The 115343-nt window shown below is 34.8% G+C and carries 93 protein-coding genes, 1 tRNA gene and 2 pseudogenes (1 of these 96 running past the window's edge); 58 read left to right on the top strand and 38 right to left on the bottom strand.

From position 1 onward, the window contains the following. Positions 1-293, bottom strand: partial view of a bifunctional adenosylcobinamide kinase/adenosylcobinamide-phosphate guanylyltransferase gene (gene cobU / locus ACFX5D_RS02830; protein WP_379856737.1) — the 5' portion only. 223 nt of this gene lie to the left of the window's left edge; the window shows 293 of its 516 coding nt (coding positions 1-293); the start codon lies at positions 291-293; its stop codon lies off the left edge, out of view. Positions 294-295: 2 nt separating this feature from the next. After that, positions 296-463 (bottom strand): DUF5522 domain-containing protein, encoded by a 168-nt coding sequence (locus ACFX5D_RS02825; protein WP_379856762.1) that lies wholly within the window; start codon positions 461-463, stop codon positions 296-298. On the opposite strand from ACFX5D_RS02825, the gene ACFX5D_RS02820 reads away from it, so the two are divergent. The 5 genes from ACFX5D_RS02820 (at position 420) to ACFX5D_RS02800 (ending at position 4864) form a co-directional block, all read left to right on the top strand. Next, positions 420-680, top strand: a complete 261-nt coding sequence (locus tag ACFX5D_RS02820; protein WP_379856763.1) for a hypothetical protein — start codon at positions 420-422, stop codon at positions 678-680. The two genes, ACFX5D_RS02825 and ACFX5D_RS02820, sit on opposite strands and share 44 nt — an antisense overlap. A gap of 90 nt (positions 681-770) precedes the next feature. After that, positions 771-1913 carry an ABC transporter substrate-binding protein gene (locus ACFX5D_RS02815; RefSeq protein ID WP_379856736.1) on the top strand — a complete coding sequence of 381 codons (1143 nt, stop codon included), beginning with the start codon at positions 771-773 and terminating at the stop codon, positions 1911-1913. 1 nt (position 1914) lies between these two features. After that, a complete protein-coding gene (locus ACFX5D_RS02810; RefSeq protein WP_379856735.1) occupies positions 1915-2946 on the top strand; it encodes an iron chelate uptake ABC transporter family permease subunit in 1032 nt (343 codons plus the stop codon). Beyond that, a complete protein-coding gene (locus tag ACFX5D_RS02805; protein ID WP_379856734.1) occupies positions 2946-3728 on the top strand; it encodes an ABC transporter ATP-binding protein in 783 nt (260 codons plus the stop codon). The genes ACFX5D_RS02810 and ACFX5D_RS02805 overlap by 1 nt, the downstream gene beginning before the upstream one ends. 281 nt (positions 3729-4009) lie before the next feature. Further along, on the top strand, positions 4010-4864 hold the full coding sequence (locus ACFX5D_RS02800; protein ID WP_379856733.1) for a hypothetical protein: 855 nt from the start codon (positions 4010-4012) through the stop codon (positions 4862-4864). A 67-nt stretch (positions 4865-4931) separates the two neighbouring features. Here the strand turns inward: ACFX5D_RS02800 and ACFX5D_RS02795 are convergent, their stop codons facing one another. From ACFX5D_RS02795 to ACFX5D_RS02785, 3 genes are all read right to left on the bottom strand, one after another. Then, positions 4932-6542 carry a class I SAM-dependent methyltransferase gene (locus ACFX5D_RS02795; protein ID WP_379856732.1) on the bottom strand — a complete coding sequence of 537 codons (1611 nt, stop codon included), beginning with the start codon at positions 6540-6542 and terminating at the stop codon, positions 4932-4934. 109 nt (positions 6543-6651) lie between these two features. Continuing rightward, positions 6652-7107 (bottom strand): tRNA (cytidine(34)-2'-O)-methyltransferase, encoded by a 456-nt coding sequence (locus tag ACFX5D_RS02790; RefSeq protein ID WP_379856731.1) that lies wholly within the window; start codon positions 7105-7107, stop codon positions 6652-6654. A 42-nt stretch (positions 7108-7149) separates the two neighbouring features. Beyond that, complete coding sequence (locus ACFX5D_RS02785) at positions 7150-7725, bottom strand: pseudouridine synthase (RefSeq protein WP_379856730.1); 576 nt, start codon at positions 7723-7725, stop codon at positions 7150-7152. Between the two features lie 171 nt (positions 7726-7896). On the opposite strand from ACFX5D_RS02785, the gene ACFX5D_RS02780 reads away from it, so the two are divergent. The 5 genes from ACFX5D_RS02780 (at position 7897) to ACFX5D_RS02760 (ending at position 11574) form a co-directional block, all read left to right on the top strand. Continuing rightward, positions 7897-8274 carry a hypothetical protein gene (locus ACFX5D_RS02780; RefSeq protein ID WP_379856729.1) on the top strand — a complete coding sequence of 126 codons (378 nt, stop codon included), beginning with the start codon at positions 7897-7899 and terminating at the stop codon, positions 8272-8274. Between the two features lie 319 nt (positions 8275-8593). Beyond that, the gene (locus ACFX5D_RS02775) at positions 8594-9964 is read left to right on the top strand and encodes a DNA recombination protein RmuC (protein WP_379856728.1); all 1371 of its coding nucleotides are present in this window, start codon (positions 8594-8596) and stop codon (positions 9962-9964) included. A 5-nt stretch (positions 9965-9969) separates the two neighbouring features. Then, positions 9970-10335 carry a 6-phosphogluconate dehydrogenase gene (locus tag ACFX5D_RS02770; RefSeq protein WP_379856727.1) on the top strand — a complete coding sequence of 122 codons (366 nt, stop codon included), beginning with the start codon at positions 9970-9972 and terminating at the stop codon, positions 10333-10335. Between the two features lie 5 nt (positions 10336-10340). After that, the gene (locus tag ACFX5D_RS02765) at positions 10341-10898 is read left to right on the top strand and encodes an acyl-CoA thioesterase (protein ID WP_379856726.1); all 558 of its coding nucleotides are present in this window, start codon (positions 10341-10343) and stop codon (positions 10896-10898) included. 136 nt (positions 10899-11034) lie between these two features. Beyond that, positions 11035-11574: a YceI family protein gene (locus ACFX5D_RS02760; protein WP_379856725.1), complete on the top strand. Its 540-nt coding sequence runs from the start codon at positions 11035-11037 to the stop codon at positions 11572-11574. A 2-nt stretch (positions 11575-11576) separates the two neighbouring features. Here the strand turns inward: ACFX5D_RS02760 and ACFX5D_RS02755 are convergent, their stop codons facing one another. Then, positions 11577-12494 (bottom strand): TIGR01777 family oxidoreductase, encoded by a 918-nt coding sequence (locus ACFX5D_RS02755; RefSeq protein ID WP_379856724.1) that lies wholly within the window; start codon positions 12492-12494, stop codon positions 11577-11579. 116 nt (positions 12495-12610) lie between these two features. On the opposite strand from ACFX5D_RS02755, the gene ACFX5D_RS02750 reads away from it, so the two are divergent. The 9 genes from ACFX5D_RS02750 to ACFX5D_RS02710 all read left to right on the top strand — a co-directional run bounded on the left by ACFX5D_RS02750 (position 12611) and on the right by ACFX5D_RS02710 (position 20760). Then, the gene (locus tag ACFX5D_RS02750; RefSeq protein ID WP_379856723.1) at positions 12611-13270 is read left to right on the top strand and encodes a TetR family transcriptional regulator C-terminal domain-containing protein; all 660 of its coding nucleotides are present in this window, start codon (positions 12611-12613) and stop codon (positions 13268-13270) included. Continuing rightward, on the top strand, positions 13270-14577 hold the full coding sequence (locus ACFX5D_RS02745) for an ABC1 kinase family protein (RefSeq protein WP_379856722.1): 1308 nt from the start codon (positions 13270-13272) through the stop codon (positions 14575-14577). Before ACFX5D_RS02750 ends, ACFX5D_RS02745 begins: the two co-directional genes overlap by 1 nt. Then, on the top strand, positions 14577-14711 hold the full coding sequence (locus tag ACFX5D_RS02740; protein ID WP_379856721.1) for a DUF2256 domain-containing protein: 135 nt from the start codon (positions 14577-14579) through the stop codon (positions 14709-14711). Before ACFX5D_RS02745 ends, ACFX5D_RS02740 begins: the two co-directional genes overlap by 1 nt. Further along, positions 14687-15991 carry a DASH family cryptochrome gene (locus ACFX5D_RS02735; protein ID WP_379856720.1) on the top strand — a complete coding sequence of 435 codons (1305 nt, stop codon included), beginning with the start codon at positions 14687-14689 and terminating at the stop codon, positions 15989-15991. Before ACFX5D_RS02740 ends, ACFX5D_RS02735 begins: the two co-directional genes overlap by 25 nt. 5 nt (positions 15992-15996) lie before the next feature. Continuing rightward, on the top strand, positions 15997-17481 hold the full coding sequence (locus ACFX5D_RS02730) for a cryptochrome/deoxyribodipyrimidine photo-lyase family protein (protein ID WP_379852145.1): 1485 nt from the start codon (positions 15997-15999) through the stop codon (positions 17479-17481). A 28-nt stretch (positions 17482-17509) separates the two neighbouring features. Beyond that, positions 17510-17794: a TIGR03643 family protein gene (locus ACFX5D_RS02725; protein WP_379852144.1), complete on the top strand. Its 285-nt coding sequence runs from the start codon at positions 17510-17512 to the stop codon at positions 17792-17794. A gap of 45 nt (positions 17795-17839) precedes the next feature. Next, a complete protein-coding gene (locus ACFX5D_RS02720) occupies positions 17840-18523 on the top strand; it encodes an SDR family NAD(P)-dependent oxidoreductase (protein WP_379856719.1) in 684 nt (227 codons plus the stop codon). Between the two features lie 40 nt (positions 18524-18563). Further along, positions 18564-19178, top strand: coding sequence for a GTP cyclohydrolase I FolE (gene folE / locus ACFX5D_RS02715; RefSeq protein WP_379852142.1), 615 nt, complete (start codon positions 18564-18566; stop codon positions 19176-19178). 163 nt (positions 19179-19341) lie between these two features. Beyond that, on the top strand, positions 19342-20760 hold the full coding sequence (locus ACFX5D_RS02710) for an SDR family oxidoreductase (RefSeq protein WP_379856718.1): 1419 nt from the start codon (positions 19342-19344) through the stop codon (positions 20758-20760). Positions 20761-20901: 141 nt separating this feature from the next. Here ACFX5D_RS02710 and ACFX5D_RS02705 read toward each other — a convergent pair whose 3' ends face one another. From ACFX5D_RS02705 to ACFX5D_RS02675, 7 genes are all read right to left on the bottom strand, one after another. Beyond that, positions 20902-22197 (bottom strand): cryptochrome/photolyase family protein, encoded by a 1296-nt coding sequence (locus ACFX5D_RS02705; protein WP_379856717.1) that lies wholly within the window; start codon positions 22195-22197, stop codon positions 20902-20904. After that, positions 22197-22658, bottom strand: a complete 462-nt coding sequence (locus tag ACFX5D_RS02700) for an SRPBCC family protein (protein ID WP_379856716.1) — start codon at positions 22656-22658, stop codon at positions 22197-22199. Before ACFX5D_RS02700 ends, ACFX5D_RS02705 begins: the two co-directional genes overlap by 1 nt. Before the next feature lie 143 nt (positions 22659-22801). Next, positions 22802-23242 (bottom strand): sterol desaturase family protein, encoded by a 441-nt coding sequence (locus ACFX5D_RS02695; protein ID WP_379852138.1) that lies wholly within the window; start codon positions 23240-23242, stop codon positions 22802-22804. Positions 23243-23289: 47 nt separating this feature from the next. Then, entirely contained in the window at positions 23290-24129 is an 840-nt protein-coding gene (locus ACFX5D_RS02690) for a phytoene/squalene synthase family protein (RefSeq protein ID WP_379856715.1), read from the bottom strand. Positions 24130-24131: 2 nt separating this feature from the next. Further along, positions 24132-25601, bottom strand: a complete 1470-nt coding sequence (locus tag ACFX5D_RS02685) for a phytoene desaturase family protein (protein WP_379856714.1) — start codon at positions 25599-25601, stop codon at positions 24132-24134. Positions 25602-25639: 38 nt separating this feature from the next. Beyond that, positions 25640-26536, bottom strand: a complete 897-nt coding sequence (locus ACFX5D_RS02680; RefSeq protein ID WP_379856713.1) for a MerR family transcriptional regulator — start codon at positions 26534-26536, stop codon at positions 25640-25642. Between the two features lie 79 nt (positions 26537-26615). Then, the gene (locus ACFX5D_RS02675; RefSeq protein WP_379856712.1) at positions 26616-27566 is read right to left on the bottom strand and encodes an ion channel; all 951 of its coding nucleotides are present in this window, start codon (positions 27564-27566) and stop codon (positions 26616-26618) included. A gap of 331 nt (positions 27567-27897) precedes the next feature. Between ACFX5D_RS02675 and ACFX5D_RS02670 the strand changes: the two genes are divergently transcribed. The 5 genes from ACFX5D_RS02670 (at position 27898) to ACFX5D_RS02650 (ending at position 30107) form a co-directional block, all read left to right on the top strand. Beyond that, positions 27898-28314: a phosphoribosyltransferase family protein gene (locus ACFX5D_RS02670; protein WP_379856711.1), complete on the top strand. Its 417-nt coding sequence runs from the start codon at positions 27898-27900 to the stop codon at positions 28312-28314. A 206-nt stretch (positions 28315-28520) separates the two neighbouring features. Further along, positions 28521-28754, top strand: a complete 234-nt coding sequence (locus ACFX5D_RS02665) for a hypothetical protein (protein ID WP_379856710.1) — start codon at positions 28521-28523, stop codon at positions 28752-28754. A 41-nt stretch (positions 28755-28795) separates the two neighbouring features. Next, the gene (locus tag ACFX5D_RS02660) at positions 28796-29095 is read left to right on the top strand and encodes a dienelactone hydrolase family protein (protein WP_379856709.1); all 300 of its coding nucleotides are present in this window, start codon (positions 28796-28798) and stop codon (positions 29093-29095) included. A 100-nt stretch (positions 29096-29195) separates the two neighbouring features. Continuing rightward, positions 29196-29429, top strand: coding sequence for a VOC family protein (locus tag ACFX5D_RS02655; protein ID WP_379856708.1), 234 nt, complete (start codon positions 29196-29198; stop codon positions 29427-29429). A gap of 321 nt (positions 29430-29750) precedes the next feature. Beyond that, positions 29751-30107, top strand: a complete 357-nt coding sequence (locus tag ACFX5D_RS02650; RefSeq protein ID WP_379856707.1) for a hypothetical protein — start codon at positions 29751-29753, stop codon at positions 30105-30107. Between the two features lie 170 nt (positions 30108-30277). Here the strand turns inward: ACFX5D_RS02650 and ACFX5D_RS02645 are convergent. Further along, positions 30278-30853, bottom strand: a pseudogene (locus tag ACFX5D_RS02645) (ATP-binding protein); the annotation flags it as partial. Between the two features lie 108 nt (positions 30854-30961). On the opposite strand from ACFX5D_RS02645, the gene ACFX5D_RS02640 reads away from it, so the two are divergent. The 6 genes from ACFX5D_RS02640 (at position 30962) to ACFX5D_RS02615 (ending at position 37196) form a co-directional block, all read left to right on the top strand. Continuing rightward, positions 30962-31210, top strand: a complete 249-nt coding sequence (locus tag ACFX5D_RS02640; RefSeq protein WP_379856706.1) for a DUF6364 family protein — start codon at positions 30962-30964, stop codon at positions 31208-31210. Between the two features lie 78 nt (positions 31211-31288). After that, positions 31289-31621 carry a type II toxin-antitoxin system VapC family toxin gene (locus ACFX5D_RS02635; protein WP_379856705.1) on the top strand — a complete coding sequence of 111 codons (333 nt, stop codon included), beginning with the start codon at positions 31289-31291 and terminating at the stop codon, positions 31619-31621. A 743-nt stretch (positions 31622-32364) separates the two neighbouring features. After that, positions 32365-33549, top strand: a complete 1185-nt coding sequence (locus ACFX5D_RS02630; protein WP_379856704.1) for a M28 family peptidase — start codon at positions 32365-32367, stop codon at positions 33547-33549. 16 nt (positions 33550-33565) lie between these two features. Then, complete coding sequence (locus tag ACFX5D_RS02625; protein WP_379856703.1) at positions 33566-34732, top strand: ATP-grasp domain-containing protein; 1167 nt, start codon at positions 33566-33568, stop codon at positions 34730-34732. 529 nt (positions 34733-35261) lie between these two features. Next, positions 35262-35438: a dienelactone hydrolase family protein gene (locus ACFX5D_RS02620; protein WP_379856702.1), complete on the top strand. Its 177-nt coding sequence runs from the start codon at positions 35262-35264 to the stop codon at positions 35436-35438. Positions 35439-35744: 306 nt separating this feature from the next. Further along, on the top strand, positions 35745-37196 hold the full coding sequence (locus ACFX5D_RS02615) for an ATP-binding protein (protein ID WP_379856701.1): 1452 nt from the start codon (positions 35745-35747) through the stop codon (positions 37194-37196). Between the two features lie 222 nt (positions 37197-37418). On the opposite strand, the gene carB is transcribed toward ACFX5D_RS02615, so the two are convergent. Together carB and rpmH are read right to left on the bottom strand one after the other, a co-directional pair. Next, a complete protein-coding gene (gene carB / locus ACFX5D_RS02610; protein WP_379856700.1) occupies positions 37419-40271 on the bottom strand; it encodes a carbamoyl-phosphate synthase large subunit in 2853 nt (950 codons plus the stop codon). 157 nt (positions 40272-40428) lie between these two features. Beyond that, the gene (gene rpmH / locus ACFX5D_RS02605) at positions 40429-40590 is read right to left on the bottom strand and encodes a 50S ribosomal protein L34 (protein ID WP_007136275.1); all 162 of its coding nucleotides are present in this window, start codon (positions 40588-40590) and stop codon (positions 40429-40431) included. Positions 40591-40753: 163 nt separating this feature from the next. Here rpmH and ACFX5D_RS02600 point away from each other — a divergent pair, with 163 nt between their 5' ends. After that, positions 40754-41269, top strand: a complete 516-nt coding sequence (locus ACFX5D_RS02600) for a DUF2892 domain-containing protein (RefSeq protein ID WP_379856699.1) — start codon at positions 40754-40756, stop codon at positions 41267-41269. Positions 41270-41374: 105 nt separating this feature from the next. Here the strand turns inward: ACFX5D_RS02600 and ACFX5D_RS02595 are convergent, their stop codons facing one another. Further along, positions 41375-42268: a lytic transglycosylase domain-containing protein gene (locus tag ACFX5D_RS02595; RefSeq protein WP_379856698.1), complete on the bottom strand. Its 894-nt coding sequence runs from the start codon at positions 42266-42268 to the stop codon at positions 41375-41377. 46 nt (positions 42269-42314) lie between these two features. Then, entirely contained in the window at positions 42315-42977 is a 663-nt protein-coding gene (locus ACFX5D_RS02590) for an alpha/beta hydrolase family protein (protein ID WP_379856697.1), read from the bottom strand. Positions 42978-43517: 540 nt separating this feature from the next. Between ACFX5D_RS02590 and ACFX5D_RS02585 the strand changes: the two genes are divergently transcribed. Beyond that, a complete protein-coding gene (locus tag ACFX5D_RS02585) occupies positions 43518-43802 on the top strand; it encodes a GNAT family N-acetyltransferase (protein ID WP_379856761.1) in 285 nt (94 codons plus the stop codon). A gap of 75 nt (positions 43803-43877) precedes the next feature. On the opposite strand, the gene ACFX5D_RS02580 is transcribed toward ACFX5D_RS02585, so the two are convergent. From ACFX5D_RS02580 to ACFX5D_RS02570, 3 genes are all read right to left on the bottom strand, one after another. After that, on the bottom strand, positions 43878-45515 hold the full coding sequence (locus ACFX5D_RS02580) for an ABC-F family ATP-binding cassette domain-containing protein (protein ID WP_379856696.1): 1638 nt from the start codon (positions 45513-45515) through the stop codon (positions 43878-43880). 190 nt (positions 45516-45705) lie between these two features. Continuing rightward, entirely contained in the window at positions 45706-46881 is a 1176-nt protein-coding gene (locus ACFX5D_RS02575; protein ID WP_379856695.1) for a GlmU family protein, read from the bottom strand. Between the two features lie 163 nt (positions 46882-47044). After that, the gene (locus tag ACFX5D_RS02570) at positions 47045-47296 is read right to left on the bottom strand and encodes a type B 50S ribosomal protein L31 (RefSeq protein ID WP_039109118.1); all 252 of its coding nucleotides are present in this window, start codon (positions 47294-47296) and stop codon (positions 47045-47047) included. Positions 47297-47535: 239 nt separating this feature from the next. On the opposite strand from ACFX5D_RS02570, the gene ACFX5D_RS02565 reads away from it, so the two are divergent. From ACFX5D_RS02565 to ACFX5D_RS02545, 5 genes are all read left to right on the top strand, one after another. Beyond that, on the top strand, positions 47536-48078 hold the full coding sequence (locus tag ACFX5D_RS02565; protein WP_379856694.1) for a DUF4199 domain-containing protein: 543 nt from the start codon (positions 47536-47538) through the stop codon (positions 48076-48078). A gap of 4 nt (positions 48079-48082) precedes the next feature. Then, positions 48083-49042 (top strand): glycosyltransferase family 2 protein, encoded by a 960-nt coding sequence (locus ACFX5D_RS02560; RefSeq protein ID WP_379856693.1) that lies wholly within the window; start codon positions 48083-48085, stop codon positions 49040-49042. A 280-nt stretch (positions 49043-49322) separates the two neighbouring features. Further along, on the top strand, positions 49323-51050 hold the full coding sequence (locus ACFX5D_RS02555) for a phospho-sugar mutase (protein ID WP_379856692.1): 1728 nt from the start codon (positions 49323-49325) through the stop codon (positions 51048-51050). Further along, entirely contained in the window at positions 51050-52882 is a 1833-nt protein-coding gene (locus ACFX5D_RS02550) for an ABC transporter ATP-binding protein (protein ID WP_379856691.1), read from the top strand. The genes ACFX5D_RS02555 and ACFX5D_RS02550 overlap by 1 nt, the downstream gene beginning before the upstream one ends. A gap of 16 nt (positions 52883-52898) precedes the next feature. Next, positions 52899-53600, top strand: a complete 702-nt coding sequence (locus ACFX5D_RS02545) for a hypothetical protein (RefSeq protein ID WP_379856690.1) — start codon at positions 52899-52901, stop codon at positions 53598-53600. Between the two features lie 69 nt (positions 53601-53669). Here the strand turns inward: ACFX5D_RS02545 and ACFX5D_RS02540 are convergent, their stop codons facing one another. The 3 genes from ACFX5D_RS02540 to ACFX5D_RS02530 all read right to left on the bottom strand — a co-directional run bounded on the left by ACFX5D_RS02540 (position 53670) and on the right by ACFX5D_RS02530 (position 58692). Continuing rightward, positions 53670-54392: a hypothetical protein gene (locus ACFX5D_RS02540; RefSeq protein WP_379856689.1), complete on the bottom strand. Its 723-nt coding sequence runs from the start codon at positions 54390-54392 to the stop codon at positions 53670-53672. A 124-nt stretch (positions 54393-54516) separates the two neighbouring features. Further along, positions 54517-56982 carry a TonB-dependent receptor gene (locus tag ACFX5D_RS02535; RefSeq protein ID WP_379856688.1) on the bottom strand — a complete coding sequence of 822 codons (2466 nt, stop codon included), beginning with the start codon at positions 56980-56982 and terminating at the stop codon, positions 54517-54519. Between the two features lie 12 nt (positions 56983-56994). After that, positions 56995-58692, bottom strand: coding sequence for a M23 family metallopeptidase (locus tag ACFX5D_RS02530; protein ID WP_379856687.1), 1698 nt, complete (start codon positions 58690-58692; stop codon positions 56995-56997). Positions 58693-58871: 179 nt separating this feature from the next. Between ACFX5D_RS02530 and ACFX5D_RS02525 the strand changes: the two genes are divergently transcribed. The 3 genes from ACFX5D_RS02525 (at position 58872) to rny (ending at position 61234) form a co-directional block, all read left to right on the top strand. After that, positions 58872-59162: a hypothetical protein gene (locus ACFX5D_RS02525; RefSeq protein WP_379856686.1), complete on the top strand. Its 291-nt coding sequence runs from the start codon at positions 58872-58874 to the stop codon at positions 59160-59162. A gap of 8 nt (positions 59163-59170) precedes the next feature. After that, complete coding sequence (locus tag ACFX5D_RS02520; protein ID WP_379851077.1) at positions 59171-59464, top strand: cell division protein ZapA; 294 nt, start codon at positions 59171-59173, stop codon at positions 59462-59464. Positions 59465-59671: 207 nt separating this feature from the next. Further along, positions 59672-61234, top strand: a complete 1563-nt coding sequence (rny, locus tag ACFX5D_RS02515; RefSeq protein ID WP_379856685.1) for a ribonuclease Y — start codon at positions 59672-59674, stop codon at positions 61232-61234. A 96-nt stretch (positions 61235-61330) separates the two neighbouring features. Here the strand turns inward: rny and xerD are convergent, their stop codons facing one another. From xerD to ACFX5D_RS02500, 3 genes are all read right to left on the bottom strand, one after another. Continuing rightward, positions 61331-62230, bottom strand: a complete 900-nt coding sequence (gene xerD, locus ACFX5D_RS02510; protein WP_379856684.1) for a site-specific tyrosine recombinase XerD — start codon at positions 62228-62230, stop codon at positions 61331-61333. Positions 62231-62306: 76 nt separating this feature from the next. Beyond that, complete coding sequence (locus tag ACFX5D_RS02505; protein WP_379856683.1) at positions 62307-62897, bottom strand: hypothetical protein; 591 nt, start codon at positions 62895-62897, stop codon at positions 62307-62309. A gap of 168 nt (positions 62898-63065) precedes the next feature. Continuing rightward, positions 63066-63656 carry a porin family protein gene (locus ACFX5D_RS02500; RefSeq protein WP_379856682.1) on the bottom strand — a complete coding sequence of 197 codons (591 nt, stop codon included), beginning with the start codon at positions 63654-63656 and terminating at the stop codon, positions 63066-63068. Positions 63657-64018: 362 nt separating this feature from the next. Between ACFX5D_RS02500 and ACFX5D_RS02495 the strand changes: the two genes are divergently transcribed. From ACFX5D_RS02495 to ACFX5D_RS02485, 3 genes are all read left to right on the top strand, one after another. Continuing rightward, positions 64019-64582 carry a porin family protein gene (locus ACFX5D_RS02495; protein ID WP_379856681.1) on the top strand — a complete coding sequence of 188 codons (564 nt, stop codon included), beginning with the start codon at positions 64019-64021 and terminating at the stop codon, positions 64580-64582. A gap of 77 nt (positions 64583-64659) precedes the next feature. Next, entirely contained in the window at positions 64660-65073 is a 414-nt protein-coding gene (locus ACFX5D_RS02490; protein WP_379856680.1) for a type II 3-dehydroquinate dehydratase, read from the top strand. Positions 65074-65132: 59 nt separating this feature from the next. Next, positions 65133-67622 (top strand): DUF5686 and carboxypeptidase regulatory-like domain-containing protein, encoded by a 2490-nt coding sequence (locus ACFX5D_RS02485; protein ID WP_379856679.1) that lies wholly within the window; start codon positions 65133-65135, stop codon positions 67620-67622. A gap of 103 nt (positions 67623-67725) precedes the next feature. On the opposite strand, the gene ACFX5D_RS02480 is transcribed toward ACFX5D_RS02485, so the two are convergent. From ACFX5D_RS02480 to ACFX5D_RS02465, 4 genes are all read right to left on the bottom strand, one after another. Continuing rightward, the gene (locus ACFX5D_RS02480) at positions 67726-68595 is read right to left on the bottom strand and encodes a cation diffusion facilitator family transporter (RefSeq protein ID WP_379856678.1); all 870 of its coding nucleotides are present in this window, start codon (positions 68593-68595) and stop codon (positions 67726-67728) included. A 107-nt stretch (positions 68596-68702) separates the two neighbouring features. After that, positions 68703-70013, bottom strand: a complete 1311-nt coding sequence (gene murA, locus ACFX5D_RS02475) for a UDP-N-acetylglucosamine 1-carboxyvinyltransferase (RefSeq protein ID WP_379856677.1) — start codon at positions 70011-70013, stop codon at positions 68703-68705. A gap of 99 nt (positions 70014-70112) precedes the next feature. Continuing rightward, the gene (locus ACFX5D_RS02470; RefSeq protein WP_379856676.1) at positions 70113-70829 is read right to left on the bottom strand and encodes a DUF4290 domain-containing protein; all 717 of its coding nucleotides are present in this window, start codon (positions 70827-70829) and stop codon (positions 70113-70115) included. An 89-nt stretch (positions 70830-70918) separates the two neighbouring features. Next, positions 70919-71203 (bottom strand): DUF493 family protein, encoded by a 285-nt coding sequence (locus ACFX5D_RS02465; RefSeq protein ID WP_379856675.1) that lies wholly within the window; start codon positions 71201-71203, stop codon positions 70919-70921. Between the two features lie 147 nt (positions 71204-71350). On the opposite strand from ACFX5D_RS02465, the gene ACFX5D_RS02460 reads away from it, so the two are divergent. The 5 genes from ACFX5D_RS02460 (at position 71351) to ACFX5D_RS02440 (ending at position 75948) form a co-directional block, all read left to right on the top strand. After that, positions 71351-71890 (top strand): AAA family ATPase, encoded by a 540-nt coding sequence (locus ACFX5D_RS02460; RefSeq protein ID WP_379856674.1) that lies wholly within the window; start codon positions 71351-71353, stop codon positions 71888-71890. Between the two features lie 83 nt (positions 71891-71973). Beyond that, positions 71974-73869 carry a RecQ family ATP-dependent DNA helicase gene (locus ACFX5D_RS02455; RefSeq protein WP_379856673.1) on the top strand — a complete coding sequence of 632 codons (1896 nt, stop codon included), beginning with the start codon at positions 71974-71976 and terminating at the stop codon, positions 73867-73869. After that, positions 73869-74816 (top strand): methionyl-tRNA formyltransferase, encoded by a 948-nt coding sequence (fmt, locus tag ACFX5D_RS02450; protein WP_379856672.1) that lies wholly within the window; start codon positions 73869-73871, stop codon positions 74814-74816. The genes ACFX5D_RS02455 and fmt overlap by 1 nt, the downstream gene beginning before the upstream one ends. Positions 74817-74995: 179 nt before the next feature. Next, positions 74996-75268, top strand: a complete 273-nt coding sequence (locus tag ACFX5D_RS02445) for an HU family DNA-binding protein (RefSeq protein WP_073210174.1) — start codon at positions 74996-74998, stop codon at positions 75266-75268. A 119-nt stretch (positions 75269-75387) separates the two neighbouring features. Continuing rightward, positions 75388-75948, top strand: a complete 561-nt coding sequence (locus ACFX5D_RS02440) for a YqgE/AlgH family protein (protein WP_073210172.1) — start codon at positions 75388-75390, stop codon at positions 75946-75948. Here ACFX5D_RS02440 and ACFX5D_RS02435 read toward each other — a convergent pair. Together ACFX5D_RS02435 and ACFX5D_RS02430 are read right to left on the bottom strand one after the other, a co-directional pair. After that, a complete protein-coding gene (locus ACFX5D_RS02435; RefSeq protein WP_379856671.1) occupies positions 75945-76784 on the bottom strand; it encodes an aminotransferase class IV in 840 nt (279 codons plus the stop codon). The genes ACFX5D_RS02440 and ACFX5D_RS02435 overlap by 4 nt on opposite strands. A 53-nt stretch (positions 76785-76837) precedes the next feature. Beyond that, entirely contained in the window at positions 76838-77230 is a 393-nt protein-coding gene (locus tag ACFX5D_RS02430) for an START-like domain-containing protein (protein WP_379856670.1), read from the bottom strand. Positions 77231-77385: 155 nt separating this feature from the next. On the opposite strand from ACFX5D_RS02430, the gene ACFX5D_RS02425 reads away from it, so the two are divergent. Then, a tRNA-Met gene (locus ACFX5D_RS02425) sits at positions 77386-77462 on the top strand. A gap of 242 nt (positions 77463-77704) precedes the next feature. On the opposite strand, the gene ACFX5D_RS02420 is transcribed toward ACFX5D_RS02425, so the two are convergent. Next, complete coding sequence (locus ACFX5D_RS02420) at positions 77705-77989, bottom strand: hypothetical protein (protein WP_379856669.1); 285 nt, start codon at positions 77987-77989, stop codon at positions 77705-77707. A gap of 76 nt (positions 77990-78065) precedes the next feature. Here ACFX5D_RS02420 and ACFX5D_RS02415 point away from each other — a divergent pair, with 76 nt between their 5' ends. The 4 genes and pseudogenes from ACFX5D_RS02415 (at position 78066) to ACFX5D_RS02400 (ending at position 92013) form a co-directional block, all read left to right on the top strand. Then, entirely contained in the window at positions 78066-88907 is a 10842-nt protein-coding gene (locus tag ACFX5D_RS02415) for a PKD-like domain-containing protein (protein WP_379856668.1), read from the top strand. Between the two features lie 13 nt (positions 88908-88920). Continuing rightward, complete coding sequence (locus ACFX5D_RS02410) at positions 88921-89997, top strand: PorP/SprF family type IX secretion system membrane protein (protein ID WP_379856667.1); 1077 nt, start codon at positions 88921-88923, stop codon at positions 89995-89997. Positions 89998-91060: 1063 nt separating this feature from the next. Continuing rightward, positions 91061-91462: pseudogene (locus ACFX5D_RS02405) on the top strand (DUF6642 family protein); the annotation flags it as partial. A gap of 341 nt (positions 91463-91803) precedes the next feature. Then, positions 91804-92013: a hypothetical protein gene (locus ACFX5D_RS02400; protein WP_379856666.1), complete on the top strand. Its 210-nt coding sequence runs from the start codon at positions 91804-91806 to the stop codon at positions 92011-92013. Between the two features lie 497 nt (positions 92014-92510). Here ACFX5D_RS02400 and ACFX5D_RS02395 read toward each other — a convergent pair whose 3' ends face one another. Beyond that, the gene (locus tag ACFX5D_RS02395) at positions 92511-93074 is read right to left on the bottom strand and encodes an ATP-dependent Clp protease proteolytic subunit (RefSeq protein ID WP_379856665.1); all 564 of its coding nucleotides are present in this window, start codon (positions 93072-93074) and stop codon (positions 92511-92513) included. Positions 93075-93351: 277 nt separating this feature from the next. Here ACFX5D_RS02395 and ACFX5D_RS02390 point away from each other — a divergent pair, with 277 nt between their 5' ends. Next, a complete protein-coding gene (locus ACFX5D_RS02390) occupies positions 93352-93558 on the top strand; it encodes a hypothetical protein (RefSeq protein WP_379856664.1) in 207 nt (68 codons plus the stop codon). Positions 93559-93575: 17 nt separating this feature from the next. Next, positions 93576-94076, top strand: a complete 501-nt coding sequence (locus ACFX5D_RS02385) for a hypothetical protein (RefSeq protein ID WP_379856663.1) — start codon at positions 93576-93578, stop codon at positions 94074-94076. Between the two features lie 116 nt (positions 94077-94192). On the opposite strand, the gene ACFX5D_RS02380 is transcribed toward ACFX5D_RS02385, so the two are convergent. Both ACFX5D_RS02380 and ACFX5D_RS02375 read right to left on the bottom strand, forming a co-directional pair. Beyond that, on the bottom strand, positions 94193-95254 hold the full coding sequence (locus tag ACFX5D_RS02380) for a class I fructose-bisphosphate aldolase (protein ID WP_379856662.1): 1062 nt from the start codon (positions 95252-95254) through the stop codon (positions 94193-94195). Positions 95255-95312: 58 nt separating this feature from the next. Next, the gene (locus ACFX5D_RS02375; protein ID WP_379856661.1) at positions 95313-96404 is read right to left on the bottom strand and encodes an alkene reductase; all 1092 of its coding nucleotides are present in this window, start codon (positions 96402-96404) and stop codon (positions 95313-95315) included. 491 nt (positions 96405-96895) lie between these two features. On the opposite strand from ACFX5D_RS02375, the gene ACFX5D_RS02370 reads away from it, so the two are divergent. From ACFX5D_RS02370 to ACFX5D_RS02360, 3 genes are all read left to right on the top strand, one after another. Then, the gene (locus tag ACFX5D_RS02370; protein WP_379856660.1) at positions 96896-101800 is read left to right on the top strand and encodes a LamG-like jellyroll fold domain-containing protein; all 4905 of its coding nucleotides are present in this window, start codon (positions 96896-96898) and stop codon (positions 101798-101800) included. 387 nt (positions 101801-102187) lie between these two features. Beyond that, a complete protein-coding gene (locus tag ACFX5D_RS02365) occupies positions 102188-114238 on the top strand; it encodes an Ig-like domain-containing protein (RefSeq protein WP_379856659.1) in 12051 nt (4016 codons plus the stop codon). Between the two features lie 152 nt (positions 114239-114390). Further along, positions 114391-114675 (top strand): hypothetical protein, encoded by a 285-nt coding sequence (locus ACFX5D_RS02360; protein WP_379856658.1) that lies wholly within the window; start codon positions 114391-114393, stop codon positions 114673-114675. A gap of 84 nt (positions 114676-114759) precedes the next feature. On the opposite strand, the gene ACFX5D_RS02355 is transcribed toward ACFX5D_RS02360, so the two are convergent. Then, positions 114760-115212: a DUF4442 domain-containing protein gene (locus ACFX5D_RS02355; RefSeq protein ID WP_379856657.1), complete on the bottom strand. Its 453-nt coding sequence runs from the start codon at positions 115210-115212 to the stop codon at positions 114760-114762. Positions 115213-115343 lie beyond the last annotated feature (131 nt).

The following is a 115343-nucleotide window of genomic DNA, read 5'->3' as shown; positions in this document are numbered from 1 at the left end:
CACAAGGAAACATCATTTTTAGTATCTACAAAAAAGTTCGTTAACCAAAGCGTAACGCAATCGACGACCGCTACTTTTCCCGAAAAATCAATTTCGCTCAAGTGTTTTTCTTTTTCGATATTAATCCATCGTTCGTCCCGATCTTTTTGATGCCGATCGATTCTCTTTTGGAAATCATCATCCCATTTTCGGGCTGTAGACACATACATTGGTTTATCCGACAATCCTTTTGCTAAATTTTCGGCATAACTACTTTTACCGGAACGTTCACCTCCAGTTATTAAATATATCATTTTTATATTTTTTTTAATCCATACGGACAATGTCGACATCCATTAGTACAACAATGTCCTCTTTTAAGATGAAACCAAGCCTTGAAAACATAATTTCCATTTTCTAAATAATAGTCAATTCCTTCTATGAGATCAGTCGTTTTGGGTAAATCTTTGGCTTTATTATCCATTGCAGTTTCAGTAGATAGTGTTGCTACATATTCGTCAATTTTAGTGGAGCATGTCTTTATAAAGCAACTGGAACATAAGCAATCCACCACTTCGGAGGGATTAAAAATGGGTGGAAAATTGCTGCACCAGCATTTACTTCCTTCTAATGTGTCCCCACAATTAAAAGGAATTCCGCAAGTAGAACAGTTTTTTACTTTAATGCTATTCATTTCGTAAAGATAACATTTGTTCAATTTTTTACTACTAAAAATAAACAAGAAATTTTATAAATTTGGTATACCTTTGTCGCTATTGAAAAATTAAATCATGAAATTCACCTTTAAATTAATCCTTTTTGTTTTCTCTTTTTCAACGATCGTGGGATGTAAAAAAAGCGAAAACGAGAACGTAACAGAAAGTATAAATTCAAAAAACACAATCGAATATGCCTCAGGACTTTCTATTAATACCTATAAAGGATATTCAGTAGTGACGGTTTCAAATCCTTGGCCTGAAGCCAATAAAAGCTTAAAGTATATATTAAAAGAAAAAAACGGCAGCATTCCTGACAGCCTACAAAAATACACCACAATTTCAGTGCCTTTAGAATCGATCGTGGTTACCTCAACGACTAACATCCCTTTTTTGGAAATGCTGGGAGTTGAAAAATCACTGGTGGGTTTTCCTCACACCGATTATGTTTCTTCTGAAAAAACCAGAAAACTAATTGAGGCCGGGGTTGTTAAAAACATCGGACAAAACGAAAAATTAAACGTGGAGCAGCTCATTGAATTGGAGCCTAATTTAATCGTAACCTTTGGAATTGACAACAACAATCCAATGATTGACAATTTACAAAAAAGTGGCCTTAGTGTACTCATACAAGCAGATTGGATGGAACAAACGCCGCTAGGAAAAGCAGAATGGATCAAGCTTTACGGTGCTTTATTTGGCAAAGAAAAAGAAGCCAAAACGCTTTTTGATGCAATCGTTAAAAATTATAATGACGCGATACAATTGGTAGCAACCAAAAAACCAACAGCTACAGTTCTTTACGGATCTATGTACCAAGACACATGGTATGTAGCGCGGGGAAATAGCTGGGTAGCTCAATTTATGAAAGATGCCAAAGCCAATTATTTGTGGGCAAATGTTGAAGGAACAGGTAGTCTTAGTCTACCTTTTGAAAAAATATTAGAGAAAGCAAAAACAGCGAAATATTGGATCGCAACAGGATCTTTTAAAAGTAGTGCTGAATTCGAAAATAGCAATCCGCATTACAATCAGTTTGACGCAACAAAATCTAAAAATGTATATACTTTTGAAAGTAAATTCGGTACAACTGGAGGCACGATTTATTATGAATTAGCACCAAGCCGACCGGATTTAGTCTTAAAAGATTTCATTAAAATCTTCCATCCGGAATTGCTTCCAAATTATAATTTTACTTTTGCACAAAAACTAAATTAAATTGGCGAATCAAAAACGAAATACGATTCTATTTTTCTTGCTTACTTTAGGGCTTGTGCTATTGTTTTTTGTAAACATCAGTTTTGGTTCTATTACGATACCTTTTAAAGAAATTTACACAAGTTTAACTGGTGGTCAAGCGAGTAAATCCACTTGGGAATACATCATCATCAATTATCGGTTACCCAAAGCCATTACTGCAATTCTTGTTGGAATGGGGTTATCCATAAGCGGTTTGCTGATGCAAACTTTATTTCGAAATCCATTGGCAGGACCTTATGTTTTAGGACTGAGTTCCGGAGCCAGTTTAGGGGTCGCTTTTGTACTATTGGGAGCGGGCTTACTTCCTCCTGTTTTAAGTACCATTTTGTTATCCTCGTATGGAGTGGTTTTAGCCTCAACTATAGGAAGTTCTGTTGTATTACTCGCCGTTTTGATGGTTTCCCAAAGGCTACGTGATACAATGGCCATTTTGATTGTAGGGCTAATGTTTGGTAGTTTTACCAGTGCAATAGTAGGTGTTCTTACATATTTTAGTTCGGCTGAACAATTGCAGAAATTCACATTTTGGTCCATGGGAAACTTAGGCAACTTGCCATGGTCTTCTATAGTAATTCTATCCGTTTGTGTGGGTATTGGCTTAGTAATAAGTCTGTTTAGCATAAAACCGCTTAATGCATTACTATTAGGTGAAAATTACGCTCGCAGTTTAGGTTTGAATTTCAAAAAAACACGATTAATTATTATTTTTGCAACAAGCATTTTAGCAGGAAGTATCACAGCGTATGCAGGTCCAATTGCATTTATAGGACTGGCGGTTCCTCACATAGCCAAATTAGTATTTCAAACCAGCAACCATTCGGTTTTGTATTGGAGTACGTTACTTCTAGGGGCTTCGATTATGCTTGTTTGTGATGTAATTTCAGAATTGCCCGGATTAGAAATCACTTTACCAATCAATGCGGTGACTTCAATAATTGGTGCTCCTGTAGTAATTTGGTTGTTGGTTAGTAAACGAAAAATGATTACCTAATGGAAAATAAAATCATCTTGCAAGCGTCTCAAATCAGCATTGGTTATTCTCATAAAAAAGAGAAAATCGTAGTGGCTTCGAATATTTCTATTGCTTTAAAAAAAGGAAAACTGATTGCTTTAATTGGCGCTAATGGCATCGGGAAATCAACACTTTTAAAAACGATAACGGGAATCCAGAAACCGCTTTCCGGTGCTGTTTTCTTGAATGAAAGGAAAATTACTGATTACGAACCTTTGGACTTGGCACAAAATTTAAGTATCGTTTTAACCGAAAAATTGCCTCCCAGTAATTTAACTGTTTTCGAACTCATTGCTTTAGGAAGACAACCCTACACCAATTGGATGGGAACTTTATCTGATATTGATATTGTTAAAGTTAATGAAGCCATGGCATTGACACAAATCAGTCATTTAGCCCCAAAAAAACATTATGAGATTAGTGACGGGCAATTGCAAAAAGTATTAATTGCACGCGCTTTAGCGCAGGATACTCCGTTAATAATTTTGGATGAACCCACTACCCATTTGGATTTATTACATAAGGTGGCTTTATTCAAACTTTTGAAAAAGCTTACTCATGAAACTGGAAAATGCATTTTATTTTCTACTCATGATATTGATATGGCGATACAACTGAGTGACGAAATGATTATTATGACTCCTGAAACTGTGCTTCAAGATGAACCTTGTAGTTTTATTGCAAAAGGAAGTTTCAATACTTTGTTCAAAGACGAGCATATTGTTTTTGACGTTGAAAAAGGAAAATTCATGATTGTTTAGTTTCTTGCAATCCCCGCTATTGAGACACATCGTATTTATAAAAATTATTTTTATAAAATCTGTTTTCGAAAAACTATCTTTTTTCCCTATCTATAAATTTCACAATAGATAAAAGGACACACTCTGTGAAATTTAAATTAGACTTTCAGTACATTTAAAATTAAAAAAAACCACTGATTATCAAGTTATTACAATATTTATTGTATTTTTGTTCTTCATTTCATTTTCCCCAAAACTCAACTTATCTACATCATTAAAAATAATTTTTTAAAATTTTAATTATGGAAAATTTGTTTACATTACCAAAAAAAATTATTGTTTTGGGGTCGTTATTTTTCCTGTTTTCTTGCAGTCAGGACAATATGATTAGCACAGATTTACAAAACAATGAGTACATGTCATTTACCGCTAAAATGAGTGCTCACAAACTTATTGCATTTAAAGGACCGCAAGTTGCGCTTGGATACGGAAAAGTCCGTTCGTGGATAAGTGTGGATTCAAATGGCCATCCTAACGAAATTGGACTTGAAATCACTCCCGAAGCTTTTAAAAACCTTGCGACAGACAATAACAAAACCGTTCCTCCGGATGGCAAAACTATTGTAGTGCCATTGCAATTAAAAGCAACACAATTAACGCCTTTTGATCACATTGGACTTAACTGGAATCCTCATGGTCACGAACCTAAAGGCGTTTTTGATGTACCCCATTTTGACATTCATTTTTACATGATTTCTGCTAAAGAGCAACTAGCAATACCAGCTTGGTCACCAGAAACGGATACTGCTTTTAACAACTATCCTCCCCTAGGTTACATGCCTGCAGATTATTTTACTCCACCTGGTTCAGCAACTGCCGAACCCCAAATGGGAAAACACTGGCTGCCTATAAACTTAGGAGCGTATCTTCCATTTTCTAAAATAATGATTTATGGTTCTTATAATGGAAAATTTATTTTTGTGGAACCAATGATCACTTTAGATTATCTACTTTCTAATGTTGATTTTAGTGCCAATTATTCTCAACCGGAACATTTTGAAAAAGCTGGAAATTATCCAACAAAATATAATATTTATCACGATTCGGTGAGCGGAAACACTTACATTACATTAAGTGATTTTGTTGCCAGAAATTAATTCTAAATGAGGAAGCTAAATAACTTCCTCATTTTATTTCTTTTTAATTATTCATTACAAAATCGTACTATCCAATTCCTTTCAATAAATTTATACTCACCGTTGCAATAGGAGAATCAGGAAATCTTCTAAAGAAATTAGTATCTGGGTACAATCCTGCTTCAGCAGCGATTTTGTGCAAAACGGGAATTTCGACGATGTATTGATCTGAAAAACCGTGCGTGGCATCATAAGCAGTTGCCGCCGTTTTCCCCAAATTAGCAGCAGTCAAATTTGGAGGAATCGTATGCAATTCAATCATTAACAACCCAAATTTCCGGACATAAGGCGACCATTTATTCAGATGTTCCAATAGATTATCCTCGACTAAACGATTCTTGATTCGCTCTCCTCTATGCGCAAAGGCGCCAGTGGAATGACTCACTCTGTCTTGGGTAACGTGTTTTGGCATTTCCCAAATTCGGTTGTGATCCAAAAAGGTTCTCACATTCAGTAAATCTTTCAAATCAATGTTATAATTTTCTAATAAGTCATTGGCTAACAAATCGGGTTGACCAATATCTCCCCAAATTACTTTGGCCCATATATCGGCTTTAATTAAATTGGCTCGGGTGACCTTCAAAGCTGCTTGATTGTAATCGGCACCAACAAGGAATAGAGGATAGTCATCCAGCATTTTTCCCCGGAGGGTTTGTCTTTTGATTACAGTATAAATATGCTCAATAAACGCTCCATTGCCGCAACCCATATCGAGAATTCCTTTCGGCTGGTCTTCGATAGGCAAATTAAATAATTTAATAATAATCTCGTCAACAACCTTAAAATAAGTATCATGAGCGCCTCCGCTCCCCCAAACATTCATTTCCCGATCCACATGAATTTCCTCTCCTCCTTCTGCTACATCTCGCAATACATTTGGGTTACCAAAAAGCAGTTCATCCATTTTACTAAAAGTAGGTAAATAGGAAACTGTCACTCCGTAAGCAGTAGCTCTTTTGGCAAAAAATAAACCAGTTTCGGTAAACTGATAATTCCCTTTTTTTTGGGTAAACCATCCCAAATGAACAAAAAAATCGAGTATGATTTTGAAATTTTCGGGGGACTTGTGAAATTCTTCGGGACGGAACGAAATCTCCATAAAATATTTGTGAAACATGCCACTCATGCCTAGGCGAACTAATGTAGGTCCCACTAAACATCCTTCAATATGCATTAAAATCTGATGCTGAATGGTATTTGTCAGAGGATCATTCGAAAAAGAAATGGCGTAATTGTTTTTGTATTTTTCGAAAATAACGCGCATTCGTTCAAAAGGAGCATCTTCGAATAATCGAGGGTGAAACTGCATCGAAAAATGCAATAAATCAATCACATCTTCGTAAAAATAAAACATCGAAAAAGCGATTTCACTATTATCATTAATGCTAAATTTAATCACATCGGCAGCGTTATTGATATGATAATCCAGAAATCCTTGAGAACATAAATTACGTAAACCCACGTTGAGATATCCTTCGTTTGCTTTAAAATTTGATGCAAGGTCTTCTAGCGTGACTTCTTTTTTATCGAGAATATAAACAAGCACGCCACTTTTATGTAAAGAAAAAGCAACCGGTGCAATAACCAACCCATCCAAATGTTTGAAAATAGTATTTCTAAGAATAACTTTATCTATCATAAAAGTAAATTTAAAGTAAGAATAATAGAAATAAATCATGCAATGTCTTACTCAAATATATAAAATTTACTTCAAAATATCATGCTTTACGCCATCGTAACTTTTCAACTTAGCGTTTAGTGCTAATTTGCCTTTTCGCTTCACCAATAACAAAAGCGACTGAATTTGCAATGTTAAAACTTCTTATCAATGGCGACATTGGAATGGTCAGATGATTTTCAAACAAACCCAAAACCTCCTCGCTTAGCCCTTTACTTTCTTTACCAAAAACTAACCAATCCCCATCTTGAAAATCAGTTACCAAATACGATTTTTCGGCGTGCGAACTCATTAGAAAAACTCTTGATTTATCTTGAATTTGACTCGTCCATTCCGCAATATTTTGATATTCCGTTACATCTAGATGTACCCAATAATCCAATCCGGAACGTTTCAGATTTTTATCATTGATAACAAATCCAAAAGGATGAATCAAGTGTAAACGGCTTTCGGTACCAACACACAATCGGCCTATGTTTCCGGTGTTATTTGGTATTTCGGGTTCAACTAAAACGATGTTTAACATATTATACTTTATTAAAAGATTGAAAAATTCAGATCATATCCGTTAAATCTCTATTTGAAAATTTTCTACTTCTTTAACTTCACCCGCCTGTAAATCATTGAGATGTACGTTTCCTATTCGAACACGAACCAATCGCAACGTGGGGAAACCTACAGCGGCCGTCATCTTACGAACTTGGCGAAATTTCCCTTCGTTGACAACAATGGAAGCCCAGGAAGTTGGACCATGACGTTCATCCCGTATTTTTTTTCCTCTAGTTCCAAAAACAGGAATTATAGGCAATAAACTGGCCTTGCATGGTTTTGTGATATACTTGGTTCCATTAAAACCTATTTCTACCCCTTTTTGTAATTGTTCAATGGCTTCCTGATGTACAATTCCATCGACTTGAACGTAATATTCTTTATCAACTTTTTTACTTCGAATAATTTCGCTCATCATCCCATCCGTGGTCAAGAGCAATAGCCCTTCCGAGTCTTCATCAAGACGACCTATCGCCATGGTTCCTTCTGGAAAATCATGCAATTCACCCAAAAGCTTCTTTTTGCGCTTCAGTTCATAAATAAACTGACTTAAATATCCGTAAGGCTTGTGAATGATGAAATGCGAATGAGTCATTATATTTTGTTTTTAAAGATAGCAAAGATAGTTTTGTTTTAGCAGTATTTAAAATTGAGCATTGACACATTTCACTTTACAAACCAAAAGCTATGTTAAATGATTCAAATTCTTAATATAAAAGGCGTAACATTATAGAAGTTAACAGTATTAACTTAAAATTTAAAGATTATGGAAAGCGACAATTTAAGTTCAAAAAAGACAAACAACAAGCAAAATACAAACGAAGGTTTCAGCGGTGAAAACTTGCCTGAAGATTATAATCCAGCAGCATCAATACTTAAAGAAGAAGTAGAAATAGATGCTAACGGAGATCAAAAAATTGTTCAAAGAGCCCGTAATGTAGATGGATCAATTGCTTCTATCCCAGAAACGGAAGAAAGAAGCTGGAACGAAAATGAAAGTTTAAGCCGGGGTGTTTCTACTGAAAAGGACGTAATGAAAACAATTGAAAATGAAGACCACAACTCAGATATCACCGCAAATCGTTATCCAAACGAACATCCCGATAATAAGGAAGACCGAGGAAATATAAAACTGGACGAATAACGATCCGTTTTGTTTGTGAAAAGCCAATAAGTGCCTCTTTTCTTATTGGCTTATTTATTTTAGAAAACTAAAGGAAGTGATTTTTATTAGATTTTATAGTTTTAATTTTCCACGAACCGGTCAACAACAATACAAACTAAAGCGCAATATAAAATTAATAAGAAATTAACTTCATACAAGAGCTTTACAGCAACAAACGGATAAGGATAAAAGATAGTTTTGACCAATCGATTTACCAAAATGGTTTAAGTTCAAATATCCATCATAGCAATTATGGCATCTTTTTATTACTTTTACTTTAAAAAAAAATAATACTTCTATGTCAAATATGCTTCCGTTCTTACTGCTTTTTATTATTGCTCTCGCTATTGGTGTTTACATTGGAAAACTCATTTTTTCCGCTCTATTTCAGTCGGAAAAAATTAGTTTAGAGGAAAAACTGATTGCTTCATCTTCACAATTCAATCAACTAAAAGAACAAATTGTTATTGACAAAATAGCCTTTGAAAAGCAATTAGAAAATGCCAATGTTGAGAAAGAAAGTATTCGTAACGAAAAAGACAGTTTGGCCATCCAGCTTTCTAAAAAAGAAGTTGATTTTGAGAATCTTTGGGAACGCAACAAAGAACAAAAAGAAGAGGTCGAGAAATTACAAGAAAAGTTCACTAAAGAATTTGAGAATCTCGCTAACAAAATATTAGAAGAAAAGTCCACTAAATTTACGGAACAGAACAAGGAGAACATGAAAAATATCTTGACGCCTTTACAGGATAAAATTCATTTGTTCGAAAAAAAAGTCGAAGACACCCATAAAGAAAGTATTGATTATCACGCAGCTTTGCGCCAACAAATTCTAGGCTTACGGGAAATGAATATCCAAATGAGCAAGGAAACTATCAACCTGACTAAAGCTTTAAAAGGTGACAGTAAAATGCAGGGAAACTGGGGCGAATTAGTTTTGGAACGCGTTCTTGAAAAATCAGGATTAGAGAAAGGCCGTGAATATGAAGTTCAACAAGCCTTCACTACTGAAGATGGAAATCGCGTTTTTCCTGACGTTGTGATTAATCTACCTGACGGAAAAAAGATGATTGTCGATTCTAAAGTATCTTTAACTGCTTATGAAAAATACATCAATGAGGAAGATGACGATGTGAAAATTGGATTTTTAAAAGAACATGTCAATTCCATCAAACGCCACGTAGAGCAATTAGGAAATAAAAACTACCACGATTTATATCAAATAGAAAGCCCTGATTTTGTATTGTTGTTTATCCCTATTGAACCCGCTTTTGCTATGGCTTTGAATGAGGATACAAGTTTGTACAATAAAGCATTCGAGAAAAACATTGTTATAGTTACGCCTGCGACTTTATTAGCTACTTTACGAACTATTGACAGCATGTGGACCAACCAAAAGCAACAGGAAAACGCTTTGGAAATTGCACGTCAGGCTGGTGCATTGTATGACAAATTTGAAGGTTTTGTAGGTGATTTGATCAAAATTGGAAAGAAGATCGACGAAAGCAAAATTGAATACAGCGGCGCCATGAATAAACTGGTGGAGGGAAAAGGAAACCTAATTGTAAGTGTAGAGAAATTGAAAAAGATGGGAGCTAAAGCAAAAAAAGCACTTCCTGAAAGCATATTGAACAGAGCGGAAAAAGATGAAAATCAATTATTAAATTAAATAAAATGAAACGAATTTTAGGAATTATTTTGGGAATCGGCACACTGGTCTTGATCTGTTATTTTGCATTTCTCTATTACGTTCCGTACAGTGAAGGGATTCGTTCTGGTGAACTTATAAAATTGAGTCATAAAGGAATGGCCATAAAAACATGGGAAGGAGAATTGAGTCAGGGAATTTCCGGAGCTCAGATTTTTAGTTTTTCTGTTTTGGATAGTGACAAAAAAGTGATTGAAGATTTGAAAGGGCTTCAAGGAAATTATGTAAAATTAACTTATGTAGAAAGATACAGAACATTTTCTTGGTGGGGAGAAACTCGATATTTTGTTACATCCGTTCAAAAAGAAATTTCCCCTTTTAATCAAAAATAATTTTTATGAACACTACTTTTAAAACTGTCTCTTCGTCAAATATCAGTATTTCAGAATTGATGCTTCCGTCGCACACTAATTTTAGCGGAAAGATTCATGGTGGTTATATTTTATCACTTTTAGATCAAATTGCATTTGCTTGTGCATCAAAATTTTCAGGGAATTATTGTGTTACAGCATCTGTTGATACCGTAAATTTCCTTAAACCAATTGAAGTAGGCGAACTGGTTACCATGAAAGCCTGTGTGAATTATGTTGGCAACAGTTCTATGATTATTGGTATTCGAGTAGATGCCGAAAACATTCAAACCGGAAAAACAAAACATTGCAATTCCTCCTATTTCACAATGGTTGCCAAAGACAAAGAAGGCAAAAGTGTAGCGGTTCCCGGTTTGATTCTTTCCAATCTTAATGAAGTGCGGCGTTTTTACAATTGCATCAAACAAATAGCGTTAAAAAAGGAGCGAGATTATCACGAGGAAGTATTTGATTACAAATCCAAAGAAAGCCTGACTACTATAAGAAAATATAATGTTCAGCTAGAATTAAAAAAGAGTAAATAGTTAAGGAATCAAATAAAGAAATATAACGCGGTTTATTTTAATAAAAATGAGGATTTAAGCTAATATTCTCCGTTCATTTGATTAGTTTTCAATTCATTTTTTTTGTAACTTTAAGTAGTTGAATTAATAAACGATCATGAAAAAAATTACGCTACTTTTCCTGATTATTATCACCTACACCGCTTCTGCACAAGAAAAAATGGGCACTGACAAAGGGATTCTAATTTTTGAAGCATCAGTACCATTTTTTGAAGAAGTAAAGGCCATAAATCAAAAAACTTCCTGTATTGTGGTTACAAAAACAGGGGCAATAACTTGTATGGTTTATATCAAAAAATTTCTGTTTGAAAGAAGTTTGATGCAAGAACATTTCAATAAAAATTATTTAGAAAGTGATCGTTATCCAAAAGCAATATTCAAAGGTATAATTGAAAAATTTGACCTGAAAAACATTGATTCAGATTCAAAAGAATACATGATAAATGGAAAGATCACCATTCATGGTAAATCAAAAATAATAATAATTTACGGAACCATCAAAAAAGTAGGTGAAGGAATTCAACTTGTTTCTAATTTTCCTTTAAACACAGATGATTTTGGTATTGAAATTCCTTTTATAGTGCGCAGTAAAATAGCCAAAAACGTCAACACACAAATTACTTGTGTTTTACAATAATTTTATTTTATTAAACAATCCCTAAGCGCTTCTTCTAAATTTTTAAATTTAAATTCAAAGCCAGTACTTTCAATTTTATCGGATGAAACTCTTCTTCCTGTCAATACAATTTTAGCCATCTCTCCCATTGCGAACTTTATTAAAAAAACAGGAACATTGGGCAACCAAAGAGAATATCCAAGAACTTTTGCTAAGGTCTTAGAGAAAATTAAATTGTTGGTATTGTCATTGACCGCCGCATTATAAGGCCCTACCATATGTGGATTAATAATGGCTTGATAATACATATCACATAAGTCATCAATGTGAATCCACGGCATATATTGCTTGCCTGAGCCTAAAGCAGCTCCCAATCTCCACTTAAAAACAGGCAACAATTTTTTTAGAAAACCATCCTCTTTACCCAATACTAAGCCAGTGCGGATTTTAACAGTACGTATGCGCAAATATTCAATAAAATCGATAGATTCTTCCCATTTGTAACAGGTAAACCCAAGAAAATCATTAGCATGAGGTGTTTCCTCTGTACAAATCTTCTTTCCGTTTGTTGCTCCGTAAATCCCTATTGCTGATGCAGAAACAAAGGCTTCAAGTATCTTATTATTTTTCTTCAGAACGGAATAGAGAAGCTGTGTTGATTGTTCACGACTATTCCGAATTTCATCCTTCCTTTTTTTAGTCCATCTTTTCTCCGCAATATTCTCCCCAGCAAGATGTATTATATAATCTGCCTTGAGAACAGCTTCCTCTTGAATATATTGGGTGGCAACATCCCACTTGTAATAAGAAATTTCTGCAGTATTCTGTTTATTGCTTCTGCTTAAAATGGAAACACTATATCCCTTTGCGATAAGCAAACTTGTTAAATGTCTACCTATAAATCCAGATCCGCCGCTTATTAATACATTTTTTTTTATCATACTGTAAAGCTAATCATTTATAGGGAATCTAAAATATATATTAAATTTTGTTTAACATTATAATTATTTAGTTAAACATTTTGTACCTTTATACTTTAATTACAAATTCAAAAAAAATGGCTGCTAAAAAATCAATATTGACAAAAGAGAAAATAGTTTCTATGTACATGGATTATGTACTTGAGAATAGTGAAAAACCAAAATCTGTTTATCATTTCACAAAATTAAACAACTTCAGTGAAACGGAGTTTTATTCTTTTTTTGGAACTATCGAAAGTATAGAAAAAGAAATTTTTAAAATATTTTTAGACAAAACAGTTGAATTACTGAATAAGAACCCTGACTACGAAAACTACGATATGAAAAGTAAAATGCTTAGCTTTTACTTTACTTTTTTCGAGATTTTAACCGCTAACAAAAGTTACGTAGTTATGGTTTTGAATGAAAACAACAATCAATTAAAGAAACTAGCACAGTTATCTGGTCTGAGAAGCAATTTCAAAAAATACATTAATGACATCATTTCTGATGATTACCGAGTTCAACAAGAGAAGCTTCAAAATTTTCAGGAGAAAGCAATACAGGAAACTTCATGGGTACAACTTTTACTGACATTAAAATTTTGGTTAGACGATTCCTCTCCTTCTTTTGAAAAAACGGATATATATATCGAAAAATCAGTTAAAGCAACGTTTGAATTAATGAATATAGCACCCTTAGAAAGTTTAATCGATTTTGGAAAATTTATTTTCAAAGAAAAAATATACAACAAATAATGAAAACGATAGATTATATTCCAACATCAAAAATTGAAAGAGCAACAAAACTAGTACAAACCGGGGCGAAAGTTGGCGTTAACTACCTCAAATATTATGGCGAAAAAATAGTTAATTCTGATTTGACCCGCGATAAACTCAATGAAAATAATGCAGAAGACATCTATGATGGATTGAAAAGTCTCAAAGGAAGCGCTTTAAAAGTAGCCCAAATGCTCAGTATGGACAAAAGCTTTTTACCACAGGCTTATGTGGAGAAATTCTCATTGTCACAGTTTTCAGTACCCCCTCTATCTGCACCATTAGTTCTAAAAACATTTAAAACTAATTTTGGGAAAACGCCTTACGAAATTTTTGATGAATTCAATGCCAATTCTGTCAATGCGGCAAGTATTGGTCAGGTTCATATGGCTGTGAAAAACGGTAAAAAACTAGCTGTAAAAATTCAGTATCCCGGCGTTGCCAATAGTATTTCTTCTGATTTGTCGATGGTGAAACCTATTGCGATCAGAATGTTTAATCTGCAAGGAAAAGATTCTGATAAATATTTCAAAGAAGTCGAGGACAAACTGATTGAGGAAACCAATTATCTATTGGAACTAGAACAAAGCCAAGAAGTAGTTAAGGCCTGCAAAAAAATAGAAAATTTAGTTTTTCCAGAATATTATTCTGAGTATTCATCCGAGAAGATTATCACGATGGATTGGATGACAGGAATTCACCTTTCAGAATTTACTAAAACGAATACCAATCAAGAAACTGCGAATCAAATTGGTCAGGCGTTATGGGATTTTTATATGTATCAGATTCACATTCTGAAAAAAGTCCATGCGGATCCCCATCCTGGTAACTTTTTGGTAAACAAAGAAAATCAATTGGTAGCATTGGATTTTGGGTGCATGAAGCAGATTCCAAATGACTTTTACACTCCTTATTTTGAGCTGATTGACAAAGAAGTCATTAATAGCCCCAAAATATTCAATGGAAAATTATTTGAATTAGAGATTCTTAGAGAAGATGATTCCCCAGAAGAAGTCACTTATTTCACTGAAATGTTCCATGATTTACTTTCGTTATTTACAAAACCGTTTCAAGAGGAAACGTTCGATTTCTCTGATGAAAGTTTTTTTAAAAGCATTGCAAAATTAGGAGAACGATTTTCAAAAGACTCCAACCTGCGCAAAATGAACGGCAATCGAGGGTCTAAACATTTCATTTATATGAACAGAACCTTTTTTGGATTATACAATTTGATGTTTGATTTAAAAGCGACAATTGTGGTCAATGAATATGAAAAATACAAATAGTGAAAAAGGAAAATCTGCCTTCAAAAATATGTCTTGTTTGCAACCGGCCTTTTAGTTGGCGGAAAAAATGGGAAAAGGTTTGGGAGGAAGTCAAATATTGTAGCGAAAAATGCAAAAGAAACAAAAAGGGTTAGTTTGGTTCAGAAATGATTTGAGAGTTCATGATAATGAATCTTTAACAAATGCAATACGACAAAATGATAGCGTTTTAGCGGTTTATTGTTTTGATCCACGGCATTTTGAAAAAATGAATTTCGGCTTTAAAAAAACAGAAAAATTCCGGGCTAAGTTCCTCATTGAATCAGTAAGCAAATTGAAACAAAATCTAGAAAAGTTGAATATTTCGCTTTTGGTTTATCATCAAAAACCAGAAGATGTTATATCGGAAATTGTTGCAAAAAATGAAATCAATTCTATTTACTTTCAAAAAGAATGGACAAAAGAGGAAATGGAAGTTTTAGAAAACATAAAAGGTAAAGTTGCGCATTCGGTATCTTTCAAAGCTATTTACAATCAGTTCTTATTTCATCCCGAAGACATTCCATTTGAAATTCAATCGATTCCAAATGTTTTTACACAATTCAGGATTCAGTGTGAAAAATCAACGACAGTCAGACCAGAATTTTCGGTTCAGTCGCTATCTGAAGAAAATTGTATACAAAACGAAACAGTAATTCCTACGATGGAAACTTTGGGCTTTACTGATTTTGAAATCGATTCCAGAACGGCATTTCCTTTTCGTGGTGGTGAAAACGAAGCGATGAACAGATTGGAAAATTATTTTTGGAAATCAAAAAAACTGAGTGTTTATAAATTGACTCGCAACGGATTATTGGGCACCGATTTTAGTTCAAAATTTTCTCCATGGTTGGCTAATGGCTCTATTTCGGCAAAAACTATCTATTGGGAAATCAGTAAGTATGAAAAAGAAATCGAGACAAATGATTCGACTTATTGGTTGATTTTTGAATTGATATGGAGGGACTATTTCAAATATGTTTCGCTGAAAAATGGAAATTCAATTTTCAAAATTGGTGGAATTCTAGATAAAAAATACGAGTGGAAAACTAATCAATCAGCTATAAATCAATGGATAAACGGCACAACAGAAGAACCTTTTGTCAATGCCAATATGATTGAATTGCAACAAACAGGTTGGATGAGTAATCGCGGCAGACAAAATGTAGGCTCCTATTTTTCAAAGAATCTTCTATTAGATTGGCGCATAGGAGCCGCTTATTTTGAGGCCATGCTGCTTGATTATGACGTACACAGTAATTATGGAAATTGGATGTACGTTTCAGGTGTTGGAAACGACCCCCGAGATCGCAAATTCAACATTAAGTTACAGGCTAAAAACTACGATGGTGAGTCAAAATTTCAAAACTTGTGGTTGCAGCAAAAATTATTTTAAAAATTATGACAGCTAATAAAAAACATATCAATGTAGTTTGGTTCAAAAGAGACCTTCGTTTACAGGATAACGAAGCGATTTTTAATGCCACAAAAACTGGCATACCCACATTATTACTTTATGTATTCGAAAAATCTTTAGAAAATGATTTACATTACAGTCCGAGACACTGGAGCTTCATCAAGCAATCACTTGTAGATATCAACAAACAACTGGAACGATCGAACACACAGGTATTGGCAGTATCTTCAGAGGTGCTTCAAATTTTCAATATCCTTGAGGAAACATATAAAATTGACAATGTCTATTCACATCAGGAAACAGGTTTAAAAATCACTTATGAACGAGACAAAACCTTCAAGCGATTTTGCAAAAACAATCAAATCAATTGGATTGAGAACACCAATAACGGAATTTTCAGAGCATTGAGAGATAGAACAAATTGGGTTTCAAAATGGGAAGAGTACATGAATGAACCACAGTTTATTTTTGATTCGAAAACAGAAAATTTTCTTAATATGGAGGCAATCAGTGAACTCGAAAAAGCATTTGAAAAGACCAATTTAGAAACTGTTCCAGATGCGATTTTCCAAAAGGGAGGTTCAACTATGGCAGGGAAATATTTGCAAACATTCTTTGATGAGCGCTATCATAACTATAATTCTCATATTTCAAAACCTTTATTGTCGCGAAGAAGTTGCAGTAGATTGTCCCCTTATATTGCTTGGGGAAATTTATCTTCCAGACAAGTTTTGCAACAAGCAGCTACGTTCCGACTTACCTGTAACAACAAGAAACAAATTGATTCTTTTGTTTCCAGACTGACTTGGCAGGCCCATTTTATTCAAAAATTTGAAATGGAAGAAATTATGGAATTCGAAAGTGTCAATAAAGGTTTCCATACTTTAAAAAAGAAAATAAATGAAAACTACATTCAAGCTTGGAAAACGGGTCAAACAGGATTTCCTTTAATCGATGCCTCTATGCGATGCTTGAATGAAACCGGTTATTTGAACTTTAGAATGCGTGCAATGTTAGTGTCGTTTTTTACCCATAATTTATGGCAGCCTTGGCAGGAAGCCACGCAACATTTATCCCAAATGTTTTTAGATTTTGAGCCCGGAATACATTTTCCGCAGTTGCAAATGCAGGCGGGTGAAACCGGAATCAATATGTTACGTATATATAATCCAATAAAGAACAGTTACGAACACGATCCTGATGGTGAATTTATAAAAAAATGGGTGCCGGAATTGCGCAATTTGCCACGTGCATTTGTACATGAACCATACAAAATGACCTATTTAGACCAGCAGTTTAATGACTTCGAAATAGGAATAAGTTATCCGAAACCAATTGTAAATATGGAAAGAACGCGAAAATTTGCCAGTGATTTTTTATGGAAAATGAAGAAAAACCCATTAGTAAAAGAAGAAAGTTCACGCATATTAAAACTTCACACCATGACTGATATTGGAGATAGTGAGTAATATTTTAATGGCAATATAATTATAATTTATGAATACAAGAAAAGAGCTTACCGATTTAGACAAAGACCGAATTATAGAAATGGCTTGGGAAGACCGAACCACTTTTGATGCAATTTTGATGCAATTTGGATTTAAAGAACAAGAAGTCATTGATTTGATGCGAATTGAAATGAAGCCTTCGAGTTTTAGGATGTGGCGCAAACGCGTTCAAGGCCGCAAAACAAAACATGAAAAACTAAGAGACTTCAAAGAAGGAAGATTCAAATGCACAATGCAAAGACAGATCAACAACAATAAGATCTCGAAAAGATAGCAGAGTCGATATAAAATATTTTAAATAACCTTTTGAACAAAAAACATGAAAAATATAGTAATCGTTGGTGGTAGCAAAGGAATAGGAAGCGCCATTTTGCTGCAACAATTAGAGACAAATATGGTGTTCAACATTAGTAGAAATGCCCCGGTCATTACACATCCAAACCTTAAACATTTTGCTGTAGATGTATTGCAGGATTCACTTCCGGATATAGAAAGTGCTGACACGGTGATTTACTGCCCGGGCTCTATCAATTTGAAACCCATAACAAGTTTGAGCATCGATGATTTCAGAAATGATTTTGAAATTAATGTTATTGGAGCTGTAAAAACTATTCAGAAATATTTACCTGTATTAAAAAAAGGAACTGATCCATCCATTATTTTGTTCAGTACTGTAGCCGCAAAACTGGGGATGCCCTTTCATGCGAGTATTGCTACTGCAAAAGCAGGTGTGGAAGGATTAGTAAAATCGCTGGGAGCAGAGTTGGCATCGGTAGTGCGCATCAATGCAATAGCTCCGACTATTACCGAAACATCACTTTCGGCAAATATTTTAAGAAATGACCGTATGAAAGAAAATATGGTAGAACGCCATCCCATGAAAGGATATTTGAAGCCGGAAGAAGTAGCTAATATGGTAAATTTCCTAATTTCTGAAAATGCAAAATCGATCTCAGGTCAGGTATTTGAAATGGATTATGGAATTGTGACATTCAAAATATAAAAATTATAAAAAATGCATTCATAACTTAAAAAAATCGAAAATGATACTTAGCAAAATAAAAAGCTACGAGAAAATCGAGCAATATGATACGAAAATAACGACATCATTAGCTGAAAATTACAAAACAATAATTGAAAATTTAGGCGAAGATGTAAATCGAGAAGGTCTCGAAAAAACGCCTGAAAGAGTGGCTAAAGCAATGCAGTATTTGACACATGGTTATGAATTAAATCCCTTAGAAATTTTAAAATCGGCACTGTTCACTGAAGACCATAAACAAATGATTGTGGTAAAAGATATTGAAGTGTATTCAATGTGTGAACATCACATGTTACCTTTTTTTGGAAAAGCGCACGTGGCTTATATTCCAAATGGTAAAATTGTAGGTTTAAGCAAAATCCCAAGGATAGTCGATGCCTTTGCCAGAAGAATGCAAGTACAAGAAAGACTGACAGATCAGATCAAGAATTGTATTCAGGAAGCTTTAAATCCGCTAGGTGTTGCAGTGGTCATTGAAGCACAACATATGTGTATGCAAATGCGAGGGATTCAAAAACAAAATTCCGTTACAACAACTTCTTCTTTTACCGGTGCGTTTGAAAAAGATAAAACCAGAAAAGAATTCATTAGCTTAGTTTCCAATAAATTGAGTTAAAATTAAATATCATTCGCCACATTGAACATTGGCTAAAAACAGCACAATCTATTATACGAATTATCTCTTATTTTTTGAGCAGCATCTAAAATTGGAGTTAATTCGTATAATTTATTGAAAAAGAAGCTTTTTAGAACAAATGCAATAATTAAAATGTAAAACCATGAAAATTCTCTTAACAGGTGCAACGGGGTATATCGGGAAGCGACTTTTACCACTTTTGGTAGCACAAGGTCAGGAAATCGTATGTTGTGTAAGGGATAAAAATAGGTTTTATATTCCAAAAGAATTTGAAAACCATATTGAAGTTATAGAAATAGATTTTCTTAAAGAAGAAAGTTTATCCGCAATACCTGAAGACATAGATGCAGCGTATTACTTGATGCATTCTATGTCTACTTCGTCTGCTAATTTTGATGATTTAGAAAGCATTTCTGCTACAAATTTTGTGCAACGATTAAATCAAACGAATGCGAAACAAGTCATTTACCTGAGCGGTATTGTAAATGACAAATCACTATCTAAACACTTATCTTCTCGAAAAAAAGTGGAAGATATCTTGAATACAGGCAAATTTTCGGCCACGACGCTAAGAGCCGGCATAATTGTAGGTTCTGGAAGTGCGTCATTTGAAATCATTAGGGATTTAGTAAATAAACTTCCCGTTATGATTACTCCAAAATGGCTCAATACAAGATGCCAACCCATAGCAATTCCAGATGTGTTGGCGTTTCTCTCTAAATCATTGCTAAATCCTTTGACCTACAATCAAAATTTTGATATTGGCGGACCCGACATTCTTACTTATAAGGAAATGTTATTGGGCTATGCCAAAGCAAAACACCTCAAAAGATGGATTTATACTATTCCGGTGATGACTCCAAAATTATCTTCGTATTGGTTGTATTTTGTAACCTCAACCTCTTATAAACTAGCTTCAGCTCTTGTAAGCAGTATGAAAGTCGAAGTAATTTGTAGGGATCATCGAATTAATGAGATCTTGAATGTAAAACCCATGACGTATGAGCAAGCGTTGTCTCGGGCGTTGCTAAAAGTCGATGAAGATAAAGTAGCTTCGAGCTGGAAAGACTCTTTAGTCAGCGGACGTTTTAGCAGCAGTATATCTGAATATCTCAAAGTTCCTAAAAAAGATTGCTTCATTGATCGCCGAAAAATGCAAATAGTAGACAGAGAGTACACCATCAATAAAATCTGGTCAATTGGTGGCGATTCTGGTTGGTATTACGGTAACTGGCTTTGGGAATTACGTGGATTCATTGATAAATTATACGGAGGAGTTGGTTCCCGAAGAGGAAGAACGAACCGTCATGACATACATTCTGGTGATGCATTGGACTTTTGGCGTGTCTTGTATGCTAATAAAGACGAGGGAAAGCTAATCTTATTTGCCGAAATGAAATTACCGGGAGAAGCTTGGTTAGAGTTCAAAATTATCGGAAACACTTTGTATCAATCCGCTACTTTCAGACCTAGAGGGATTTGGGGTAAATTATATTGGTATTCCGTTTTACCTTTTCACGGATTTATTTTTAATGGAATGCTGAAAAGATTGATTAAATAATTATTTTTTTGAAACATGTAAGTCATTTAAGTTGACCTAATTTCATACTCTTTGCCATTCCGATGAAGCAGGAAATCCACTCTTAGCTAATAATTAGTCTTAATGAAATTCTTCCTTCGTCGAAATGAAAATATAAAAAAATTACTTTAGAATTCCCGCTTTGTAGGTTGCTATAGCTCGATCTCTTGCCATAGCGTGAGGTACCATTGGTTCTACATATCCTAAATCCAATTCTTTGATCCATTTGCGGATGTAGATTCCATTTTCGTCAAACTTTTTTTGCTGAATCTCCGGATTAAAAACTCGGAAATAAGGAGCAGCATCGCAACCTGTTCCTGCTGCCCATTGCCAATTTCCAATATTAGCTGATAAATCATAATCCAATAGTTTTTCGGCAAAATAAGCCTCTCCCCATTGCCACTGAATCAGTAAATGTTTGCAAAGGAAACTTGCTACTACCATGCGCACTCTATTGTGCATGTATCCTGTTTCATTGAGTTGACGCATTCCGGCATCCACCATAGGATATCCAGTTGTACCAGAACACCAACGCTTGAAATCGGCCTCGTCATTGCGCCACTGAATTCCATCATACGCTGATTTGAAGTTTTGGGTAACTACTTTTGGAAAACTAAATAAGATTTGCATAAAGAATTCTCTCCAAATCAGTTCACTCAAAAAGACATCATTTTTATGAAAAGCCCAATTAACTAATTTCCGTATGCTTACGGTTCCGAAACGCAGGTGTGGTGATAAATAAGAAGTTTTGTCCAAGGCTGGGAAATCCCGAATTTCTTGATAATTTGAAATAAATTTTAAGTTGTTCGGTTTTACTTTTATGGGACTTTCTTCGAAACCTATTTGTTCCAAAGTTGGAAAAGCAAATTCACTTGGATAAAAATTAGAAAAATGATCGCTACTATCATATTCCTGAACCGGAACCATTGCTTTGTATTTTTCCAACCATTTATTTTTAAACGGTGTATAAACCGTGTACGGCAATCCGTCTGCTTTTGTGATTTCTTTTTCTTCGAAAATGACTTGGTCTTTAAAGGAATAGAAGATTGCATTGTTTGCCTCCAATATTTCACAAATCGCACTATCCCTCTTTATCGCGTAAGGTTCATAATCTTTATTGAAGAAGACTTCCTTTACATCAAATTCTTGCAAAAGTGATTGCCAAACTTCAAGGGTTATTCCTTTTTTAACTAAAAGCGAACTTTTTATTTCTTTTAATTCCGTATTTATTTTAGAAAGTGATTCATGAATAAATCCTACTCTGGCATCGTTTTTTGGCAAACTGTTTAAAATGGCATCATCAAAAATAAACAACAAAATTACAGGTTGTTTAGACTTTAAAGCATGGAATAATCCAACGTTATCTTCTAAACGTAAATCTCGTCTAAACCAAAAAATAGTTACTTGTTGTTTGCTCATTACTTTTTATTAAACATTTCGTCCACCTTAGTCACACGGTAAGCAAAAATGGATTTCAATTTATTTTTAACCACCAATGTATTCATGATTCGGCCCAGAAAGCCAAGTGGCAACCCGTAATGCACCACATCCGTCATTTTGGTTCCGTTTGGTGTTGCTTCAAAGAAATGTTTGTGGTGCCAAAAACTGTATGGACCAAAACGCTGTTCGTCTATAAAATAACTATTTTCCTTGACTTGGGTAATTACAGTCATCCACGACAAAGTAATCCCAAAAAGGGGCGTTACTTTGTATTGAATGATTTGTCCCGGATACATAGACTTATGATCAAAATCCGTTATTTGAAAACCCATTCCCTCTGGTGTTATTTTTTGAAGGTTCTTTGGGCTTGAAAAAAAAGCCCAACATTCTTCGACACTTGCATTTACATGTTGAACGGTTTCTTGTTTGTATATTTTCATGATTGCTGATTAAGAAAAGATTCTTTATTGGTTCACCGGAGTTCCGTGAGGGATAGAAGTAGAGCCCTTTTAGTATATGGCTTATTTGCCAGAGATATTAAAGCGGGAACGGATAGCCCGACCCGTCATACCTCAATTGAACTTTACATTTTATAGTATTTTAACGGCACAAATAACATTCCAAAACACTCTCCATGCTCTTTTCCCAAATGCTTATGATGTATTTTATGTGCTTTACGCAAGCCTATCAAATATTTATTATTGGTGTTTTTGAACCACTTAAAACGTTGATGTATCAAGACATCGTGTATCATGAAATAACAAAATCCGTAGAATGTGATTCCAAGTCCAATGAAGAACAGGTAATTCATACCACCTTGCACACCAAAATAAAAAAGTACGATACTGGGCACGGCAAAAATCACAAAAAAGATATCGTTTCGCTCAAAAACATTAGCGTATTTGGGCTGGTGATGGTCAGCATGAAAATACCACATCAATCCGTGCATGACATACTTATGTGTCATCCAGGTCACGCATTCCATAAAAAAGAAAACGCCTAAAAAGATTATAAAAGAAATCATTATTTTTTCATTTAATTAAAATATATTTTCTCAAAACAAGGCTATTATTAAACCAATCTCAACTTGTAAGTAACGAAAGATTGCGCCAGTAATCCCGCTTTAGTATAATTAGAAACTCGAATTCTTGCATTGCCAATTTCGTGACAAGGCGTATTTTCGAGCTTTTTCAAGAGCTTTTTATAATAGACAAATGCGGTGTAAACGCCAAATTTAGCTTCGATCGGTAACTTCAAAATTCCTTGATAAGCAACTCTGAAATCTTCTTCTATTTCCTTTATAATGGCTCTTTTTGCATTCTCATCAAAGGAGTTTAAATCGACTCCTGGGAAATAATTCCTGTTTAAGATTAAATTATCATCCTTAAGATCTCGCAAAAAATTAACTTTCTGAAAGGCTGAACCTAAACGCATGGCTTCGCTCTTTAACTGATTGTATTTTAAATCGTTTCCATCTACAAACACCTTGAGACACATTAAACCCACCACATCAGCTGATCCATAAATATACTCGTCATACTCCTCTTTGCTGTTGTAATCTAATTTAATCAAATCTAATTTCATACTTTTAAGAAAAGCCTGAACCAAGTCATCGGAAATATTATATTTTTTAACCGTTTGCTGGAAAGAGTTCAAAATTGGGTTTAGACTTATACTTCTGTCAATTCCTTTGTAGTACTCTTTTTCGAAATCATTAATCAAATCCTCCTTGTCGTATCCATGAAATGAATCTACAATTTCATCAGCAAAACGCACGAAGCCATAGACACTGTAAATAGCATCCCTAATACTTGGCGATAGCATATATACTGCCAATGAAAATGAAGTACTGTAGTTTTTTGTAACTAACTTGCTGCATTTGAAAGATACATCATCAAATATTTTTTTCATATTTATTGATCTGAAAATTGCTTATTAATTAATTCTGACACTAATTTTCCTGAGATTAGAGCTGGCGGAACTCCCGGTCCAGGAACGGTCAACTGACCGGTGAAATATAAATTTTTTACTTTTTTACTTTTAAGTTTTGGTCTCAAAAAGGCGGTTTGCAATAACGTATTTGCCATTCCGTAAGCATTCCCTTTATAGGAATTGTATTCGGAAACAAAATCATTTTTACAGAACGACTGCTTAAAGATAATATTATTTTTCACGCTTTGCTGTGTTAAAACTTCAAAACGGTTTATTATTTTGTCAAAATACTCTTCCCTTAACTCCTCAGTATCGTTGATTCCAGGTGCTAACGGAACTAGGAAAAAAGCGGATTCCATTCCTTCCGGCGCAGCCGTTTTATCCGTCAACGATGGAAAATTGGCATAAAACAAAGGCTCTTTAGGCCACTGTGGCTCATCATAAATATCCTTTGCATGCTGATAAAAATCAACATCAAAAAACAGGGCGTGATGCGAAATATTTTCTATTTTTTTATTGAAACCAACATAGAACAATAACGATGAAGGGGCAAAAACTCTGTTGTCCCAATATTTCTCGGAGTAAGCGCGATGTTCCTGATCTAATAATATTTCGGTGTGATGATAATCCGCACCGCTTAAAATCAAATCTGATTCAATCGTTTTACCATTTACCACTATCGCTTTGGCCGTTTTATTATCAACAATTATCTTTTCAATATTTGCATTAGTGTGAAACACAACTCCCAATTCACGTGCCAGACTTTCCATTGCACGAACGACATCAAACATCCCTGTTTGAGGATGCCAAGTTCCAAGACCAAAATCAGCATAATTCATAAAACTATAGAACGATGGTGTGTCTGATGGTTTTGCTCCAAGGAACAGCACAGGAAATTCGAGAATTTGAATTAATCGTTCGTTTTTAAATTTTTTACGAACATCTTTACTAATATTACTGAAAAACTGCCCCACTTTTTTAGCGGTTTCCAAAGTCACCAATTCCAAAGGTGAAATTCCTGGTCGGTACACCAAGTCTTTGATCGCAATATCATAATTGCTTTTGGCCTCTAAGATAAATTCATGAAGCACCTTTCCACTACCCTTTTCAATAGCTTCGAATGTTGCTTCAATTTCACCTAAATTGTCCGCTATGGCAATAAAATCGTCTATACCATAATAAACCCGATAAGCTGGTTTTAATTTTATTAGCTCATAATAATCGCTTGTTTTTTTCCCAAAGTCGGCAAAAAAACGATCAAAGACGTCTGGCATCCAATACCAGCTTGGTCCCATATCAAATGTAAAACCTTCTTTCTTTAATTGTCTTGCTCTACCGCCTATCGATGTGTTTTTCTCATACACTTCAACCTGATGCCCACTTTTTGCCAAATAACAAGAAGCAGCTAAAGCTGAAAATCCGGAGCCAATGATTGTAATTTTATTTTTCATTTGTTTAGCAAATATATAAAATGTTTAAACAAAAACAATTAAATTTTAGCTACTATTTCTGAAATTGAATCAAAAATGGAGATTTTCTCCGAAAGTCCTTCCTTTTTAATAAACTCAACCAATCGACCTGTTAACCATAACTCCGTGGTATCATCGATCAATTCTTCTGTCATTTTAGCAACATATTCATTTACAGAATCTCTCTCCGGCTGAACGGTAAAATAAGAAATGAAAACAATGGAATTAAAATGTTTTTTTAAATCTTTTAAATTCTCAATAGGCATACTTTCACCCAGGTAAATTGCTTTGTATCCGTGCAATAAAATTTCATAATGCAAATACATTAATCCCAGCTCATGTATTTCGTTCATTGGAAGGGAAAGAACAAAAACTTTATCCAATTTCGTTTGTTTCAAAAGTTGCAGTTTCTCTGTGTTTACTAAAAGTTTTTGCTTGATTAAATAGCTTATAAAATGCTCGTGAGCAGGTGTTATTGTATCCGATTGCCAAAGCAAACCAAGTTCATTCATCAAAGGGATGAAGACTTCGTGAAACACTTCTTTGAATGATTTATCTGTAATTAACCAATTGTAGGTGTTGAAAAATAATTCTTGGTCAAAGTTCATCATTGCCATCTTAAAAGCACTGATAGCATGGCTTTTTGCCGTTTTACTGGAAATTATTTCTCGAACTAGCGAAGGTATTTTATCTTGGGGATAGGTGGCAATTTTTGATATCTTATATCCATAATCATGTAATAAAGTGATATTTAGCAGCTTTTGCAAACTGGCCAAATCGTACAACCTAATATTAGTATCCGTACGCATGGGTTGGAGTATATCATATCTTTTTTCCCAAATTCGTATCGTATGCGCTTTTATCCCTGACAGGTTTTCAAGATCTTTAATACTGAATACATTTTTAACATTGTTCATTGTTTATCAAAATTTAATAAACAAATGTAAAATATTAATTTAACATTCTGCTCAAAATAAATAAAAACTATCCATAATACTATAAATCAACGTTGTTGTAAACATTTAACTTATCCAAATTAAGAATTGTTCTTGAATTATCGGCACTTCTGGTGTACATCGGTTCAAATTTGGCACCGTAAACAACCTCGTCAAAAGTATACGAGGTACGAGCGGCAACAGTATTACTAAACATATCGTCAAAGGTTTTTATAAAGACGAGTATCTCACCATTAGTCGTTTTAAAATCAGCTGCCGTGAATTTATAAAGCGGACTGTCTTCTGTAATTGGATGTACTAAGGTCCAACTTAAAGTCAATGCATTTATCTTGTCCAATTCTAATTCCAGCGCGTAGAATTTATTGGTCCGTTTCCCGTTTTCCTCCACACTCATCCCAAGAGTTATTTTTGCTTCAGCATCTGTAAAATTTGTATTTTTAAAAGGTGTGGTTCTAATCATCAAACCGGTAATTTCTCCATATGGCGCAATTACAGCATTATGCGAAAACTTCAAAAAAGCGGTAGGCTTACTAAATCGACCAAAAAATAAACCCGTAGCAATGGCAAAACTCAATAACCCTATCAGCGCTTCGGCAGCAGAAAGCGCACTGGCTAAAAAACCGCTAGGACTTATATGACCGTAACCCACTGTGGTAAAGGTTTGCGCACTGAAAAAATAAGCCTGTCCAAATTTAATCCATTCACTATCTGCAGTTGAAATCCCATTCAGATGTTCGATTCCAATTCCGTAATAAACAGAGGCAAATACAAAATTGATTGCCACGTAAAACGAGAGAATGATCAGTATAAATTTCCACCCTGACATATCAATCATAGTGTGATACCAACTGATGCGATGCAAAAAATGCATTCCCTGTTTCTCTACATTAGCCGTACCATTTTTATTAACGAAACGTCCGCCATAACTATTGGCATTAGTTCCAAAACCTGTATTCTTGTCGGCTTTTGCTTTGGCATTTACTGTATTCAAAGGAAGATTTTTTTAATAATTATTTGCTAGCAAATTTAGTTAAAATCCCGTTCAAAAAAAAGATGCTTTTTCCAATTAAATTAAATTTTAAGTAAAACCGCAACTAATCTAGAAAATTTCTAGGCTTTATTCCATTATTAAATACAAAAAAACGGGGATAAAAATTAAATGTCAAAATACTTCAGATTCAGGACCTTTAAATGCAATTTAAAAAAAATATTATGCAGAACTAAATGCTAAAAGATAGACTTGAAAATGGCTTATTGCTTTCAGAAAAATTAAAAAACACCATTACAGTAATAGCATTGTTCTTGGTGTTCCCAAAGGCGGAGTGCCTGTGGTGGTTATAATTGCCAAAAGTTTGCACCTCCCTCTAGATATTGTGCGCTCTAAGAAAATTGGACATCCTTACAATAAGGAATTTGCTATTGGTGCCGTATCGATGGATTCCATGGTTATTGATCAACATCCTGACATTCGCAAAGAATATATAGCGACAGAAATTGTGAGACTTCAAAAATTGATGCAAGAAAAATATGAAATCTATATGGGCAATCGTACCCCTCTTGAAATAAAAGGCAAGAATGTAATTATTGTTGACGACGGCATCGCAACCGGGAACACCCGACTGGTTAATATGAATATGCTTCGCAAAAGAAATCCCGCAAAAATTATTGTTGCAGTGCCTGTTACACCCGTAGATACTGTGCCCGTATTTGAAAAAATACGGATAAGTTTGTATTCCTGATTGCTTCCAAATATTATCGGGGAGTCGCCGGATTTTAGGAAGACTACAATCAGTTGGAAGATGATGAAGTGATTCAGTTATTGAGCTTTTCAAGTCCCACTAAATAGAATTTAGAACCTAGTATTGTGTATCTTAAAATATAATGGGTTATGAAAAAATCAGAAATTGACATCCCATTTTAAACTGTAATATTTAAAGGGGATTGAGTGATTCCTGAAAACGCTATCGGGCTTGCTGTATTCTCCCTTGGCCGCGGCAGCAGCAGGTTCAGTTTCAGAAACCAAATCGTTGAAGAATTGCTCCAGCATAACAATATTCCTACATTCCTTTTTGATTTGTGTAATGAAAAAGAAGACCAAATTTACGAAAACCGTTTTAATATTGATTTACTGACCAGCCGATTGATAGAAGCTACCCAAATAAAAATGCGAAAGGATTAGCTGTAGGCTTCTTTCGGGCAAGTTTCGGAGCAGCATCTGCATTGCGAGCCGCAGCCTATTTTGGAAATACCTTGAAAGCGGTTGTGTCATACGGAGACCGTCCTGATATAGCTATCAAGGAATTACCTATGGTAACTGCCCCTACCCTATTAATTGTAGGTGGGGAGGACATTCCCGTAATTAGAATGAATAAAATGGCATTTGACGAACTGCAAGCAGGAAAAGAAATGAAAATCATTCCAAATGCTATTCATCTTTTTGAAGAACTCGGGAAGTTGCAAGAAGCTACCGATTTGGCGATCGTATGGTACAAAAACCATTCGACAAAAAAAGACGATTAATGCCGGTTCTAAATTTTAAAATAAACTAACTTTTAAAATCAAACAACGATGGTAACAGTAAATATGGATTTAGTATTTAACCGAAATTGTAAAGAAGTTTTTGATTTTTACAAATCCGTATTTGGCGGCGAGTATTCCTATTTTGATTAATATTAAAGACATGCCTTCATACAATAGCATCAAAATTCCTGCTGAAGATGCCGAAAAAATAATGCATACTTCTTTACCAATACCTAAAGAGACTAGCTTGATGGGCAATGATTACATCGAATATTTTGGAAGCAGCACCATTTTCGGGAATAATTTTTCGCTTTCCATAAATACCGACAGTTAAGAAGAAGCTGACCGGCTGTACAATACACTTTCAGTTGGCGGAACTTCGGGGATGCCCATGGAAGATGCTTTTTGGAATACTTATTAAGAATGGTCACTAAAAAATGCGAAATTATATGAGTGGAAAGTTTCATGAAAAGTCAACGATAATAAATCTACTTGTTTTTTTATTCCAATTATTGAAAAATTAATTTATATAAAAATTAATTATATTTTCATAATTCACAGATAATCACCTTAACCATTAATATTTAGCTACATTTGAAAACGTATCCTTATTTAAACAAAAGGTAAAATTTAACCCCAATTAAACAATCATTTTATGATGAAGAAACAAATTCTCGCATTTTTATTTATTGCGCTATCAATTGTAAGCTGTAGTAAAGACGAACCGACATCGACACCAGCAATTGTATTTACACAGGCAGAAGGAAAAGCTGTAAATGGAGAATATACTATTACAGGAACAATTACTTCTTCGGTGGCATTATTAAAGGTTATTCTTACAAAAGAAGGAAGTGCAACACCCTTTATTGTTGATGACACAACAGCAAAAAATAAAAATAACTATCCTTACTCTTACCTAATTACTGGTATTACAAAGGACACTTACATTATGATTGATGTCTATGATCAAAACAACACAAAAACCTCTACGAGATTTTTAATCAGAGTTTAGTAGTACTATTAACAACTGGAAAGCTCATTTTTATATTTGGGCTTTTTTTATCTTTAAATTTCAAAGGTGGTACGTACAAATATATTATACTACCAAGTGGTCCTTTCAAAAAACACACACCCATAAAAAAAGCCCCAAAGGGGCTTTTTACATATAATATATTCAAGTTTTTATTTACTCAAATACATTTTTCTTCTGGAATACAATTCGTCGAACTGATCGTCTTTCGAGTCATCAATAAACAAGATGCTTTCTCTTGTTGATTTCATTTCTGGTCCTAATGCTTTATTTACATTATGAAATTTACTGAAAGAGAAAACCCGTTGCTTGATGGCGTATCCTTTTAATTGGGGGTTAAAAGTAAAATCGGTTACTTTATTGTGACCCAACATTACTTTAGTCGCATAGTTCACACAAGGTTCTCCGTATGCTTTTGCAATAAATGGAACCGTACGGGATGCTCTAGGATTCGCTTCAATGATGTAAACGATATCCTCTTTTATCGCAAACTGAATGTTGATTAAACAAACGGTTCTCAAAGCCAACGCAATATTTTTCTTATAGTTTTTTATTTGTTGCATTACAAATTCGCCTAAGTTAAACGGTGGCAAAGTGGCGTTACTGTCTCCAGAGTGTACTCCACATGGTTCCATGTGCTCCATAATCCCTATGATGTATACATTTTCTCCGTCGCAAATTGCATCAGCTTCAGCTTCAATTGTGCCATTTAAATAATGGTCTAAAATCCCGATCCTTCAGGAGAACTGACGTTGGCAGTAATTGCAAAAAAAAATCGAAATCTATATTTATTACGTCCTAAATTCGTATAACTGTACGTATAAATATTTTACGTTATGCATACTAAACTCACATTGAAGCTTGATCAAGAGATAATTGAAAAAGCGAAACATTATGCGTCTGAAAAAAAATTAAGCTTACCTCGAATTATAGAAAATCACGTTAATTCTTTGACTTCAGATAAAACAAATAATGACATACAAATTTCACCGTATGTAAAAAGTCTTTCTTTCGGAATTAGCATTCCAGCTGATTACGATTACAAAAAAGAGTATACTGAATATTTAGAACAAAAATACAAATGAGCAGAATTTTTTTAGATTCCAACGTAATATTAAATTTATTGGTAGAAAGAGTTCCTTTTTTTGATTCAATAGCTAAGGTTGCTACCTTGGCAGATCAAAAAAAAAATTACCTTAATTATTTCTCCTCTTTCATTTACGATAATAGATTACATTTTAAATAAATATGAGATATCAGAATCTATTTTTAATAAACTTCGAAAGTTTAAAATAATCTGTGAGGTTTGTGAGGTTAATGAAGAAACAATAGACAAAGCGTTGAATTCGAGTTTTAAAAATTTTCCAGATGCTGTCCAATATTTTACTGCTTTACAATCTAACTGCTCAATAATTATAACTAGAAACGGAAAAGACTTTAAGCATTCTACAATTCCAATTATGACAGCTGAGGAATATTTATGTAGCATTATATAAACCGACTACTGCCAAAAGCTAGAGTTCGTTGCGTCTATAGCACCAACAATAAAACTCTTGTTGTTTTGCGTAATCGAAACACGAAATCAAACAAATGAATCCTGAATTAAATTTATTATTAACAAAAGAAGGTTAAGATATGAGCGACGACCTTAATGCTCCTAATAAACGGTTAAGAAACTAGGATACAAAATAAAGTTCCAAATAGAATCGCTATGCGACACATTTCTTAGTAAACGAAACGTATTTACGTTATATTCGGGAATTATTAGCGCGCAATAGTAGAAAAACTCACAGTCAATGAAGTACCAAAAGCATTCAGCAAATAAAAAGTCATTTTGATGATTTGTAATAAAAGATTATCTATACATTTGGAAAGACTAGGCTATTCAATAGCGATTACAGACAGGCTGCCAATATTTATAGATCCTTTACGATTTTAAACTTTTCAATTTTTAAAAACAAACCTTATGAAATCCAAACAAATTCTTCTTTTAATATTATTTATTTCCACTTCGCTTTTTGCGCAAAGCACAGCACCACAATTAGATAAAATTAAGCAGCAAGATCTAAAAGATGATTTATATGAACTGGCGGGTGATGCCTTTAAGGGACGAAGAGGAGGAGAACTTGGCGAAATGCGAGCTTCTGTTTGGGTGGCTCAAAAGGCCCGTGAAGCTGGCCTTAAACCTGCAGGCGAAGATGGAACCTACTTCCAATTCTTTAATCTGAAACGCAGCCGTGTGGCCAATAGTAGTACTGTTAGTGTAAATGGTAAAGCACTTGATCTTTGGAAAGAGATTTGGCCAACTAATTTGGTTGACACTACCCTAGAAGGCTCCGTAGTTTGGTTGGACAAAATACCGGATAATACTGTCGATCTGAAAGGCAAAATTGTAGCTATGAATATTATGCCTCCAACCCCCATTATTCAAGACTGGGTGAGCCTCTGGCAATATCGTTATACCGCTTCTGCCATGAATCAGCAGGGAAAAGAACTCCTCAGCCGCGGTGTTACTGCTATCATTTTTATTGCTGATGATACTGTAGAATCACTTATTTCGTTTACGGGATTTCATTATCAAGAAGGAAGTTATGGAATTGAAGATGCCGAATCCTCTACTACAGCTACGGTACCAATTATATTGGCAAGTAAACAGTTAAAGAATATATTTTCTAAACAAGGCGCTTATTTAAAAACTAATTTGAAGGTAGAGAATTTTGACTATCCTTCTATTAATGTTGTTGCAAAGGTTGATGGAACTGATCCTAAACTGAAAGAGGAATATGTTTTATTTAGCGGTCACCAAGACCATGACGGAGTAGGACCTGCTGTTAACGGTGATCCTATCTGGAACGGTGCTGATGATAATGCATCAGTAACAGTAGCGATGCTTGCAATAGGGAATGCGTGGAGTACACAACCCGCTAAGCGATCGGCTTTATTTGTGTGGCACGGATCTGAGGAAAGAGGTTTATTAGGATCTCGCTATTTTGTTAGCCATCCCACCGTTAAACTGCCCTCCATAGTTGCTGTTTTAAATGGCGATATGATAGGACGCAATGCACCTAATTCTGCGGCGCTATTAGGCGCAACAGAACCTCATCTTAATTCTTCTGACCTTGTAGCAATCACTTTAGCTGCGAATAAAAGTATTGCCAACTTCAAAGTAGATACTTCTTGGGATGCTGCAGATCACCCAGAGAATTGGTACTTCCGAAGCGATCATCTTCCTTATGCTCAAGCTAATGTTCCAGCAATATTTTTTACCACCTTATTACACCCTGACTACCATACCCCCTTCGATAGCCCAGATAAAATCGATTATCTAAAACTAACTAAGATGACAAAGTGGATTTATGAAACCGGATGGAGAGTTGCTCAAAGTGCCAAACGTCCTGCTGTAACGATTGAAATAAAAAAGTAAAAAATAATTAACCATTATGTTCTTAATAGACAAGCCATTTGTTTCCGATTTTCTTATCAAAACAATAAAAGATAATAATTATAAAATAATTGCAACCAAAGTAGCAAAAGAATTGGTAAAAGATGATTCTTTGGCATGGATAGCCGAAGAGGAAGCAATCGCTTTACTAAAAAATAATCCAGAAATTTCTCTTTACAGCAATTCAGAGAACGCATTAGCTTGGATCGATCAATACTATGGAGAAAGTGAATTATCAAGTCAATTACAAGTTTTAAAAAATAAAGTAAAGTTTAGAGAACTTATAAAAGAGTTGTTTCCCGACTTTTATTTCAAGCAAATAAGTATTGAAGAAATCCAACGATTGTCCGATGATGAAATTCGGTTCCCTTTTGTAATTAAACCTGCTGTTGGTTTCTTTAGCATAGGAGTTCATATAGTAGAAAATGAGAAAGACTGGATAAAAGCTAAAAGTGAGTTACAACCTGATAAACTTAAAAGTATATTTCCTGAAAATGTATTAAACACAAGTAATTTTATCATTGAAGAATTTATTCGTGGAGAAGAATATGCAATCGATTATTATTACGACAATAACGGAGATGCTGTTGTGTTAAACGTTTTACACCACCTCTTTTCATCCGGAACAGACACAAGTGATCGGGTTTATTCAACATCCAAAGCAATCATTGAAAAGTATAAAATTGATCTTGAATATTTTTTAAGTAAAATTGGTAAAGAGTTACATTTAAAAAATTTCCCGGCTCATGCAGAAGTCCGCATAGATGAAAATGGGAAAATAATCCCCATCGAAGTAAACCCTTTACGCTTTGGTGGATTTTGCACCACGGCCGACCTTCTAGGAGTAACTTTAGGATTTAATGAATACAAATGCTTTTGTGAAAACAAAAAACCAGACTGGGATACTATATTTAAAGGAAAAGAGAATAAAATATTTAGTGTCATTGTTTTGGATAATAATTCAGGAATAATCCCTTCGGATATTTTAAGATTTAACTATTCAGATCTTGCTAAAGATTTTGAAAAACCGATAGTAATTAGAGAATTAGATATAAATAAATATCCTGTATTTGGATTTGCTTTTATTGAAAGTGCAGCCAGTAATAAAAAGGAATTAAATGATATTCTAACCTCTGATTTAAGAAAATATATAGTATCGAAATAAGGAGAATTTTAAAGCTCAAAAAACTTTTTTTAGCTACATCATTAATTAACTCTATGTCCTTGTTTGACTTTATAAAAAATCATCATGAAAATAAGATATAAGATATTTTCCCCCGCTAGCGCACGAACCCGACCGCGCGGATATCAAATTTTTCGGACAACGATAGCGGATTTGCAATCCGTGCCCACAAAGAGAATGATTCAGCAAGAAATTATGCTAGTTTCGAGAGTGAATTAGAGGTGGTTTTATTAGAATTATTTTGATATTATTTACGGGCACGGATTGCAAATCTGCGCTATTGAGTAAACAGGTGTTTATTAGTGAATCTACCCACAAAAAAAGCCCCCGCTCTCCGATATATTCATCGGATTATGTCACGCGGAGGCCACACTGATATGGCGGTCAAGATTCCTACTTTAGCTGCAGCAGTTCCTTATTACGGCGGACAACCAACAAATGAAGAATCCGAAAAAATGAAGGCGTGAATCATGGTACACTATGCTGGTTTAGAAACCAAAGTAAATGAGGGTTGGCCTGCTTTTTCTGCCATACTCAAAAAAACAAAGTAGAAAATACCGCTTATTTTTATCCCGGAGTCAATCATGGTTTCCATAACAATACCACGCCCCGATACGATGAAGCAGCCGCAACTTTATCCTGGACACGAACTATTGATTTTTTTAAGGAGAAATTGAAGAAGAAATAAGTTTAGCATTTTGATATTTAAAAGTCCCGTGATTGAGACTTTTTTTTTGTTACGGGTTATTTCAAGAAAATAATCTATAAATAGTAACTTACTAAAATTTAGCCAGTTTTTTTTGTATAAATAGCTTTATAATTAACTTGAAAAAATATAATATTTATTATAGAAGTTCCGTGTTTTTTATTTGGTAATAATTTTAAATTCGATAAAAATCGAAGATCTTATTTGATTAAAAAATGTATATTTACATCTAATCCTTAAACAAACCCCTATATCAAAGGGTTTCTTATTTGACACTTATTTGACAATATGGAAGAAATCGAATTAAAATCATTAATAAAAGAGCTTGTAACCTTTTCTCAAGAAACCGAATGGGTTGAATTCAAGTTGAACTTTCATTCTAATGAAGAAATAGGAGAAAGAATTTCAGCCTTAGCAAATGGTGCTTGTTTAAATAATAAACTAAATGGATTTTTAATTTTTGGAGTCGAAGACAAAACCCATACAATTAAGGGAACAACATTTAAAGTAAAATCGGCAACTCAAGGAAAAGAGGAACTTGAAAATTGGCTCATTCAACGTCTAGATCCTCGTATAGATTTTAAAACTTATGAATTTTTTTATTCAGAGAATATCAGAATTAGTATGTTTGTTATTCCTGCGTCTATTAATCGTCCCGTTAAGTTCCTTAATCAAGCTTACATCAGGATTGGTAGTTACACGAGATTACTTAAAGATTTTCCAGAAAAAGAAGCGAAAATTTGGAATAGAAAAACCAAAGATAAATTCGAGTTGCAATTAGCTAAAGAAAATGTTGATGACGACTTAATCATTTCTTTACTTGATACTCAAACTTATTTTGATTTACTGAAACTTCCTTATCCGTCTAATAGACAAGGAGTAATCGATAAATTCATTTCAGAAAACTTAATCATTAAGAAAACTACAAAATACTCAATTACAAATTTAGGCGCCATTTTATTCTCTAAAAACTTAGAAGACTTCCCAGATTTAAAAAGAAAAGCAATTAGAGTAATAGTTTACAAAAACAATAATAAGATTGAAACAATTCGTGAGCAAATTGGAGGCAAAGGATATGTATCAGGCTATCAAGGATTAATTGATTGGGTAAATAGTCAACTACCCGCAAATGAAGAAATAGGTAAAGCATTTCGAGATGATAAAAGAATGTATCCAGAAATTGCTGTGAGAGAATTATTAGCTAATGCAATAATCCACCAAGATTTTGAAGAAAAAGGATTTCCTATGGTGGAAATTTTCTCAGATAGGATCGAAATTACAAATCCCGGAATTCCGTTAATTACTCCAGAGAGGTTTATTGATGAATACCAATCTAGAAATGATACCCTTGCAGATTTAATGAGAAGATTAGGAATATGTGAGGAAAAAGGAAGTGGAATTGATAAAGTAATATCTTATAATGAAATTTATCAACTTCCTGCTCCAGAAATACTTATTCAAGAGAAGCATACCAAAGTAATTATGTATTCTTATAAAACTCTAAATCAAATGGATAAAAAAGATAAAGTAAGAGCTTGTTATCAGCATTGTTGTTTGAGATATGTTTCAAATGATAAAATGACTAACCAATCACTAAGAGACAGATTTAAAATTGAAGATAAAAATGCTGCAATAGCGTCTAGAATTATAAAAGAAGCTTTACTTGCAAAAGTTATCAAAGAAGATGATCCCGAAAGCAATTCAAGAAAATATAAAAAATACCTCCCTTTTTGGGCATAATTCTTATTTGATGGTTATTTGATAATTGATGACTTTAAAAACACAAACGACTGAAATTCAACAATTTTTTATTTGACATATAAAACTATTAACAAAATATAGAATTCGTTGGGGCAAATGTATCCGACTTTGACCCCGTAACAATGAGCCACTAACAAAAAAACATATCCTACAAAAAAAAGCCCCAATCGGGGCTTTTTCAATATCAATAAATTCAAGTTTTTATTTACTCAAATACATTTTTCTTCTGGAGTACAATTCGTAAAACTGATCGTCTTTCAAGTCATCAATAAACAAGATACTTTCTCCTGTTGATTTCATTTCTGGTCCTAATGCTTTGTTCACATTATGGAATTTGCTGAAAGAGAAAACCGGCTGCTTGATGGCATATCCTTTCAACTGTGGGTTGAAAGTAAAGTCGGTTACTTTATTGTGACCTAACATTACTTTAGTCGCATAATTCACATAAGGTTCTCCATACGCTTTAGCAATAAAAGGAACCGTACGAGACGCTCTAGGATTTGCTTCAATGATGTAAACGATATCATCTTTTATCGCAAACTGAATGTTGATTAAACCAACGGTTCTCAAAGCCAACGCAATATTTTTGGTATGGTCTTTTATTTGTTGCATTACAAATTCGCCTAAGTTAAATGGCGGCAAAGTGGCGTTACTATCTCCAGAGTGTACTCCGCAAGGTTCGATGTGCTCCATAATTCCTATGATGTACACATTCTCCCCATCGCAAATCGCATCGGCTTCGGCTTCAATCGCACCATCTAAATAATGGTCTAAAAGCAATTTATTTCCTGGGATCGTTTTCAATAAATTGATAACGTGTTCTTCTAATTCTTGTTTGTTGATTACAATTTTCATTCCCTGACCACCCAACACATAAGAAGGACGAATTAATAATGGAAAGTCTAAAGTATCAGCCAAAGCAGAAGCTTCGTCAGCGGTTTCTGCAATTCCAAACTGTGGAAAAGGAATTTTTAAATCGGTTAACAATTCTGAGAAACGTCCTCTGTCTTCGGCTAAATCCAAAGCATCAAAACTCGTACCTATAATTTTAATACCGTATTTAGACAGTTTTTCGGCCAATTTCAAGGCCGTTTGCCCACCTAATTGTACGATAACGCCTTCCGGTTTCTCATGTTGAATAATATCATAAATATGCTCCCAGAAAACCGGTTCGAAATACAATTTATCGGCCGTATCAAAATCAGTCGAAACTGTTTCTGGATTACAGTTTATCATAATCGTTTCATAACCACATTCTTTGGCGGCAAGCACCCCGTGAACACAAGAATAATCAAACTCGATTCCTTGTCCAATTCTATTTGGGCCTGACCCAAGAACAATTATTTTCTTTTTATCCGTTACTATACTTTCGTTATCAACGTAACGTGTTCCGTCTGCTTTTTCTATTTCGGCTTCAAAGGTAGAATAGTAATAAGGGGTTTTTGCTTTAAATTCCGCCGCACAAGTATCAACCAGCTTGAATACACGGTTGATGTTCATTGTAGTACGCAACGTATGCACTTGACTTTCCAAGCAACCTACCATGTGCGCGATTTGTCTGTCGGCAAAACCTTTTTGTTTCGCTTCCAATAACAATTCTCTTGGTAAAGATTCTACTTTATAGTTTGAAATTTCTTTTTCTAACGTATAAAGCTCTTCGTATTGTTTCAAGAACCACATATCGATTTTAGTGATTTCATGAATGCGGCTCAATGGAATTCCCATCGCGATAGCATCATAAATCACAAAAACACGATCCCAACTCGCAAAAGTCAGTTTCTCGATAATTTGTTCGTAGTTAGTATATCCTTTTCCATCAGCACCCAGACCATTTCTTTTGATTTCCAAGGATTGAGTCGCTTTGTGCAATGCTTCTTGGAACGAACGTCCAATTCCCATTACTTCCCCAACAGATTTCATTTGAAGTCCTAACGTTCTGTCAGCTCCTTCGAATTTATCAAAGTTCCAACGAGGAATTTTTACAATCACATAATCCAAAGTTGGTTCGAATAAAGCCGAAGTCGATTTGGTAATTTGATTTTGTAATTCATCTAAATTGTAACCCAAAGCCAGTTTGGAAGCGATTTTTGCAATAGGATATCCCGTTGCTTTTGATGCCAAAGCAGAGGAACGAGACACACGAGGATTGATTTCAATCGCTACAATGTCTTCCTTATCGTCAGGAGAAACGGCAAACTGCACGTTACAACCTCCGGCAAAGTTTCCGATGCTTCTCATCATCAAGATTGCATAATCACGCATTCTTTGAAATGTCGTGTCAGATAATGTCATTGCTGGCGCCACAGTGATGGAATCTCCGGTATGAATTCCCATTGGATCCATATTTTCGATAGAACAGATAATCACAACATTATCATTTTTATCTCTCAAAAGTTCCAATTCGTATTCTTTCCAACCCATCAATGCTTTATCAATTAAAACTTCGTGAATGGGTGAAGCTTCTAAACCTCTGGTTAAAAGTTCATCAAAATCTTCTTTTTTATAGACGATAGCAGCTCCAGTTCCTCCTAAAGTAAAGGACGGACGGATTACTAAAGGGAAACCAAACTCCTGAGCAATTTCTTTTCCTCTTAGATAGGAAGTACATATTTCGGCAGGTGCAGATGGCACACCGATTCTTTTAAGCAGTTGTTTAAACTGTTCTCTATCTTCGGTAATATTGATAGCGTTTACATCAACACCTATCAATTTCACTCCGAAATCCTGCCAAATCCCTTTTTCATCGGCTTCTAAACAGAGATTTAATGCCGTTTGTCCACCCATAGTAGGCAAAACAGCATCAATTTGAGGATGTTCTTTTAAAATTTGAATAATTGATTTTGTCGTTAAGGGCAATAAATAAATATGATCCGCCATTGAAGGATCTGTCATAATTGTTGCCGGATTCGAATTGATCAAAATAACTTCAATTCCTTCTTCACGAATAGAACGTGCAGATTGTGATCCCGCATAATCAAATTCGCATGCTTGACCAATAACAATAGGACCTGAACCTATTATTAAAACTGATTTTATGGATGTATCTTTTGGCATTGTGTTGTAATTATTGTGTTGTGTAGTTATTTTTTTTCCAGATCAAAGTTACTCTACTTTAAACCCTTAGCCTTTAATCTTATTCTTTTTTTAACGATTAGGTATAAAAAAAGGCGATACTAAAAAAAGTAACGCCTTATTTATGTTTATACAAACATTATTTTTTGTGTCTTGGTTCACAAGAAACAGTCAATTTATGTCTTCCTTTAGCTCTTCTACGCGCAAGAACTTTTCTTCCATTAGCAGAAGCCATTCTGTCCATAAATCCGTGCTTATTTCTTCTTTTTCTTTTCGATGGTTGAAACGTTCTTTTGCTCATTGCTTTGTATCTTTAAAATCTTATTTATATGTCTTCCTATTTCGAATAACTGTTATTCTAAAACCGAGTGCAAATATACAAAGACTTTTTTTTCTCGCAAGTAGTTTTGTAAAAATATTTTCAATTCATTTTACTATATTTGTGATCTTAAAATAAACACACTATGTTTCACAGAAATATTAAACTTATTATCGCCGGACTTATTATAGTTACTGGCATTTGGCAAATGACCGAAGGGAATATCGGCAACGGAATATTCCTTATTTTATTGAGTGCAATTCCTATTTTTCTTTACTTCAAAAACGAATTCATCTTATTGGCCTTCTTAAAATTAAGAAAACAAGATTTTGAGGGCGCCAAAAAATGGTTAGCATACATCAAAAGCCCAGAAACGGCTTTGGTACAAAAACAACAAGGATACTTTAATTACTTACACGGGATCATGCTTTCGCAAACGAATATCAATCAAGCAGAGAAATATTTCAAGAAAGCAATTGAGTTAGGACTGTCGATGGATATGGATTTGGCTGTAGCCAAATTAAACTTAGCTGGCGTTGCCATGACACGTCGCCGAAAATTAGAAGCTACTTCCCTATTGAATGAAGCTAAAAAATTAGACAAACAGAATATGTTAAAAGATCAGATCACAATGATGAAAGATCAAATGAAGAAAATATAATTTATTATAACTATTGAAAAAGGGTCAAATGATACACATTTGACCCTTTTTTTTCGCTTATAACTCAACTTATATTTTCTTAAAAACCTTAAAGGGTTTAAAAAGTTAATACCCTTTCAAAGGAATTTCGATTTGGTATTTTTTACCGGTATCGTTAATTAATTTATTCTCCCTGAGCCAAGGATTGTGTATTTTCAAAATCTTATAGTTAATTCCTTGCCCTTTTGCAAACTGTGCCAAGTCTGTAATTGAACTGTCAATGTCGATTTTTCTGGTCGGTAGAATTTCATACCTATCTCCTGAAAGTATATTAAATTCATATTTTACTGGATTTTTCATGATCTCTTTCAATGCTAAAATTCTAAAAACATAGCGATACGTTTCTTCCGTAAGCAACAAATCATAATAGTTAGATACTTTTTGAATCTCGATTTGCTTATTCACGCCCGACATTCCACCGTTATAAGAAGCTGCAGCCAATGTCCAGCTCCCAAATTTTGCCTTGGCACTCAAAAAGTAACGACACGCCGCTTCTGTAGATTTTACTAAATCATAACGCTGGTCTATATTGTCATTGACTTCCATTCCGCGTTCTTTTGCTGTATCTGGCATAAATTGCCAAACTCCTCTTGCTCCTGCTGGTGAAACCGCATTAACCAAACCACTTTCTATAACTGCCAGATATTTAAAATCATCTGGAATTCCGTTTCTTTTAAGAATGGGTTCAATTACAGGAAAAGCACGATTGGCTCTTTTTATAACCAAAATAGTCGATGCGTGCGCATAGGTATTTACCAGTAACTCTCTATCTAAACGCTCCTTAACATCAGCTATTTTCAAAGGTGTTTCTTCACCTGCAAAATCAAGTTTTACTGGAAAATAATCAGAAACTGATTCTTTAGTAATTTTATCCTTTGCATCATCTGTGGTTGCGAAAACAAACAGTCCGCTAACAAAAATAACGCTGCTAATTATTCCAACTTTTTTTATCAATTCCATCTTTTCTACTTTAAATTTAATACCTTGACAATAATCAGTCCGTATCCTATTTTGAATCTAAAATAATAGCTGGTAAATTTTCATTTAACCACTTGTATTTATTCAAAATCATAACATGTGTACCCCCTTTTACAACGATGCAATTCTTAATGTATTTTATTGGAAAAACATCATCCATATCTCCATGGATATGAATCACATTTTCATCAACTACCGTCCTGTCCCACAAAACAACCTGTTCTACTGCCCAATTTAAATAGCCAATATCCCGCACCGAAAGAAATCTTTTATACAATTTTAATCTTTGATTTACTTTTTCTCCAAACGAAAATTTAGCCAGACTTTCAATATTCAAAATCAAACTCATCGGAATCAGTTTATAGGCTTTGGTCGTTTTTGCAATTTTCATTCTTCGGGGAAATTCTAAATTACTTTTCACACTAGAAATAATAATTACTTTTCTTGCTTTAATGTATTTTGCCATTTCCTGAACTAAAATACCCCCAAACGAAACTCCAATCAAAACTGGATTCGGTTTTTTAATTTTGTCTGCAATTCTCTTGGCGTACTCCGCCAAAGTTTCTTTGTCAAGAGGAATCTCCCATTCTAAGAGATGAATTTCAAAAACATCTGCAGGAAGAACAATTCGCTCAAAAATAGCAATACTTGCCGCTAATCCAGGCATTAAATAAATGGGTATTTTACTCATAATTCCTATTAACGTTTTTATATAAAGCTCTGGTTTACGATCTCTAATTTTTTATAAAATTAAATTTTTAATTGAAATCAAGCTGGTTTACTCCCTTATATTATCAATAATTTATGACTACAAAATTAATTGAACGAAATAAAAAGTTAAAAAGTAACTTAGTTTGTCCAAATGTTCTAATTATCGATATTTACTGACAAAGAATGAGTTACACTAAGATAGACACTAAAATTATTTGATATTGAAAATCAAAACAATACCTTTGTAGTAACTATTTCGATAATAAATAATGATAACAAAAATACATTTTGGATTTATCAGAAACATTTTTTTAATAGAAAATTACGGTAGCAAAACCTATTAGTACTTCAAGATATGCATTATTCAAAACAGAGCTTATCTTTTCTCGAATGAAGGCAAGAGATGCCATGGAAATTATTGACTTTGACACATTTCAAATCAGAATCAAGCTCCAAATCAAAAACACCTTTGGTAAAAACACCATTAAATCTAATTAATAACATGGAAGCGGATATGACGATGGAAATTAAAGACAATACTTTTGCACGACAATTTGAAACTTTAGCAGACAAAGGGTTAGTTTCGGTAGAATACTCTTTTCAGGAAAAAAAAATATTTTTAACAAAAATAAACACTCCAGAATCCTTTGATGATGAGGAATTTATTTCGACTTTTCTCAAAAATATTATGGGAATCGCAATTGAACGAAAATTCAAAGTCGTTCCTATTCTACCAAAAATAGTGGTTTTTTTCAAAAAAAATTCAATTTACAAAGAGTTACTTCCTCCTGGAATACGATTATAACAAAAGAGGCGTCCAAAAAGTAATTTTCGGACGCCTCTTTTTTATTTCCGAAGTGTTTCGTCTTAAAACTGAATACTACTTCTTCTCTATCTCTTTCATGCTATCCATTTTTTTGTGCGCTAAGAAACCCGTAATATCTTCAAAGTGTTCAACGACTCTTTTGTTTCCAAATTCAAAAACCTTAGTCGCTAATCCATCCAAGAAATCCCTATCGTGAGAAACCAAAATTAATGTTCCATCAAAATCACGTAGTGCCTCTTTAATAATATCTTTGGTCTTCATATCCAAGTGATTCGAAGGCTCGTCCAGAATCAATAAATTCACCGGTTGCAACAATAATTTTATCATTGCCAAACGGGTTTTCTCACCACCGGAAAGCACTTTTACTTTCTTGGTTACATCATCACCGTGAAACATGAAAGCTCCCAAAATATCTTTAATTTTAGTTCGAACGTCACCCACGGCAATATCATCTATAGTTTCAAAAATAGTGGCGTTTTCATTTAATAAAGAAGCTTGGTTTTGGGCAAAATAACCAATTTGTGCATTGTGACCGATCTCTAAACTTCCACCATCAATCTCAATTTGCTTCATGATTGCTTTAATCATCGTCGATTTTCCTTCGCCATTTTTTCCTACGAAAGCCACTTTCTCCCCTCTTTCGATCACAACATTAGCATCTTTAAAAACAACATGCTCGCCGTATGATTTGGACAACTCTTTCACAATCACAGGATATTGTCCAGAACGTACTGCAGCAGGAAACTTTAATTTTAATGCCGAAGTATCCACTTCGTCAACCTGTACAATAACCAGTTTCTCTAACATCTTAACTCGCGATTGAACAGCATCTGTTTTAGAAAATGTCCCTTTAAAACGGTCAATAAAAGTCCTATTATCAGCAATCATACGTTGCTGTTCGTCGTATGCTTTTTGCTGATGCACGCGTCTGTCTTTTCTCAGTTCCAGATAATGAGAATATTTAGCTTTGTAATCATAAATACGCCCCATGGTAACTTCGATGGTACGATTAGTAATATTATCTACAAAAGCTCTATCGTGAGAAATCACCACAACTGCTTTAGCTGAATTAATCAAGAAATCCTCTAGCCATTGAATACTTTCAATATCCATGTGATTGGTAGGCTCATCCAGTAAAATTAAGTCTGGTTTTTGCAAAAGGATTTTGGCTAATTCTATTCGCATTCTCCATCCTCCAGAAAATTCAGAAGTTTGACGGCTAAAATCTTCGCGAACAAAACCTAAACCAATTAGAATTTTTTCTACTTCGGCTTCATAATTTATTTCTTCAATTGCATAAAATTTCTCGCTTAAGTCCGAAACTCTCTCAATTAATTTCATGTAGGCATCACTTTCATAATCGGTACGAATTGTCAATTGCTCATTGATTTCATCGATCTCTGCTTTCATTCCAAAAACTTCACCAAAAGCTTTAGACGTTTCTTCCATCACCGTTGCGCCATCAGTTGTCAATAAATGCTGGGGCAAATATGCTACAACAGCATCTTTTGGTGCCGAAATATTCCCGGTTGAAGGCTTACTTTGACCCGCAATAATTTTAAGAAGCGTCGATTTTCCTGCTCCATTTTTACCCATAAGGGCAATTTTATCATTCTCATTAATGGCAAAAGAAACGTCACTAAAAAGTGTTGTTCCACCAAATTGCACGGAAATATCGTTAACTGTAATCATTATTTATTTGTTGATTTGGTAATTCGGTTATTCGTTCAGTGTAAAGACCGTTTTTTTGAAGGTGCAAAGATAGATTAAATTGATAATTAGACAATTTGGAAAAGGGATTATACGAAATTATTATTTCAAATTTCTTATAATCCCTTTTCAGATTCCTATTTTTAACTCTTTCGAATGATCTTATGCCGTATTACTCTTTCCTCCACTTTTTAGATTCCTCAAAGATATGTTCTAAAATCGCAGCTTCTCTTTCGTCAAAGTCAACGTTTCTGCGAGCCATAACTAATCGAGCCGTTTCAAACGCTTTTTTGGTCACATACGTAGTAAAACCAGAAGCACCTCCCCAAGAAAAACTCGGTATAAAATTGCGAGGAAATCCACTGCCAAAAATATTAGCGCTAACTCCTACTACTGTCCCCGTATTAAACATCGTATTAATTCCGCATTTACTGTGATCTCCCATCATCAATCCACAAAACTGAAGTCCTGTTTTGGCAAACCCTTCGGTTTCATAACTCCACAATTTCACTTCTTCGTAATTATTTTTTAGGTTTGAATTATTACTGTCGGCACCTATGTTACACCATTCTCCAAGAACGGAATTTCCTAAAAACCCGTCATGTCCTTTATTAGAATAACCAAACAATACCGAATTATTAACTTCTCCTCCAATTCTGGAATGCGGACCAACAGTTGTAGCGCCATACACTTTGGAAGCCATTTTTACAACTGCATTTTCGCACAAGGCAAAAGGACCTCGGATTACGGAACCTTCCATAATTTCGGAATCTTTACCTATGTATATCGGTCCCATTGAAGCATTTAAAGTTACAAATTCTAACGTTGCCCCTTCTTCAATAAATATATTTTCCGGTGCGATGACATTGACACTTTTAGGAATGGGTTGTGATTTTCTGTCTTCGGTTAAGAATTCAAAATCCTCTCGAATTGCTGCATCGTTTTTGGAAAAAATATCCCATGTATGCTCTACCGTTAAACAATCGTCTTGATATTCTATAATTTCATAGGTATCAAAATCGACTTCTTCCTGCTCGTCATTGGTATAAAAAGCAATTACTTCATCTCCTTTAAAAATAGCCTGATTTGCCTCGAGATTACTTACCATCTCCACCAAAATATCATTAGGAAGAAAAGAAGCATTTATCATTACATTTTCTTCTAGTTCTACCATTGGATATTTTTCAGACAAATATTCTTCTGTCAATGTTGTCGTAGTGGAACCCAAACGCATTTCCCATTTTTGACGAATGGTCATTATCCCAATAAGAATATCAGCAACTGGACGCGTGAAAGTAAAAGGCAATAATGCATTTCGTGAAGGACCGTCAAAAAGTATGTAATTCATAAAGTTTTTTTATTTGTTGATTCGGGTATTGGTTGATTCAAAAATTAATTTTAGTCTACCGTTATAATACTATTGCGACCAAAGTTACAAAGTTTTCAAATAGATAAAAATAAAAAAAGCCCTCCGAAAGGAAGGCTTCAATGTATTTAAAAACAAGTTAAAATTATTTAACGTGTTTAGCGTATTTAGTTTTGAATTTATCAATACGTCCTGCAGTATCGATAAGTTTAGATTTACCTGTGTAAAAAGGGTGAGAAGTTCTAGAGATCTCCATTTTCACAACTGGGTATTCAACACCGTCAACTGTTAATGTTTCTCTTGTATCTGCAGTAGATTTAGTAATAAAAACTTCGTCATTTGACATGTCTTTAAATGCAACTAATCTGTAATTTTCTGGGTGAATTCCTTTTTTCATCTTGTTAATCTTTTTTTATTTGTTGATTATAACTTGTCTTGAAGCTTTTCTTCTAACAGAAAAGGTATAAACTCCTTATAACTTTTTGTTTTACAATATTATTTTGAGTTTGCAAATTTACAATTTTTTTCCAATAATCAAATCTTTGCATGACTTTTTTTATATAATCGTAAAAAGCGATTTTTATACTCGAATATATTGGGAATTGTTATATTTGTGGATTAATAAATAAACTCTTTATGGAAAATAATGTATCGCCAGCAAAATCTGGTATTTTGTTTGGTGTTTTGTTTGGTGTAGTTATGGTTTTAGAATTTGTGATTATGTATATAGTCGGAATGAAATCATTAGTAGGAACTAATGTCGGTGTGATCGTAAACCTTGCTAACTACTTAATATTACCACTCTTGTTTATTTATTTAGGATGCAATAATTACAAGAAAAACATAAATAACGGATTTATATCTCTTAATGAATGTCTAAAAACAGGAGTTTCAATAACTTTTATTGCTGCGCTTATCTATGCTGTGTTTAATGTAGTTTTCAACTTTATATTTCCTGAATTTATAAATGAAATGGTAGCAATTAGTAAAGAAGCGATGCTAAAACAAAACCCATCTATGACTTCTGACCAATTGGAAACAGGACTTTCAATGATGAAAAAATTCATGAATCCGCTGATTGTTTTTCCTGTTACGATAGCAATGTATTCTTTCTTTGGTTTAATTTATTCACTAATTATAGGTGCAATTCTAAAAAACGCAAAACCTCAAAGCTTCTAAATTAATGAATTTATCAATACTCATACCGCTTCTCAACGAAGAGGAATCACTTAAAGAACTTTATACTTGGATCATTAAAGTGATGCAATCGAATAATTACACTTACGAAATCATTTTTCTGGATGATGGAAGCACGGATGATTCGTGGGCTATTATCGAAGAATTTGCAAATGAAAATCCTCATGTAAAAGGTGTCCGATTCATGAAAAACTTCGGGAAATCGCAAGCGTTACATGCTGGTTTTGCAAAAGCCAAAGGCGATGTAATTATCACCATGGATGCCGATTTACAAGACAGTCCTGAAGAGATTCCCGGATTGTACGAAATGATTGTCAATGGTAAATTTGATTTGGTATCCGGCTGGAAAAAGAAACGTTACGATTCTGTAGTTGCTAAAAATTTACCTTCAAAATTATTCAATTGGGCTGCCAGAAAAACATCGGGAGTTGAGCTGAATGATTTTAATTGTGGCCTAAAAGCCTATAAAAATGTTGTGGTAAAAAATATTGAAGTTTCTGGTGAAATGCACCGATATATTCCGGTTTTGGCAAAAAACGCCGGTTTTGGAAAAATTGGTGAAAAAGTGGTACAGCATCAAGCCAGAAAATATGGCGAAACTAAATTTGGAATGGAACGTTTCATCAATGGTTTCCTGGATTTAATTACCATTTGGTTTCTTTCCCGTTTTGGAAAAAGACCGATGCACTTATTTGGTGCTATGGGATCATTAATGTTTATTATTGGTTTTTTATTAGCCGGTTACATCGGAGTTTCAAAACTCTATCACATGTATAATAACATGCATTATAATTTAGTCACCAGCAATCCTTGGTTTTACATCGCGCTAACAACGATGGTATTGGGAACCCAATTATTTTTGGCTGGATTTCTTGGTGAAATAATTTTGCGAACCAAAAATAATGAAGAACGTTATAAAGTTTCAAGTGAGGTAAATTTTTTATAATTCTCACAAAATTAAACATACATTTATAGTAGAACTTGAAGATTGACTTATACGATTTTTGTCATTCTGATTGCAGGAAGTGAATATTGAAAGAACATATTTTTCGCTACAACAAATCTTTAGCCCTGATTAAAGTGGAAATCCTTTTTTGAGGTTTTTACAGATAAAAAGATTGAAACGGAAAGCAGGAAACAGCTCCTAAAAAACATCAAAATTGTTAAATGAAATGACTATTTTGAAATTTTAAACTAAAAATTTAGACACTAAAAAAATCTATAAAATGGATATCAAACAAAACATTTTGGATGCAGTAAATGAATGGCTTACGCCAACATTTGATAATGAAACACATGCAGCCATCAAGGAATTGATGACTACTTCCTCTAAAGAACTGGAAGAAAGCTTTTATAAAAATCTAGAATTTGGAACGGGCGGAATGCGCGGTGTTATGGGCGTTGGGAACAATCGGATTAATAAATACACCCTTGGAAAAAGCACGCAAGGTCTAGCCAATTACATGCATAAAGTATTCCCAAATAAAGACTTAAAAGTTGCTATTGCTTACGACTGTCGCCATAATAGTGATACTCTGGCAAAAGTAGTTGCTGATGTTTTCTCAGCAAATGAGATTACGGTTTATCTGTTTTCGGAGTTGAGACCTACTCCTGAATTGTCATTTGCGGTTAAACATTTAGGTTGTCAAGCCGGAATTGTTCTTACTGCTTCTCACAATCCGCCAGAATACAACGGTTACAAAGTGTATTGGGAGGATGGCGGGCAAATTGTTCCGCCAGAAGATGAAGCGATTATCAATACTATTGAAAACTTAAATTACAATGAAATCAAGTTTTCTGCTAATGAAGATTTGATCCATCATATTGATACGGATGTTGACAAAGCGTTTATAAAATCCTCGATTGCAAATGCGAGTTTTAATACTTCTGCTGCAGCCAAAGAAAATTTGAACATCGTTTTTACCTCTTTGCACGGAACTTCGATAACATTAGTTCCTGATACATTATCACAAGCCGGGTACACGAATGTACATATTGTTGAAGAACAAAGACTGCCGAATGGTGATTTTCCGACGGTAAAATCTCCTAACCCGGAAGAACCGGAAGCATTGACTATGGCACTAGCGTTAGCGAACAAAACCAATTCCGATATTGTTATTGGGACTGATCCAGATTGCGATCGATTGGGTGTTGCCGTTCGAAATAATGAAGGACAAATGACCTTGCTCAATGGAAATCAATCGATGATTTTAATGACTGCTTTTCTATTGGAACAATGGAAAAAAGCAGGAAAAATAAATGGTAAACAATTTGTGGGTTCGACAATTGTTTCTACTCCTATGATGATGGAATTAGCCACGAATTATGACGTAGAATGCAAAGTGGGTTTGACCGGCTTTAAATGGATTGCCAAAATGATAAAGGATTTCCCGGAGTTAGAATTCATTGGTGGCGGTGAAGAAAGTTTTGGTTACATGGTTGGCGATGCGGTCCGTGATAAAGATGCTGTTGCCGCTACTTTATTAATTTGTGAATTAGCAGCTCAGGCCAAAGCAAAAGAAAGTACCGTTTACAAAGAATTACTTCAATTATACGTTGAAAATGGGTTTTATAAAGAACATTTGGTTTCATTGACTAAAAAAGGAATGGACGGTTTACAGGAAATCAATCAGATGATGATTGACATGAGAGAAAATCCATTGAAAGAAATCAACGGACAACGAGTGATTATGCTGGAAGATTACCAATCCTCAACAGCAAAAAACTTATTGACCGATGAAGTAACTAAAATGGACATTCCAAAATCGAATGTACTTATTTATTACACCGAAGACGGTTCTAAAATTTGTGCCAGACCAAGCGGAACAGAACCAAAAATAAAATTCTACATCAGCGTCAATACGGAACTGGAATCTATTGAGGATTTCAAGGAAGTGGAGGCTGTTTTGAATGAAAAAATTAAAAATATTATTACTGCAATGCAATTGAACTAATGGACAAAAGCTTATTAAAATTAATTCCTTATACAAAACCATATAAGTCTCATATTACCTGGAATGTCATATACAATATCTTGTATGCCTTGTTTAGCACTATTTCTATGCTAACACTTCTTCCTGTCCTTGAAGTGCTTTTTGGTAAAACCAAAAAGATACTAAAGGAGCCGGTTTATACAGGAATAGGGCATATTAAGCAGTTTGGTTCGGATTTTATGTATTACAAAATTTCAGAACTGACAAAGGAAAACAGCATTCAAGTTGCGTTGTTATTTGTTGTTTTAATGGTTATTACAACATTCTTATTCAAAAATTTATTTAACTATCTCGCATCGCATCACATCATGCACTTAAAAAATGGTGTGTTACGGGACTTAAGAAAATCAATGTACGACAAAATAATAGAATTGCCAATTTCTTATTATTCTGAAAAAAGAAAAGGAGATATTATGGCCAGAATGCTTGGCGATGTCAATGAAGTTCAGAATTCCTTTTTCTCTATATTAGAGCTCGTGGTAAAAGAGCCCTTAACCATTGTCTTTGCGCTAGTTACGATGTTTTTTATCAGTGTAAAATTGACTTTATTTGTTTTAGTATTCATCCCTATTTCAGGATTAATCATTTCAAAAATTGCCAAAAATTTGAGAGCACAATCCATGCAGGCTCAAAAAGAAAGTGGCTTTCTAATTTCTATTGTTGATGAAAGTTTGACCGGATTAAAAGTTATAAAAAGTTACAATGCTGAACGTAATTTCAAAAGCAGGTTTCACGATTCAGTGACTCGATTGTTGAATTTATCAAATAGCATAGGCAGCAAAAACAATTTAGCAACGCCATTAAGCGAATTTTTAGGAATTACAACTATCGCAGTCTTATTGTTTTATGGTGGGAATTTAGTTCTGGTAGAAAAAACATTGGAAGGATCTGCTTTTATCGTTTACCTGACCTTGGCTTTCAATATTCTTACGCCAGCGAAAGCCATTTCTAAAGCTTCTTATTCCGTTAAAAACGGATTAGCCGCTGCAGAAAGAGTTTTTGAAGTTTTAGAAGTCGAAAATGAAATCACTTCAAAAGAAAATGCAGTTGACAAAAAAACGTTTGACTCTACAATAACAATCCAAAATATTAATTTTAAATACGAAGATGAAGCGGTTTTAAAAGACTTTTCACTTGAAGTAAAAAAAGGACAAACAGTAGCTCTTGTAGGACAATCCGGAAGCGGAAAAAGTACCATTGCTAATTTACTGACTCGTTTTTATGATGTAAATGAAGGAACAATCGCTATTGATGGAATTGATATCAAAGACATGAACCTGCACTCGCTTCGTGATTTGATGGGATTAGTAACTCAAGACAGTATTTTATTTAATGATACCATAAAAGCCAATATTTCGCTTGGTAAAGATAACGCAACGGACGAAGAAATTGTTGAAGCCTTAAAAATTGCCAACGCTTATGAATTTGTCAAAGATTTACCGCTTGGAATTTACACCAACATTGGCGACAGCGGAAACAAACTTTCAGGAGGTCAAAAACAAAGATTATCTATCGCTCGTGCTGTTTTGAAAAATCCTCCAATTATGATTTTGGATGAAGCGACATCAGCATTGGATACCGAAAGTGAAAAATTTGTACAAGTCGCATTAGAAAACATGATGCAAAACAGAACTTCAATTGTTATTGCGCACCGACTTTCAACTATTCAAAAAGCAGATTTAATTGTGGTCATGAAAAAAGGAAAAATTGTGGAACAAGGGAAACATGAACAACTTATGGCACTTAATGGTACTTATAACAAATTAGTAAACCTGCAGTCTTTCGAATCCTAATAGTTAAAATATAAAAATGTACCTCAATAATCCAAATATAAAACTGCCAGAAGATCCAAACACAATCGTTTGGAAATACCTGGATTTGTCTAAGTTTTTGGATTTATTGATGTCTCAAAAGTTATTTATGTCTCGTTCTGATAAATTTGAGGATCAGTACGAAGGCACTTTTAGCGAACCTACATTTGAAGAAATCAGGAAATTATCCATTGACAATCCTGACTTTTTGAACTATTACAAAAGTCATCGGGAAAGGGTGGCTATCAGCAGTTGGCACATCAATGAATATGAATCGTTTGCGATGTGGCAGATTTTCACGCAGAACAGCGAAGGATTAGCGATTCAATCCACGATTGGGAGACTACAAAACGCGCTGCAACCTGAAACAAATTTTGATCAGCATATTGGAGAAGTCAATTACATCGATTACAAAAAAGAGTACATTCCGTTTGACGATATGTTTTTCCCTTTTCTGTTTAAACGAAAAAGTTTTCAGTACGAGCGAGAAGTCCGAATCATCACTGATATTGCCGAAAATAATATCAAAATTAATGAAGGTTTAAAAATCAATGTTAATATCAACCAATTAATCGAAAAAATTTACATTCATCCAAAATCAGAAAATTGGTACAAAAATTTAGTAATTCAACTGGTTTCCGAATTAGGTTTTAATTTTGAGATTGAAAAATCTGACTTAGAAAGTGACATTTTGATTTAACTCTTTCTGCTATAGTTTGGAAGAAAAATCATTAATTGAGAATCACTGCTAAAATCCTAAATTAAAGCATTAAACCGGCTTATAACTAACGACTTTCCAGTCTTTCTTTGACAAATCGATATAGTTGTAATGCACCACATCTTTATTATCAAATTGTCCATTTTTATTAGTATCCTCAACAGTTCTAAAATACAAGTAGTTTTTAGATTCCATCAATTTCCAATCAATTAATTCTTGAAAATCATCGGATACTTTAGTGAATTTTTCACCGCTTATTTTACTAATATACAAAGCTTTAATATCGCTAGTATCTAATTTTCCATCCTTATTGGTGTCTACATCAACCATCGTATAAACCATAATTTGATTCTTGGTTTTAACAGAAACAGATTTTAAATAGGTAGCGGTTTGAATTAAAACTGGTTTAACCGTCAATGCTTTTATAGAATCAGAGTCTACACGCTGAAACTTTAAATTCTGCAAAAAACCAGTGATTTCATTTTCTCCATAGTTAGATATTGTAAAACTCAAATCATTCACACTAGAAGATCCATATCTCGTTTTAATCCCTTTTTCACGAATACTTAAATCGCCAACTGGATGAATCAAATAATCGGTACCTTCCATCTGAATAGGTAAATCAGCAATTGCTATTAAATTAGAATCCGTTTTTGCCATACTTTTTCCTTTATTACTTGCATCATAAGTAACTTTTGGTTTTTCTTGATCTTCTTTGCAGCTGGCTAAAAGCAAAACAAATATTCCTAATAAAGTGATATGTAACTTTTTCATGATGGTATACTTTTTATAATAAATTCAAATGTAATCATTTTTAAAAACGGTAACGGCATTCTTTTATTGATTTGTATCAGAAAAATCGTTTCAACCCTTATTAAAATTCCTTGTTTTACTTCAATTACAACTTTACATTTAATTTCACATTAAAAACCCTTGTTGTCATATAATTTGGAATTGCGTATTGATTTTTGGAATACACATCGCGAACCCAAGTATTCGTAATTGCATTTTGGTTATCAAAGAGGTTAAAAATCTCTAATCCTATCTCTAATTCTTTTAAGCTTTTTAACCATTTTCTGTTAATATTCGTACTTTCATTAATAAGCACTTTTGAGAACCCGACATCAGTTCTGCGGTAATCTTTCAGCCTGTTTTGGTATAAATATGGATCTGCATATGATGGCGATCCACCAGGTAAACCAGTATTATACACCAAATTTAAATACAACTTGACACTCGGAATATTAGGCATAAAATCTTGAAATAAAAGTCCAAATTTTAATCGCTGGTCCGTAGGTCTGGCAATAAATCCTCTATCGGCACTATTTTCTTCTGTTTTTAAGTAGCCAAAACTCAACCAAGATTCTGTTCCGGGAACAAACTCACCATTCAACCTTACATCTAATCCCTGCGCATATGCTTTAGCATTATTCGTAGCTGCATAACGTATGCGAACGTTATCAATCGTATAGGTATTAACATCCGTCAGCGACTTATAATACAACTCTGAAACCAGTTTGAAAGGACGATTCCACATTTTGAAACTATAATCATTACTCAAAACAAAATGAATGGATTGCTGTGCCTTTACATTAGGTTGCACTACTCCACTGGCATCCCGCAACTCCCTATAAAACGGTGGCTGATGATACAATCCTCCAGAAAGCCTAAAAACCATATCTTTCTCCCAATTGGGTTTTATAGCAAATTGAGCTCTTGGACTAATTGTCATCTGTGACTTGCCAGCTATATTATCTCCTAAAACTTCCCAATTATGAATTCGCACTCCTGCATTATACCAAACTTCACTGGAACCTATATGCTCTTTACGACTCCATTGTCCATAACCCGAAAATCTATTGATGGTATCAAAATTAGTGGCTCTCACATTTTGGTATGGAACTAAAGGTCCTGTGTAGGGAGAGTAGGGCTGGTCATTTTTAGGCAAAATTATAATTGGAGGGTTTATAAAAAAGCCCGCTGAATCGATTACTTCCCACTCTACCACTCTATCTCGTATAGATTCTCGTGTGTATTTTACTCCCCATTCCAATTGGTTTTCTTTCCAATCATAAATTCCTTTTACCTCTGTATTGACAATTAAGGCATCTAAATCGTTCCGAGCATGATTCAGTTGTGTTCCAATTCCTCTAGTAAAATCAACATTACCATACGTTTCAGAACCAATATTAGCATCCACTTCTCCCAAACGGTATTGTGCAAAAATGTCAAAATATTCTTGTTCTAAAGTATGAAAAACGGACCCGATAAATTTTAAAGTAAAGTTAGTATTTACCTTAAATGTAGATTTTAAAGCTCCAAAATAAGTATCATATTTATCTTTCTCCTGTCCCTCATAATAAATCAAAAGCGCCATCGGTTTATCAAGCGTTCCAAAATTAGTTTGGCGCGTTAATGGCTGATAATGGTATTTGTTCTGAGAAATATTCCCTAAAAAACCCCACTGCCATTTAGACGAAGCCTGATAATTTATGTTTGTTTGAATATCCGCAAATGAAGGGGTGAAGTTAGTTTGAGTATCCTGACTTTTTACCAAAAGACTGTTATTTCGATATCTTACCCCAGTAATCGCTGACCATTTATTATTTTTAGAAACGGCATCTACAGACACGCTTCCGCCAAGAAGACTCGCTTCAAGTGTTGCTCCAAATTTTGTAGGTTTTCTATAAGTGATATCCAAGACTGAGGATAGTTTATCTCCAAATTTAGCTTGAAAACCACCAGCGGAAAAATCAACATTTTGCACCAAGTCGGTATTTGTAAAACTTAATCCTTCTTGCTGTCCGGACCGAATAAGAAAGGGACGGTAGACTTCAATTTCATTTACATAAACCAAGTTCTCATCATAGTTCCCACCGCGAACCGCATACTGCGTACTCAGTTCATTATTCGAATTCACTCCAGGCAAGGTTTTTAAAATATTCTCAATACCGGCATTAGCGCCAGGCATTTTCCGAATAACTTCAGGTTCAATTGTAATAATTCCTTGAATTCTTTTTTTGTTTTTGGATACAATGATAACTTCTCCCATTTGTTCCTGATACTCATTCATTACCAAGTTCATTTCATAGTCTTCATTAGGTTTTAATAAAATAGAAACGGTAGTTTTTTTCAAAGAAACATGCGTAAAAACAACTGTCATTTTTTGATTTGCAGGAACAATTAAATCAAAAAAACCATTCGCATTGGATTGTGAAGAATTACCTATACAGACAACATTTACATTCGCAATTGGTTGATTGCTGGAGTTCAGAACAATTCCTTTAATTCGAGCATTCTGGCCCGTTGCAGCAAACCCAATACAGAAAAAAAAGAAAACAAGTATTAATCTATTCGTACTCAAATGATTTGGTTTTTATTTTTTTTGACTTCTAAAAAAATGAGTCACAAAGGTAGCAGAATTTCCTACATTATCAATTACAACAACTTTTAAATCATTGGCACCTTCGACCACAATTCCATCGCTAAAATTATGTGTTATTTTTTTAGTTTTATTATCATATTCGAATAATATCCAGTTGCCGTTCAAATAGCCGTTATATGATTTTATACCTGATAAACTATCACTTATGCTAAGTTGAATTGTCTTTTGCTCACTTAACCACTTTCCTTCAATTGGTTTTGAAATGCTAATTATAGGAGCAACTGTATCCAAAACTAAAGCAAACTTACCTAAGATCTTTGACTTTGCTGTAAATAAACTGTCTTTACGAAAGGTAGGAAGGTAGCTTATTTTTTTTCCATCAATCATACCAATAAATAGTTTGCTTCTTTGAGTCTCACTATATTTAATGTCTTCAATGGAAATGGCAAAATTAGTATGAGCCGGAACGGTATCATCATGAAGAAATAAAGTGTTGTTTTTAACATCAAAATTCATATCAAAATCATCATAGAAAGTGCCGGCAGGAAAGAAAACAGACATGTTCTCTTTGGCGAAATTGGAATCTTTGTTTGCTTTTACAAAATAGTTAGATACACCTCGCTCCTTGTCAATAATAGTGGACAATAAATCGTATTGAATAGGAATTGAAACAGTTGTTTTATTTCCATAAAAATCAGAAACTTCAATACGGCAAACCGATGCTAAATTTGGGAGTACTGAAAATATCCCATTGGTCTCATCGGTTTTAATGATACTTAACCCATATTTATTTTTCATAAATAATTTTTGAATCCTTTGATCCATCGTTTTATATCTCGAATAGTCGATCAGTGCGTTCATGTATCTCATTTCATCAAAAGAATAGGTGTCAAATTGATAACCGAAGTTTGGTTTTCCATTGCAAAAAGACTGTATCTTAAATACTCCATTTTTGTTGAAAGAAACATCATCGTAATCAAAAGTCGAAATTCCGAAACCTATTTTCCCGTTGGAAATTACTTTCTCTGCCAAATAACTACCGTCCTTTTGCAAAGACAAATTTAATAATAAAGGCCTCTTAGAATGATTGATAGTTGTTTTAGAATCTAACGGATATACATAAACAGCAGAAATAATAGGTTTTTTTGTATCTCTTATGTTTTTATCAAAACCAAAAAATAATGGGTTTATCACCTTCTCCGTTTTAGTATCCCGAATCTCAAAATGTAAATGTGGTCCCTCGGAAGCACCTGTATTTCCAGAAAGCCCTATTATTTGTCCTTTTTTGACAACCAATTCATCTAGTTTTAGAAACATTTCAATCTCAAATGACTTCTCTTTATAGTGGGTCTTTATAATGTATTTTTCAATTGTATCATTAGCGCTTTGCAGATGCCCATATACTGACGTAAATCCGTTGGGATGGGTAATGTATATTGTTTTTCCATTACCAAAAGTTGAAATTTTAATTCTTGACACATATCCATCAGCAACAGCGTGCACCTTCAATCCTTCCTTTTGCATTGTTTTTAAATCAAAACCTGCATGGAAATGATTGGGCCTTAATTCTCCAAAGTTTCCTGAAAGCTGCATCGGTATATCAAGTGGCGGACTAAAATAGTCTTTTGGATATTCTGTCTGAGCAAAAAGAGAACTGCTAAATAAAAATAAAAAAACAAAAAGTTTCATTCGAATAGATTTTTGCTAAGATAAAAAAAAACTACCTAATACAAATTAGAAACGAAATCAAATCACAACTTACTGAATTACATTGGATTGATTTTTTTAACGTAAAAAAATCAATAAAATATTGCAATAATAAAAAGGAATACTAACTTTGTAAGATTAAGTAATGAAATAGCAATATAATGAGTGTAATTGCAGAAATAATTAATACTCTTGAAAATAAGGTTGAAAAACTTTTCCTGAAAATGAAAAGTTTAGAGAAAAACAGTCAAGATTTAAAAATTGAATTAACAAAAGCTGCACAAGTCATACAAACTCAATCTCAAGAGATTGAAGCGCTAAAAACGCAGTGTGAAACACTAAAAATGGCAAACGCATTACTAGGCAGTGACGAAAATAAAAGAGATACGAAGCTTAAAATAAATTCATTAATTCGCGAAATTGATTACTGTATAGCACAACTATCAGATTAATAATAGATATGGACGAAAAGCTTAAAATTAAAATATCAATTGCAGACAGAGTTTATCCGTTAACGGTTGAATTGTCTCAGGAAGAAGGCCTTAGAAGCGCTTCAAAGAAAATTGATGTGATGATTAAGCAGTTTGAAGAAAATTACGCAGTTCGTGATAAACAAGACGTATTAGCCATGTGTGCTTTACAATTTGCATCACAATCAGAACAAAAACAAATTGATAATGCTATTGATGGTGAAGCAACCATTGAAAGAATAAAAAAAATCAACGCGCTTTTAGATCAATATCTCGACAATTAAACGTTCTTTACAAAAGACTAAGATACTGCCTACATTAGTTCACATTTGGTAAACTCAACACTAACAATTTAGAATGAGCAAATCATCGTTACTATAACAAGCCAATTCAGTTTGGAAGTTTGAACAACGAGTTAGCTCAAAACTTGTCATTCCGAGTTTATTCAATCTCACTAATGTAGGCTTTTTTATATATAAATTTTAACAAACATGGACATAGTAACGATCATCATTTCAGGAATTATAGGTATTGTAGGGGGTTTTGGAATAGCCAAAGTAATTGAAAAAAGCAATATTTCTAATTTGATTAAAAATGCTAAAAAAGAAGCTGCATCAATTTTAAAAGACGCTAATCTTGAAGCTGAAAACATAAAAAAAGATAAAATACTTCAAGCAAAAGAAAAATTTATCGAATTGAAATCAGAGCATGAGCAAGTAATCCTTTCACGTGATAAAAAAGTAGCAGAAATAGAAAAAAGAATCAGAGATAAAGAATCTCAAATTTCTAATGAATTATCAAAAGCTAAAAAGGTTAATGATGATTTTGAATCAAAAACGTTAGAATACAATACTAAAATTGAAGTTTTAGACAAAAGACAAACTGAAGTTGACAAATTACATAAAAGTCAATTGCAACAACTGGAAGTTATCTCCGGATTATCTGCCGAAGATGCTAAAAACCAACTAGTTGAAGGTTTAAAAGCCGAAGCTAAAAGCAAAGCAATGTCGCATATTCAAGATACTATTGAAGAAGCGAAATTGACAGCACAACAAGAAGCAAAGAAAATTATTATAAACACTATTCAGAGAGTTGGAACTGAAGAAGCAGTAGAAAACTGCGTATCGGTATTCAATATTGAATCTGATGATGTTAAAGGTAGAATTATTGGTCGTGAAGGTAGAAATATTAGAGCGCTAGAAGCAGCAACTGGAGTTGAAATCATTGTAGATGATACACCAGAAGCTATCATACTGTCTTGTTTTGATCCGGTACGTAGAGAAATAGCTCGTCTGGCTTTACACAAATTGGTAACTGACGGAAGAATTCACCCTGCCCGAATTGAAGAAGTTGTTGCTAAAACCGCTAAACAAATTGACGATGAAATTATAGAAGTTGGTAAACGCACCGTTATTGATCTGGGAATTCATGGATTGCATCCGGAATTAATTAAAGTAGTTGGGCGTATGAAATACCGTTCTTCGTACGGACAAAATTTATTGCAACACTCCCGTGAAGTTTCTAAACTTTGTGGAATCATGGCAGCTGAATTAGGTCTGAATGTAAAATTGGCCAAAAGAGCCGGTTTATTGCACGATATTGGTAAAGTTCCTGATGCAGAAAGTGATTTACCTCACGCTTTGTTAGGAATGCAATGGGCTGAAAAATATGGTGAAAAAGAAGAAGTTTGTAATGCAATTGGTGCTCACCACGATGAGATCGAAATGAAATCATTATTATCTCCTATTATTCAGGTTTGTGATGCTATTTCTGGAGCTAGACCGGGTGCAAGAAGACAAGTATTAGATTCTTATATCCAACGTTTAAAAGATCTGGAAGAAGTAGCTTACGGATTCAGTGGTGTAAAAAATGCTTACGCTATTCAAGCTGGTAGAGAACTTCGTGTTATCGTAGAAAGCGAAAAAGTTTCAGATGATAATGCTGCTACTTTATCTTTTGAGATATCACAAAAAATACAAACAGAAATGACTTATCCAGGTCAAGTTAAAGTAACTGTAATTAGAGAGACAAGAGCTGTCAATATTGCAAAATAGTCCTTCTCTAATTCTAAATAGATAATGCAAAAAGACTTATTGATTCAAAATCGATAAGTCTTTTTTTTATGGAATCTTTAATCTAAACATTATTTACTAACTCTTTCTGGGATGAAAAGTATTAATTACTTCTCTCAAAAACTTTCTGTCAAGATGCACGTAAATCTCCGTAGTGGTTATTGACTCATGTCCCAGCATTAATTGAATAGAACGCAAGTCAGCACCATTTTCCAGAAGATGCGTCGCAAAAGAATGCCGCAATGTATGTGGGCTTATATCTTTATGCAAATCAATTTTTACCGCTAAACTTTTAATAATGGTAAAAATCATAGCTCGCGTCAATTGTTTACCCCTTCTATTCAAAAATAAAGTATCTTCAAATCCCTTTTGAATACTTAACAGAGTTCTGTTATTGTTTTTATAAATTTGAATGTACTTCTGAGTCAAATCCCCAATAGGTACGAAACGCTGCTTATTTCCTTTTCCTGTAATTTTTATAAATCCTTCATCAAAAAATAAATCAGAAATTTTAAGAGCTGTCAATTCCGAAACTCGAAGTCCACAACCATAAAGCGTTTCCAGTATAGCTCTATTGCGTTCGCCCTCGTTCGATGTTAAGTCAATTGCTGCAATTAGTGCGTCAATTTCAGCAGTTGTTAAGGTATCCGGTAGTTTTCTACCTGTTTTAGGTGTTTCAATCAATTCAAGAGGATTAGTTGCACGGTAATCTTCAAATATCAAATAGCTAAAAAAACTCTTTAAACCAGAAATGATTCTGGCTTGCGAACGGGGATTAACTTGTTTTGAAACACTATAAATGAATTGCTGCAAAGTCTCCTCTCCTATTTGTATGGGAGAAACAGCAATTTCATTTTCAGTAAGAAAAAGTCGTAGTCTATCAATATCGAAAGAGTAATTTTCGATCGTATTCTTTGACAAACCTCGTTCGATTTTCAAATAAGATTGATAGCTTTTGATGTATGAATTCCAATCCATGTTTACAAAGTAAAGATTTTTTTAGACATAAAAAAACCTCCTAAATTAGAGGTTTTAAAATAATTCACAAAAGAAGTTATTTGCCCCATTTGCCACCACCTACATAAAATCCCAAATGAATTCCTAGATATGTATTGGAAACTGTCCCTCTATTATTACCATCCATATCGTGTAAAGTCGATTCCGGTACTAAGTTATATTCCACTCCCATTCTAAATTTCCCCCACTCAAAACCACCTCTAACTAACCCGCCAAAATTACTTGTGGCATCTAATGTTACGTTATTTGAACTATTAATATCATCAAACTGAACATTCCCTACCGTATAAAATCCTGCACCTCCACCAATATAAGGAACAAAACTTTTACCTAATTTGTTAAAGTAATAATCATAAGTAGCAACGTAGGAACTATTAGCCGAAACTGTGGCGCTTGTGCTAGTACCCGAATCATTAATATCTCTAACTATTCCTGCAGCACCTATCCGCAAACCCACATTCATATTGTCTTTAATATTATATTTTGGTTCAATAGAAAATAACACACCTGCCCCACCTTGTGCTGGAACAAATCCAAAATCTAAACCAACTCTGAATCCACCCTCTTTTTGCGAATAGCAAATTGTAAATACTAAGAATGCCGAAACTGCTAAAATTACTTTTTTCATTTTTATTTTTTTAAAATATCTAAGACAAATCTAATTAATTGTTAAATATAAAATTACTATTTATACTACAAAAAAAAACATACACCAAAATCCATTTTAAAAAAGTTCCTTTCGTAAAAAAACCTTCCGCTATAACGGAAGGTTAATCAATATGTTTTTTTTAGAACGTTAGAATTTGTATCCTAGCGAAATTTGAAAAACAGAATTTTTTGACTCTGACTCCCCTGGGAATAAATCTTTTTGTATTCGTGTTAAGCCTAAATTATAGCGCGCGCCAAGCATAAATTTTTCAGCAAAATAATAACCAGCACCAAAACCCAAACTTATATCAGTCGATTTTAACTGATCTTTAATATCTTCAGAAACGCCGCCAGATTTTGCTTTGGCAGACACCAGAAAACCAATTTGAGGTCCAAATTCAAGACTAAAAGTATCAGCCACGTAATATTTAGCCATGACTGGAATATTGATATAGTCCAATTTCAAATCGCCATTGTCACCACCAGACTCCAATTTTACCCCTTGTGCGGAATAAAGTAGCTCCGGCTGAATTGCAAAATTATTGCTTATCATAAATTCGCTAAAAAAACCTACATGAAATTCTATTAAAGATTTTGAATTTACACCGTCTTGATCAGTGTTAGTAACGGAAGAAACATTCAAACCACCCTTCACTCCAAACGACATATCTTCCTTGTCTTGAGCGTTCACAAAACACACTGTGAAAATTAATACTAATAATAAAGTAATTTTTTTCATGATTAATTATTTAAAATTTATACCAACAAAGTTAAAAAAAGCAAACTTTGAATTGTCATTAATGAATTAAACTCGTTGATTGTCAGTATATTACAGATATAACCGCATAAAAAAAGAAATAAGTAAGATTTATTTTTCATTTTTTGGCATGAAAAATGCGACTGCACAACAAGCAAGCCTATTATTTGAGGTAGATAAATGATAATAAATTAAGAAAAATACTGCTTTTAAATTTTGCTAAATAAGCTTATTTTTGTTTTTAAAATATTTCTGACTATTATTTTGTTTACTAATTGTAGGCAATAATTGTCAAAATTGAGAGTTTTAAGTTTAAATAATTAATACAAATTAAATACCATTTTATGAAAAAGACAATCTTCGTTACCGTTTTACTTGTTGCAATATCGATGAATATGCAAGCACAATTAGTTAAATTTGGAGTTAAAGCTGGAGTAAATTATGCCAATCAGAATGGATCTGATATTATAGTAAATAACACAAATTACACCACTTCAGCCATTACAAGTTACCATGCGGGTTTAATTGCCGAAATAAAACTTGTAGATAGTTTTGCTATTCAGCCAGAGTTACTTTATTCGACCCAAGGAGCAACTTACAAAAATGCCGGTGAAGAGTTTAGAAATGAATTAGGCTACTTATCAATCCCTGTCTTAGCAAAAATTAATTTGAACAAATTTGTTAGCCTTGAGCTAGGACCACAAGCATCATTTTTATTGAGTGAAAGAAACAATTTTGATGTTAAGGATGCAAATACTTTTGATTTTGCAGTCGTTGGAGGTCTAGGACTAAATATTACAAAGAGTCTATTTATTCAAGGTCGTTATGGCTTAGGATTAACTGATGCCTCGAAAGATGCACAAGTGAAAAACTCTGTTGTTCAAGTTTCAGCAGGTTTTAAGTTCTAAGAAAATTAAAATATATTTTTTTTTTAAAACCGTTCCATAAATCGGAACGGTTTTTTTATTTTTACAAAAACAACCACATGAAAATTAGTATTATTAATGGGCCTAATCTAAATCTTTTAGGAAAACGTGAGCCCGAAGTATATGGAAATCTAACTTTTGAAGAGTATTTCACTACTTTGCAAATTAAATTTCCTGCAATAGAATTTACCTATTATCAAAGCAACATCGAAGGGGAATTAATCGATAAAATTCAGGCATATGGTTTTTCTTTTGATGGAATTATATTAAATGCTGGGGCTTATACGCACACTTCTATAGGAATTGGCGACGCTGTAAAAGCCATAACTACACCCGTGGTTGAAGTGCATATTTCGAATACTTTTTCTCGTGAAAGCTTCAGGCATCAATCCTACATTTCAGGTAATGCCAAAGGGGTAATTCTTGGATTTGGTTTAAAAAGTTATGAATTAGCAATACAATCTTTTCTTTAGTTTAATATCAAAATTATGTAACATTACTTACAATTAAGCGTCTTATAAAAAACTAAATTATGAAGAATGCTTACTTGTTTGTATTATTAGTGTTATCTTTTTATTCCAATGCCCAAATCAAAGGGACCATCTCTGACGAAAAAGGAAAGCCATTACCTTTCGTAAGTGTCTATGAAGAAAGCACCTATAATGGCACTACTTCTAATGAACAAGGAAACTATCAGCTGAATATAAAATCAGGTGGAAAGAACAAAATAGTTTTTCAATTATTGGGATTTAAAACTAAAAATATAGCAATTCCAACAGAAAAGTCCTCTTTTATTTTGGATGTAAAAATGCTAGAGGAAAGCTATTCCCTAAACGAGGTTATAATCAACAAAAAAAATAATCTTGCCATAGCAATTATAAAAAGTGCAATTGCATCCAAAAAAGAAAATTCAGAAAATACAGCGCGATACACAGCCGATTTTTATTCGAGAGGATTATTTAAGATTAAGGATTTACCCAAGAAAATAATGGGAATGAAGGTTGATATAGGCGATGACATGGCTACGAATCTTGATTCAACCGGTAGTGGTATTTTATATTTATCGGAAACTGTTTCAAAAATAACTTTTGAAAAGCCCAACAATTTAAAAGAGAGGATTGTTGCTTCCAGAATTTCAGGAAATAACAAAGGGTATAGTTATAATACAGCAAAATCATCTACCTATGATTTTTATAATAATACTTTAGAGTTTGGAATCAACATGATTTCGCCCATTGCCGATAATGCTTTCAATTATTATAAATTCAAACTTGAAGGCACTTTTTTTAATGAAAACAATCTGCAAATCAACAAAATAAAAGTCACTCCAAACCGTGATAAGGAACCCGTTTTTGAAGGATATATTTATATTGTCGATGACAGTTTTGCAATTTACGCCATAGACCTTGACATAAAAGGATATAGAATAAAAAATGAATTTACTGATATAATGACCTTAAAACAAAATTTCAGTTACAATTCCAAAAACAAAATTTGGTCAAAAAACTCTCAAAGTCTGGCCTTTAATGCCGGAGCATTTGGCGTAAAGTTTTCTGGAAAATTCAATTATGTATATACCAATTATGAATTCCCTCTTACTTTCGAAAAGAAAACCTTTGGGAATGAAATTTTGAGTTTCGAGACAAATGCCAATAAAAAGGAAGATGCCTTTTGGAATACCATTCGGCCAATTCCTTTGACAATAGAAGAAAGTAACGATTATATAGAGAAAGACAGCCTTCAAACCATCAGAAAATCCCGAAAGTATATGGATTCAATTGATGCGAAAAACAATAAATTCAAATTTATCGCTTTAATAATGGGTTATGATTACAAAAACACTTTCAAAAAACATTCCTTTAAATACAATGGATTACTGGATTTGAGCTCTTTAAGTTTTAATACCGTTCAAGGTCATAGTCTTAGTTCTGGTTTTTCGTTCAAAAGTTGGGATGAAGAAAAAGGGAAAAACACTTCGATAAGTACTACTATCAATTACGGTTTCGATGAAGATCGTTTGCGCGCCACTGGACAATTTACTCACCAATTCAATAATCAGAATTACGCTACTTTATATGTAATAGGAGGAAGTTCCGTAAAGCAGTTTAATCCCAATGAACCCATCAGTAAAGTTTTAAACACGATAAGTACATTGGCATTCAAGAATAATTTCATGAAACTGTACAACCTAGAATCAGCGGCAATTGGCTTCAGCCAAGATATTGCAAATGGAGTGAACCTATATGGAAAGATAGAATACCAGCAACGGAAATCATTATTCAACAATACCGATTTTTCATATTTTAACAAAAACGATTTATACACCTCGAATAATCCTTTGGCGCCAAATGATTTCACTAATCCGGCTTTTGAAAAACACCATTTAACAAAAGCTAATTTGCTTGCAAAAATTAATTTTGGGAACAAGTACTCTTCTCGTCCCGACGGCAAATTCAACATTAGGAACAATAAATATCCAACTCTTTATTTGGAGTATGAAAAAGCATTTGCCGGAAGCGAAAAAAAATATGAGTTCGATCATCTAAATACACGACTTTATTATGATGTAACATTAGGAAACAAAGGAAATTTTGCAATGAATTTAAAAGCAGGAAAATTCTTTAATGCTGACAATATATCTTTTGTAGATTACAAACATTTTAACGGAAATCAGACGCATATTGGTCAAACAGTTCGTTATTTGAATGTTTTTAATTTATTGCCTTATTACTCCAATAGCACAAATGACCGTTATTTTGAAGCCCACATGGAGCACAATGAAAAAGGGTACATCATGAATAAAATTCCTTTGTTGAATAAACTGAAATCTACAATGGTTTTAGGATTCCATACTCTTGCCGTTCCAAATTCGAAACCTTATTCTGAATTTACTATTGGTCTTGACAATCTTGGTTATGGAAAATTCAAACTGTTTAGAGTTGATTATGTTCGTTCGTACCAAAACGGTTACAAAGGCGATGGTGTTGTTTTTGGCTTGAAGATTTTAAATGTTTTGGAGTAAAACAACAACGATAAAATAGTTTAACAACCAGAAAGAAGGCACGAGAAATAATCTTCTTACACCTTTTTTAATTTTATAAATTTAAAAAATGATTTTAACAATACTATTTATTTGGCTCTACATGAATTAAAATATGTCCTAATTCCGGAATTTCTTGTTGCAAAGTATCTTTGAGTTTGTGCGCCAATTCGTGCCCTTCTTTTACAGAAATAGTCGCATCCACTATAGCATGAAGATCTACATGATATTGCATTCCTGCTTTACGAATAAAACATTTTTCGGTATCAATTATTCCATCAACCTGAAGGGACACTTTTCTAATATTTTCAATTAAGTCATCATATAAATGCTCGTCCATAATTTCTCCAAGAGCTGGTCTAAAAATCAAATAGCTATTAAATAGAATGAATCCCGATGCAAAAAGTGCCGCCCAATCATCTGCCGACTCGTACCCTTTCCCTAAAATTAAGGCCACCGAAATTCCAATAAACGCCGCAACAGAAGTTATAGCATCGCTTCTGTGATGCCACGCATCAGCTTTTAAAGAGGAACTATTAGTCTCTATACTTCTTTTCATTACTATTCGAAAGGAATATTCTTTCCAAAGAATTATTGCTCCAAGAACATAAAGAGTCCACGATTTAGGCAAATCATGTGGCGTTTTAATATTACTGATGCTTTCATATGCAATAATCGTGGCGGAAGTAATCAAAAATCCTACGACCAAAAAAGTAATTAACGGTTCCGCTCGACCATGTCCATAAGGATGATTTTTATCTGCCGGTCTATTAGAGTACTTGATTCCGAACAACACTAAAAATGACGCAAAAATATCGGTTGTAGATTCAATAGCATCCGCTATCAAAGCATACGAATTGCCAAAAAAACCAGCTAAACCCTTTATAATCGCCAAACTAATATTTCCGATGATACTAAAATATGTAGCCTTTATTGCTGTTTGTTCGTTTGACATAATTACATTTAATTAAATAAAATAAAATCGTTTAAATAAACCCAATTGAATGTCACTATTCAAAATCTACCGGTTTACTTAAACGATTTTTAGTACTGCTTATATTTTTACGCACGAATAATATGAGCACCAATGGCTCTCAATCGTTCGTCAATACGTTCGTATCCTCTATCTATTTGTTCAATATTCTGAATAGTACTCGTCCCTTTCGCGGAGAGGGCTGCAATCAATAATGAAATTCCAGCACGAATATCTGGTGAAGACATTGTCGTAGCTTTCAACTGTGATTTAAAATCGTGTCCCATAACAACTGCTCTATGCGGATCACACAACATAATTTTTGCTCCCATGTCAATCAACTTGTCAACAAAAAATAATCTGCTTTCAAACATTTTTTGATGAATCAAAACATCTCCTCTTGCTTGCGTGGCTACCACTAAAACAATACTCAATAAATCGGGCGTAAATCCGGGCCAAGGAGCATCTGCGATGGTAAGAATAGAACCATCAATATCTGTTTTGACCTCATATCCATCAACGTGAGCCGGAATATAAATATCATCCCCTCTTTTTTCTAACGTGATTCCTAATTTTCTAAAGGTATTTGGAATAACACCAAGATTTTCCCAGCTTACATTTTTGATGGTAATTTCGCTTCTCGTCATGGCTGCTAATCCAATCCACGACCCAATTTCGATCATATCTGGAAGAATTCTATGTTCACAACCTCCAAGACTTTCCACTCCTTCAATCGTCAATAAATTAGAGCCAACACCTGTAATATTGGCGCCCATAGCGTTCAACATCTTACAAAGTTGCTGCAAATAAGGCTCGCAGGCTGCATTATATATTGTGGTTCTTCCTTTTGCTAAAACAGCAGCCATCACAATATTTGCCGTTCCAGTTACTGAGGCTTCATCAAGCAGCATATCTGCTCCCGTTAATCCATCTGTAGCTTCAACACCATAAAAATGATCTTCTCTGTTGTAACGAAATTTCGCTCCTAAATTAATAAAACCCTCAAAATGCGTATCTAATCTTCTGCGGCCTATTTTATCTCCTCCAGGTTTTGGAATGTACCCTCTGCCAAAACGAGCCAATAATGGTCCAACAATCATAATAGATCCACGTAAAGATCCGCCTTCTTTCTTAAAAGCTTCAGTTTCTAGATATTGTAAGTTAACTTCATCTGCCTGAAAAGTATATGACCCTGATCCAGTTTTCTGAATTTTCACGCCTAGATTTCCTAAAAGAGTGATAAGTTTATTGATATCAATAATATCCGGAATATTATTAATTATTACTTTTTCCGGAGTTAAAAGAACAGCACATAAAATTTGCAATGCTTCATTTTTGGCTCCTTGTGGCGTAATTTCTCCTTTTAATGGAATACCACCTTCTATTTTGAAAATTCCCATATTTTTTTTTAAGTTTCTGCGGAACTGAAGCAATAACCTCTGAGATTTTAGCTAATTTTTTTAGTCTTAGCACCTCAGGAAATTAGGGCCTTAGCACTCTTATTTTGGATTATTTTTTTGAAATGGTTTTGGTTTTCCTGTTTTTAAATTCTTGTTACTTAAAATTTTTGGCTGACCAACAGGCAAAATTTTATTAGAAACACGTTTATTTGTTCTCAATAAATCTGTTGTGTTCAATAGTTCTTCTGTACTTTGAAGTAAGTTTAATTTTCCATCGGATAGTTCATAGAGATGTTCAAAAATAACATCATCCTTTACTGTGTCTTTATTCCAACTTAAATAGGATTTTTTCATGTGATTAGCTATAACTTTCACTAACGCATTTTTCATTTCGCCTTCCTCCCATTTATTGGCTACATCAATCATGTATTTTATATTGTTGCCGTAATACCTGTATTTTGGAAAATTTTGAGGATATTGTAATACATCCGGTTTCAGTTGCAAAACTTCACGTGAAGGAATTGGATACGGGGAATCCGCAACTAACTTAAAATCAGACATAATAAAAATCTGATCCCATAACTTGTGTTGAAAATCTGGAACATCACGCAAATGAGGATTCAAGCTACCCATAACCTGAATGATGTATTTTGCCGCCTTGTTGCGCTCTACAGGATCTTCAATTTTAGTTGCCTGATCAATTAGCTTTTGCAAATGACGTCCGTATTCCGGAATAATCAAATGAGACCGCTCCGCATTGTATTCCAAATGGTGAACAACATCGTTCGAGTTTTCTTTTATATATTTTGAATTCATATTCGAATGTATGTATTTTTGATTTCGTATGCTACTATTCCCGAAGATTTATAATCATCCGAGTGCACCATCCAGAATTTTTTTCTCATTTAAAGAGAGACAATACCTTTGATTGTAGAAACTTCTAGGTATTTATCTACTATTTCTTGCGCATCTTTGACAGTGACGTCAACAGATATACTGGTAAATTTCCCAGTTTTCGATTTAGTGGTTTTTATAACTGCACCCATGCAATCAAATGCCAATTCAACGCGCTCAACGTTATCATTTTCAGTAGGCACTATAAATTTAAATAAGTACAATGCTGGCCATGTATTACTCATATCGAGCTCCACTTTTAATCTGTCGTAAAATTCTTCCGTCGCTTTGTCCATTTCCTTTTAAAAAATAAAGGCAAATATACGGTTTCAAAAGTAAATTATGAATATTGAAATATGATTTTTTGTCTATTCTTATTTTAACGGCAATCATTTTTTCAAATCCCGATAAGTTTAAGTAAATTTGCGCCTTATTTTTTAAAAGTGCAGAAAGAAATCATAGTTATCATTGGCGGTCCCGGAACAGGAAAAAGTACTATCATAGACGGATTGATAGCTAACGGATATTGTTGTTACCCCGAAATTTCTCGGGAAGTAACCTTGCAAGCCAAAAAACAAGGAATTGAACAATTATTCCTAGAAAAACCGCTATTATTCAGCGAATTACTTCTTGAAGGAAGAAAAAAGCAATTTCAAGACGCTTCCCAAGAACCTCACGATATTGTATTTATAGATAGAGGAATTCCTGATGTTTTGGCCTATATGCATTATATAGGGGATGGTTATCCTGACTTTTTTGATGCTGCCTGTCGCGAACATACTTACACAAAAATCTTCATTCTACCGCCTTGGGAAGACATATACATTAGCGATGGAGAACGTTATGAAAACTTCGAACAAGCCAAAATCATCTATACGCATCTCGCTGAAACCTATCAAAATTACGGCTACGATCTCATAGAAGTACCTAAAGACACCTTAGATAACAGAATTCTTTTTATCTTAGATGAAATTTCTAAATAATTTGAGAATTACAAATTGGGATTTACGATTTTTTCATATTGTATAACTTAAAATCTAATCCCGAAGTCTCGGGACTGTAATCTATGCAAGAAGCAGTAGCTATTCTTCGAAAATATTGGAAACATGATAAATTTAGGTCACTGCAAAACGAAATTATTAATTCTGTTTTAAGCGGTCAAGATACTTTTGCATTGATGCCAACCGGTGGCGGAAAATCAGTATGTTTCCAGATTCCTGCGATGATGAATGAAGGCATTTGTTTAGTGATTTCCCCTTTGGTAGCTTTAATGAAAGACCAAGTGACTAATTTACAAAGGAGAGACATAAAAGCGATTGCTTTAACGGGAGGCATCCGATCAGAAGAAATGATTGACCTGTTGGACAATTGCCAATTCGGGAATTATAAATTCCTTTATTTATCACCAGAACGGCTTCAATCAGACTGGATATTGGAAAGAATAAAAAACCTTCCCATCAACTTAATTACTATAGACGAAGCGCATTGTGTTTCGCAATGGGGACATGACTTTAGGCCTGCCTATTTAAAAATTTCCTCCTTAAAAATACATTTTCCAAAAATACCTTTCTTGGCTTTGACGGCAACAGCAACTCCAAAAGTAAAAGAAAATATTATCAACGAATTAGGATTGCAGAATCCACAAATTTTCGAAAAATCATTTGCAAGGGAAAATATTGCCTATATGGTTTTTGAAGTAGAAGATAAACTTTTCAGAATTGAACAAATACTAAAAAAAAATCCAGAATCTTCCATAATCTATGTGCGAAACAGAAAATCGTGCTTGGAAGTTTGCTCGCAACTTCAGTCTTTAGGGTTTAAAGCAACGTATTATCACGGAGGACTTTCGTCCAAGGAGAAAGACAAGAACATGCAGTTGTGGATGAATGAAGAAGTTCAGGTCATTATTGCCACAAATGCCTTTGGAATGGGAATTGACAAAGCCAATGTAAAAACGGTAATTCATATTCAGTTACCGGAGAATTTGGAAAATTATTATCAGGAAGCTGGACGTGCGGGAAGAACTGGTGAAAAAGCATATGCTGTTTTATTAACAAGTCCTTCGGATATACTTCAAACCGAAAGTCAATTTATAAATATCCTCCCCGATAAAAACTTTCTAAATCAAATGTATGTAAAGCTTTGCAATTATTTCCAAATCGCATACGGGGAAGGAATCAATGAACAATTCACTTTCAATTTGAATCATTTTTGTATAAAATATGGTTTTCCTATATTAAAAACGTACAATGCCATGCAATTTATGGATAGACAAGGAATACTTACCCTGTCTCAGGAATTTTCTGAAAAAATCACTATGCAATTTTTAATTCCTTCCAAAGAAGTGATTCGTTATATGAGTTTAAATTCGAATGATGAGGAAATTATATTAGCAATATTGCGAACATATCCGGGAATTTATGAGATGCAAACTGCTTTTAATTTAGAATTAATTGCAAAAAAATCGAATCATGCTTCAGCAGAAATACATGCCGTTTTAAAAAAATTAAAAGAAAAAGGCCTTATTGAATACCATTCGAAAAATAATGATGCCACATTAATTTTCAACGAAGTTCGGGAAGATGAAAGAACAATTAGCAGAGTTTCTAAATATTTAGAAAATCAAAATCAATTAAAAAAGGAACAACTCAAAGCTGTACTTGATTATATCAATGAGAAAAAAGTTTGCAAAAGCAAATTAATTTTGAATTATTTTGGAGAAAAAGTCAGCACTGATTGTGGCATTTGTTCCTACTGCATCACAAAGAAACAACAAAAACCTAATGTCATTTTACTTTCAAAAGCAATCATCACTTTACTAGAGACCGAAGATTTAAATTCAAGAGAAATTCAAAATAGGACTAAAAATAGTCCGGACGAAGTCATCTTTGCATTGCAACATTTACTGGATAACAGTGCAATACGTGTAAAACCAAACAATAAATATACTATAAGATCATAATGAAAAAATTACGAATTGTTTTCATGGGAACACCCGAATTTGCAGTTGGAATTCTGGATACGATAATCAAAAACAACTATGAAGTTGTGGGTGTCATTACCGCAACCGACAAACCAGCAGGCCGTGGACAAAAAATAAAATATTCTGCAGTAAAAGAATTTGCATTAGCCAATAACCTTACTTTATTACAACCTACAAATCTAAAAGACGAAACTTTTTTAGCTGAATTAAAAGCCTTGAATGCCAATTTACAAATTGTAGTTGCTTTTAGAATGTTGCCAAAAGTGGTTTGGGAAATGCCTTCATTAGGAACATTTAACCTTCACGCTTCTCTCCTACCCAATTACAGAGGTGCCGCACCCATAAATTGGGCAATAATTAATGGCGAGAGTAAAACAGGTGTTACCACTTTTTTTATCGATGATAAAATCGACACGGGAGCCATGATCATAAGTTCAGAAATAGAAATTGGAGACACTGAAAATGCCGGACAATTGCACGATAGATTAATGGACTTGGGCAGCAAGACTGTTATTGATACTTTAAAACTTATTGAAAAAGGAAATATAACCACTATTATTCAAACTGAAAATTCAGCTATAAAAACGGCATACAAACTAAATAAAGAAAACTGCAAAATAGATTGGACAAAGTCAGCTTTGGAAATCAATAATTTAATCAGAGGATTGAGTCCCTATCCGACTGCTTGGTGCTTCTTTAGAGACAAACTTGAAGAGTGGAATGTGAAAATTTATGAAGCAAAAGTTATTTCAGAAGATCATTCCTATGCCATTGGTCATTTGATTTGCACCAAAAAAGAAATGAAAATTGCTGTGGCAAATGGATTTATTCAAATATTAAATTTGCAATTTCCGGGAAAAAAAAGGATGACTACAGCCGAATTACTGAACGGAATTTCTTTTACTGAAAATTCAAAAGCCTATTAACGTCAGTAAAATGGGCGTTTATCGATGATTTTAGCACGAAAAATACTGCTTTATGAACAAAAAAAATAAGTTATCAACAAAACGAGCTAAAAATAGCTAAAACACTTGCAAGGAACGTATTTCCTATTAAATTTGTGTATTAACAATTTTTTATAACCAACAATTAATAACTATTCATTATGAACAAATCAGAATTAATCGACGCTATGGCTGCTGAAGCAGGAATTACAAAAGCTGCTGCAAAATTAGCTTTAGAGTCATTTTTAGGAAATGTAGGCGGTACTTTGAAAAAAGGTGGAAGAGTATCTTTAGTAGGTTTCGGATCTTGGTCAGTTTCAGCTAGAGCTGCTAGAGACGGTAGAAATCCTCAAACAGGAAAAACTATTCAAATCGCAGCTAAAAATGTTGTGAAATTTAAAGCTGGTGCAGAATTAGAAGGAGCAGTAAACTAGTTTAAGTTTTCCAATATAATAAAACCTTCCCATGGAGGGTTTTTTTATGCAGTTTAACGAGTTTATTTGGTATCTTAATGAATTTTTTCTTAAATTTAATTACTTAAAAAGACAATGTCATGATCTCAGAAAAATTGAGAAAAGGCCATCTACTTATAGCAGAGCCTTCTATAGTTGGCGATCTATCATTTAATAGATCTGTAATCTTATTAGCAGATCATAATAAAGAGGGATCCGTTGGTTTTATTATAAATAAACCATTGAAATATACTATTAATGATTTGATTCCGGAAATCTTTGCCCGATTCAAAATTTACAATGGAGGTCCGGTAGAACAGGATAATCTTTATTTCATACACAATATTCCTAATTTGATTCCAAACAGTATTGAGATATCAAATGGAATCTATTGGGGAGGTGATTTTGAGTCTACCAAAGAACTAATCAACGATGGAAAAATTAATAAAGATAACATTCGTTTTTTCCTTGGTTACACCGGTTGGGATGAAAACCAATTAGAAAATGAAATGCTAGAAAATTCATGGATTATAACCGAAAATAATTACGAAAATAAAATCATCGGAAAATCCACAACGCATTTCTGGCAGGAGCAAATAAAAGAATTAGGAGGAGAATATCTCATTTGGTCAAATGCCCCTGAAAACCCTTATTTAAATTAGTTTAACCTTATCATTTCGTTCAGCATTTGCACCAATTGATTTGCTACATTGCTAGTAAATGTTTTCTTGCGGTATTTTGTTATAGGCTGTATACCTGCAATAACATTAGTTATAAATAATTCATCCGCTTTCTGAAGGTCGAACGGAGAAATAGTCTCTTCAACTACTTCTAACTGATTAATTTTTTTTGCCAATACTAAGATTTGTTTTCTCATCACACCATTCAAACAACCTTCTGAAACTGGTGGGGTAATCAATCTATTTCCCAACAGCATAAAAATATTTCCCTGCAAAGCTTCCACTACATTTTTACTATCATTCAATAAAATACAATTGTCTAAACCATTTTCATGAGCATAAATACTTCCCGTAATATTGATAATTTTATTGGTTGTTTTTATCGAGGAGAGTAATTGCTTCGTCACATAAAAATCTTTGTAAAGATCTACTTCATATTCCCTTTGTTCAATACAATAAGAGGTGTTTTCTAATGCAATACTATGTATCAAAAAGGAAATACTGTTATTGCTTGGTAAGTAATAGCCTCCATCATTTCTATAAACCGTAATTCGAGCACGAGATGAGTCCGACAACGAATTATTTTTAACCAATGACAGAATTTGTTCTTCTAAATATTCCATAGTGAAATTCATGGGTATTTCCATTCGGATTACCCGCATAGAAGACATTAATCTAAAATAATGATCTTCTAAAAATAGAATCTTATTACTTATTATTTTAACCGTTTCAAAAACAGCATCACCATATAAAAAACCGCGATTTTGTGTCAGTATATTAGTGTGTTTTGACACTATAGTTCCATTAAAATTAATCATAAAAAAAGTCCTAAATTTATTAGGTCAAATATAAGTCATAAAATAGGATTAAACTACACAGAACCTATGAGATGTTTCAAATCTGAAATTTGATTTTCCCACAGTTGTGTAGCTTCATCCACTTCGTCTTTATCTGCAAAGTCAACTACCATAAGGGAAACATCTTTAGTCAACTCATCAACCAAGATATGCAACTCAAAAAAGTATTCAGTATCTTTATTATTTTCATCTATCCATTTGAATTTTACCTTTTCACCTGACTTTTTAGAGGCAAGTCTGGCTTTTTCCTCGGAATCATTCCAAATAAAAGTAAAAAATTCACCACGAGAATTTACATTATCGGCAAACCATTCTGATAGACCAGATGGAGTCGATATATATTGATATAATAATTGAGGCGAGGAATTTATGGGGAACTCGATTTCGAAACGTACTTTTTGATCCATGAGCTACATTTAATTTTTCTGAAATATATAGAATATAAGTCCGAAAAAAAAGCATTTTTAAAAATATTTTTTTTTCTTTAAAAAACGCTTGTAAGCTGTATTATTATTTTTATATTTGCACCCGCATTCAGGGATGGTTTACCACCCTTAATCATGGCGAGATAGCTCAGTCGGTTAGAGCGCAGGATTCATAACCCTGAGGTCCCGAGTTCAAATCTCGGTCTCGCTACCAAAGCAAAAACCCTAACATCAATATGTTAGGGTTTTTTATTGGATTAATATTTCGAAAATATAGAATCTAAAACGCTCAAGTGAGGACTTCAGTGAGGAAAGGGAGTGAGGAATTTTATAAATCGAGATGCAAATATTATTAAGTAGGAAACAGAAAAAGTATTAATAAAAAACTACATTTCATTTATACTTTTTCTGTTTCAATCAAATATTTTAATTTTCAAAACCGCTTTTTCAATTGCCTTAGACTGTCGGATCTGAATAATATTCTGTTAGAAAGCCATATATTGAATAAGACGATAGAATTTTTGTCTCCATATCCTTAACTCGATTTACCAATGCGGGATAAGCCTTTCTCAAATTATTCAAACTAATCTCTTTTTCGATCCCTGCTCCTTTATGATAATGAGTAATACTTTTTACAGAGAATCCATTATCATAAATGGATTTAGCAACACTAAAATCAACAAAATTATTTTTACTAGAAATAGCTTCTTTACGGAAAACCGTAAAGGAATGGAAAATCATTACATTATATTTGCCGAAAATCTCTTTTTTCCTACGTGAAAATGATACTTTACGTTCGTTGAATTAAAGCATAATTATGAAACACCTTTACAAGATTATTTTTTTATTTGTTCTAATAAATTTTAATTCGACCCTCGCTTATTCTTCCAATAAAACCGAAAAAAGCATACTAATTAAAACGGTTGCCGATCCATCTGGACAGATAACAGGAAATGCAACTGTATGTTTGAATGCAGCACAGCCGGTAATAACATTTGAAGTAAAGGACGACAATAAAGAGCCGTACACATTTACTTATACGCTAAATGGAGGAGCTTCAATAAATGTTTTAACGACAGGAAATAATAAAAGTGTAACCGTTACTGCTCCAACTAATGTAGCAGGAACTTTTACTTATGTTTTAAAGGGTGTAAAAGATAAAGAGGATAAGGATGTTGCTGTTTCTAGTGATGATAAAGTAACAATTACAGTATATCCTTTGCCAATAGTTGATTTTACATTCACTAATAATGCTTGTTCCGGAACTGCAGTTCAGTTTACAACATCAAGTAACGGTAATACTTACACTTGGAATTTTGGGGATAGTGGTACATCATCAAATAAAAATCCAACCCATACATTTACTTCTTCAGGATGTGGTACCGAGGTTTTTAATGTTACTTTGACCATAACTGACTCTAATGGTTGTTCCAATTCGAAGACATATGCTATTACAATAAAACAGCAGCCAAACGTTTTATTTATTGACAATAATCATCTGCCTTATAACCCTTTAAATACTACTAATCAATTTAATAATTGTAATTCAGCTGGAGCAAACCCCAATTATAATGTAAGTGTAGGGGCTTCTAGCGCAAATTCAAATTGCATCAGCAGTTATAGTGTAATATGGCAAAATGGAGGTACCCCAGAAATATTTACTGCTTTACCTTTTACCCATACTTATACTTCTCTAGGTGCATTTAATATGGCTATTACAGCAATTGGTCAAAATGGCTGCTCAACTACAAGAAATTACACTATAAAAAATGAATCTAATCCTGCAGGTGGTCTTGTTAGTCCAGGAAGCACAACAAACTTGTGTGCTCCTACACCAAACCTGCAATTTACATTGTCAAACTGGGCATTAAATTCGCCAGGAACAAAATATTTAATAGATTATGGAGACGCGTCCCCCTTGGTAAATCTCTTACAATCAGATTTAATGCAGAACACATTATATTATAATTCTTCCAATCCGTCACTTTCATCAAATTATCCAGTTCCTCATATATATAATACAAGCAGTTGCCCTAGTGCTAGTATTACTGCGACTTTAAAAATATCAAATTCTTGTGGTACAACAAATTCGACAATTTCACCAATAGTTATATTAAAGCCTCCTACCCCTAATTTTACAAATCCCACTAATGTATGCGTCAACAGTTGTGTTCAGTTTACTAATACATCATTACCGGCTTCTAATGAAAATTGTCTTGAAAGCACACTTTATGAGTGGAATTTTGGAGATGGCTCAAGTGTGTATTCCATAACCGCTGCTGGCACCCCAAACCCTCCGTGTCATACCTATAACTCACCTGGCAATTACACTATAACATTGACCACATCCGGATATTGCGGAATATTTATTAAAACAAGTACAATTTGTGTAGAACCTCCACTTGTTCCTACTTTTACACTCAACAACAATGTTGGCTGCACACCACAATCAATTACAGCAACAAATACAACTGTAACTACGAATTCTTGTGTTACTTCAACATATGTATGGAGTGCAACTTTTCTTCCTTCAAGTTGTGGAACAACTATTGCACCAATTCCAAATCAAACCACTACAAACGCTTCCTTTAATTTCACTGAAGCGGGAACCTATACCATTAAATTAACCGCAAATAACTCCTGTAGTCCATCTCAATTCATTACTAAAACGGTAGTAGTTACAAAACCACCTATTGTAACAATCGCTCCAATACCAACTATTTGTCAATTAGGAAGTTCAACAATTATAAATCCATCGGCTACTATTACAAATTGTGGCACACAATCACCGCCGACTTATGAATGGAGTTTTCACGGGGGCACACCAGCAACACCAGCATCATTATCTACAGCTAATCCTGGAACTATTAGCTACAGTACTTCGGGAACATTTATATATTCTTTAAAGGTGACCAACGAATGCGGTTCCTTTACAGCAAGTGGTTCCATTACTATTAATCCTTCACCAACCATAACTGGGACATTGTTTTCTTGCATTGGTGCTACATCCCAATTAACGGGTTCAGTAACTGCAGCTACAACAAGTCCTTGGGCTTCATCGAATACTGCAGTTGCCACTGTCGGATCTACAGGTTTGGTTACGGGAGTTTCGGCAGGAACTACAACTATTACTTATACCAATAACTTGGGATGTAAAACAACGGGCTTGTTTACTGTAAATCCATTACCAACAATTACAGGAAATTTAGGTATTTGCATTGGTTCAACTACTTTGTTGTCAGGTTCTGCCTCGGCTGCGACCTCCAATCCATGGATGTCGTCTAATACCTCTGTCGCAACAATAAATTCTACTGGTTTGGTCACTTCTTTATCAGTTGGAACAACAACAATAACTTATACGAATACAAATGGTTGTCAAAGAACCGCGACAGTAACAGTAAATCCTTTACCAACTATTACAGGAACTATTACTGTTTGTGTCGGTTCAACTACCTCATTAACGGGCTCTCCAACTGCTGCGGCATCTAATTCATGGAGTTCTTCTAATCCTTCAGTTGCAACAGTTTCAACAACAGGAGTTGTTACAGGAGTAAGTACAGGTACAACAATTATTACCTACACGAATTCAAATGGATGTCAAAATACTGTTACAGTTACAGTAAATCCAAAGCCTGTAATTCCAGCCCAAACAGCTTCAATATGTGGTGGTTCCACATTTACAGTTACTCCCATTAACGGTCCAGGCACAGTTGTTCCCATAAACACAACTTTTAAATGGATAGTTGCAACTAATACCAATGTAACAGGGCAATCAGCATCCTCAGCTGCTGGAGTTAGTAGTATCAGTCAAACTTTAACCAATTTAACTAATGTAGTTCAAACGGTTGCTTATACAGTTACGCCGACTTCGGGTGATACCGGTAATTGTGCAGGAGTTCCCTTTGCAATTACGGTGACAGTAAATCCAAAGCCAGTTATAGCAAACCAGACAATAGCGGCATGTAGTGGCACCGCATTTAATGTTCCTTTAATAAATTCTCCACCTTTATTGATTTTACCACCAGGTACAACTTATACTTGGACAGTTATTCCCCCATCAGGAATAGCAGGTGCAAGTAATCAAACAACAGGTGTTAGTGCCATTAGTCAAACATTAACCAATTCGACCAATGCTTCAATTAACGTAATCTATACTGTAACAGCTTCTTCGGGAACTTCTCCCAATAATTGTACGACCCCTTTCATAGTAACAGTTACGGTAAATCCAATACCTATTATTTCAAATGCAACAGCAACTATTTGTTCGAATACTTCTTTTAGTGTAACACCAACAAATGGAGGAGGAACAAATTCTACTGATATAGTACCGATAGGCACAACTTACTCTTGGCCAATACCAGTAAGTAGCCCAGCAGGATCTGTTACGGGAGGAAGTGCTGCAACTAATGTGTCTGCACCAATAAGCCAAACTTTGGTTAGTACTTCATCTTCACCAGCAACTCTAACTTATACGATTACTCCAAAATCAGGAAATTGTTCAGGAACAACTTTCACAATTGTGGTCACTGTTAATCCTTCACCTTCAGTTATTTTTTCTCCAGTGCCACAAACCCTTTGTTCTGGAGATTCAAGTACTCTAGTTACGTTAAGTAGTGCATCATCGGGTGCAACCTTTAGTTGGTCCGCAGTTCAACCTTTTGGAATAACAGGTGTATTAACTGGTGGAACCAATACTATTCCTTCTCAACAATTATTTAACACAACGACATCACCAATAACAATAACCTATAGTGCAACGGCAGCCACTAATGGTTCAGCTGTATGTAGTGGAACTGCTTATAATTATACCATTGTAGTAAAACCAAAACCGGCTATTACAGAAGTCTTTACTCCAATTACTTGTAGCGGTATAGCCTTTTCTGTATCTCCAAATACTTCTACTTTAAATAGTATTCCTATAGGGACTACCTATTCATGGGGTACTCCAACAGTTACTGGTGGAGTAACTGGTGGAGTAGCTATAACAGGACAAACAACTATTTCAGGTACATTAAATAACCCAACAGATACTTTTCAAACAGCAGTCTACACAGTAACTCCTTCAACAAATAATTGTCCCGGTATTCCGTTTATCGTTACTGTTACAGTAAATCCAAAACCTGTAATTCCAGCCCAAACGGCTTCAATATGTAGTGGTTCCACATTTTCAGTGACTCCCATTAGCGGTCCAGGCACAGTTGTTCCCTTAAACACAACTTATACATGGACAGTTGCAACTAATACCAATGTAACAGGACAATCAGCATCCTCAGTTGCTGGAGTTAGTAGTATTACTCAAACTTTAACCAATTTAACTAATGTTGCTCAAACGGTTGCTTATACAGTAACGCCGACTTCTGGCGATGCCGGTAATTGTGCAGGAGTTCCTTTTGCAATTACGGTGACAGTAAATCCAAAACCAGTTATAGCAAACCAGACAGTAGCGGCATGTAGTGGCACCGCATTTAATGTTCCTTTAATAAATTCGCCACCTTTATTGATTTTACCAACAGGTACAACCTATACTTGGACAGTTACTCCCCCATCAGGGATATCCGGTGCAAGTAATCAAAATACAGGTGTTAGTGCCATTAGTCAAACATTAACCAATTCGACCAATGCTTCAATTAATGTAATCTATACTGTAACAGCTTCTTCGGGAACTTCTCCTAATAATTGTACGACGTCTTTCGTAGTAACAGTTACGGTAAATCCAACACCTATTATTTCAAATGTAACAGCAACTATTTGTTCGAATTCTTCTTTTAGCGTAACACCAACAAATGAAGGAGGAACAAATTCTACTGATATGGTCCCATCAGGCACAACTTACTCTTGGCCAATGCCTATCAGTAGCCCAGCAGGAGCAGTTATGGGAGGAAGTGCAGCAACTAATGTTTCTGCACCAATAAGCCAAACTTTGGTTAGTACTTCATCTTCACCAGCAACTTTAACTTATACGATTACTCCAAAATCAGGAAATTGTTCAGGAACAACTTTTACAATTGTGGTAATAGTTCAATCTAATATTGGAAATTCTTCAATTAATATTGCAAAATGCGGTGGTGATGCAATTGGGGTATCTTTAGGGGGAAATTCTTCGATCACCTATCAAATAACATCTATCAGTTCAAATGGAATGATCACATCTGCTGGAAACCCAACAACAGGAACCAATTTTTCATCAAATGAAATCGCAGATGATGCCTGGATCAACACTACGGTATCAGCAGTAAATGTTGTTTATACTATTGTTCCTAATGGAAATAACGGCTGTTCCGGTCAACCCTTCACGGTAACGGTTACCGTTAACCCAGAACCGATTGTCACTAATCAAACAAGCACTATTTGCAGCGATTCCCCTTTTGGCATTTCATTAAATCCCAGTACTGGTGCTACGGCAGCAACCTATAATATAACAGCTATCAATTCAAATGGATTAACTGCATCAGCAGGAAATCCAGCACTAGGAACAGGATTATTATCCAATGCTATAACAGACGATGCATGGACTAATACAACACCAGCCGCAGTTGATGTCGTTTACACGGTCGTGCCAAAAAGCGCATCGGGTTGTTCAGGAAATTCCTTTACAGTAACAATAACGGTAAATCCAGAACCAGTAGTGGCAAATCAAACCGGTTCAATATGCAGTGCTATTGCTAATAACATACTTTTAGGAAATGATATTGATAGTCCATCAGTATCAACCTATACTATCACCAATATTAATACCGGAGGACTGATTCTTTTTGGAGGAAATCCAGTAACAGGCACGGGATTTTCAAATAGTGAAATAGCTGATGATGCTTGGACTAATACAACCCCAGCCGCAGTCAATGTAATCTATACCGTTGTTCCTGTAAGTGCATCTGGCTGTACGGGTAATTCGTTTACAGTAACCCTAACGGTTGAATCTACTCTCGGAGTTGGACCACAAACGGCAATTACTTGTAGTAATGTTGTCCATGGATTTATTTTAGGAACAGCATTAAACACAACTTATGATATTATCTCTATTAACTCCAATGGATTAGGGGCATCAACAGGTAATCCAGTGACAGGAACTGGATTTTTAGCAAACGAAATAGCTGACGATGCATGGACGAACATCACTACTGTAGCAGTGACTGTTGTGTATACCATTGCTCCTAAAAGTTCTAACGGATGTTTCGGTCAACCATTTACAGTAACCGTTACTGTTAACCCGGAACCGGTTGTAGCTAATCAAACAAGCACTATTTGTAGTGATTCCACTTTTGGAATTTCATTAAATTCCAGTACAAGCATTCCGGCAACAACCTACAATATAACGGCTATCAATTCAAATGTATTAACTGCATCAGCAGGAAATCCAGCAATAGGAACAGGATTATTATCCAATGTTATAACAGACGATGCATGGACTAATACAACACCAGCCGCAGTTGATGTCGTTTACACGGTAATTCCTGTAAGTGCAGCAGGTTGTTCAGGTAATCCTTTTACGCTAACCATTACGATAAATCCAGAACCTGTAGTTGTGAATCAGACAGGTACTATTTGTAGTGATGTAGCTAATAAAATAATTTTAGGAAATGATATTGACACTCCATCAGTGTCGACTTATAATATCAGTACTATCAATTCCAATGGATTAGCAGCGTCAGCGGGTAGTCCGCTTATCGGTACAGGTTTTAGCGCTAATGAAATAGCTGACGATGCCTGGACAAATACAACACCAGCCGCAGTAAATGTGGTATATACCGTTGTTCCTGTAAGTGCATTAGGCTGTACAGGTAATCCGTTTTCAGTAACCCTAACAGTAGAATCTACTCTTGGAGTTGGTCCACAAACGGTAACTACTTGTAGCGATGTTGCCCATGGATTCATTTTAGGCACCACTGTCAATACTACTTATACCATTACTAATATTAACGCCAATGGGCTGACTGCTTTAGGTGGCAATCCTGTTACAGGAACTGCTCTTGGAGCGAGTGAGATCTCAGATGACGTTTGGAACAATATCACGACTTCTCCTGTTGATGTTATTTATACCATTGAGCCTGTTAGTGCCAATGGCTGTGCCGGTCAACCATTTGCAGTAACCGTTACTGTTAACCCGGAACCAGTTGTAGCTAATCAAATAGGCACTATTTGTAGTGATTCCCCTTTTGGAATTGCATTAAATTCCAGCACTAGTGTTCCGGCAGCAACCTATAATATAACAGCTATTAATTCAAATGGATTAACAACTTCGGCAGGGAATCCAGTAATAGGAACAAGATTTTTAGCTAATGAAATTGCTAATGACGCATGGACAAATACTACACCAACAGCTGTAGATGTAATTTACACCGTAGTTCCTGCAAGTGCAGCGGGGTGTTTGGGTAATCCATTTACGGTAACCATCACTGTAAACCCTGAACCCGTTGTGGTAAATCAGATAGCTACTATTTGTAGTGATATTGCTAATAATATGCTATTAGGAAATGATATCGACACTCCATCAGTGTCAACTTATAATATCACTGCTATCAATTCGAATGGATTAAATCAATTTGGAGGAAATCCAATAACAGGTGCAGGATTTTCAAATAATGAAATAGCAGATGATGCGTGGACTAACACAACACCATCGGCTGTCAATGTAGTATATACAGTAGTTCCTGTAAGTGCATTAGGATGTACGGGTAATCCGTTTACCGTAACCGTTACGGTAGAATCTACTCTTGGAGTTGGTCCACAAACGGTAACTACGTGTAGCGATGTTGCCCATGCATTTATTTTAGGCACAGCAGCCAATACTACTTATACTATTACGAATATTAACGATAATGGTCTGACTGTTGTAGGTGGTAATCCTGTTATAGGAACTGGGTTTTTAGCAAATGAAATAGCTGACGATGCATGGGCTAACATGACCCCAGTAGCAGTAAATGTAGTTTATACCATTAAGCCTATTAGCGCCAACGGTTGTTCCGGTCAACCATTTACAGTAACCGTTACTGTAAACCCGGAACCGGTTGTAGCAAATCAAATAGGCACTATTTGCAGTGATTCCCCTTTTGGAATTGCATTAAATTCCAGTACTAGTATTCCGGCAACAACCTATGATATTACTGCTATCAATTCGAATGGATTAACTGCATCAGCAGGAAATCCGGCAATAGGAACAGGATTATTATCCAATGTTATAACAGACGATGCATGGACTAATACAACACCAGCCGCAGTTGATGTCGTTTATACGGTCGTACCAAAAAGCGCATCGGGTTGTTTAAGTAATCCATTTACGGTAATAATTACTATAAACCCAGAACCAGTTGTGGATAATCAGACAGGTACTATTTGTAGTGATATAGCTATTGGAATTATAATAGGCAATGATATAGATTCGCCATTGGCAGTTAGTTATAATATTATAAATATCAATTCCAATAGATTAACAGAATCCGCTGGTAATCCGCTTATCGGTACAGGTTTTAGCGCTAATGAAATATCTAATGACTCCTGGACAAATACAGGAGCTTCAGCGGTTAATGTAATTTACACAATTGTTCCGGTAAGTGCAGCTGGTTGTGAAGGCAATCCTTTTATGGTGACTGTTACGATTGAATCTGAATTAGTAATTGCCAGCCAGTCGACCACAGTGTGTAGTGATGCAGTTAATGGCATTATACTGGGTACAGAGCCAACAGCAACTTATACTATTACCGCTATTGTTTCAAATGGATTAACCGCTTCAGCAGGTAATCCACAAGTAGGCACTGGATATTTAGCAAATTCCATTGCTGATGATGCATGGACTAATTTAGGAACTGTAGCTGTGGATATAGTGTATAGTATTATTCCCCAAAGTAGTTCAGGCTGTTTGGGAAATCCATTTACGATTACGTTGACGATAAATCCAGAGCCAATCGTTGCCAACCAAACACTTACGCTTTGTAGTGATGAACAATCAAATGTTATCTTAGGTGATGATGTTGATGGGCCTTCAGCTACGACTTATACTATTACGAATATTAATTCAAATGGTTTATTTTCATTTTCAGGAAATCCACAACTGGGTAATGGATATTTAGCAAATGAAATTGCAAATGATGCGTGGAAGAATACCACTTTATTGACAGTTCCTGTGGTTTATAAAATAACTCCTGTTTCTGCTGTCGGTTGTCAGGGAAATCCATTTACTATTTCAATTAATGTAAATCCACAAATAAATATTGCTGCTGCGACTACTCCAATAATATGTTATGGCTCTAATGATGCATCAATTACTGTAACCGTGACTGGAGGTACTTCTCCTTACGCAATTGCATGGAGTAATCTGGGACGCGGCACGTTTCAGAATAATCTCTCTGCTGGTGATTATCTTATTACCGTTACAGATTCAAATAATTGTGTAAAAACGCTTAATGTAAATATCCCTGAAGCACCCATTTTTACAATCAATCCAGTCGTTAAAAACATTTCTTGTTTTGGTGCCCATGATGGTAGTATCATTCTAAATATTATTGGAGGGATTGCTCCTGTGAAATTAGTTTGGGATGATAATGCAGTAGCCGGAAATGTCCGGAATAATTTGGGACCAGGCTCTTATACGGTAACGATTGTTGACAGTAAGCCTTGTACAATTAAAAAGACTTTTATTATTTTGGAACCTCAACCTTTAATTTTATCAGCCAATGTCACCAATGCCTCTGATTGTGATAATGCCAATAGTGGTGCAATAAATCTTCTCGTTGCTGGAGGCACACCGCCTTTTACCTATTCTTGGTCAAACGGATCTACAGCCGAGGATTTGGTGGATATCCCGGCAGGAAATTATTTGGTGACCGTAATTGATAGTAAGGGTTGTTCAAAACAGGCTCAATACAGTATCAACCGGCCACCACCTATCGTAATTGTAGTGGCAACAAAAACAGAATTTGACTGTGAAACGAAGTACGTAAAACAAACATTTGTAGCCCAAGTTTCGGGTGGTGTTCCACCCTACCAATTGACCTGGTCCAGCGGAACGGTCAGCGGTTCGAATAATGAAATGATGAATACCAGTCAAAATGGTACAGCAATATTATACGTAATGGATGCTTTGGGTTGTAAAGCAAATTATTTCTTCAATGTTAAATTGCAGTCCCTTGGAACACCTTCATTTAATGCAACTTCGTATTCTTTTGTAACATATGGCACTTATTCTATAATCGATCCCATACAGTTTTCCAATACCGCTACTGGTGATTTTATCAGTATGGTTTGGGATTTTGGCGACGGTAGCTTTTCCACAGAGCTCAACCCAATGCACACATTCCTAAATCCAAAAGAGTATGTGGTGACACAAACTGTTACGTATCCTTTTGGATGTGTCTATGTGCAAAAAATTACTTTTAATATTGAAAAAGGATATTTATTTGTCGTTCCCACTGCCTTCACACCCAACAATGATACTATGAATGATACATTCAGACCCGTGACTAAGGCATTAAAAAATGTTCGATTGGATATTTATGATACTTGGGGTTCACTAATCTATTCAGAAACCGGAGACACTTTAAAGGGATGGGATGGTAAAATAAAAGGACAGAATGCGGAAAACGGTAATTATTATTGTAAAGTGAGCGCAGAAACCTTTTATGGAACTATTGTCAATGAAAATCGCCCTTTTGTATTAATAAAATAAGCACCCATTGAGAATGAAACTAAAATTTATTATATATGTACTTTTAACTTCCATATCGATTGTAGAAGTTAAAGCGCAAGACCCTGTTTTCACGCAGTATTATTTTGTTCCTGAAACGCAGAACGGTGCGTTTACAGGAACCGTAAATACTTTAAACACAGGAATTCTACACAGAACGCAATGGCCTGATGGAGCCAGAAGACTGGATACTGATTATGCATTTATTAACGGCTCAATCGGAAACTTATCAGAAGATTCACGTCCAAGCGATTCCAATCTTCAAAATATTGGAATAGGGCTGACAGTCCTAAACCAGCATGAGGTTTTTACAGATTATAATTACACTCAAATCAATGGTGTATTTTCCCTAAATCTTGACCTTGATAATTTTTATTCCGGTTTAAGAATGATTTTAGGATTAGAAGGAGGTTATGGATCTAAAAATTTTAATTTCAAAAGTCTTTTGTTTGAAGACCAAATCAATACTAACGATGGCAGCATTGCCGGTGGAAGTTCAGATCCAAGTCTTTTACATCTCAAGGACAAAATAAATTTATTTGATATTTCTTCAGGATTTTTGCTATATACCGATGATTTTTGGCTCGGAGCTTCAATGAAGCATCTTAACACACCCAATATTGCATTTGACTCACAAGGTAAACTGCCGTTAGATATGAATTTCACTCTTCAAAGTGGCTATTCATTTAATCTCGACAGTGGCCCCGGTTTTTCGTTCTTACCGGATGATTCCAAATTAGTCCTCACATCAAATTTCATGAAACAAGGACAATACAATCGATTGGATTTTGGCAGTATAGTACATTTTAATCCATTTATTATTGGCGTCATTGCTGCAACAAATCCTATGATGAAAAGTGCTGACAGCCATCTTCTGACTTCAGTAAATCTGATTGGTTCCATTAAAATATATAACTTCACTTTTGGTTATTCGTATGATGTAAGCACTTCAAAAATAGAGAATACGCAGGGAGTTCATGAATTTTCCCTGACTTGGCAGATAGGCCGGGAATGTCATAGTTGTACTAATTATTTGGCAAGAAGACCTTGGGGCAGGAATTATGATGAGTAACAATGTAAAACGAAATTTAATAAAATCTTCGATCTAAAAAGAAAAATAATCAAACGAATTAATCATAATGCAATCTGCTACAACAACTAAAATTTCGAAAATGCTTATTTAAAAAACAAACTATAATTTCTTAAAAATTTATGTAAAACCGCTATTTGCGGTTTTTTTTGTGTCTAAAGTAAAACTTCACGATTAATTCTGCTAAAAAACACTGTAAACTAATGCTATTCCAGGAAGGATTTAGAAAGATTCAGAAGGATTTACTACTCTTAAAATCTGAAAGCTATAAAATCTTTCTGAAAATTACTTAAAGTTACTTTGTTGTGCCAAATTTCCATGAATCTTGTCCTAACCTACCGAATCCTTTTTGGCATCTATATTAAAACTAAATATTTGCTACATGGATTTCAAAAAATATAGCTAATTTGTCCTAACAATTTCCTAGACATTGAAAATTTAATGCTCATCGTGCACCACAAAAATCTTGATAAATACAAACGAATTAGTACTAATTAAAACAAATGTGAACAAATCCGTATAAATCGAAACGACCTTAAAAGTTAAAATCAAACATTTGTAATTAAAGCAAACACATAGTTTGTTGGTAAAATCTAATTAATGACTGCTAATACGTTATATGATATTTTTCTTGTTCTTCCAAAAATGGAAAGACAACGCCATATTGCATCAGTAGATGAATGTTAAAGGAAAGAAGAAACAAAATTCTCCATCGTATAAAAAAAAGAAAAAGAGTTTACCAATACCAAAAAAAAAGAATTTACAATCTGTTTAAAAATGTCTTTACTTCAAAAAAATAGATTAAAATTTATTCCGCCAATATTTAAGCGGTTTTAAGTATTATCAGTTTACACACGTAAAATTGAATAAAAAAGATATTTAATAATATTATTTCATTAAAATTACCATTTAGCAACCAAATTAATTACAAAAATGTAGCTTAACTTAATGCGTAGTTTTTATTAGCATATCCACTTCGCCACATAAAAGACATTAAACACTTAATGCGAGATGATACCATAATCATCCCTGCGAAAATTGCTGGTCAAGCATTTATAAAACTTGCGATACTATTGAGGGATTAAAAGAAAGTTTAAATGCATTACTCTATGAGGATCATAATTTTATCAATTATGAAATAATTTATTTAGTCATGCAAGGTGAAGGAAATACTATTTACCTCAATGAGAATTATTACAGTTTAGAAGAAATAGCGGAGTTTTTTGAAGGAAAAATGAAAGGTAAAATTTTGCATTTCACCAATGCAAAAGTATTGGACTTGAGCCAGGAAGAAGCGCAATACTTTTTAGATGTTACTGGTGCGCGTGCAGTTTCTGGTTCTGGCGGAGCATTAAATACAACAACGAGCAGTGCCCTAGACAAAGCTTTCTTTAGCTTATTTGAAGAACAGGATAATGTTGTCGATTTTGTAAAAGAATTATTTTAAAAACATTATTCCCTTTGTAAACTACTCGATTTTAGATTGTATTATTAAATATGAAATCTGCCGTGGATGTCACCGTCCCCACCATGTGCGTAAATTGAATTCTCTGCAATTCCAGTTTTTTTTATCCGTAAAGACAAAAAATAACCTTGTATGAGATATCACAAAATCCCTTTTTTTCGCGAAATATTTCTGGTTTTTTTATTTATTTTAACAGTAAGACCTACGGTCTAACAAACTCTTAAAGGGTCTTTTCTTGGCAGATAAAACCTGTCTTAAAAAATTCTTATATTATTTTAGAGATATAAAAAAAATTCTAAGATACAACAATGTGATATCCTGCCGTGGGTACAAAAGGTACTTGTGGAACAAGTGGGACAGCAGGCAAAGGTACTATAGGAGGGACAGAAGGTTCAGCAGGCTCCGGTATTATTTGGGGTGCTGGTGGTTGTATTGGTATGGGTATTGGGGCTGGTGGTTCGGTCGGTTCCACTGGCGGCTGTATTGATGGCTTTGGCTGTGTAGGCACAATAGGTTTAACCTCATCAATATAGCGCATACTATTTACAGTAGTTTGAAAATTAGCATTCACAAGAATTTTTCTTTTTAATTTTCCATTGAGATTATCCGATGCTTGAATTACACTTTTTTTATTAAGTAATAATTTAACATAATTTTCTGCTTCGATTTGATTTCTAGGTTTGGATGTTTCTTTAATCGATTTGATCGTTCTTATCATCTTGTTTTTATTTCCTGTGTTTTTTTTCCGTTTTTTACTTGTCCCAAAAACTATTAAACTCTGATACCAAAAATTATTAAATTTAGTTTCTACGCTAAGGTAGTCAATGATTTTATTATCCTTCAGTCCAAATCTGTTAATTTTTATTTAAAGTAGTTCTAATAATTTAGCAGTAGTTCATTGTTTTTAATAATTACACCCAAAGGGTTGGCTGTTTAATAATTCAGGATTTTATTAATGTAACCCAACGGGTAAACCATATTATAATTGCAGAACCTTTATTTCAATAAATTTCGTGCTGTACAGTTTTCCTTATGTAAAAGTCATTGCTAAGTAAATTGAATCGGCAGGAATAGTGGGCACTTTAATTTCGTGTATAATTTCTTTTTCAAGTGCAAAAAAAACATTTTTATCTTCTCCTTGCCGAAAAAGAGAACTGATTTCTTTTTCAGTCAGTTTAGTGTGTTCACTGAGCGCGTGCGCAATTCTATTTTCCATACCTTCCAGTCTGCTTAGATTTTCTTTTAACATTGTTGCAGTGCAGCTCGAATTAATATCCAAGGTAACGCCATGAAATAAAAATGATGCGCTTGGTGCAGAGAATCTCTTATCAGCACTCACAAAAATCACATTAGCAATTGAATCAATGGAACCAATATTGTGCATCGTTACAGTTAATTTACTTTTTAAAGAAATTAAAAAATTATAAAGTACAAACCCCGAGTCAACATCGCCTCCATTAGAAGATATAAAATAATAGAGTTCCTTTGGGTTATGATTTTCAATAGCTTGGGTGGTAAACTTAATAAATTTATTTACTTTATCTGAGTTTATTTCGTCAAAAAAATGGATAAAAACTGTTTTGATATTTTTCATATTTCACTTATTTTCTTATGAATTTATGAATAAAAATATAGATGTTAATTGCTTCCGCTACGGTCTTAATTTTATTAAAACATTAAAGTTAATCAAAAAAAATCTAGTGTAAAATTTATTTAAAACATAAAAGACAGTTAATTTTTACTAAAATTCATGAAGCATAATTAATAAACAGTCGCACTGTTAAAAAAACCTCATTTTTTATATAACTACTTGCTTATCATTTAATTAGTATATAATTTTATGGTAATATTAATTTAAAAAAAATTACATTATGAAACCTTTAAATGAAAAAGACACTAAAGCAAAAAACGCCGTCGAATCTTCAAAAACAGAGGATGAAAAAACAACTGGCACCAATTCATCTTCTAAAACAGATGCAAAAAAAATGGACGAAAAAAGACCTGAAACTTCAAAATCTAAAAGTCATGAAAAAAAATCAGACAAAGATTCTGGAGCTCATTCAACTAAAAAACATTAATTCTATTATCAATTTTTATGGAAAATAATAATAAAGGTAATTTAGGTCAAGAGAACCGGGATAACCAAAACCCACAAAAAAAAGCGAATTTCGAGACTTCAGATTCGGAAAATACTAGCAATCAAATGAAAGGCCAATCTAATCCACAAATGGAACAAGATTCAAAGGACATTTCAGCTCACGATCAAGTAAGAAATCCTACTAATGAAAACATTATTGAAGAATTTAAAAGTTCAACTTCTGCAATATCAGATTGGAAGAAAGATCTTTATAATCAGGAAGAAAGCAAATCTGCTTCACAAACGGACCAAATTTTTAACGAAAATCAGGAGCAACGATCTAATGAAGAACAAAATAAAGATCCGCAAAGTGTATCTAATGTAGAAGAAAACACAAGTGAAAATGATTTAGATTCACCACAAAATGATAGCAATAACAATTTCAAACGGGCGAATGTAAATGATGAAGAAGATTCAGAGATTGAAGATCAAAACAAATGTCCGAAAAATTTTTTGTAAATAATATCTTTTAAATTTTATAAAAAAAAGAAATAGAATTATTGATAAGATGCATTAATTCTATTTTTTTTTTAATGATGTAAAATCTACTAAAAAAAGTTTATAATTATATTTAATTAAGCTATCGAAACTTCGTTGGTCAAGTATATTTCCTGTACCGCATGTATGAGTTCTACACCTTCGCTAAAAGGACGCTGAAAAGCTTTTCTTCCCATGATCATTCCAGCTCCTCCCGCCCTTTTATTAATAACCGCCGTTTTTATAGCTTGCGCCAAATCACTTTCCCCTTTTGACTCCCCTCCTGAATTAATCATGCTGATCCGTCCCGAGTAACAATTCAGTACCTGATAACGGCATAAATCTATGGGATGATCGCTGGCTAATTTGGTGTACATGGCCGGATTTGATTTGGCAAATTTTATTGCTGTAAAACCACCATTGTTAGTTGGTAACTTTTGTTTTATAATATCAGCCTGAATGGAAACACCAAGATAATTGGCTTGGCCAGTAATGTCGGCTGCAGTATTGTAATCGACACCGTCTTTTAGAAAAGCATCATTTCTAGAATAGCACCATAGAATAGTAGCCATACCCAAATTATGAGCTAGTTCAAAAGCCTTTGCGACTTCTACTATTTGCCGGTCTGATTCGGCAGAGCCAAAATAAACAGTCGCACCCACCGCAACAGCTCCCATATTCCAAGCGTCACGCACACTACCAAACATGATTTGGTCGTATTTATTTGGATAAGTCAATAGCTCATTGTGATTTATTTTTACCACAAATGGAATTTTATGAGCATATTTTCTGGACAACATTGCCAATCCTCCCATTGTAGATGCGACCGCATTGCAACCAGCTTCCAGGGCTAACTTTACAATATTTTCAGGATCAAAATAAATTGGGTTTGGAGAAAAGGAACTTCCGGCAGTATGCTCAATTCCTTGATCCACTGGCAAAATTGACAGATAGCCAGTGTTAGAAAGCCGACCGTGATTGTATAACTGCGTTAAGCTTCGAATGGATTGTGCCTTTCTATTACTTTGCAAAAAATGAGTCTCTATATGATTTGGATTCGGAAAATGAATGTGCTCTTTCGTAATTTTTGTACAGACATGATTTAACAAAGAATCCTTTTCGTCCGCTAATAAATCCAATAATTGGCGTAAATTTTTCATTTTTAATTTTATATGAATAAATTTCCAAAACACTTTTTAACAGATAAACGTAATTACTTTACTCCATTTTGTAAAATGGATAATCAGTATATCCTTTTTCGTCCGCTGTATAAAACAAATCCATATTGAGATCCTGTGATAAAGGCCAATTGTTTTCAAATCTTTCAACAAGGTCGGGATTATTGATAAATGGCCGCCCAAAAGCTACCAGATCCGTAAGTTCACTTTCGAGAACTGCTTCAGCACTCTCTTTATCAAAACCACCACAAAGGATAATAGTGTTTTTAAAATTGTTTCGTATCCGTTTTTTAATTTCCAAAGGAACCGGAGGCGCTCCCATAGCCGAGTGATCCACAAGATGAATATAAGCAATATCTAATTTACTCAGTTCCTTAGACAAGTAATCATAAGTGGCATCTATCTCCGGATAATGAGGCATATCACTGGCCACACCATAAGGTGATAAACGAATTCCTGTTTTATCTTTTCCAATTGCATTTGCAACGGCTGTTACCACTTCAATCACAAAACGGCAACGGTTTTCAATACTTCCACCATAATTGTCTTCTCGAATATTGCTTATTGGGGAAAGAAATTCTTCTAAAAGATATCCGTTAGCCGAATGCAATTCAACTCCGTCAAAGCCTGCAAACAAACCATTTTCTGCAGCGGCAACATATTCTGTTTTGGCATGCAAAATTTCCTGAGAAGTCATTTCTTTTGGAACATCAAAATCTTGCAATCCTTTTAAATCGGTCCACATTTGTCCAGCTGCTTTTACTGCTGAAGGTGCGACAATCTGCGCATCTTTATGCATATTGAGATGATGGCTAATTCTTCCGGAATGCATTAACTGAACTATAATTTTACCACCGTTTTTATGAACTGCCTTCGTTGTCTTTTTCCATCCTTCGACTTGTTTCTCACTAAATACCCCAGGAATTCGCGCATATCCTAGACCATTAGGGGATGGCGATGTTCCTTCCGTTATTATCAATCCTGCACTTGAACGTTGTATGTAATATTCAGCCATCAGTTCATTAGGAATATTATCTATTGCTCTACATCTTGTCATTGGTGCCATAACAATTCGGTTTTTAATTTCAATAGAACCTACTATTTGTGGTGAAAATAAGTCGGATGCTTTCATATTTTTATTCTTAAATGATTAGTATAAAGATATCTAAAATTATTTTCAAAAGTGTGATTTATTTCTTTTTAAAATAAGATAAATCAATCTATTGCTGTTTACTATCAAGGAAAAATAGGTCTTTATAGAACCGACCACAATAAAATACAATAAAAATATTACCATATTTATGGCAATCAAAACCACCTCGAAAACCCATAATTTCACTTAGGGCGGATGCAAGTAAATAGGAACGAAAGCCAAGAAATACCGATAGAGATTTATAATGATTTTTTTAATTTATTATAGTCAACATTACCGTATTTTTTTACGATAATTATTTTAATTTTTATACTTTTTTACCTACAATAAAATATAAAACATGCACTTTATCGATTATATACGCTTTTAAACTGTTAAGCAAAACAAAATACATAATTTTGAAGTCAAAATACATTCTTTTTTAAAGCTAAAAAAGCTTTTTTAAATAAAACATATACCATAATTAGATTATGAGAAAACTTTACTTTAAAACAACCAACTGTAAATCTTACTGTTTACGATTTTCGATACTACTTCTGCTTGGGTTTATCCAAGTGGAGGCTCAAACACTGACATCTCCGCAAGTTAATTTTTCGCAAAGAACTTCATCAGTTACACCGGCCAAAACAATATATAACATCAAAGGTGATTTTACGTTGTTAGGCAATACCAATTTAACTCTTGCTAGCTACGGTGTAGGAACTGACAATGAAGGTAATGCAATGAAATACATTGATATTGATGGAAATCCCGCTACTTTAAATTCATCGATGGCTACGTTGGAAGTTTCTAATTTTGGTGAAAATTCAGCGAGTCAAAATTGTACAACTGTTCTTTTTGCAGGACTTTATTGGACCGGAAAATCAGATGACGCCAATGAAACGTTTTCTATTGGTACAACTATTTCCCATAACTCGACTGTTCCAAACACTAATTATGTACTCACTGTAAGTAGAGGAGGAAATGGGGGACCACCAAATAATTATTATCCAATTTATACCTTCACTGGTAATGGTCATACTTATGCTTTTAGTTTTACCAATGCAGGTGCGAATGGTACTTCTACTGTTACCCTTACATTAGACGCAGTTGCACAACCAGGCATTAATGTTACCTACAGTGCCGGGACAGCGACATTTAGTTATACATCAAATGCTGCTTATGGCAGCACCTTTACTATCAATAGCTTAACGAGAGATACTTCCAAAAATAATTCTGAACTTCAATATCAATCTAGCAGTTCTACTAACGTTTCTAATTCTCTTTCAAAAATTTACAACAAAAAAGTAGTTTCTTTAAAAGGACCTGGCGCTACAACGTATACTCCTATCACGGCAAAAACTAACGGTGCTAATTCTGATATCCGTTTTCCCGCTGCGGCTCAAAGTGGCATTTTTGTAGGTTATCAAGAAATTACCGATTATGTAAAAACACACGGTCCGGGAGCCTATACTGTAGCCGATATGGCTTTAAAAGAAGGAACGAATGCTAATCCGGGTTTATCAGGTGGTTGGGTAATGGTTGTTATTTATGAAAATCCTGTAATGAAAAGTCGTGCTGTGACTCTTTTTGATGGCTATGCTTACGTAAATGGACAACTTGCAGGAGGCGGCGAATTTGGCACGATTCCCATTTCAGGATTTACTACCGCAGGTTCAGGTGCTGTGAATATGAAACTGGGCGTAATGGCAGCTGAAGGAGATGTAGCCTTGACAGGAGATTATCTGGCAGTACAAAAATTAAATGCGGATCCAACATCTTATCCGGCAAGCTATTTAGCATTAAACCATGCCGGAAATTCAACTACTAACTTCTTCAATTCTTCTATTTATCCAGTTCCTGCGGCTGGTCTTAGTAATCCCATTTTACAAAATAACACAGGGGTAGATTTTAGTATGTTCACTATTCCAAATGCTGGAAATACCATTATAACTAACAATCAAACATCTACAACTTTCAGGTTTGGCTCTTCTTCTGACGTATTTTCCATTTTCGGTTTTGCCATGTCAGTAGATGCCTATATCCCAGAACCAAAAGGATTAATAAGTGTAAATTCAATTAATAATGTAACAAATCCGCCCACTCTAAACGCTTTACCGGGACAAACAATCAATTACTCACTGAATATTACTAATGAAGGGACGGAAGCCACGAATAACACAATAGTTTCAATACCCATTCCGGCAACAGCAATTTTCAATACAGGAGCAACTATTATATATCATACGTATAACGGTTTTACAACGACCAACATTCCCTATTTTGACGCATTGACAAATAAAATCATTTGGAACTTAGGCACATTACCTATAACATCAGGTCATCCTGAATATATATATGCCGATTTAAGTTTTACCCTCAATGTTACAACAGATTGTAATATTATATTAAGTGCGGGCTGTAGCCCCGAAGTTTCTTTAGAGACCGGAACTATAACGGGTAATGGTGCCACATCTGGATCTTCCTTTACGAAGTATTTCTTTCAGGGATATGATTCAAACTCTTGCCATTTACCTGTTGAGGGCTCAATTAAAGTCGCGATCGATGCAAGTTCCTGCTTATCAAGTATGGCGGGTCCAGATCAAATAGCATCTTGCGGAGGAGAATCTGTTATATTAGCGGCATCAACAGGAAAAACAGGAATATGGACTATTATTAGCGGACCTACCGCAGGTGGAGAAATTTTTTCGAATAACACAAGTCCAAGCTCAACATTTTACAGTCCTAATATTGGTGTATACGCCCTGAGATGGACGACCAGTTGCTCAACAACAGATGATGTTATCATCACTTTTACACTATGTAATGTTGTCAACTTTGATGGACTTGATGATCATATCAACTTTAAAAACAACTATAATTTAAACAGCGGTAATTTTAGCATAGAAGCTTGGGTAAAATCAAGTACGACTAATAGTAATAACCAAACCATTATTTCCAAACGCTTAAATACTGGTTCAAATGATGGGTATGATTTAAGACTAGTAAACAATAAAATTTCATTTAATTGGAACACTAATTCCATAATTACCACTAATTCAATTGACAGCAACAGATGGTACCATATTGGGGTTACTTTTGACGGAACTAATTATAAATTATACATTGACGGATTATTAGAAAAAACAGCTTCTGGAACTAACCCAACATCAAATAATGTTGATTGTATTTTAGGTGCGATGGCCCAAAACAGCACAACTCCTTATAATTACTTTAATGGTTATATCGATGAGGTTCGAATCTGGAATGCTTCTTTAACCATTAGTCAAATTCGCCAAATGATGAATCAAGAAATCATAAATGATGGTAGTGGCAATATTAAAGGAGCAATTGTACCCAAAAACATCACTGGAATAAGTTGGACTAATTTGTCCGGTTATTTTCAAATGAATCGTACAAGTGATATCTTAAACGGCTATTTAATAGACAAATCAGGCAACATCAAAAATGGTAAATTGAAAGGTATTTATGTTCAAGAACCTGATACTGCACCAATTCCTTATACTTCCGGAGCTAATGGCAGCTGGGAAACAGACGCTACTTGGACTAATTATCCAGTTTGGGATGTTCCTAACAGTATCGGTATCGACGGCACAACAAAAATAGATTGGAATATTGTTAAAACCACACACAACATAACCTCAAATGGCAATAAGATAATTTTAGGATTATTAGTAAATAGCAATATATTAAGTGCAGCAAATGATTCAAAAATTGAAGTTTCCAGTTATCTAAAATTAGATGGAAAAATAGATTTAGTGGGCAAGTCACAATTAGTACAAACCATTGACAGTGATCTAGATGTTTCAAGTGGAGGATCAATCGAACGAGACCAACAAGGACAATCAAACAAATACAATTATAATTACTGGAGTTCTCCTGTCAGTCCTATTAATACAAGTGCTAATAACACTGATTTTACTGTTGCCGGGATAATGAAAGATGGAACGGCAGCAATACCACAAAATATAAATTGGATCAGTGGCTATGACGGATCACCCACCAACCCTATTAGTTTAGCTCGCTATTGGCTCTATAAATTTGATAATTCTGCTAATGATTATGCAAATTGGTCTCAGATAAATGAAACAGACGGCCTCAGAGTTGGACAAGGATTTACACTAAAAGGAAGTGGGACACTATCTTTAACCCAGAATTATACCTTTGTAGGAAAGCCAAATAACGGGACCATTGCATCCAACGGTGTTAGTGCCGATCAATTGCTATTAACAGGAAACCCATATCCTTCCGCTATGGATGCCAATGCTTTCATAAATGATAATTTGGCTTCTATGGATGGTACTTTGTATTTCTGGGAACAGTACACTACTAATGACACCCATATTTTAAGGGATTACCAGGGTGGTTATGCCGAAAGAAATTTAACAGGGGGAGTACCCGCAACGGCAGTAGGAGTAAATTTTATAAGTGGTCAAGGCTCCAATACCAAAGGAATTCCAAATCAATTTATTCCTGTAGGACAAAGCTTTTTTATATATGGTAATATAGGTGCTGGAGGTCCTATTACCTACAAAAATACACAGAGAGGTTTCCATAAAGAAGATGAGACAGGTGTTTCTAATACTATGTTCAAAGTGACGTCTACTGATAAAAAAGACAAAAATTCAAGCAGCAATAATAATGATATTATAGAAAAGGATACTTACAAAAGAATTCGTCTGGGTTACAATTCGAATAACAATTATCACCGTCAAGTATTGTTAGGATTCATGGATGAAAAAGCAACTTCAGATATCGATAATGGTTATGATGGTTTTAATTTTGATGACTTTCCTAATGACATGTATTTTTTGAATGATGAGGATCAATTAGTAATTCAAGGAGTTGGATACTTTGACAGAAACGATTCCTTCCCTATTGGAGTAAAAGCGGATACCGATGGAAAAGTAAAATTCATGATTGATGGACTTGAAAATTTCGACAAAAATGAAAAAATATTCATTTATGATTCGGAAAATGACAGCTATAACGACATCCGAAAAAAACAATATGAAGTTTTGATTCCAAGTGGCGAAAACAATGATCGTTTTTCATTGTGCTTTAAACAAAGAACTAAAAAAGAAAAAGAAGAAACAAAGGAAGAAAAAGACAAAAAAAATAAAAAATCAGATGATATAAAAATAATACACATTCAGAAAGAAAATGTTCTTGAGATTACTAATACATCATCCGCAGCAAGTCTTCAAAAAGTAACTCTTTATAATCTGAATGGCCAATCAATAACAACATGGGAAATTGAGGACCAATCACAACAACAAATCCAACTGCCTGTTAAAAATTTGAGTTCGGGTGTATATATTGCAAGAATTCAAACTACAAATGGAGCTATTAACAAGAAAATAATTATCCGTTAATTTTTTAAATCCGCTTTTATAAAAAAACTGTCTTTCAAGACAGTTTTTTTTTGTCCTTATTTAAATCAAAAGAAAATGTGCGAGAAATAAAATAATCTTTATAAAAAAAAGCATTTCATCGAGAGAAAAAATACTTTAATCGAAAATATGTTCTTAAAACACAAAAACAAATTTTAAACACCTAATTTTAAGATAAATAAGTCCTAACCCATATTTCATTTTAAGAAAAGCAGCTATTAAAAATTTAAACTTTAAGAGCCCCTTCCCCTTTTTTTAGTGGAAATATTGCACGTATAATAAATATTATTTTACTTATAAAATTAACCAAGTTCCAACTATCTAAATTTTATAAAAGTATTAATTGTTTGATTCTAAAGTGGTAATATTATGAAAAAAAAATACTCTAATTTCCATATAAATTTATCTTCAGCATTAAAAATATCGAAAACATATCGTCTGTTTACAATTGTTTTGATTGCTTTTCTGAGTGTTAATAATTGTTTCGCTCAAACAATCTCAAGTTTTAGTCCCTCCAGTGCTTGTAGCAATTCTGGTGCATCTGTGATTATAACTGGTACTGGTTTTACAGGAACAACCGCTGTGAAATTTAATGGAGTAATAGCCGCTTATAGTGTTAACAGTGATACTCAGATAACGGCAACATTGCCTGTGGGCGCAACAAATGGAACTATTTCGATAACAACACCTTTGGGAACCGCTAGTAGTGCCGCTACTTTTACGGTAAATAATATTTTAGTCCCATCCGTATCAATTGTTGCCAGTCCGGTTAGTCCTATATGCGCCGGAACTTCGGTAACATTTACTGCAACTTCTGTAAATGGAGGTAGCACTCCAACATATCAGTGGCATGTTGCTGGAATTGCTGTTGGTACAAATAGCCCAACCTTCACAACCAGTACTCTTGGTAATGGCAACCAGGTAAAAGTTGAAATGACTTCTAATGCAACTTGTCCAGTTCCTGCTACTGTAACCAGTAATGTTTTAACGATGACGGTGAACCCCTTGCTGACACCATCTGTTACCATTGTAGCTACTAAAACAGTATTTTGTACCGGAACATCTGTTACATTTAGTGTTGATGTATTAACGAATGGGGGTCTCGATCCAACTTATCAATGGCGTCTAAATGGGACTGCGGTTGGAACAAATATCAACACATTTACTTCTTCAACCCTATCAGATAATGATGTACTTATATTAGATATAATTTCATCAGCTACTTGTGCTACACCTGCAATGGTTAGTAGCAATTCCATTATGGTTACGGTTAACCCTGACGCAGTAATAAATTTAACTTCTGGAGCAGGTACTAATAATCAAACATTGTGTGCAAACACATTAATATCAAATATTACATTTGGTATAAGCGGTGGTGCGACAGGCGCAAGTATAATAGGTTTACCTGGTGGATTATCCGGTAATTTCAGTGGAGGAGTGTTTACAATAAGTGGCACTCCTACTGTGAGTGGTTCATTTCCTTATATCATTACTACAACTGGGACTTGTGCTCAAAGTACAAGTACCGGTACAATAACAGTAAATCCAAATTCAACAATCAACTTAACGTCTGGAGCAGGTAGCAATAACCAAACAAGATGTATTAATGCTGCAATAAGCAATATCACATTTGGAGTAAGTGGTGGAGGAACCGGAGCAGGAGTAACTGGTTTACCAGCAGGAATAACTGGTAATTTTAGTGGGGGCGTATTTACAATAAGCGGAACACCTACAGTGGCAGGAACTTATAATTATATGGTAACAACAACTGGCACTTGTTCTCAAACCTCAGCGGCTGGAATAATCACTGTTAATCCAAAATTACCTACAAGTGTAAGTATTGTTTCAACAGATGCCGACAATACAATTTGTGCAGGAACAATCGTTACTTTTACAGCAACTCCAACCAACGGTGGAACCACTCCAAATTACCAATGGTATGCAGGAGCAACTCCTGTTGGATCAAATAGTGCAACCTATACCACATCAGGTCTTACAACAGGACAATCCGTCTCGGTAGTTATTACTTCAAATGCAGTCTGTGCTACTGGAAGTCCTGCTACTAGTAATGCTATTGTTACAACTGTCAATCCAAATTTATCTGTAAGTGTGAGTATTGGTGCAACAGCGACCACAATATGTGCAGGAACATCAGTAACCTTAACCGCCACTCCAACAAATGGCGGCACAACACCTGCTTATCAATGGCAAGTAAATGGGGTAAATACAGGAACAAATAGCAATCTATTTACAACTTCAAGTCTTACAAATGGCCAAGTTGTAACCGTTATATTGACTTCAAGTGCCACTGCTTGTGCAAATGGAAATCCAGCCACAAGCACCGGAATTACAATGACCGTCAATCCGAACTTACCCGTTAGCGTGAGTGCAGCGGCATCTGCCACAACAATCTGTCCTGGAACAAGTGTAACTTTTACGGCAACTCCAACAAATGCAGGAACAACTCCTTCTTATCAATGGCAAGTAAATGGGGCAAATGCAGGAACAGGCACCAATATATTTACAACTTCCGGTCTTACAAATGGCCAAGTTGTAACCGTGATATTAACTTCAAGTGTTACTCCTTGTGCAACTGGAAATCCAGCCACAAGTACCGGCATTACAATTACCGTAAATCCGAACTTACCCGTTAGCGTGAGTGCAGCGGCATCTGCCACAACAATCTGTCCTGGAACAAGTGTGACTTTTACTGCAACGCCAACAAATGGAGGAACAACTCCTTCTTATCAATGGAAGGTTAATGGCGTAAATGCGGGAATCAACAGCAACACATTTACCACAACAACACTCACAAATGGGGAAATTGTCATCGTTGTTTTAACCTCCAACGCAACCTGTCCGACCAGTAACCCGGCTACTAGCACAGGAATAACAATGACTGTTAATCCAAACTTATCCGTTAGCGTGAGTATTGCAGCAACAGCGACAACAATCTGTGCCGGAACATCGGTAACTTTTACAGCCACTCCAACCAATGGTGGAGCCACTCCAATGTATCAATGGAAGGTAAGTGGGGTAATTGCAGGAACGAACAGCAATACATTTACCACAACAACTCTTACAACTGGACAAGTAGTTACTGTCGTATTAACATCCAATGCTACACCATGTGCAACAGGAAATCCCGCGACGAGTAATAGTATTACTATGACGGTGAATCCGTTAGTTACACCTTCAGTAAGCATTGCTGCAAGCGCTACTACAATTTGTTTAGGAACAAGTGTAACGTTTACGGCAACGCCAGCAAATGGTGGTGTAACACCTACTTATCAATGGAAAGTAAATGGTGGAAGTGTAGGAACAAATAATCCAACTTATACTACTTCTGGTCTTACAAATGGACAAATAGTAACAGTGGTAATAACTTCTAACGCAATATGTCCTACCCCAACAACGGCAACAAGCAATGCTGTTACAATGGTTGTATATACAGGCATTCCTGCTTTTTCCGGCGGAAGTCCAGGTAGAATTACTGGAAACAATTCTGTTTGTCCCGTTTCATCTCAAACATATACTGCTGGGAGTCTTTCCAGTGGAATTGCAACAAGTTACACTTGGTCATTCCCTACGGGGTTTTCAATAGTATCACAAACAGGAAATCAGGTTACTGTAGATGTAACTGCTGCCGCTGCGATTGCAAACAATCAACCTATTACCGTCATTGCCTCCAACCCTTGTGGGTCAAGTACCGTTTCACAAACTTTCATTGTTAGTGTCAACAAATTTGCAGGAGTCACAGTAGGATCCAATCAATCTGTTTGTGTAGGAGGCTCAACAGTAGTGGTAGCTACTTTAACAGGAAATGCTACGACAGCAACATGGACTGCACCAAGTGGAAGTTTTTCTAACATTATAAACACAAGTACAAATGTAACCGCAACTTACACACCTTCTATTTCAAATGGTAATGTAACATTAACTGTAACTACAAACTTACCATCAGGTAATTGCACACCAGCCGTGGCTGGAACGGCACAACTTATTATTACCGTAAATCAACCATCGATTGCGCCAATAAGTGTAAGCACATCGGCATCACCTATATGCAATGGTTCAAGCATAACATTGACCCAAACCGGGGGTAGTCTTGGAACAGGAGCCAACTGGAAATGGTATTCGGATGCAGGTTTTTCTGTTTTGATTGGGACAAGTGTTTCTGCAAATGCAAGCTTGACTTTAAATCCTGCTGCAACGACAACTTATTATCTGCGTGCTGAAAGTTCAACTGGTGCTCCTTGTACAGCCAATGTTGCAGCTGCCGGAAATGTTACGGTTACCGTAAATCAATCCTCGGTTGCTCCTACAAGTGTAAATGCATCGGCTTCAACTATCTGTAATGGCTCAAGTATAACATTGACTCAAACTGGTGGGACTCTTGGAACAGGGGCTAGCTGGAAATGGTATTCTGACGCAACTTTCTCTACTACAGTTGGAACAAGTGCTGCTGCAAATGCAAGTTTAACTTTAAGTCCAACAGCAACTACAACTTATTATTTGCGTGCCGAAAGTTCAACTGGTGCGCCTTGTACAGCCAATGTTGCAGCTGCAGGAAATGTAACGGTTACCGTAAATCAACCATCTGTTGCACCAACCAGTGTAAACACATCGACTTCGCCTATTTGTAATGGTTCAAGTATAACATTGACCCAGACTGGCGGTAGCCTTGGAACAGGAGCCAGCTGGAAATGGTATTCAGATGCAGGATTTACTACTTCAGTTGGAAATAGTGCTGCTACAAATGCAAGCTTAACTTTAAACCCTACCACAACTACAACTTATTATTTGCGTGCCGAAAGTTCAACTGGAGCACCTTGTACAGCCAATGTTTCAGCTGCTGGAAGTGTAATTGTAACCGTAAATCTTTCCTCTGTTGCTCCAAATTCTTTAACTGGTTCACCAAATACAATTTGTAATGGAAGTAGCACTACTTTAACACAAACTGGTGGAACTCTTGGAACTGGAGCCAACTGGAAGTGGTATTCTGATGCAGGTTTCATTATTCCAGTGGGAACAAGTTTGTCAGCAAATGCAAGTTTGTCAGTTAGTCCAACTGCAACTACAACTTATTATTTGCGTGCCGAAAGTTCAACTGGTGCGCCTTGTATAGCTAATGTTGCAGCTCCAGGAAATGTAACAATCACCATAAATCAACCATCCGTTGCACCAACCAGTGTAAACATATCGGCTTCGCCTATTTGTAATGGTTCAAGTATAACATTGACCCAGACTGGCGGTAGCCTTGGAACAGGAGCCAGCTGGAAATGGTATTCCGATGCAGGATTTACTACTTCAGTTGGAAATAGTGCTGCTGCAAATGCAAGCTTAACTTTAAACCCTACCACAACTACAACTTATTATTTGCGTGCCGAAAGTTCAACTGGTGCGCCTTGTGCAGCCAATGTTTCAGCAACTGGAAGTGTAACTATAATCGTAAATCAATCCTCTGTTGCTCCAACTTCTTTAATTGGTTTACCAAATACAATTTGTAATGGCAGTAGCACTACTTTAACACAAACTGGCGGAACTCTTGGAACAGGAGCCAGCTGGAAGTGGTATTCTGATGCAGGTTTCACTATTCCAGTGGGAACAAGTTTGTCCGCAAATGCAAGTTTGTCAGTTAGTCCAACTGCAACTACAACTTATTATTTGCGTGCCGAAAGTTCAACTGGTGCGCCTTGTGCAGCTAATGTTGCAGCTCCAGGAAATTTAACAATCACCGTAAATCAACCATCCGTTGCACCAACCAGTATAAACACATCGGCTTCACCTATTTGTACTGGTTCAAGTATAACATTGACCCAGACTGGCGGCAGCCTTGGAACAGGAGCCAGCTGGAAATGGTATTCAGATGCAAGCTTCATAACCTTAGTGGGAACAAGTGCTGCGGCCAATGCTAGCTTAACTTTAACCCCTGCAGCAACAACAACTTATTATTTGCGTGCAGAAAATTCAACTGGTGTACCATGCACTGCCAATATTGCAGCGGCTGGAAGTATACTAGTAACCTTAAGCCAATCCTCTGTTGCTCCAACTTCTATAAATGGTTTGCCTAATACAATTTGTAATGGCAATACTGCGACCTTAACTCAAACTGGTGGTAGTCTCGGAACTGGAGCCACTTGGAAATGGTATTTAGATGCTGGCTTTACTGCCTTGGTTGGAACAAGTGCCGCTGCAAATGCAAGTTTATCTGTTATCCCTAGCGCAACAACAACTTATTACTTACGTGCAGAAAGTATAACAAGCGCTCCATGCACAGCAAATGTTGCTGCTTCAGGAAGCATAACAATTACAGTGAATGATGCTGTTGTAATCAACTCACAACCAGTAGCTACCCAAACCTTATGTTCAGGAGATAATGTAACCTTCGGTGTAACGGCAACCGGTACTGGTTTAACATACCAATGGAGAAAAGGAACTACAACTCTTGTTAATAGTGGTACTATTAGCGGTGCTACTAGTTCTGTTTTAACAATCTTAAATTTAGCAACAACTGATGCTGCCAATAATTACAATGTTGTAATCACTGGAACAAGCCCATGTGTATCAGCGAGTTCAAACAACTCAATACTGCTTATTAATCGTAAAGTTACCATAGGAACACAACCATCTAATGTAGGTATATGCGCTAGTAACCCTGCAAAATTTGGAATCGTGGCTAGCGGAGATGGTCTTACATACCAATGGTACAAAGGAACCTTCCCTGGCACTGCGGTTACCAATACTGCATTTATTACGGGAGCTCAAACTAGCATTTTAAATTTCAGTCAGGCGTTTTTGGCAGATGATGGCGTTTATTATGTAGTCGTAAGTGGCGCAAGCCCTTGTTCATCATTAAAATCAAATGAAGTGACATTGAATGTAGACCAATCTATTTTGATTACATCCCAACCTGTTGCACAAACTGTTTGTGAAGGTGCTCCCAATATTAGCTTCTCCGTTACCGCCAATGCAGGTGGCGATCCTATTACTTATCAGTGGAGAAAAAATAGCGTCAACATTTTAAGTGCAACAAGTGCAACTTACACAATCGCAACAACAGTTTTGGCAAATGCAGGTAATTATGATGTGGTTGTTTCAGGGCCTTCGGGTTATACTTGCACCTCTATACAGTCAGCAGCAGCAATATTAACAATTAATCCAAAACCAATAGGATCTGCCACTACTCAAACTATCTGTAGCGGATCTTCAATAAATGTGGCGTTAAACTCAACCGTTAGCGGCACAACATTTAGTTGGATTGCTGCAATTCAAACTAATCCAACGGGTGGAACAATTTCTGGATTTAGCGACAGTTCGGGAAATATAATTGCCCAATCTTTAACCAATACAGGCACATCTGCAGGAACTATCCGCTATACAATTACTCCTACTGCAAACTCTTGTATAGGAATAACTTTTACAGTTGACGTAACAGTTAATCCCGCGCCTGTGGGTTCTACCATAGCTCAAACGATTTGCAGTGGTTCAACAACAAACGTAGTATTAAACTCGACTGTAACTGGCACAACGTATAGTTGGACAGCTGCCATTCAAACTTCTCCTACTGCAGGGACAATTACTGGATTTAGCAATGGTACCCAAAATACAATTGTTCAAACTTTAAACAATACGGGGACAACGGCCGGAATTATTCGATATACCATTACTCCTACTTCAAATTCTTGTTCGGGAGAAGCCTTCACCGTTGATGTTACCGTTAATCCTAATTCAACTATTGTATTATCATCGGTTTCAGGGTCAGACAATCCAACAAATTGCGTTAATACTGTACTTAATATTAGTTACGCTATTGGAGGAGGTGGAACTAATGCTTCCATTACAGCTGGTGCACTTCCAGCTGGTGTTATCGGTTCATACGATTCTGGAACTAGAGTGTATACAATAAGTGGTACTCCATCTGCAATTGGAACTTTTAGTTATACGGCAACAACACTAGGACTTTGTAGTAACGCTTCTGTAAGTGGATTCATTACAGTTAATCCAGATTCAACTATTAGCCTGAACCTAGGTACCGGATCAGATAATCAAACAAAATGTATAAATTCTGCAATTACTCCAATCAAATATACCATAAGTAATGGAGGAACTAATCCTAGCATTGCTTGGAATCCAGGACCGGCTAATTTTATAGGGTCATATGATTCTGCTGCTGGCGTTTACACAATTAGCGGTTCTTCCGCGGTAGCTGGAACATTTAATTATACCATATCAACGGCCAGTAGTTGTATTAATAGTTCATTGACAGGACAAATAACTGTCAATCCCAATCCTGTGGGCTCTGCCGTTTCTCAAATAATTTGTAGTGGTTCAGTTAGTAACGTGGTATTAAACCCAAGTACTGGTGGTACTACATTTGCTTGGACCGCTGCAAGTCAAACTACCCCAACTGGTGGATCAATTAGCGGGTTTGGCAGCGGTTCAGGAGCTTCAATTCCACAGACTTTAACTAATACCGGGACAACATCAGGAAGTATTCGTTATACGGTTACTCCTACGGCGAACTCCTGTCCTGGATCACCTTTTACAGTTGATGTTACCGTCAACCCTAAACCAAATGGTTCTGCCATTGCACAAACTGTTTGTAGTGGTGTGAAAACAAATGTACCACTAAACTCAACTATTAGCGGCACAACATTTATATGGACCTCAGCTATTATTTCTATGCCATCTGGCGGAACCATTTCAGGGTTTAACACTGGTACGACAAACACAATTGCCGAAACTTTAAGCAACAGTGGTACAACAGATGGTGTTATACGATATACTGTTACCCCCACTGCGAATAATTGCTCAGGAGCAGTTTTTACCGTTGACGTAACTGTCAATGCGCCTACTGTAGGTGGTACAACCACTATCTCGTCAACCACTAACCCTAGTAATGTGGATAATGGAACCACTAAACTAACTGATTGCCATTCTTCGGGTGGAGTCATTAGGTTAAATGGGAATGTAGGTACTATCGTGGGATGGGAAACCTCTACTAATGCAGGAGGCACTTGGATTCCAAGAGGAAAAGCAGGAAGTTTAACCTATAATTATACCGGAATAACTGCGGCCACTATCTTTAGGGCAGTAATTCAAAATAGCTCTTGTACAATTGTAAACTCTGGGATTTCTACATTATTTATTATTCCAAATATTAAACCATCACCAGTAAGCGCAATTCCTTCTACAATATGTGAAGGGGAATCCACACAATTATCCTCTGATAGTGGTTTCTCAAGCAGTCAAAATCTAGCGTCAGGCGGTCTATTCAATCAAGCTAACCCAACAGGTTGGCTAGTCGATGATAAAATTTTTCCTGCCAGCGGTGATAACGGTATTAACAATGAATTTAGTGAAACAAATGGAAATGCGGGGGACGAATATGATTCTGGCGATGGGAAATTTGCTATTACAAGGGGAAATAGAACTTCTGTAATGCAGACACCAGTATTTGATCTTATAGGATTAACCTCAGCAAATTTAACATTCGATCATGCTTATAAATTAGATGCTGTGAATGATTATGCTGAGGTGAAATTTTCTCTGGATGGTGGATTAACATATCCCGTGACCTTGGCCACTTTTAATGGGAATACAAGTATTAAAAATCCGTTTAAGAATTCAAATCCTGCTAACTCCATATCTCTTAATTTGAACGCATATTTAGGCTATTCGAACATTAAAATAGGATTTTTCTTTTATGGAACTGTAAATGCTGCGGGTACTAAAGTTCCTAATGTAGGTAGCACATGGGCTATCGACAACGTTAAAATTCCTCAAGCACCGGATCCGCTGTTAACTTCACAATGGAAGAATCTAAACAATAATGCAATAATAAGTGTCACTAATACTACTCGTGTTACCGTTACTCCACCTGTAACAACAACTTATGAGGTAACCTCATTCCTTAATGGCTGCACCAGTTATGGAACCGAAGGAACAACTTACGTTACCGTAACAGTAAATAAAAGACCAACGGCAAATATAGGTCCAGACCAAACTATTTGCTATGATGGAACTGGTACATTTAGCGTAGCATTAACTGGTGTGGCGCCATGGACAGTTACCTATACAAATGGTGTAACTTCGACAACTGTAAATAACATCAACACAAATCCATTTCTATTTAGCGTTCCTAATATTAAAACCGATGTCACCTACACGATTACAGCCTTAAATGACAAAAATTGCACTTCTTTTCCAGGAGGAATTACGGGCTCCGCTAAAGTTACTGTTCTATTAGGAAGACCTGGGTGGTGGACAGGACTGGTAAGCACAGATTGGTTTGATTGTAAAAACTGGGAACAAGGATTGCCTTCATTTATCGTAGACGCAAACATTCTTCCAATTGTTGCCAACGGGAATAGATTACCTGTTATTGATAAAACTTCCGCATTTGCAATTCTCTACGGTGGGATAGCAAGTGCTAAGGATATGATAATAACAACAGCTGGTTCAGTTACTATGGTTTCCACCAATAATTCTGAATTACAAATTAGCGGTAATTGGAGAAACAGTGGTGCTTTTATTCCTGGAACTGGAACGGTTACCTTTAATGGAGCAACAGCGAATCAAATCCAGACTATAAATGCAGGAATTAAAACTAATGAGACTTTTTATAATTTAACTACAAATAATTCAGGCACAGCCAAAGGAATAAGTGTAGTTGACGGTTTTAAATTAACCGTGTTAAACAATTTAACTTTAACAACAGGTGATTTACGTTTAACCGGCGAAGCTCAATTAGTTCAAGCCGGTACCGCTGCCAATCCATCAACTGGAACAGGTAAACTATTAAGAGACCAACAAGGTCAAAAAAACAGTTTCAATTACAATTATTGGTCATCACCTGTAAGTTCCAATGGTTTAGATTACTCCATTGGAAGCGTGTTGCGAGACGGAACTTCTATGACAAATACGTACACTGATATATCTAATTTTAATCCAAGTACTCCCAGCCCGACAACCACTATTTCATTCATTGATGGAGCATTTAGTGCCGATGCACCATCAAGTCCAATAACAATTAGTAACCGATGGTTATGGACCTTTAATTCGCCAGCATTATCAGACCCTTTGCTAAATTACTACCAATGGAAATATATAGGAAGCACAGGGTCGATAAAAGTGGGTGAAGGATTCACCATGAAAGGAACTGGTGGAATCGCACCACTTAGTGCAACACAAAATTATGTTTTTGTAGGAAAACCTAATTCTGGAAATATCTCTTTAAATTTAACTAAAGATCAAACTTATTTAATAGGAAATCCTTATCCATCTGCTCTTGACGCCGATGAATTTATAAAAGATAATATTAAAGAAACAATAAACGGTAAAGTTGGAAGAAACACGGAAAATGTATTTAACGGCGCCCTTTATTTTTGGGATCATTTTGGTCTCTCAAACAATCATTATTTGGCGGAATATCAAGGTGGTTATGCAACGTACACTTTAATAGGAGGTACAGCAGCTGTTGCAGACAGTCCTCTAACCGCAGGTGGGACAGGATCAAAAATACCGGAGCGCTATATACCCGTTGGGCAAGGATTTTTTGTCGATGCTTTTGTCGATGACGGTTTAGCAGGAGGCATAACATCCCTAATATGTCCTACTGGATGTAGCGTAATTTTCAAAAATAGCCAAAGGGCTTTCGTGAGCGAAACCCCAGGAAATTCTCTCTTTATGAAAACAAATGCAACCACTAAATCAAATACAGCTGAAATAGATACAATATCAAAAATAAGACTTGGTTTTGACTCTCCTTTAGGTGCACATCGACAACTGTTGGTTGGTGCAGATGCTAATACGACGAATCAATTTGACATCGGATATGACGGACTAATGTTTGATACCAGTGAAAATGACATGTTTTGGGAAATTAGCAATAGCCAATTTGTGATTCAAGGAGTTCCAAATTTTGATGATAACCAAATACTTCCTCTAGGTATTACAATTGCAAATGAAGGTTTAAGCACTATAAAAATTGATGCTTTAGAAAATATGCCGAACACAACTAAAATTTATTTGCATGACAATCTAACGGATATATACCATGAACTTATGGAAAATGCTTTTAAAATTTCACTTGCTGTTGGGGAATACACCAACCGATTCTCCTTACGATTTACTGATAAAACACTTAAAGTAAACGATTTTACTTTACCTGAAAACATTTTCATTTATTTCACAAATAATACTAAATCCCTAAATATAAAGAACAACTTTACCAACGGAACAGTAAACAAAGTATTCCTTTTCAATTTATTGGGTCAATCTATTGCCAATTGGGATGTAGAAGAACAAAAACAAAATAACATTCAGATTCCAATTAAAAATGTACCTGCAGGAGTCTATATTGTAAAAGTTAAGACCACAAAAGGAATTTTTAGTAAAAAAATAGTCATTCGGTAAACAATCTTTTCCTGATAATTAAAGGATAATGGTTTAAGTAAATATTAACCATAATTTTAAAATTGATATTAATTATTGTTAGTATATTTGGTGAACAATTTGAAATTTATTTTTCAAATAAAAAGAGATAAAATAATTTTAATTTTAATAAAATGAAAAAAACAGGTATTCTTTTAGCTATAGCTTTATTTACAATTAATGTTGGCGCACAAGAAGTTAAGCCGGACGTAAAAGAAAAAGCTAAAAAAGAATCATGCTGCGCTAAAGCAGATTCTAATATAAAAGCTATGACTGCAGCAGAAGTAGAAAAATGTCAAGCAAAATGCAAAGCCGACGGCAAAAAGTGTGATGCAAAAATGGCTCAAGCACAAGGTAAAAAATGTGATGCCACTATGGCTAAAGTCGAAGGAAAAAAATGCTGTGCTAAAAAAGCATAACTATTGTTTTAATAAAAATGCCTCTAAATTTAGAGGCATTTTTATTTAGATTGAGATTCTAATCGTACAATTATAACCTCCGTTTTATTTAACTCTTACGCTCCATTCAAAATCCATTTCGGATACTTGGATTCCTTTTTCATCAATCCCAATAGATCGCATCCAGAAGGTTTGCCCCTCGCTCGTTGCAATTGTATTTCGTATTGCTTCTTCGATTAAATGTCCATCATTACAAGTAAAAGTAATCCTTCCCGTTGCTTTCTTAGTAAAATTTCCTTTATTATTAGCCACTAACATAGAGATTTTTCTTCCGCTTTTTTGAATTTGAAACATCACTAAAGCACCCGTTGACAACTCTGCGGCCATGGCTTGTACCGCAAAATACATCGAATTAAACGGATTTTGGTTAATCCATCGATGTTTAACTGACACTACGCATTTATTTTCGTCTATTTCCTTCACCCGTACTCCGCATATAAATGCCGCCGGTAGTTTGAATAATAAAAATTTATTGAGTTTAGAAGCTGTAAGTCTCATTTTCAGTGGTTTTTTTGCTAATGTACAAAAAAATACTATGCGTACATATAAAAAATATTTGTTAATATTTTGTTAATATTTGGTACTATGCGATACAAGATACTTTCTTTTAGATATATATTTGCATAAGA

It is taken from the genome of Flavobacterium fructosi (assembly GCF_042787335.1).
GTDB classification, from domain to species: Bacteria; Bacteroidota; Bacteroidia; order Flavobacteriales; family Flavobacteriaceae; genus Flavobacterium; species Flavobacterium fructosi.
Note: the sequence above shows the minus strand (reverse complement) of the source record. Positions and strands in the feature narration are given on the sequence as shown.

Excerpts from the sequence above, each read along its gene's own strand:
- ACFX5D_RS02820 (WP_379856763.1), top strand. The coding sequence starts at position 420 with ATGAGATCAGTCGTTTTGGGTAAATCTTTGGCTTTATTATCCATTGCA.
- ACFX5D_RS02825 (WP_379856762.1), bottom strand. The coding sequence starts at position 463 with ATGGATAATAAAGCCAAAGATTTACCCAAAACGACTGATCTCATAGAA.
- ACFX5D_RS02815 (WP_379856736.1), top strand. The coding sequence starts at position 771 with ATGAAATTCACCTTTAAATTAATCCTTTTTGTTTTCTCTTTTTCAACG.
- ACFX5D_RS02805 (WP_379856734.1), top strand. The coding sequence starts at position 2,946 with ATGGAAAATAAAATCATCTTGCAAGCGTCTCAAATCAGCATTGGTTAT.
- ACFX5D_RS02800 (WP_379856733.1), top strand. The coding sequence starts at position 4,010 with ATGGAAAATTTGTTTACATTACCAAAAAAAATTATTGTTTTGGGGTCG.
- ACFX5D_RS02795 (WP_379856732.1), bottom strand. The coding sequence starts at position 6,542 with ATGATAGATAAAGTTATTCTTAGAAATACTATTTTCAAACATTTGGAT.
- ACFX5D_RS02790 (WP_379856731.1), bottom strand. The coding sequence starts at position 7,107 with ATGTTAAACATCGTTTTAGTTGAACCCGAAATACCAAATAACACCGGA.
- ACFX5D_RS02785 (WP_379856730.1), bottom strand. The coding sequence starts at position 7,725 with ATGACTCATTCGCATTTCATCATTCACAAGCCTTACGGATATTTAAGT.
- ACFX5D_RS02780 (WP_379856729.1), top strand. The coding sequence starts at position 7,897 with ATGGAAAGCGACAATTTAAGTTCAAAAAAGACAAACAACAAGCAAAAT.
- ACFX5D_RS02775 (WP_379856728.1), top strand. The coding sequence starts at position 8,594 with ATGTCAAATATGCTTCCGTTCTTACTGCTTTTTATTATTGCTCTCGCT.
- ACFX5D_RS02770 (WP_379856727.1), top strand. The coding sequence starts at position 9,970 with ATGAAACGAATTTTAGGAATTATTTTGGGAATCGGCACACTGGTCTTG.
- ACFX5D_RS02765 (WP_379856726.1), top strand. The coding sequence starts at position 10,341 with ATGAACACTACTTTTAAAACTGTCTCTTCGTCAAATATCAGTATTTCA.
- ACFX5D_RS02760 (WP_379856725.1), top strand. The coding sequence starts at position 11,035 with ATGAAAAAAATTACGCTACTTTTCCTGATTATTATCACCTACACCGCT.
- ACFX5D_RS02755 (WP_379856724.1), bottom strand. The coding sequence starts at position 12,494 with ATGATAAAAAAAAATGTATTAATAAGCGGCGGATCTGGATTTATAGGT.
- ACFX5D_RS02750 (WP_379856723.1), top strand. The coding sequence starts at position 12,611 with ATGGCTGCTAAAAAATCAATATTGACAAAAGAGAAAATAGTTTCTATG.
- ACFX5D_RS02745 (WP_379856722.1), top strand. The coding sequence starts at position 13,270 with ATGAAAACGATAGATTATATTCCAACATCAAAAATTGAAAGAGCAACA.
- ACFX5D_RS02735 (WP_379856720.1), top strand. The coding sequence starts at position 14,687 with ATGCAAAAGAAACAAAAAGGGTTAGTTTGGTTCAGAAATGATTTGAGA.
- ACFX5D_RS02730 (WP_379852145.1), top strand. The coding sequence starts at position 15,997 with ATGACAGCTAATAAAAAACATATCAATGTAGTTTGGTTCAAAAGAGAC.
- ACFX5D_RS02725 (WP_379852144.1), top strand. The coding sequence starts at position 17,510 with ATGAATACAAGAAAAGAGCTTACCGATTTAGACAAAGACCGAATTATA.
- ACFX5D_RS02720 (WP_379856719.1), top strand. The coding sequence starts at position 17,840 with ATGAAAAATATAGTAATCGTTGGTGGTAGCAAAGGAATAGGAAGCGCC.
- folE (WP_379852142.1), top strand. The coding sequence starts at position 18,564 with ATGATACTTAGCAAAATAAAAAGCTACGAGAAAATCGAGCAATATGAT.
- ACFX5D_RS02710 (WP_379856718.1), top strand. The coding sequence starts at position 19,342 with ATGAAAATTCTCTTAACAGGTGCAACGGGGTATATCGGGAAGCGACTT.
- ACFX5D_RS02705 (WP_379856717.1), bottom strand. The coding sequence starts at position 22,197 with ATGAGCAAACAACAAGTAACTATTTTTTGGTTTAGACGAGATTTACGT.
- ACFX5D_RS02700 (WP_379856716.1), bottom strand. The coding sequence starts at position 22,658 with ATGAAAATATACAAACAAGAAACCGTTCAACATGTAAATGCAAGTGTC.
- ACFX5D_RS02695 (WP_379852138.1), bottom strand. The coding sequence starts at position 23,242 with ATGATTTCTTTTATAATCTTTTTAGGCGTTTTCTTTTTTATGGAATGC.
- ACFX5D_RS02690 (WP_379856715.1), bottom strand. The coding sequence starts at position 24,129 with ATGAAAAAAATATTTGATGATGTATCTTTCAAATGCAGCAAGTTAGTT.
- ACFX5D_RS02685 (WP_379856714.1), bottom strand. The coding sequence starts at position 25,601 with ATGAAAAATAAAATTACAATCATTGGCTCCGGATTTTCAGCTTTAGCT.
- ACFX5D_RS02680 (WP_379856713.1), bottom strand. The coding sequence starts at position 26,536 with ATGAACAATGTTAAAAATGTATTCAGTATTAAAGATCTTGAAAACCTG.
- ACFX5D_RS02650 (WP_379856707.1), top strand. The coding sequence starts at position 29,751 with ATGATGAAGAAACAAATTCTCGCATTTTTATTTATTGCGCTATCAATT.
- ACFX5D_RS02640 (WP_379856706.1), top strand. The coding sequence starts at position 30,962 with ATGCATACTAAACTCACATTGAAGCTTGATCAAGAGATAATTGAAAAA.
- ACFX5D_RS02625 (WP_379856703.1), top strand. The coding sequence starts at position 33,566 with ATGTTCTTAATAGACAAGCCATTTGTTTCCGATTTTCTTATCAAAACA.
- ACFX5D_RS02615 (WP_379856701.1), top strand. The coding sequence starts at position 35,745 with ATGGAAGAAATCGAATTAAAATCATTAATAAAAGAGCTTGTAACCTTT.
- carB (WP_379856700.1), bottom strand. The coding sequence starts at position 40,271 with ATGCCAAAAGATACATCCATAAAATCAGTTTTAATAATAGGTTCAGGT.
- rpmH (WP_007136275.1), bottom strand. The coding sequence starts at position 40,590 with ATGAGCAAAAGAACGTTTCAACCATCGAAAAGAAAAAGAAGAAATAAG.
- ACFX5D_RS02600 (WP_379856699.1), top strand. The coding sequence starts at position 40,754 with ATGTTTCACAGAAATATTAAACTTATTATCGCCGGACTTATTATAGTT.
- ACFX5D_RS02595 (WP_379856698.1), bottom strand. The coding sequence starts at position 42,268 with ATGGAATTGATAAAAAAAGTTGGAATAATTAGCAGCGTTATTTTTGTT.
- ACFX5D_RS02590 (WP_379856697.1), bottom strand. The coding sequence starts at position 42,977 with ATGAGTAAAATACCCATTTATTTAATGCCTGGATTAGCGGCAAGTATT.
- ACFX5D_RS02585 (WP_379856761.1), top strand. The coding sequence starts at position 43,518 with ATGGAAATTAAAGACAATACTTTTGCACGACAATTTGAAACTTTAGCA.
- ACFX5D_RS02580 (WP_379856696.1), bottom strand. The coding sequence starts at position 45,515 with ATGATTACAGTTAACGATATTTCCGTGCAATTTGGTGGAACAACACTT.
- ACFX5D_RS02575 (WP_379856695.1), bottom strand. The coding sequence starts at position 46,881 with ATGAATTACATACTTTTTGACGGTCCTTCACGAAATGCATTATTGCCT.
- ACFX5D_RS02570 (WP_039109118.1), bottom strand. The coding sequence starts at position 47,296 with ATGAAAAAAGGAATTCACCCAGAAAATTACAGATTAGTTGCATTTAAA.
- ACFX5D_RS02565 (WP_379856694.1), top strand. The coding sequence starts at position 47,536 with ATGGAAAATAATGTATCGCCAGCAAAATCTGGTATTTTGTTTGGTGTT.
- ACFX5D_RS02560 (WP_379856693.1), top strand. The coding sequence starts at position 48,083 with ATGAATTTATCAATACTCATACCGCTTCTCAACGAAGAGGAATCACTT.
- ACFX5D_RS02555 (WP_379856692.1), top strand. The coding sequence starts at position 49,323 with ATGGATATCAAACAAAACATTTTGGATGCAGTAAATGAATGGCTTACG.
- ACFX5D_RS02550 (WP_379856691.1), top strand. The coding sequence starts at position 51,050 with ATGGACAAAAGCTTATTAAAATTAATTCCTTATACAAAACCATATAAG.
- ACFX5D_RS02545 (WP_379856690.1), top strand. The coding sequence starts at position 52,899 with ATGTACCTCAATAATCCAAATATAAAACTGCCAGAAGATCCAAACACA.
- ACFX5D_RS02540 (WP_379856689.1), bottom strand. The coding sequence starts at position 54,392 with ATGAAAAAGTTACATATCACTTTATTAGGAATATTTGTTTTGCTTTTA.
- ACFX5D_RS02530 (WP_379856687.1), bottom strand. The coding sequence starts at position 58,692 with ATGAAACTTTTTGTTTTTTTATTTTTATTTAGCAGTTCTCTTTTTGCT.
- ACFX5D_RS02525 (WP_379856686.1), top strand. The coding sequence starts at position 58,872 with ATGAGTGTAATTGCAGAAATAATTAATACTCTTGAAAATAAGGTTGAA.
- ACFX5D_RS02520 (WP_379851077.1), top strand. The coding sequence starts at position 59,171 with ATGGACGAAAAGCTTAAAATTAAAATATCAATTGCAGACAGAGTTTAT.
- rny (WP_379856685.1), top strand. The coding sequence starts at position 59,672 with ATGGACATAGTAACGATCATCATTTCAGGAATTATAGGTATTGTAGGG.
- xerD (WP_379856684.1), bottom strand. The coding sequence starts at position 62,230 with ATGGATTGGAATTCATACATCAAAAGCTATCAATCTTATTTGAAAATC.
- ACFX5D_RS02505 (WP_379856683.1), bottom strand. The coding sequence starts at position 62,897 with ATGAAAAAAGTAATTTTAGCAGTTTCGGCATTCTTAGTATTTACAATT.
- ACFX5D_RS02500 (WP_379856682.1), bottom strand. The coding sequence starts at position 63,656 with ATGAAAAAAATTACTTTATTATTAGTATTAATTTTCACAGTGTGTTTT.
- ACFX5D_RS02495 (WP_379856681.1), top strand. The coding sequence starts at position 64,019 with ATGAAAAAGACAATCTTCGTTACCGTTTTACTTGTTGCAATATCGATG.
- ACFX5D_RS02490 (WP_379856680.1), top strand. The coding sequence starts at position 64,660 with ATGAAAATTAGTATTATTAATGGGCCTAATCTAAATCTTTTAGGAAAA.
- ACFX5D_RS02485 (WP_379856679.1), top strand. The coding sequence starts at position 65,133 with ATGAAGAATGCTTACTTGTTTGTATTATTAGTGTTATCTTTTTATTCC.
- ACFX5D_RS02480 (WP_379856678.1), bottom strand. The coding sequence starts at position 68,595 with ATGTCAAACGAACAAACAGCAATAAAGGCTACATATTTTAGTATCATC.
- murA (WP_379856677.1), bottom strand. The coding sequence starts at position 70,013 with ATGGGAATTTTCAAAATAGAAGGTGGTATTCCATTAAAAGGAGAAATT.
- ACFX5D_RS02470 (WP_379856676.1), bottom strand. The coding sequence starts at position 70,829 with ATGAATTCAAAATATATAAAAGAAAACTCGAACGATGTTGTTCACCAT.
- ACFX5D_RS02465 (WP_379856675.1), bottom strand. The coding sequence starts at position 71,203 with ATGGACAAAGCGACGGAAGAATTTTACGACAGATTAAAAGTGGAGCTC.
- ACFX5D_RS02455 (WP_379856673.1), top strand. The coding sequence starts at position 71,974 with ATGCAAGAAGCAGTAGCTATTCTTCGAAAATATTGGAAACATGATAAA.
- fmt (WP_379856672.1), top strand. The coding sequence starts at position 73,869 with ATGAAAAAATTACGAATTGTTTTCATGGGAACACCCGAATTTGCAGTT.
- ACFX5D_RS02445 (WP_073210174.1), top strand. The coding sequence starts at position 74,996 with ATGAACAAATCAGAATTAATCGACGCTATGGCTGCTGAAGCAGGAATT.
- ACFX5D_RS02440 (WP_073210172.1), top strand. The coding sequence starts at position 75,388 with ATGATCTCAGAAAAATTGAGAAAAGGCCATCTACTTATAGCAGAGCCT.
- ACFX5D_RS02435 (WP_379856671.1), bottom strand. The coding sequence starts at position 76,784 with ATGATTAATTTTAATGGAACTATAGTGTCAAAACACACTAATATACTG.
- ACFX5D_RS02430 (WP_379856670.1), bottom strand. The coding sequence starts at position 77,230 with ATGGATCAAAAAGTACGTTTCGAAATCGAGTTCCCCATAAATTCCTCG.
- ACFX5D_RS02420 (WP_379856669.1), bottom strand. The coding sequence starts at position 77,989 with ATGATTTTCCATTCCTTTACGGTTTTCCGTAAAGAAGCTATTTCTAGT.
- ACFX5D_RS02415 (WP_379856668.1), top strand. The coding sequence starts at position 78,066 with ATGAAACACCTTTACAAGATTATTTTTTTATTTGTTCTAATAAATTTT.
- ACFX5D_RS02410 (WP_379856667.1), top strand. The coding sequence starts at position 88,921 with ATGAAACTAAAATTTATTATATATGTACTTTTAACTTCCATATCGATT.
- ACFX5D_RS02395 (WP_379856665.1), bottom strand. The coding sequence starts at position 93,074 with ATGAAAAATATCAAAACAGTTTTTATCCATTTTTTTGACGAAATAAAC.
- ACFX5D_RS02390 (WP_379856664.1), top strand. The coding sequence starts at position 93,352 with ATGAAACCTTTAAATGAAAAAGACACTAAAGCAAAAAACGCCGTCGAA.
- ACFX5D_RS02385 (WP_379856663.1), top strand. The coding sequence starts at position 93,576 with ATGGAAAATAATAATAAAGGTAATTTAGGTCAAGAGAACCGGGATAAC.
- ACFX5D_RS02380 (WP_379856662.1), bottom strand. The coding sequence starts at position 95,254 with ATGAAAAATTTACGCCAATTATTGGATTTATTAGCGGACGAAAAGGAT.
- ACFX5D_RS02375 (WP_379856661.1), bottom strand. The coding sequence starts at position 96,404 with ATGAAAGCATCCGACTTATTTTCACCACAAATAGTAGGTTCTATTGAA.
- ACFX5D_RS02370 (WP_379856660.1), top strand. The coding sequence starts at position 96,896 with ATGAGAAAACTTTACTTTAAAACAACCAACTGTAAATCTTACTGTTTA.
- ACFX5D_RS02365 (WP_379856659.1), top strand. The coding sequence starts at position 102,188 with ATGAAAAAAAAATACTCTAATTTCCATATAAATTTATCTTCAGCATTA.
- ACFX5D_RS02360 (WP_379856658.1), top strand. The coding sequence starts at position 114,391 with ATGAAAAAAACAGGTATTCTTTTAGCTATAGCTTTATTTACAATTAAT.
- ACFX5D_RS02355 (WP_379856657.1), bottom strand. The coding sequence starts at position 115,212 with ATGAGACTTACAGCTTCTAAACTCAATAAATTTTTATTATTCAAACTA.